This is a genomic window from Streptomyces nogalater, from assembly GCF_039532885.1.
GTDB lineage: Bacteria > Actinomycetota > Actinomycetes > Streptomycetales > Streptomycetaceae > Streptomyces > Streptomyces nogalater.
In genome coordinates this window covers 208013-321641 of record NZ_BAAASM010000001.1, presented here as the reverse complement: position 1 = coordinate 321641, position 113629 = coordinate 208013, and the positions used below count along the sequence as shown (strand labels likewise).

At 72.0% G+C, this 113629-nt stretch carries 104 protein-coding genes and 2 riboswitches (2 of these 106 cut by a window edge); of the genes, 67 read left to right on the top strand and 37 right to left on the bottom strand.

Annotation, left to right across the window (positions count from 1 at the left end; genetic code table 11):
- The 3 genes from ctaD to ABD350_RS01460 form a co-directional block, all read left to right on the top strand.
- Positions 1 to 1221 carry the 3' portion of an aa3-type cytochrome oxidase subunit I gene (gene ctaD, locus ABD350_RS01470; RefSeq protein ID WP_344345571.1) on the top strand. Its footprint begins 513 nt before the window's first position, so only the last 1221 of its 1734 coding nucleotides appear in the window; its start codon lies off the left edge, out of view; it ends in the stop codon at positions 1219 to 1221.
- Entirely contained in the window at positions 1218 to 1616 is a 399-nt protein-coding gene (locus tag ABD350_RS01465; RefSeq protein ID WP_030616654.1) for a cytochrome c oxidase subunit 4, read from the top strand. The genes ctaD and ABD350_RS01465 overlap by 4 nt, the downstream gene beginning before the upstream one ends.
- 130 nt (positions 1617 to 1746) lie before the next feature.
- A complete protein-coding gene (locus ABD350_RS01460; protein WP_344345568.1) occupies positions 1747 to 3009 on the top strand; it encodes a L,D-transpeptidase in 1263 nt (420 codons plus the stop codon).
- A gap of 101 nt (positions 3010 to 3110) precedes the next feature.
- Here the strand turns inward: ABD350_RS01460 and ABD350_RS01455 are convergent, their stop codons facing one another.
- Positions 3111 to 3512, bottom strand: coding sequence for a response regulator (locus ABD350_RS01455; protein ID WP_344345566.1), 402 nt, complete (start codon positions 3510 to 3512; stop codon positions 3111 to 3113).
- A 154-nt stretch (positions 3513 to 3666) separates the two neighbouring features.
- Between ABD350_RS01455 and ctaE the strand changes: the two genes are divergently transcribed.
- The 6 genes from ctaE (at position 3667) to idi (ending at position 9905) form a co-directional block, all read left to right on the top strand.
- Positions 3667 to 4287: an aa3-type cytochrome oxidase subunit III gene (ctaE, locus tag ABD350_RS01450; RefSeq protein ID WP_030616646.1), complete on the top strand. Its 621-nt coding sequence runs from the start codon at positions 3667 to 3669 to the stop codon at positions 4285 to 4287.
- A gap of 62 nt (positions 4288 to 4349) precedes the next feature.
- The gene (qcrC, locus tag ABD350_RS01445) at positions 4350 to 5162 is read left to right on the top strand and encodes a cytochrome bc1 complex diheme cytochrome c subunit (protein ID WP_344345563.1); all 813 of its coding nucleotides are present in this window, start codon (positions 4350 to 4352) and stop codon (positions 5160 to 5162) included.
- On the top strand, positions 5159 to 6217 hold the full coding sequence (gene qcrA / locus ABD350_RS01440) for a cytochrome bc1 complex Rieske iron-sulfur subunit (protein WP_344345561.1): 1059 nt from the start codon (positions 5159 to 5161) through the stop codon (positions 6215 to 6217). The genes qcrC and qcrA (ABD350_RS01440) overlap by 4 nt, the downstream gene beginning before the upstream one ends.
- Entirely contained in the window at positions 6214 to 7872 is a 1659-nt protein-coding gene (gene qcrB / locus ABD350_RS01435) for a cytochrome bc1 complex cytochrome b subunit (protein WP_344345559.1), read from the top strand. Before qcrA (ABD350_RS01440) ends, qcrB (ABD350_RS01435) begins: the two co-directional genes overlap by 4 nt.
- A 201-nt stretch (positions 7873 to 8073) precedes the next feature.
- A complete protein-coding gene (locus tag ABD350_RS01430; protein ID WP_344345557.1) occupies positions 8074 to 9336 on the top strand; it encodes a cytochrome P450 in 1263 nt (420 codons plus the stop codon).
- Positions 9333 to 9905 carry an isopentenyl-diphosphate Delta-isomerase gene (gene idi / locus ABD350_RS01425; RefSeq protein ID WP_344345555.1) on the top strand — a complete coding sequence of 191 codons (573 nt, stop codon included), beginning with the start codon at positions 9333 to 9335 and terminating at the stop codon, positions 9903 to 9905. Before ABD350_RS01430 ends, idi begins: the two co-directional genes overlap by 4 nt.
- Before the next feature lie 76 nt (positions 9906 to 9981).
- Here the strand turns inward: idi and ABD350_RS01420 are convergent, their stop codons facing one another.
- From ABD350_RS01420 to ABD350_RS01390, 7 genes are all read right to left on the bottom strand, one after another.
- Positions 9982 to 10959, bottom strand: a complete 978-nt coding sequence (locus ABD350_RS01420) for an aminotransferase class I/II-fold pyridoxal phosphate-dependent enzyme (protein ID WP_344345553.1) — start codon at positions 10957 to 10959, stop codon at positions 9982 to 9984.
- Complete coding sequence (locus ABD350_RS01415) at positions 10959 to 11198, bottom strand: acyl carrier protein (protein WP_344345551.1); 240 nt, start codon at positions 11196 to 11198, stop codon at positions 10959 to 10961. Before ABD350_RS01415 ends, ABD350_RS01420 begins: the two co-directional genes overlap by 1 nt.
- 25 nt (positions 11199 to 11223) lie before the next feature.
- Positions 11224 to 12234 (bottom strand): beta-ketoacyl-ACP synthase III, encoded by a 1011-nt coding sequence (locus tag ABD350_RS01410; protein ID WP_344345549.1) that lies wholly within the window; start codon positions 12232 to 12234, stop codon positions 11224 to 11226.
- Positions 12231 to 13244: a phytoene/squalene synthase family protein gene (locus ABD350_RS01405; RefSeq protein WP_344345547.1), complete on the bottom strand. Its 1014-nt coding sequence runs from the start codon at positions 13242 to 13244 to the stop codon at positions 12231 to 12233. The genes ABD350_RS01410 and ABD350_RS01405 overlap by 4 nt, the downstream gene beginning before the upstream one ends.
- Positions 13245 to 13352: 108 nt before the next feature.
- Positions 13353 to 15131, bottom strand: a complete 1779-nt coding sequence (locus ABD350_RS01400) for a thiamine pyrophosphate-binding protein (RefSeq protein ID WP_344345545.1) — start codon at positions 15129 to 15131, stop codon at positions 13353 to 13355.
- 72 nt (positions 15132 to 15203) lie between these two features.
- A complete protein-coding gene (locus ABD350_RS01395; RefSeq protein WP_229896674.1) occupies positions 15204 to 15884 on the bottom strand; it encodes a hypothetical protein in 681 nt (226 codons plus the stop codon).
- A 72-nt stretch (positions 15885 to 15956) separates the two neighbouring features.
- On the bottom strand, positions 15957 to 16916 hold the full coding sequence (locus ABD350_RS01390; RefSeq protein WP_344345542.1) for a 3-oxoacyl-ACP synthase III family protein: 960 nt from the start codon (positions 16914 to 16916) through the stop codon (positions 15957 to 15959).
- Positions 16917 to 17528: 612 nt separating this feature from the next.
- Here ABD350_RS01390 and qcrA (ABD350_RS01385) point away from each other — a divergent pair.
- The 4 genes from qcrA (ABD350_RS01385) (at position 17529) to ABD350_RS01370 (ending at position 23118) form a co-directional block, all read left to right on the top strand.
- Entirely contained in the window at positions 17529 to 18596 is a 1068-nt protein-coding gene (qcrA, locus tag ABD350_RS01385; RefSeq protein ID WP_344345540.1) for a cytochrome bc1 complex Rieske iron-sulfur subunit, read from the top strand.
- Positions 18593 to 20248 carry a cytochrome bc1 complex cytochrome b subunit gene (gene qcrB, locus ABD350_RS01380; RefSeq protein WP_344345538.1) on the top strand — a complete coding sequence of 552 codons (1656 nt, stop codon included), beginning with the start codon at positions 18593 to 18595 and terminating at the stop codon, positions 20246 to 20248. The genes qcrA (ABD350_RS01385) and qcrB (ABD350_RS01380) overlap by 4 nt, the downstream gene beginning before the upstream one ends.
- 110 nt (positions 20249 to 20358) lie before the next feature.
- Positions 20359 to 21423: an anthranilate phosphoribosyltransferase gene (gene trpD, locus ABD350_RS01375; RefSeq protein WP_344345536.1), complete on the top strand. Its 1065-nt coding sequence runs from the start codon at positions 20359 to 20361 to the stop codon at positions 21421 to 21423.
- A gap of 80 nt (positions 21424 to 21503) precedes the next feature.
- Positions 21504 to 21620, top strand: a riboswitch (SAM riboswitch).
- Positions 21621 to 21756: 136 nt separating this feature from the next.
- Positions 21757 to 23118, top strand: a complete 1362-nt coding sequence (locus ABD350_RS01370; RefSeq protein ID WP_344345534.1) for an aminotransferase class V-fold PLP-dependent enzyme — start codon at positions 21757 to 21759, stop codon at positions 23116 to 23118.
- Between the two features lie 105 nt (positions 23119 to 23223).
- On the opposite strand, the gene ABD350_RS01365 is transcribed toward ABD350_RS01370, so the two are convergent.
- On the bottom strand, positions 23224 to 23505 hold the full coding sequence (locus tag ABD350_RS01365) for an Lrp/AsnC family transcriptional regulator (RefSeq protein WP_344345532.1): 282 nt from the start codon (positions 23503 to 23505) through the stop codon (positions 23224 to 23226).
- Positions 23502 to 24296, bottom strand: coding sequence for a rhomboid family intramembrane serine protease (locus tag ABD350_RS01360; RefSeq protein WP_344345530.1), 795 nt, complete (start codon positions 24294 to 24296; stop codon positions 23502 to 23504). The genes ABD350_RS01365 and ABD350_RS01360 overlap by 4 nt, the downstream gene beginning before the upstream one ends.
- A gap of 153 nt (positions 24297 to 24449) precedes the next feature.
- Here ABD350_RS01360 and ABD350_RS01355 point away from each other — a divergent pair, with 153 nt between their 5' ends.
- The 5 genes from ABD350_RS01355 to ABD350_RS01335 all read left to right on the top strand — a co-directional run bounded on the left by ABD350_RS01355 (position 24450) and on the right by ABD350_RS01335 (position 29830).
- On the top strand, positions 24450 to 24689 hold the full coding sequence (locus tag ABD350_RS01355; protein ID WP_014672226.1) for a hypothetical protein: 240 nt from the start codon (positions 24450 to 24452) through the stop codon (positions 24687 to 24689).
- A gap of 49 nt (positions 24690 to 24738) precedes the next feature.
- On the top strand, positions 24739 to 26082 hold the full coding sequence (locus ABD350_RS01350) for an NYN domain-containing protein (protein ID WP_344345528.1): 1344 nt from the start codon (positions 24739 to 24741) through the stop codon (positions 26080 to 26082).
- Between the two features lie 222 nt (positions 26083 to 26304).
- Positions 26305 to 27372 (top strand): C40 family peptidase, encoded by a 1068-nt coding sequence (locus ABD350_RS01345; protein WP_344345527.1) that lies wholly within the window; start codon positions 26305 to 26307, stop codon positions 27370 to 27372.
- A gap of 238 nt (positions 27373 to 27610) precedes the next feature.
- Positions 27611 to 28618, top strand: a complete 1008-nt coding sequence (locus ABD350_RS01340) for a C40 family peptidase (protein ID WP_344345526.1) — start codon at positions 27611 to 27613, stop codon at positions 28616 to 28618.
- Between the two features lie 27 nt (positions 28619 to 28645).
- The gene (locus tag ABD350_RS01335; RefSeq protein WP_344345524.1) at positions 28646 to 29830 is read left to right on the top strand and encodes a hypothetical protein; all 1185 of its coding nucleotides are present in this window, start codon (positions 28646 to 28648) and stop codon (positions 29828 to 29830) included.
- On the opposite strand, the gene ABD350_RS01330 is transcribed toward ABD350_RS01335, so the two are convergent.
- Positions 29806 to 31032: a glycosyltransferase 87 family protein gene (locus ABD350_RS01330; protein ID WP_344345523.1), complete on the bottom strand. Its 1227-nt coding sequence runs from the start codon at positions 31030 to 31032 to the stop codon at positions 29806 to 29808. The two genes, ABD350_RS01335 and ABD350_RS01330, sit on opposite strands and share 25 nt — an antisense overlap.
- Before the next feature lie 138 nt (positions 31033 to 31170).
- Here ABD350_RS01330 and ABD350_RS01325 point away from each other — a divergent pair, with 138 nt between their 5' ends.
- Positions 31171 to 32313, top strand: a complete 1143-nt coding sequence (locus tag ABD350_RS01325; protein WP_344345522.1) for a glycosyltransferase family 4 protein — start codon at positions 31171 to 31173, stop codon at positions 32311 to 32313.
- Between the two features lie 126 nt (positions 32314 to 32439).
- Here the strand turns inward: ABD350_RS01325 and ABD350_RS01320 are convergent, their stop codons facing one another.
- A complete protein-coding gene (locus ABD350_RS01320; protein ID WP_344345521.1) occupies positions 32440 to 34236 on the bottom strand; it encodes an AMP-dependent synthetase/ligase in 1797 nt (598 codons plus the stop codon).
- Between the two features lie 295 nt (positions 34237 to 34531).
- Here ABD350_RS01320 and ABD350_RS01315 point away from each other — a divergent pair, with 295 nt between their 5' ends.
- From ABD350_RS01315 to ABD350_RS01290, 6 genes are all read left to right on the top strand, one after another.
- Positions 34532 to 35329, top strand: a complete 798-nt coding sequence (locus ABD350_RS01315) for a metallophosphoesterase family protein (protein WP_344345520.1) — start codon at positions 34532 to 34534, stop codon at positions 35327 to 35329.
- A 124-nt stretch (positions 35330 to 35453) separates the two neighbouring features.
- Positions 35454 to 35897, top strand: coding sequence for an SRPBCC family protein (locus ABD350_RS01310; RefSeq protein WP_344345519.1), 444 nt, complete (start codon positions 35454 to 35456; stop codon positions 35895 to 35897).
- Between the two features lie 67 nt (positions 35898 to 35964).
- Positions 35965 to 37137 (top strand): ArsA family ATPase, encoded by a 1173-nt coding sequence (locus ABD350_RS01305; RefSeq protein WP_344345518.1) that lies wholly within the window; start codon positions 35965 to 35967, stop codon positions 37135 to 37137.
- Positions 37138 to 37194: 57 nt separating this feature from the next.
- Positions 37195 to 37674, top strand: coding sequence for a DUF5304 domain-containing protein (locus tag ABD350_RS01300; RefSeq protein WP_344345517.1), 480 nt, complete (start codon positions 37195 to 37197; stop codon positions 37672 to 37674).
- A gap of 67 nt (positions 37675 to 37741) precedes the next feature.
- The gene (locus ABD350_RS01295) at positions 37742 to 38695 is read left to right on the top strand and encodes an ROK family glucokinase (protein ID WP_189996549.1); all 954 of its coding nucleotides are present in this window, start codon (positions 37742 to 37744) and stop codon (positions 38693 to 38695) included.
- A gap of 82 nt (positions 38696 to 38777) precedes the next feature.
- Positions 38778 to 39524 (top strand): endonuclease/exonuclease/phosphatase family protein, encoded by a 747-nt coding sequence (locus ABD350_RS01290; protein WP_344345516.1) that lies wholly within the window; start codon positions 38778 to 38780, stop codon positions 39522 to 39524.
- 18 nt (positions 39525 to 39542) lie between these two features.
- On the opposite strand, the gene ABD350_RS01285 is transcribed toward ABD350_RS01290, so the two are convergent.
- Positions 39543 to 40187: a hypothetical protein gene (locus tag ABD350_RS01285; protein WP_344345515.1), complete on the bottom strand. Its 645-nt coding sequence runs from the start codon at positions 40185 to 40187 to the stop codon at positions 39543 to 39545.
- Positions 40180 to 40959, bottom strand: coding sequence for an alpha/beta hydrolase (locus ABD350_RS01280; protein WP_344345514.1), 780 nt, complete (start codon positions 40957 to 40959; stop codon positions 40180 to 40182). Before ABD350_RS01280 ends, ABD350_RS01285 begins: the two co-directional genes overlap by 8 nt.
- Positions 40960 to 41076: 117 nt before the next feature.
- Between ABD350_RS01280 and ABD350_RS01275 the strand changes: the two genes are divergently transcribed.
- The 4 genes from ABD350_RS01275 to ABD350_RS01260 all read left to right on the top strand — a co-directional run bounded on the left by ABD350_RS01275 (position 41077) and on the right by ABD350_RS01260 (position 44891).
- On the top strand, positions 41077 to 41817 hold the full coding sequence (locus ABD350_RS01275) for a lysophospholipid acyltransferase family protein (RefSeq protein WP_344345764.1): 741 nt from the start codon (positions 41077 to 41079) through the stop codon (positions 41815 to 41817).
- A 26-nt stretch (positions 41818 to 41843) separates the two neighbouring features.
- Entirely contained in the window at positions 41844 to 43067 is a 1224-nt protein-coding gene (gene macS, locus ABD350_RS01270; protein WP_344345512.1) for a MacS family sensor histidine kinase, read from the top strand.
- Positions 43067 to 43744, top strand: a complete 678-nt coding sequence (locus ABD350_RS01265; protein WP_344345511.1) for a response regulator — start codon at positions 43067 to 43069, stop codon at positions 43742 to 43744. The genes macS and ABD350_RS01265 overlap by 1 nt, the downstream gene beginning before the upstream one ends.
- Positions 43745 to 43862: 118 nt before the next feature.
- Entirely contained in the window at positions 43863 to 44891 is a 1029-nt protein-coding gene (locus ABD350_RS01260) for a 6-phosphofructokinase (protein ID WP_344345510.1), read from the top strand.
- 25 nt (positions 44892 to 44916) lie between these two features.
- Here ABD350_RS01260 and ABD350_RS01255 read toward each other — a convergent pair whose 3' ends face one another.
- Together ABD350_RS01255 and ABD350_RS37905 are read right to left on the bottom strand one after the other, a co-directional pair.
- Positions 44917 to 46773, bottom strand: a complete 1857-nt coding sequence (locus ABD350_RS01255; RefSeq protein ID WP_344345508.1) for an anthranilate synthase family protein — start codon at positions 46771 to 46773, stop codon at positions 44917 to 44919.
- Between the two features lie 94 nt (positions 46774 to 46867).
- Positions 46868 to 46924: a trp operon leader peptide gene (locus ABD350_RS37905; RefSeq protein ID WP_382467012.1), complete on the bottom strand. Its 57-nt coding sequence runs from the start codon at positions 46922 to 46924 to the stop codon at positions 46868 to 46870.
- Positions 46925 to 47060: 136 nt separating this feature from the next.
- Between ABD350_RS37905 and ABD350_RS01250 the strand changes: the two genes are divergently transcribed.
- Positions 47061 to 48413, top strand: coding sequence for a class II 3-deoxy-7-phosphoheptulonate synthase (locus ABD350_RS01250; protein ID WP_344345507.1), 1353 nt, complete (start codon positions 47061 to 47063; stop codon positions 48411 to 48413).
- 151 nt (positions 48414 to 48564) lie between these two features.
- Complete coding sequence (locus tag ABD350_RS01245) at positions 48565 to 48789, top strand: (2Fe-2S)-binding protein (protein WP_030783354.1); 225 nt, start codon at positions 48565 to 48567, stop codon at positions 48787 to 48789.
- A 30-nt stretch (positions 48790 to 48819) separates the two neighbouring features.
- On the opposite strand, the gene bfr is transcribed toward ABD350_RS01245, so the two are convergent.
- Positions 48820 to 49338 carry a bacterioferritin gene (gene bfr, locus ABD350_RS01240; protein WP_344345505.1) on the bottom strand — a complete coding sequence of 173 codons (519 nt, stop codon included), beginning with the start codon at positions 49336 to 49338 and terminating at the stop codon, positions 48820 to 48822.
- 170 nt (positions 49339 to 49508) lie between these two features.
- Here bfr and ABD350_RS01235 point away from each other — a divergent pair, with 170 nt between their 5' ends.
- Positions 49509 to 50141 carry a sulfite oxidase-like oxidoreductase gene (locus tag ABD350_RS01235; RefSeq protein WP_344345503.1) on the top strand — a complete coding sequence of 211 codons (633 nt, stop codon included), beginning with the start codon at positions 49509 to 49511 and terminating at the stop codon, positions 50139 to 50141.
- A gap of 37 nt (positions 50142 to 50178) precedes the next feature.
- Here the strand turns inward: ABD350_RS01235 and ABD350_RS01230 are convergent, their stop codons facing one another.
- From ABD350_RS01230 to thiO, 6 genes are all read right to left on the bottom strand, one after another.
- Positions 50179 to 50688: a DUF4396 domain-containing protein gene (locus ABD350_RS01230; RefSeq protein ID WP_344345502.1), complete on the bottom strand. Its 510-nt coding sequence runs from the start codon at positions 50686 to 50688 to the stop codon at positions 50179 to 50181.
- 75 nt (positions 50689 to 50763) lie between these two features.
- On the bottom strand, positions 50764 to 51642 hold the full coding sequence (locus tag ABD350_RS01225; RefSeq protein WP_344345501.1) for a deoxyribonuclease IV: 879 nt from the start codon (positions 51640 to 51642) through the stop codon (positions 50764 to 50766).
- 57 nt (positions 51643 to 51699) lie between these two features.
- Positions 51700 to 53631: a Stk1 family PASTA domain-containing Ser/Thr kinase gene (gene pknB / locus ABD350_RS01220; RefSeq protein ID WP_344345499.1), complete on the bottom strand. Its 1932-nt coding sequence runs from the start codon at positions 53629 to 53631 to the stop codon at positions 51700 to 51702.
- Between the two features lie 111 nt (positions 53632 to 53742).
- Positions 53743 to 54537 (bottom strand): thiazole synthase, encoded by a 795-nt coding sequence (locus ABD350_RS01215; protein WP_344345498.1) that lies wholly within the window; start codon positions 54535 to 54537, stop codon positions 53743 to 53745.
- A gap of 3 nt (positions 54538 to 54540) precedes the next feature.
- Entirely contained in the window at positions 54541 to 54753 is a 213-nt protein-coding gene (thiS, locus tag ABD350_RS01210; RefSeq protein ID WP_344345496.1) for a sulfur carrier protein ThiS, read from the bottom strand.
- Positions 54750 to 55919: a glycine oxidase ThiO gene (gene thiO / locus ABD350_RS01205; RefSeq protein WP_344345495.1), complete on the bottom strand. Its 1170-nt coding sequence runs from the start codon at positions 55917 to 55919 to the stop codon at positions 54750 to 54752. Before thiO ends, thiS begins: the two co-directional genes overlap by 4 nt.
- Positions 55917 to 56027, bottom strand: a riboswitch (TPP riboswitch). (Overlaps the previous gene by 3 nt.)
- A 53-nt stretch (positions 56028 to 56080) precedes the next feature.
- Here thiO and ABD350_RS01200 point away from each other — a divergent pair.
- The 6 genes from ABD350_RS01200 to ABD350_RS01175 all read left to right on the top strand — a co-directional run bounded on the left by ABD350_RS01200 (position 56081) and on the right by ABD350_RS01175 (position 61052).
- Complete coding sequence (locus ABD350_RS01200; protein WP_344345493.1) at positions 56081 to 56431, top strand: avidin-fold protein; 351 nt, start codon at positions 56081 to 56083, stop codon at positions 56429 to 56431.
- Between the two features lie 32 nt (positions 56432 to 56463).
- On the top strand, positions 56464 to 57696 hold the full coding sequence (locus ABD350_RS01195; protein WP_425584162.1) for an NAD(P)/FAD-dependent oxidoreductase: 1233 nt from the start codon (positions 56464 to 56466) through the stop codon (positions 57694 to 57696).
- Between the two features lie 110 nt (positions 57697 to 57806).
- Entirely contained in the window at positions 57807 to 58172 is a 366-nt protein-coding gene (locus ABD350_RS01190) for an Rv2175c family DNA-binding protein (protein ID WP_030641990.1), read from the top strand.
- Between the two features lie 142 nt (positions 58173 to 58314).
- Positions 58315 to 58962: a thiamine phosphate synthase gene (gene thiE, locus ABD350_RS01185; protein WP_344345491.1), complete on the top strand. Its 648-nt coding sequence runs from the start codon at positions 58315 to 58317 to the stop codon at positions 58960 to 58962.
- A 128-nt stretch (positions 58963 to 59090) separates the two neighbouring features.
- The gene (metF, locus tag ABD350_RS01180; protein WP_344345490.1) at positions 59091 to 60014 is read left to right on the top strand and encodes a methylenetetrahydrofolate reductase [NAD(P)H]; all 924 of its coding nucleotides are present in this window, start codon (positions 59091 to 59093) and stop codon (positions 60012 to 60014) included.
- A 72-nt stretch (positions 60015 to 60086) separates the two neighbouring features.
- Positions 60087 to 61052 carry a hypothetical protein gene (locus ABD350_RS01175; protein WP_344345488.1) on the top strand — a complete coding sequence of 322 codons (966 nt, stop codon included), beginning with the start codon at positions 60087 to 60089 and terminating at the stop codon, positions 61050 to 61052.
- A 34-nt stretch (positions 61053 to 61086) separates the two neighbouring features.
- On the opposite strand, the gene ABD350_RS01170 is transcribed toward ABD350_RS01175, so the two are convergent.
- From ABD350_RS01170 to ABD350_RS01160, 3 genes are all read right to left on the bottom strand, one after another.
- A complete protein-coding gene (locus tag ABD350_RS01170) occupies positions 61087 to 62598 on the bottom strand; it encodes a phytoene desaturase family protein (RefSeq protein ID WP_344345487.1) in 1512 nt (503 codons plus the stop codon).
- 59 nt (positions 62599 to 62657) lie between these two features.
- Positions 62658 to 63260, bottom strand: coding sequence for a DUF4126 domain-containing protein (locus ABD350_RS01165; RefSeq protein WP_344345486.1), 603 nt, complete (start codon positions 63258 to 63260; stop codon positions 62658 to 62660).
- 439 nt (positions 63261 to 63699) lie between these two features.
- Complete coding sequence (locus ABD350_RS01160) at positions 63700 to 64329, bottom strand: TetR/AcrR family transcriptional regulator (protein WP_344345484.1); 630 nt, start codon at positions 64327 to 64329, stop codon at positions 63700 to 63702.
- A gap of 153 nt (positions 64330 to 64482) precedes the next feature.
- Here ABD350_RS01160 and ABD350_RS01155 point away from each other — a divergent pair, with 153 nt between their 5' ends.
- From ABD350_RS01155 to ABD350_RS01145, 3 genes are all read left to right on the top strand, one after another.
- Positions 64483 to 65106 carry an SAV_6107 family HEPN domain-containing protein gene (locus ABD350_RS01155; protein WP_344345483.1) on the top strand — a complete coding sequence of 208 codons (624 nt, stop codon included), beginning with the start codon at positions 64483 to 64485 and terminating at the stop codon, positions 65104 to 65106.
- A gap of 208 nt (positions 65107 to 65314) precedes the next feature.
- Positions 65315 to 66085, top strand: a complete 771-nt coding sequence (locus tag ABD350_RS01150) for a methyltransferase (protein WP_344345481.1) — start codon at positions 65315 to 65317, stop codon at positions 66083 to 66085.
- Between the two features lie 303 nt (positions 66086 to 66388).
- Positions 66389 to 66772, top strand: coding sequence for a DUF3040 domain-containing protein (locus tag ABD350_RS01145; protein WP_344345480.1), 384 nt, complete (start codon positions 66389 to 66391; stop codon positions 66770 to 66772).
- Positions 66773 to 66849: 77 nt separating this feature from the next.
- Here the strand turns inward: ABD350_RS01145 and ABD350_RS01140 are convergent, their stop codons facing one another.
- From ABD350_RS01140 to ABD350_RS01125, 4 genes are all read right to left on the bottom strand, one after another.
- Positions 66850 to 69234: a transglutaminase TgpA family protein gene (locus tag ABD350_RS01140; RefSeq protein ID WP_344345479.1), complete on the bottom strand. Its 2385-nt coding sequence runs from the start codon at positions 69232 to 69234 to the stop codon at positions 66850 to 66852.
- Complete coding sequence (locus ABD350_RS01135) at positions 69231 to 70592, bottom strand: DUF58 domain-containing protein (RefSeq protein WP_344345477.1); 1362 nt, start codon at positions 70590 to 70592, stop codon at positions 69231 to 69233. Before ABD350_RS01135 ends, ABD350_RS01140 begins: the two co-directional genes overlap by 4 nt.
- Complete coding sequence (locus tag ABD350_RS01130; RefSeq protein WP_344345476.1) at positions 70592 to 71632, bottom strand: AAA family ATPase; 1041 nt, start codon at positions 71630 to 71632, stop codon at positions 70592 to 70594. Before ABD350_RS01130 ends, ABD350_RS01135 begins: the two co-directional genes overlap by 1 nt.
- Before the next feature lie 302 nt (positions 71633 to 71934).
- Positions 71935 to 72543, bottom strand: a complete 609-nt coding sequence (locus tag ABD350_RS01125) for a beta-class carbonic anhydrase (protein WP_344345475.1) — start codon at positions 72541 to 72543, stop codon at positions 71935 to 71937.
- Between the two features lie 288 nt (positions 72544 to 72831).
- On the opposite strand from ABD350_RS01125, the gene rsmH reads away from it, so the two are divergent.
- The 16 genes from rsmH to ABD350_RS01045 all read left to right on the top strand — a co-directional run bounded on the left by rsmH (position 72832) and on the right by ABD350_RS01045 (position 90652).
- Complete coding sequence (gene rsmH, locus ABD350_RS01120) at positions 72832 to 73788, top strand: 16S rRNA (cytosine(1402)-N(4))-methyltransferase RsmH (RefSeq protein WP_344345473.1); 957 nt, start codon at positions 72832 to 72834, stop codon at positions 73786 to 73788.
- A 64-nt stretch (positions 73789 to 73852) separates the two neighbouring features.
- Entirely contained in the window at positions 73853 to 74455 is a 603-nt protein-coding gene (ftsL, locus tag ABD350_RS01115) for a cell division protein FtsL (protein ID WP_344345472.1), read from the top strand.
- Between the two features lie 5 nt (positions 74456 to 74460).
- A complete protein-coding gene (locus ABD350_RS01110; protein ID WP_344345471.1) occupies positions 74461 to 76425 on the top strand; it encodes a peptidoglycan D,D-transpeptidase FtsI family protein in 1965 nt (654 codons plus the stop codon).
- A gap of 178 nt (positions 76426 to 76603) precedes the next feature.
- Positions 76604 to 78124 carry a UDP-N-acetylmuramoyl-L-alanyl-D-glutamate--2,6-diaminopimelate ligase gene (locus ABD350_RS01105; protein WP_344345469.1) on the top strand — a complete coding sequence of 507 codons (1521 nt, stop codon included), beginning with the start codon at positions 76604 to 76606 and terminating at the stop codon, positions 78122 to 78124.
- 4 nt (positions 78125 to 78128) lie between these two features.
- Positions 78129 to 79544 carry a UDP-N-acetylmuramoyl-tripeptide--D-alanyl-D-alanine ligase gene (locus ABD350_RS01100; protein WP_344345468.1) on the top strand — a complete coding sequence of 472 codons (1416 nt, stop codon included), beginning with the start codon at positions 78129 to 78131 and terminating at the stop codon, positions 79542 to 79544.
- A complete protein-coding gene (gene mraY, locus ABD350_RS01095) occupies positions 79544 to 80614 on the top strand; it encodes a phospho-N-acetylmuramoyl-pentapeptide-transferase (RefSeq protein ID WP_181795209.1) in 1071 nt (356 codons plus the stop codon). The genes ABD350_RS01100 and mraY overlap by 1 nt, the downstream gene beginning before the upstream one ends.
- Complete coding sequence (gene murD, locus ABD350_RS01090) at positions 80596 to 82032, top strand: UDP-N-acetylmuramoyl-L-alanine--D-glutamate ligase (protein WP_344345467.1); 1437 nt, start codon at positions 80596 to 80598, stop codon at positions 82030 to 82032. The genes mraY and murD overlap by 19 nt, the downstream gene beginning before the upstream one ends.
- Before the next feature lie 67 nt (positions 82033 to 82099).
- On the top strand, positions 82100 to 83461 hold the full coding sequence (gene ftsW, locus ABD350_RS01085) for a putative lipid II flippase FtsW (RefSeq protein ID WP_344345465.1): 1362 nt from the start codon (positions 82100 to 82102) through the stop codon (positions 83459 to 83461).
- Positions 83462 to 83467: 6 nt separating this feature from the next.
- A complete protein-coding gene (murG, locus tag ABD350_RS01080) occupies positions 83468 to 84556 on the top strand; it encodes an undecaprenyldiphospho-muramoylpentapeptide beta-N-acetylglucosaminyltransferase (protein ID WP_289965574.1) in 1089 nt (362 codons plus the stop codon).
- A gap of 26 nt (positions 84557 to 84582) precedes the next feature.
- The gene (locus ABD350_RS01075; RefSeq protein ID WP_344345759.1) at positions 84583 to 85374 is read left to right on the top strand and encodes a cell division protein FtsQ/DivIB; all 792 of its coding nucleotides are present in this window, start codon (positions 84583 to 84585) and stop codon (positions 85372 to 85374) included.
- A 279-nt stretch (positions 85375 to 85653) separates the two neighbouring features.
- Positions 85654 to 86862 (top strand): cell division protein FtsZ, encoded by a 1209-nt coding sequence (gene ftsZ, locus ABD350_RS01070; RefSeq protein ID WP_344345463.1) that lies wholly within the window; start codon positions 85654 to 85656, stop codon positions 86860 to 86862.
- Positions 86859 to 87587 carry a peptidoglycan editing factor PgeF gene (gene pgeF / locus ABD350_RS01065; protein ID WP_344345461.1) on the top strand — a complete coding sequence of 243 codons (729 nt, stop codon included), beginning with the start codon at positions 86859 to 86861 and terminating at the stop codon, positions 87585 to 87587. The genes ftsZ and pgeF overlap by 4 nt, the downstream gene beginning before the upstream one ends.
- Positions 87588 to 87593: 6 nt before the next feature.
- Positions 87594 to 88313 (top strand): YggS family pyridoxal phosphate-dependent enzyme, encoded by a 720-nt coding sequence (locus tag ABD350_RS01060; RefSeq protein WP_344345460.1) that lies wholly within the window; start codon positions 87594 to 87596, stop codon positions 88311 to 88313.
- Between the two features lie 128 nt (positions 88314 to 88441).
- Positions 88442 to 89083, top strand: a complete 642-nt coding sequence (locus ABD350_RS01055; RefSeq protein ID WP_344345459.1) for a cell division protein SepF — start codon at positions 88442 to 88444, stop codon at positions 89081 to 89083.
- Positions 89084 to 89142: 59 nt separating this feature from the next.
- Complete coding sequence (locus ABD350_RS01050; RefSeq protein ID WP_344345457.1) at positions 89143 to 89433, top strand: YggT family protein; 291 nt, start codon at positions 89143 to 89145, stop codon at positions 89431 to 89433.
- A gap of 52 nt (positions 89434 to 89485) precedes the next feature.
- Entirely contained in the window at positions 89486 to 90652 is a 1167-nt protein-coding gene (locus ABD350_RS01045; protein ID WP_344345455.1) for a DivIVA domain-containing protein, read from the top strand.
- Between the two features lie 475 nt (positions 90653 to 91127).
- On the opposite strand, the gene ileS is transcribed toward ABD350_RS01045, so the two are convergent.
- The gene (gene ileS, locus ABD350_RS01040) at positions 91128 to 94271 is read right to left on the bottom strand and encodes an isoleucine--tRNA ligase (RefSeq protein ID WP_344345453.1); all 3144 of its coding nucleotides are present in this window, start codon (positions 94269 to 94271) and stop codon (positions 91128 to 91130) included.
- A gap of 605 nt (positions 94272 to 94876) precedes the next feature.
- Between ileS and ABD350_RS01035 the strand changes: the two genes are divergently transcribed.
- The 5 genes from ABD350_RS01035 (at position 94877) to ABD350_RS01015 (ending at position 99913) form a co-directional block, all read left to right on the top strand.
- Positions 94877 to 95989, top strand: coding sequence for a TraR/DksA family transcriptional regulator (locus ABD350_RS01035; protein WP_344345451.1), 1113 nt, complete (start codon positions 94877 to 94879; stop codon positions 95987 to 95989).
- A 59-nt stretch (positions 95990 to 96048) separates the two neighbouring features.
- Positions 96049 to 96693: a signal peptidase II gene (gene lspA, locus ABD350_RS01030; protein WP_344345450.1), complete on the top strand. Its 645-nt coding sequence runs from the start codon at positions 96049 to 96051 to the stop codon at positions 96691 to 96693.
- Positions 96694 to 96787: 94 nt separating this feature from the next.
- On the top strand, positions 96788 to 97732 hold the full coding sequence (locus ABD350_RS01025) for an RluA family pseudouridine synthase (RefSeq protein ID WP_344345448.1): 945 nt from the start codon (positions 96788 to 96790) through the stop codon (positions 97730 to 97732).
- Positions 97723 to 98196, top strand: a complete 474-nt coding sequence (locus ABD350_RS01020) for a GNAT family N-acetyltransferase (RefSeq protein WP_382467002.1) — start codon at positions 97723 to 97725, stop codon at positions 98194 to 98196. The genes ABD350_RS01025 and ABD350_RS01020 overlap by 10 nt, the downstream gene beginning before the upstream one ends.
- A gap of 130 nt (positions 98197 to 98326) precedes the next feature.
- On the top strand, positions 98327 to 99913 hold the full coding sequence (locus ABD350_RS01015) for a Na+/H+ antiporter (protein ID WP_344345444.1): 1587 nt from the start codon (positions 98327 to 98329) through the stop codon (positions 99911 to 99913).
- A 7-nt stretch (positions 99914 to 99920) separates the two neighbouring features.
- Here the strand turns inward: ABD350_RS01015 and ABD350_RS01010 are convergent, their stop codons facing one another.
- The gene (locus ABD350_RS01010) at positions 99921 to 101024 is read right to left on the bottom strand and encodes a mechanosensitive ion channel family protein (RefSeq protein WP_344345442.1); all 1104 of its coding nucleotides are present in this window, start codon (positions 101022 to 101024) and stop codon (positions 99921 to 99923) included.
- 107 nt (positions 101025 to 101131) lie between these two features.
- On the opposite strand from ABD350_RS01010, the gene ABD350_RS01005 reads away from it, so the two are divergent.
- Positions 101132 to 101704, top strand: a complete 573-nt coding sequence (locus ABD350_RS01005; RefSeq protein WP_344345440.1) for a dienelactone hydrolase family protein — start codon at positions 101132 to 101134, stop codon at positions 101702 to 101704.
- 4 nt (positions 101705 to 101708) lie between these two features.
- Here the strand turns inward: ABD350_RS01005 and ABD350_RS01000 are convergent, their stop codons facing one another.
- The 4 genes from ABD350_RS01000 to ABD350_RS00985 form a co-directional block, all read right to left on the bottom strand.
- Positions 101709 to 103379 carry an alkaline phosphatase D family protein gene (locus tag ABD350_RS01000; protein WP_344345438.1) on the bottom strand — a complete coding sequence of 557 codons (1671 nt, stop codon included), beginning with the start codon at positions 103377 to 103379 and terminating at the stop codon, positions 101709 to 101711.
- Positions 103380 to 103459: 80 nt separating this feature from the next.
- Complete coding sequence (locus tag ABD350_RS00995; protein WP_344345436.1) at positions 103460 to 104272, bottom strand: thioredoxin domain-containing protein; 813 nt, start codon at positions 104270 to 104272, stop codon at positions 103460 to 103462.
- A 96-nt stretch (positions 104273 to 104368) separates the two neighbouring features.
- A complete protein-coding gene (locus ABD350_RS00990) occupies positions 104369 to 105061 on the bottom strand; it encodes a hypothetical protein (RefSeq protein ID WP_344345434.1) in 693 nt (230 codons plus the stop codon).
- A gap of 68 nt (positions 105062 to 105129) precedes the next feature.
- On the bottom strand, positions 105130 to 106455 hold the full coding sequence (locus ABD350_RS00985; RefSeq protein ID WP_344345432.1) for a DUF2252 domain-containing protein: 1326 nt from the start codon (positions 106453 to 106455) through the stop codon (positions 105130 to 105132).
- Positions 106456 to 106663: 208 nt separating this feature from the next.
- Between ABD350_RS00985 and dnaE the strand changes: the two genes are divergently transcribed.
- Positions 106664 to 110203 carry a DNA polymerase III subunit alpha gene (gene dnaE / locus ABD350_RS00980; protein ID WP_344345430.1) on the top strand — a complete coding sequence of 1180 codons (3540 nt, stop codon included), beginning with the start codon at positions 106664 to 106666 and terminating at the stop codon, positions 110201 to 110203.
- A gap of 84 nt (positions 110204 to 110287) precedes the next feature.
- Here dnaE and ABD350_RS00975 read toward each other — a convergent pair whose 3' ends face one another.
- Complete coding sequence (locus tag ABD350_RS00975; RefSeq protein ID WP_344345428.1) at positions 110288 to 110455, bottom strand: hypothetical protein; 168 nt, start codon at positions 110453 to 110455, stop codon at positions 110288 to 110290.
- A 223-nt stretch (positions 110456 to 110678) separates the two neighbouring features.
- Here ABD350_RS00975 and ABD350_RS00970 point away from each other — a divergent pair, with 223 nt between their 5' ends.
- The 3 genes from ABD350_RS00970 to ABD350_RS00960 all read left to right on the top strand — a co-directional run.
- On the top strand, positions 110679 to 111899 hold the full coding sequence (locus ABD350_RS00970) for an NYN domain-containing protein (protein ID WP_344345426.1): 1221 nt from the start codon (positions 110679 to 110681) through the stop codon (positions 111897 to 111899).
- 59 nt (positions 111900 to 111958) lie between these two features.
- The gene (locus ABD350_RS00965) at positions 111959 to 112972 is read left to right on the top strand and encodes an ABC transporter ATP-binding protein (protein WP_382466797.1); all 1014 of its coding nucleotides are present in this window, start codon (positions 111959 to 111961) and stop codon (positions 112970 to 112972) included.
- 64 nt (positions 112973 to 113036) lie between these two features.
- On the top strand, positions 113037 to 113629 hold the 5' portion of the coding sequence (locus tag ABD350_RS00960; RefSeq protein ID WP_344345422.1) for an ABC transporter permease. Its footprint extends 229 nt past the window's final position; 593 of the gene's 822 nt are visible here — the first part of the coding sequence; its start codon is at positions 113037 to 113039; its stop codon lies beyond the right edge, outside the window.

The following is a 113629-nucleotide window of genomic DNA, read 5'->3' as shown; positions in this document are numbered from 1 at the left end:
GCCGACATGTGGATCATGGGTCTGGCCTTCTCCGGCTTCGGCACGATCCTCGGCTCGGTCAACTTCATCACCACGATCATCTGCATGCGCGCTCCCGGCATGACGATGTTCCGCATGCCGATCTTCGTGTGGAACGTGCTGCTGACCGGTGTGCTGGTCCTGCTGGCCTTCCCGGTGCTGGCCGCCGCGCTGTTCGCCCTGGAGGCGGACCGGAAGTTCGGCGCCCACATCTTCGACGCGGCCAACGGCGGCGCACTGCTGTGGCAACACCTCTTCTGGTTCTTCGGACACCCAGAGGTGTACATCATCGCCCTGCCGTTCTTCGGCATCATCTCCGAAGTCATTCCGGTGTTCTCCCGTAAGCCGATGTTCGGCTACATGGGTCTGATCGCCGCGACGATCGCGATCGCCGGTCTGTCCGTGACCGTGTGGGCCCACCACATGTACGTCACCGGCGGGGTGCTGCTGCCGTTCTTCTCCTTCATGACCTTCCTGATCGCCGTGCCGACCGGTGTGAAGTTCTTCAACTGGATCGGCACGATGTGGAAGGGCTCGCTCTCCTTCGAGACGCCGATGCTCTGGGCCACCGGCTTCCTGATCACCTTCACGTTCGGTGGTCTGACCGGTGTCATCCTGGCCTCGCCGCCCATGGACTTCCACGTCTCCGACTCGTACTTCGTGGTGGCCCACTTCCACTACGTGGTCTTCGGTACGGTCGTCTTCGCCATGTTCTCCGGCTTCCACTTCTGGTGGCCGAAGTGGACCGGCAAGATGCTGGACGAGCGTCTCGGCAAGATCACCTTCTGGACGCTGTTCATCGGCTTCCACGGCACCTTCCTGGTCCAGCACTGGCTGGGCGCCGAGGGCATGCCGCGCCGGTACGCCGACTACCTGAACGCCGACGGCTTCACCGCGCTGAACACGGTGTCGACCATCAGCTCCTTCCTGCTCGGCCTGTCGATCCTGCCGTTCCTCTACAACGTGTGGAAGACGGCCAAGTACGGCAAGCCGGTCGGTGTGGACGACCCGTGGGGCTACGGCCGCTCGCTGGAGTGGGCGACCTCCTGCCCGCCGCCGCGGCACAACTTCCTCACCCTGCCGCGGATCCGCAGCGAATCCCCGGCGTTCGATCTGCACCACCCCGAGATCGCCGCGCTCGAACAGCTTGAGCACGCCGGTCACGGCACCGCCGTCGCGGGCAGCAAGGAGGCCGGCAAGTGAAGATCCAGGGTCGGATGTTCATCTGGCTGAGCGTCTTCATTCTGATCATGGCCATCGTGTATGGCGTGTGGTCGAAGGAGCCGGCCGGTACCACCGCGCTCTTCCTGGCCTTCGGCCTGGCCGTCATGATCGGCTTCTACCTGGGCTTCACCGCCCGGCGGGTCGACGCGGGCGCCCAGGACGACAAGGAGGCCGACGTCGCGGACGACGCGGGCGAGCTGGGCTTCTTCAGCCCGCACAGCTGGCAGCCGCTCATGCTGGGCTTCGGCGGTGCGATCGCCTTCCTCAGCATCGCGGTCGGCTGGTGGCTGATCTACTTCTCCGCCCCGTTCATCCTGATCGGTCTGTTCGGCTGGGTGTTCGAGTACTACCACGGTGAGAACCGGACCCAGTAGGGCGCCGGACGCACCGGGAGCCCGGACCTTCCTCACGGAGGGTCCGGGCTCCACTCGTTTGCCGGAGCACCGTTCGCTCGGATGAGTGACCCACCGTGCCGGTAGTCACTTCATCTCATAGCGTCATCATATGAACCACATTGCGCGGACCCGTACCGTCGTCGGCTGCACCCTGCTGGTGACCGCCCTCGGTGCGGGCGTCACCGCTTGCGGTTCGGACGGCAACCCCCTGTCGGCCAGGCCGTACGACGCAGCGGACCTGATCTCCTTCAACGGCCCCACCGAAGCGGGCAAGCGAGCCGACCCGGACAAGCCCCTGGAGGTCACCGCCAACAGCGGTGAGGGCCGGATCACGGACGTCACCGCCCGGGACTCCACAGGGCGTTATGTGACGGGCGAACTGGCCGCCGACGGCAGCCGGTGGCACAGCACCTCCCCGCTGGCCGCGGACGCCCACTACACGGTCACGGTGAGCACCGAGGACGAGGACGGCGCCCCCGGCCGCAAGACCCTCGCGTTCGACACCAGCAAGCCCGCCGGCAACAAGCGCCTGGGCGTCACCTTCGGGCCGGGCACGGGCACCTACGGCGTCGGGCAGCCCATCACGGCCCAACTGGACCAGGCGGTCAAGGGCAAGGCGCAGCGCGCCATCGTGGAGCGGGGGCTGCGGGTGGAGTCCGCGCCGGCCGTGCCGGGCTCCTGGTACTGGGTGAACGACAAGGAACTCCATTACCGGCCCAAGGAGTACTGGCCGGCCCATGCGACCATCCGGGCGCACAGCAACCTGGACGGCGTCCGCGTGGGCGACCGGCTGTGGGGCGGGAAGACCAAGCCGCTGAAGATCACCACGGGGGACCGGGTCGAGGTCGTCACGGACGCCGCCGCGCACCAGCTGACGTACTACAAGAACGGTGAGCCCGTCGAGCAGATCCCGGTCACCGCCGGCAAGCCCGGCTTCGAGACCCGCAACGGCGTCAAGGTCGTGCTGGAGAAGCAGTACTTCGTACGGATGCGCGGCACCACCGTCGGCATCGCCGAGGGCACCTCGGACTCCTACGACCTGCCGGTGTACTACGCCACCCGGGTCACCTGGTCCGGCGAGTACGTCCACGCCGCCCCCTGGTCCGTCGGCTCCCAGGGCTACGAGAACGTCAGCCACGGCTGCGTCGGGATGAACACGGCCAACGCCGAATGGCTCTACGACAACATCCGCGAGGGCGACATCGTCAAGGTCGTCAACTCCCAGGGCCAGACCATGGAACCCTTCGGCAACGGCTTCGGGGACTGGAACGTCGACTGGGAGAAGTGGCGCACGGGCAGCGCCCTGACGACCAAGACCCCGGACGGCCCGGCACCGGCGGAAGCGGTACGCCTCCAGCCGAGGGCCGCGTAAGCGCCCCGAAAGGGGGGCGGGGAACGGCGCGACAAGCCACGACGAACCGGCGGTCGCGCACGCTCCTTCGCGCCCCGGGCTTCTTGGGCGCTCCCGGCCCCCTACGCGCCCACAAGCCTCTTCTGGCGCAGCAGAGAGGCCAGCGCGGAGGCGAACTCCACCGGATCCACCGGCAGCGTCACCGCCGCGTCCGCACGGCTCCACGTGGCCAGCCACGCGTCCTGCGGCCGCCCCATGAGCAGCAGCACCGGCGGGCAGCCGAACACCTCGTCCTTGATCTGCCGGCACACGCCCATGCCGCCCATCGGCACGGCCTCGCCGTCCAGCACGCAGACGTCGATGCCCCCCTTGTCCAGCTCCCGCACCACCGCGTCCGGGGTCGCGCACTCCACGAACTCCACCAAGGGGACGTCCGGGGCGGGCCGGCGCCCCGCGGCCAGCCGTACTTGCTCGCGAGTGGTGGAGTCGTCGCTATAGACCAGCACCGTGGCGGTCGGCTGCATTGTTCCTCCGGGACGTCGGCGTCGTACGGACGGGACGGGCAGGGCCGTCTGGGCGGATGTTACTCCCCCGAACACCACGTCAGCACCGGTTCGGCGGGCGGCAACACTCCGAACGGCACCCCCCGGAGTGAGCGCGAGATAAGCGACCGACATAATGTCGGTCGTGGCGACAGCAACGACAGTAGAAACCGGGCACGCGCACCCGTCGGTCAATCGGCCGAACCTCACCAGCGTCGGAACCATCATCTGGCTGAGTTCCGAGCTGATGTTCTTCGCGGCCCTCTTCGCGATGTACTTCACCCTCCGGTCGGTGACCGGACCGGATCACTGGAAGGAGATGGCGCACGCGCTCAACGTGCCCTTCTCCGCGACGAACACCACGATCCTGGTGCTCTCCTCCCTCACCTGCCAGCTCGGCGTGTTCGCGGCCGAGCGCGGCGATGTGAAGAAGCTCCGTGGCTGGTTCATCCTCACCTTCATCATGGGTGCGATCTTCATCGGCGGTCAGATCTACGAGTACACCGAGCTGGTGAAGAAGGACGGCATCTCGCTGTCCTCGGACCCGTACGGCTCGGTGTTCTACCTGACCACCGGCTTCCACGGCCTGCACGTGACGGGCGGCCTCATCGCCTTCCTGCTGGTCCTCGGCCGTACCTACATGGCCAAGAGGTTCACCCACGAGCAGGCGACCGCCGCCATCGTCGTGTCCTACTACTGGCACTTCGTCGATGTCGTCTGGATCGGCCTCTTCGCCACGATCTACCTGATCAAGTAGCCGGGATCGCTCCCGCACATCCAGAAGCACCGACGCAGAAGATCCTGACACCGGGGTAATCCGTGAAAAAGCTCTCCGCACGACGACGCCATCCGCTGGCGGCGGTCGTCGTCCTACTCCTCGCGCTGGCGGCCACTGGGGGGCTGTACGCCGCGTTCGCGCCTGCGGGCAAGGCGCAGGCCGATGAATCCTCCCAGTCCCTGACCATCAAGGAGGGCAAGAAGCTCTACGAGGTCGGCTGCGCCAGCTGCCACGGCACCGGTGGCCAGGGCTCCTCCGACGGCCCGAGCCTCGTCGGCGTCGGCGCCGCGGCCGTCGACTTCCAGGTCGGCACCGGCCGTATGCCCGCCGCGACCTCGCAGGGCGCCCAGGTCCCGCGCAAGAAGCCCACCTACACGCAGGCCCAGATCGACCAGCTCGCCGCGTACGTCGCGTCGCTGGGCGCCGGCCCGAGCGTGCCCACCAAGCAGCAGTACGGCCCCGGCGGCGCGGACATCGCCAAGGGTGGCGAGCTGTTCCGCACCAACTGCGCGCAGTGCCACAACTTCACCGGCAAGGGCGGTGCCCTGACCAAGGGCAAGTTCGCCCCGACGCTGGAGGGTGTCGCTCCGAAGCACATCTACGAGGCCATGCAGACCGGCCCGCAGAACATGCCGTCCTTCCCCGACACCACGATGTCGGAGAAGAACAAGAAGGACATCATCGCGTACCTGAACGCGGTCAACGGCGACAAGACGGAGAACCCGGGTGGTCTGGAGCTGGGCGGCCTCGGGCCGGTCAGTGAGGGTCTGTTCGGCTGGATCTTCGGCCTCGGCACGCTGATCGCGGTCGCCGTCTGGGTCGCCGCTCGGACCGCAAAGGCCAAGAAGTCATGAGTAGCCAAGACATTCCTGAAGAGAACCTGCCCGCTGAGCAGGACCACGCGCACGGCGCGGTAGCGACCGCGGACGAGGAGAACCCGTTCGCGGACCCGGGGCTGCCGCCGCACGAGCACCGGATCCAGGACATCGACGAGCGGGCCGCGAAGCGGTCCGAGCGCGCGGTGGCGTTCCTGTTCACGGTGTCGATGCTGGCCACCATCGGCTTCATCGTCTCGTACCTGGCGATCCCGAACGACAAGTCGATCTTCGTCTTCCCGATCGGGCACCTGAGCGCGATGAACTTCGCGCTGGGGCTGACGCTGGGTGTGGCGCTGTTCTGCATCGGCGCGGGCGCGGTCCACTGGGCCCGCACGCTGATGTCGGACGTGGAGGTCGCCGACGACCGGCACCCGATCGAGGCGGCGCCGGAGGTGCGGGCGAAGGTCCACGCGGACTTCCGCCAGGGTGCCGCGGAGTCCGGCTTCGGCCGTCGCAAGCTGATCCGCAACACCATGTTCGGCGCGATGGCGCTGGTGCCGCTCTCCGGCGTGATGCTGCTGGGCGGTCTGGGTCCGGCGCCGAAGACGAAGCTGCGGCACACGATGTGGGCCAAGGGCAAGCGCCTGGTCAACATGAACACCAACCAGCCGCTGCGTCCCGAGGACGTGGCCGTCGGCTCGCTGACCTTCGCCATGCCCGACGGTATGTCGGAGCACGACGAGGACTTCCAGAACGAGATCGCCAAGGCGGCCCTGATGATCGTCCGGCTCCAGCCGAACGACATCAAGGACAAGCGCGAGCTCGACTGGTCGCACCAGGGCATCGTCGCGTACTCGAAGATCTGCACCCACGTGGGCTGCCCGATCTCGCTGTACGAGCAGCAGACGCACCACGTGCTGTGCCCGTGCCACCAGTCCACCTTCGACCTCACCGACGGCGCCCGAGTGATCTTCGGCCCCGCCGGCCACGCTCTGCCGCAGCTGCGGATCGGCGTGGACAGTGAGGGTTACCTCCAGGCGCTCGGCGACTTCGAGGAGCCCGTCGGTCCTGCTTTCTGGGAGCGCGGATGAGTACTGCACCGAACGAAACGCCTTCATCCGCCGCCGCGGCGGGCCGCTCTCGCGGGAAGGCACCGGCCGGCGAGCGCGTCGCCGACTGGGCCGACGGCCGGCTCGGGATCTACTCCCTGGCCAAGGCCAACATGCGCAAGATCTTCCCCGACCACTGGTCGTTCATGTTGGGCGAAGTGTGCATGTACAGCTTCATCATCATCATCCTGACGGGTGTCTATCTGACGCTGTTCTTCCACCCGTCGATGAACGAGGTGGAGTACCACGGCAGCTACGTCCCGCTCCAGGGACAGCTGATGTCCGAGGCGTTCAACTCGACCCTGCACATCTCCTTCGACGTGCGCGGTGGTCTGCTCATCCGGCAGATCCACCACTGGGGCGCGATCGTGTTCCTCGCGGGCATGTTCGTGCACATGATGCGCGTGTTCTTCACCGGCGCGTTCCGCAAGCCGCGTGAGGTCAACTGGCTGTTCGGCTTCCTGCTGTTCGTCCTGGGCATGTTCACCGGCTTCACCGGTTACTCGCTCCCGGACGATCTGCTCTCCGGCACCGGTGTGCGCATCGCCGAGGGCCTGGTGCTGTCCGTGCCGATCGTCGGCACGTACATCTCGTTCTTCCTCTTCGGCGGCGAGTTCCCCGGCCACGACTTCGTGGCCCGGTTCTACTCGATCCACATCCTGCTGCTGCCGGGCATCATGCTGGGCCTGATGGTGGCCCACCTGATCCTGGTCTTCTACCACAAGCACACGCAGTTCGCGGGTCCCGGCAAGACCGAGAAGAACGTCGTCGGCATGCCGCTGCTGCCGGTCTACATGGCCAAGGCCGGAGGCTTCTTCTTCCTGGTCTTCGGTGTCCTGGCGATGCTGGCCGCCATCGCGCAGATCAACCCGATCTGGGCGATGGGTCCCTACCGTCCGGACCAGGTGTCCACCGGCGCCCAGCCCGACTGGTACATGGGCTTCTCCGAGGGCTTCGTGCGTGTGATGCCGGGCTGGGAGATCAACTTCGCGGGCCACACGCTGGTCCTCGGTGTGCTCATCCCGCTGATCGTCTTCGGTCTGATGCTGGTCTCGATCGCGGTCTACCCGTTCATCGAGTCCTGGATCACCGGCGACAAGCGCGAGCACCACATCCTGGACCGCCCGCGCAACGCCCCGACGCGCACCGCTCTCGGTGTCGCCTGGCTGACGTTCTTCGCGATGGCCATGGTGGGTGGCGGCAACGACCTGTGGGCGACGCACTTCCACCTCTCGGTCAACGCCGTGACCTGGTTCATCCGGGTCTTCCTGTTCGCCGGCCCGGTCATCGCGTACATCGTCACCAAGCGGATCTGCCTCGGCCTGCAGCGCCGGGACCGCGACAAGGTGCTGCACGGTCGCGAGACCGGCATCATCAAGCGGCTGCCGCACGGTGAGTTCATCGAGGTGCACGAGCCGCTCAGCCAGGAGCAGCTGCACACGCTCACCGCGCACGAGCAGTACGCGCCGGCCGAGATCGGCCCGACGGTCGACGACAACGGCGTCGAGCGCAAAGTTCCGGCCTCGCAGAAGCTGCGGGCGAAGCTGTCCAACGCCTACTACGGCGAGGGCGCCCAGATCCCGAAGCCGAGGGCGGAGGAGTACAAGGAGATCACGAGCGGCCACGGCCACCACTGATCCGCCGTTACTGAACGCCACGAAGGCGGCCCCACGGACCCGGTCCGTGGGGCCGCCTTTTTGTGTACGGGATGTGTCCGCGGTTATCGACCCGTTATCCGGCTGTCGCCGGATCGACGCTATGATCACACTGTCGTGATCTTGAGCCGGGGCCAGAAGCCCGCGCGGGCCGCCCACGGCGTGATAATGGGGGAGTCACTGATGGCAGATCCTGCCGAGCCCGAATTCTCTTTCGATCCGACCGACCCCGGTTTCCGTCGGAACCCCTATCCGGTCTACGCGACACTCCGGGACCAGCACCCCGTCCTGGCGGGCCCGCTCAACTCCTGGGTGGTCAGCCGCTACGAGGACGTCGAGGCGCTGCTGCGTGACCGCCGGCTCGGCAAGGATCTCGGGGGCACCCAGTTCTTCGCCCAGGTGGCCGGCGGCGGCCCCGACGAGGAACCGCCGCCGTTCCTCGGTCTCGGCCTGGACGGCTGGGACGCCAACCTCTTCAGGCTGCTGGACCCGCCGGACCACACCAAGCTGCGCAACCTCGTCGCCGCGCCGTTCACCCCGTCCGCGGTGGAGGCGCTGATCAAGTCGGTCACCACGGTCGTGGACGAACTGCTGGCGGACCTCCCCGAGCGGTTCGACGTCATGGAGGTGCTGGCCTCCCAGCTGCCCGTGCGCGTGCTCGGCGACATGATGGGCATCGACCGCGAGGACCAGAAGCTCCTCGCCGCCTGGTCGACGGAGATCGCGCACATCCTGGAGCTGGGCGCCGCTCCGTCGGAGGACGTGGCGGTCGCCTGCCAGCGCGCGGTGGCGCAGTGCACCGAGTACTTCGTCAAGGTGCTCCGGGAGCGCGAGGGCGGGGACGGCACCGACCTGATCACCGAGCTGACCCGGGCCGGCGAGACCATCGAGGGCCTGACGATCCACCAGATCGCCGCGGTGTGCGTGCTGCTCATCGTGCCGGGCCTGGACACCTTCGCCAACCTCATCGGCAACGCCGCGGTCATGCTGGCCGAGCACCCGGACGTGCTGGAGCGGCTCGCCGCCGACCCCTCCCTCGCCGACGACGTGCTGGACGAGGTGCTGCGCCTGGAGCCGCCCACGCACGCCTCCTGGCGCGTGGTCAACGAGCCGATCACCCTGCACGGACAGACCATGGAGCGCGGTGCCGTGGTGCTGCTGATGCTGGCCGCGGCCAACCGGGACGAGCGGGCCTTCGACAACCCCGACACCCTGGCCCTCGGCAAGCACGGCCGCAAGCACCTGTCGTTCGGCCGCGGTATCCACTACTGCCTCGGCGACAACCTCTCCCGGCTGATGGCCAAGGAGGCGCTGATCGGTCTCGCGGCGCGCTGTGCCTCGATCAAGCCGGACGACGACGAGGTGGCGCTGAAGCCCGGCCTGTGGCTGCGCGGCCCGGCCCGGCTCCCCGTCACCACGACTCCCAGGGTGGGCTCCAGCCGATGACCACGCAAACCTCCGACAGCCCCGCGACGGAGCCGATCCTGCTCGAACTCGTCGACGAGGAGGGCCGGACGATCGGTGTCGCCGAGAAGCTCTCGGCACACCAGGCGCCCGGCCGTCTGCACCGGGCCTTCTCGGTGTTCCTGTTCGACGCCGAGGGACGCATGCTGCTCCAGCAGCGGGCACTGACCAAGTACCACTCGCCGGGCGTGTGGTCCAACACCTGCTGCGGGCACCCGTACCCGGACGAGCCCGCCCGGGAGGCGGCGGCCCGCCGCGTCGGCGAGGAACTGGGCCTGCACGGCATCCCGCTGGAGCCGGCCGGCACGGTCACCTACGAGCACCCGGACGAGATCTCCGGCCTGGTGGAGAAGGAGTACAACCACCTCTTCGTAGGCCTGGTGGAGGACACTCCGCGGCCGGACCCGTCCGAGATCCACGACTACCGGTTCGTGACCCCCGGCGAGCTGGCCGCGCTGCGCGCCGAGACCGGCTTCTCGGCCTGGTTCCCCACCGTTCTGGAGGCGGCCCTGCCGGGCGTACGGCGCGTCGCGCCGGGCGGCGGCTGGTGACGACCGGGTCCTGACACACGACAAGAGCCGCTGCCGGCGGGAGACCGTCGGCAGCGGCTCTTCACGTGTGGGCGGGTCAGACCAGGGCGCGCAGCACGCTGTCGTTGGCGTCGGTGTCGCCGACGGTGAGGCGGACGCCCTCGCCGGCGTAGACACGGGCCTGCACGCCCTCGCTCTCCAGGGCGAGACGGATCTCCTCGGTCCGCTCCGGTTCGTCCAGCCACAGGAAGTTGGTCTGGCTCGGCAGTACCTCCCAGCCGCCGCGGGCCAGCCCGCCGGCCAGCCGCTCGCGCTCGCCGACGATGACGGCGATCCGCTCCTCAAGCTCCGGCCGGGCGCGCAGCGAGGTCTCCACCGCCACCGCCGACAGGGTGCTGAGGGAGTACGGCAGCTGGTGGCGGCGGATCCGCGCGGCCCACTCCGGGGACGTCACGCCGTACCCGACGCGCATGTCGGCCAGCCCCCAGGCCTTGGAGAAGGTGCGCAGCACCAGCAGGTTCGGGAACTCCCGTATCCAGCGCAGCGAGTCCGTACGGCCCGAGGGGGCGACGAACTCGATGTACGCCTCGTCCAGGACCACCAGGACGTGCTCGGGGACCCGGCCGACGAACTCCTTCAGCTCGTCGCCGGGGACCAGCCGGCCGGTCGGGTTGTGCGGGTTGCACACGATGACCGCGTCCGCGTCCTGCACCGCCTTCGCCAGCGCGTCGAGGTCCTGGTGCCCGCCCGGCAGCAGGGGCACCTCGATGCGGCGCGCCCCCACCATGCCGGCGAGCAGGGGATAGGCATCGAAGTTGCGCCATCCGTATGCCAGCCCCCCGCCGGCGGACACACCCGCCTGGAGCGCCTGCAGCGCGACGCCCACGGAGCCCGCGCCGAGCACCACCTGCTCACCGGGCAGCCCCAGCCAGTCGGCGACGATCCCGCGCAGCCGCTCGGGATAGAACTCCGGGTACCGGTTGACCGCGGTGGCGTGCCGGGCGATCTCGGCGGCGACGGAGTCGAGCGGCGGCAGCGGGTGCTCGTTGAGGGTGAGCCGATGCGGCCGGGGCATCAGCCGACGCCCACCGAGGTGAGCAGATCACGCGCGTCCTGGAGCGTGGACTCGGCGCCGAGTTCGTTGCCGTTCAGCGTCGGGGTGGAGAACTGCCGCTCCAGGGCCACGATGAATTCGACGACCCCCATCGAGTCCATGCCGGCGTCTTTGAACGACGCGCCCTCGAAGAGGCGGTCGGTGGACTGGGGGAACCGCTCGTCGAGCAGCGCCTTCAGGTTCTGGTCGATGGTGTTCATGATTCTCTCTCTGTGGAGGGTGCCGTCAGCCGTCGATCACCGTGAGGCCGCCGGGCCAGGTGAGCAGTGCCGAGCCCCAGGTCAGTCCGCCGCCGAAGCCGGTGAGGACCACCGGGTCGCCCGCCCGCAGCCGCCCGTCGGCCGCACCCGCGGCGAGCGCGAGCGGGATGGAGGCGGCCACGGTGTTGCCGACCCGGTCGATGTTCTTCACCACGCGCTCGGTGGGCAGCCCCAGTTCCCGGGCGCAGGTGTCGAGGATCCTGACGTTCGCCTGGTGCGGGACCAGGTGGGCGAGGTCCTCGGGAGCCAGCGCGGCGGCGTCCAGGACCTTGCGCACCGACCCGGTCATGTACCGGACGGCACGGGTGAAGACCTGCGGGCCGTCCATGTGGAAGTACGCGTCGCCCGGAGCCGGTTCGGCTCCGCTCAGCCGCTGTTCGGAGCCCCCGCCGGGCACCGTGATGAGGTCCACGCCCGTGCCGTCGCTGCCCAGGTCGAAGCCGCGCAGGGCCCCCTCTTCGGCCTGGTCGCCGGCGCGCAGTACGACCGCGCCGGCGCCGTCACCGAAGATCACCCGGGTGGTGCGGTCCCCCGGGTCGAGGATGGTGGAGAAGGTGTCCGCCCCGATCACCAGCGCGCTGTCGGCGACCCGGCCGGCGATCAGCCCCGCCGCGGTGGCCAGCGCGTACACGAAGCCCGTGCACACCGCGGCCACGTCGAAGGCGCCGGTCCCGGTCAGCCCGAGCGCGGAGGCGACCACCGGGGCGGTCGCGGGGCAGGGGCGGTCCGGGGTGCTCGTGGCGACGACGACCACGTCCACGCGGTCGGTGCCGGCCGACTTCAGCGCCCGGCGCGCCGCCTCGGTGGCGAGGTGCCCGGTGCTCATGCCCGGCGACGCGATGTGCCGCCGGCCGATGCCGGTGCGGGTCCGGATCCACTCGTCGGAGGTGTCCAGTTCCGACGAGAGCATGTCGTTGGTGACCACCTGCGGCGGGAGCCAGGTGCCCAGGCCGCTCAGGACCGCCCCGCGGGTCATGCCCCGGTGCCCCGGTACGGCGGCCGGATGCGGTAACCGGCGCGGGTGGCCTGCTGGTTGGCGGTGCGGGCGCGGGCGATGGCCTTGGCCGTGCGCGGGATCATCCGGCCCGAGACGAAGTCCAGGCCGCGCCGGGGGTTCTTGAAGAACGCGTAGTCGTCCTTGACCAGCTCCGGGAACATGGAGTCGTGCGTCTGGATGTCGGTCTCCATGAAGATCCGCGCCGTCGGGTGCAGCGTCTGCGGCCAGGACCGGCCGGCGTCCATGTGCCTCCGCGCGATGTCGATCTCGAACTGGATCAGCTCGCGCAGGGAGTCGCTGATGTAGCCGCTGCCGATCTGGCGGTCGAGGTCCCTGCGGGTCAGGCCGAAGCGGGCCAGGTGGTCCAGCGGGAGGTACAGCCGGCCCAGGTCCAGGTCCTCGCGCAGGTCCCAGACGAAGTCCAGCAGCTGGAAGGCCGTGATGGTGTGCCGGCACAGCTCCTCGGCGTCCTCGGTCAGCGGCTCGAAGATCTGGTTGATCCAGATCGCGGGCAGCAGGGTGACCGTCTCCAGGAAGTCGTCCAGCTCCTCCTCGTTCGCGTACTCGTACGTCGTCAGGGCCTTGCGGTGGCCGTCGACGAACTCGGGTACGCGCAGGTAGGGCAGGTCCCAGGTGCGCAGGGTGTGGACCAGGGCGCGGGCGAGGGCGGCGTCCGTCTGCTCCGACAGCGACAGCGGGTGTTCGCTCGGCAGCTCCTCGCCCTTGGCGATGGCCATGTAGGTGCGCTGCCACTCGTCCAGCCGGCGAGCCCGGACATCGACGCTGAGGTTGATGTCGTCGGCCAGGTCGTCGATGTAGCAGACGAACGAGAAGAAGGTGTCGAAGTAGGGCCGCTTGGCCGGGTGCATCATGTAGCGGCCGAGGAAGCGGCCCCGCCCGATCCTGCGGAACAGCCGGGAGCTCGCGATGTAGTCGGCGCGCAGCCCGGAGTCCGTGATACCTGCGAGGTCCAGCTCTTGCACTGTCATGTGAGTTCTTTCCGGTGGGGCCCGCGCGTCCCCGCCGTCCCGCTCGGCCGGGTGCGGCGGCGGGACGGCTGACGGAACCGCGGACGGAGGCGTACGGAGGGCGACGCGTCAGAGGGCGCTGCCGGTCATCTCGCGGGAGACGGCGGCCTGTCGTTGCCTGGGCACCGACACGGTGGGGGCGTCGGCGGGCAGGAAGGAGGCGAAGGGCGGCTCCTCCTCCACGGTGAGCCGGAGTTCGAGGACCCCGGGCAGATGCGCGTGGCGCCGGTACTCCTCCAGCCGCCCGGCCAGCTCGGCGGCGGTCCCGGCACTGCCGACCCACAGCCGGTCGGGGGAGCCCAGGCCCCGCGCCACCGTGCACACGTCGACGGGCGTGTAGTCCACGGTGGTGATCCGGGAGTCGAAGAACCGCTGCTGGCGCGTGGCGCACATGCCGTGCATGCCGTTGTTGAAGACGACGTACAGGATGGGCAGGCCCAGCTCCACGGCGGTGTGCGTCTCCAGGCCGCTCATCAGGAACGCCCCGTCCCCGCAGAACACCACCGTCCGGGTGCCTTCCGGCGAGCCCAGCTGGGCGCCGACGGCCGCCCCGACGCTGTAGCCCATGCCGCCCATGCCCAGGGCGATGGTGGAGGAGGAGCCGGCCGGGACGGACCCGTAGTGCATGGCGGCGACGGCGCAGTTCCCGGCGTCGTAGAGCAGGTGGCCGCCCTGCGGCAGGTGTTCCTGGAGCAGCCGGACGGCCTCGCTCTGCAGCAGCGCGTCCTCGCCCGTCCCGCCGGTGCGCCCCGGGACGGGCACGGCGGGCCGGGCCACGAAGCGGGTCAGCTCGTAGCCGGCGACCGGCGGAGCCGTGAAGGGGCGTTGTGTCCTCAGCCGTTCCAGCAGCCGGAACACCTCGCCGATGTCCCCGCGGACCGTGGTGCCGGCGAGGTCCGACCGCTCGATCTCGCCGAGGTCGATGTTGACCGCGCCGGCCCGGGCCGGGTCCCAGTCGCCCAGCGCGCGCCGGGTCATCATGGCCAGGCCGGTGCCCACCAGGACCACGAAGTCCGACTTGGCCACGTACTCGGCGGCCGAGGGGTGGCCGCCCTCGCCGACGACGCCGAGGTACAGGTCGCTGTCGTTGGGGAACTCGCCGCGTGCGCCCATGGTGGTCACCACGGGGATCCGGGTCCGCTCGGCGAAGACGCGCACCGCCTCCGGGTCACAGGAGCGGCGGTTGCCGTGGCCGAGCAGCAGCACCGGGGCGTCGGCCCCGCGCAGCCGGTCGAAGAGGGCGGACACCTCCTGCCCGGGCAGTGGTTCGGGCTCGATGAAGGCGCCGAGGTGGGTCGGCCAGTCGGCCGGGAGGTCGCCGACCTCCAGCTCGTAGACGTCCCGGGGGAGCAGCAGGGCCACCGGGCCCTTGCGGCCGCCGAGGCAGGTGGAGACCGCGTCGCGCAGCAGGTCCCAGAAGCCCTCCGCCCCGGTGACCCGGACGGTCTTCTTGGTGACGGCGCTCAGCAGCGCCCGGGCGTCCACACTCCGGCCGATCCCGGAGGAGTCCTGGAAGGAGCCCCGGCCGTCCAGGGCGGCCGGCGGCTGCCCGACCAGCGCGAGGACCGGCACCGACTCCGCGTGGGACTCGGCCAGCCCGGCCACCAGGTTCATCATGCCGCCGCCGGAGGTCGAACAGCACACCCCCAGCGTGCGGTGCACCCGGGCGCGGGCGTCCGCCATGTTCGCCGCGCCGTCCTCCCGCTTCGCCAGCACGGACGTCAGACGGCCCTGACCGAGCCTTTCGATCGCATCGTGGACGTGCTCGATGTTCGCGCCACTGACTCCGAAAACGTACCTGGTGTCCAGGTCGCGCAGAACCGTGACCAAGGCATCGGCCAGCCGCATTGATCCCCCATGTGTGGCGTGTGCTTCGTCGTGGTGCTGAAGCGGGGCGGCCGGGGCCGCCCCGCGGCGGGCTCAGGCCTTGTCGGCGCCGAAGCGGTGCTCCAGGATCCGCTTGAGGTTGCCCATCTCGATGCTGTGGCCGGCGTGGAAGACGGGCCAGATGTCACCGACCCAGACGCGGTCGGTGCGGGCCCGGCCCTCGGCGATGTAGTCCGGGACGTTCTCCGTCGTACGGTCGTAGTACGGGTGCTTGCAGTTGGTCCACAGCACCACGGTGCCCGGCTTGTTGAGGACCTTCGACGAGTCGATGATCGTCATGTAGTACCGCATCCACAGCTCGTGGCCCTGGTCCCAGGCGCACGGGTAGACCACGAGACCGTGCTCGGGACCCTTCTGCGCGTCGGCGCGGATGTAGATGTCCGTGTTCGGCTGGATCATCTCGTCCGCGCGGTACAGACCGCCGCCGAGGTGCTTCATGTTGCGGATGCTGTACGTCCACTCCTCCAGGGAGCGGGCGTTGGCCGCGTACTCGAAGACGATGTCGTAGGGGACGTTGATGTGCTCGGCGAGGGAGCAGTACTGACCGAAGATCTCGCCGTGGTCGTACGTCTCCTTCGTCTTGCTCTCCATGAGCTTCATCATGTCGTCCATGCCGGTGTTCTCGTTCCACACCAGGTCCAGGCCCTCAAGGTCGGACCGGTCCAGGACGTAGTTCTGGGCCAGACCCGACTCGTCGGGAACGCGCTGGGACATACTTCTCCTCATGAAGTGGTAAAAGAATGAACGGAATGAAAGAGAACGGGCAGGCGGGGATGCCCCGGAAGATCAGTTCCAGCGCCAGACCATGGAACCGACGAGTTCTCCGCCGTGGGAGAAGGTCGCGAACGCGATGAGATCGCCGGGCGAGATCATCTTCTTGTCGAGGGCGTCGGCGAAAGTCACCGGAAGGGTGCCCTGGAACATGTTGCCGTAGGTGGCGAGCGTGTCGTGCGCCCGGGAATCGTCGAAACCGCAGCGCTTGCGCCACTCGGCGACGTATTTCTCGTTCGGCTGGTGGGTGATCAGGAAAGCGACGTCCTTGTTCTCCACACCGGCCTTCTCCAGCGCGATGTCGACCGCCTGGGGAAGCTGTTCCATGGTGACGGTGTACAGACGCGCCAGCATGGACTGGTCGAACTTCACGGTGAGCGCGCCGGAGCCGGCCGACCAGTAGGGGATCTCCATGCCCTCGACGGTGTCCGGCTCGACCTTGAGCGCTCCCCAGTTCTCCCCGAAGGCCTGCTCGTGGATGGAGAGGATGGTCGGCTCGTCGCCGGCCGTGACGAGGGTGGCGGACGCCCCGTCACCGAGCACCCGGGACTCGGGCGCCTTCTGGAACTCCTCGAGCCGGGACACGAAGTTGGTGACCGTGACCACCGCGACCGTACGGTACTGGCCCGAGTCGATGAAGGCCCGGGCCGTGTTGATGGAGGAGATCCAGGAGCAGCAGCCGTTGTCCACCTGGAGCACGGCCGCCTTGGTGGCGCCGACCGCGTACTGGATGGCCGTGCCCACGCCGGGTGAGAAGGCGTCGTTCAGCTGGGAGGCGCAGATGATGAGATCGACGTCGGCCGCCGGTACGCCGTTTCGCTCCAGCAGCTTCTCAAGTGCCTTCGCGCCCAGCCGGGCTGACGTGTAGTCGGGCCAGGCGAAGCGCCGCTCGTGCACGCCCGCGAAGAACGCGTGGTCGCCGAGATCGCCGCCCTCGCCCGGCAGCTCGCTGTTCCTGACCACCCGCTCCGGCATGAAATTAACCACGTCGACAATGCGAGTTTGTGACACGAATTTTTTCCCCGTCTTTGTGCTGGTGTAGCCCGCGGAAATGCCGATCGGACATACGTCGGGGCCCCGGGAGAACAATGAGAAAGCTCGTTGGCCGGTCCCGCTTCCCCCGTCGTGTGCGCTGGCGACGGAGGGGAATTCCCTTGCGCGGTGAGAACGAAAATCACCTTATGATCACGGCGATAACGGATCGATACCGGCGAGGTAACCAGATGATAACGTTCGGTCAGCTGTTTGGCCGAATCCCGCCATAACGCGGCGAGTTGATGACCCGTCGGGTTCCGCGATACGGCCGATTTACCGCAATGGGCCGCTAAACGTGAGCTTTCTAACGTCGATTCACAGGTGGCCGGATTACGGGTGGTGAACGAAACCTGGCCGGACGGCACCGGCCGGGCCGTGCGACGGCGCGCGCGGCCCTTCCGGCCGGGAGCGCGCGGGCCTTGCGGGGGAAGGGGCCGGCGGGCGGTCGCGGCCCTTGTGCGGAAACACCCCCGGCCGGAGTAATGGCCCGGCTATCCGGACAATCTACGTAGTACGGTGTGAATACACCAAACCACGGCGGTCTGGAGCACTATGGGAAACCGGGACATGCCGGAAGGGCGTCCGCGTGCCGAGCAGCCCGCCGGCGAAGGTGTGCACGGTGCCGTCTCCGTGGCCGACGAGGAGAACCCGTTCGCGGACCCCGGACTGCCGCCGCACGAGCACCGGATCCAGGACGTCGACGAGCGGGCCGCGAAGCGGTCCGAGCACACGGTGGCCCTGCTGTTCACCGTGTCGATGCTGGCGACCATCGGTTTCATCGTCGCCTACCTGCTGATTCCCCCCGACAAGTCGATTTTCGTCTTCCCGCTGGGCCGCATCGGCGCGATGAACTTCGCGTTGGGGCTGACGCTGGGTGTGGCGCTGTTCTGCATCGGCGCGGGCGCGGTCCACTGGGCCCGCACCTTGATGTCGGACGTGGAGACCGCCGACGACCGGCACCCGATCGAGGCGGCGCCCCAGGTGCGGGCGAAGGTCCACGCGGACTTCCGCCAGGGTGCCGCGGAGTCAGGTTTCGGCCGCCGCAAGCTGATCCGCACCACCCTGCTCGGTGCGATGGCGCTGGTGCCGCTGACCGGTCTGATGCTGCTCGGCGGCCTGGGGCCGGCACCCGGCACCAAGCTGCGCCACACCCTGTGGGCCAAGGGCAAGCGCCTGGCCGACATGAACACCGGCCGGCCGCTGCGCCCGGAAGACGTGACCGTCGGCTCGCTGACCTTCGCCATGCCCGAGGGCCTGTCCGAGCACGACGAGGACTTCCAGAACGAGATCGCCAAGGCGGCCCTGATGATCGTCCGGCTCCAGCCGGACGACATCAAGGACAAGCGCGAGCTCGACTGGTCGCACCAGGGCATCGTCGCCTACTCGAAGATCTGCACCCACGTGGGCTGCCCGATCTCGCTCTACGAACAGCAGACGCGCCACGTGCTGTGTCCCTGCCACCAGTCCACCTTCGACCTCACCGACGGCGCCCGAGTGATCTTCGGCCCCGCCGGCCACGCCCTGCCGCAGCTGCGCATCGGCGTGGACAACGAGGGTTACCTCCAGGCGCTCGGCGACTTCGAGGAGCCCGTCGGTCCTGCTTTCTGGGAGCGCGGATGAGTACTGCACCGAACGAAACCCCTCGACCCGGCGCGGCCGGCCGCCCCCGCGGGGCGGCACCGGCAGGCGAGCGCCTCGCCGACTGGGCCGACGGCCGGCTGGGGCTCTACACCCTGGCCAAGGCCAACATGCGCAAGATCTTCCCCGACCACTGGTCGTTCATGCTGGGCGAGATCTGCCTCTACTCGTTTCTGATCATCATCCTGACGGGCGTCTATCTGACGCTGTTCTTCCACCCGGCGATGAACGAGGTGGAGTACCACGGCGGCTACGTCCCGCTGCAGGGGCAGATGATGTCGGAGGCGTTCAGCTCGACCCTGCACATCTCCTTCGACGTGCGCGGCGGCCTGCTCGTCCGGCAGATCCACCACTGGGGCGCGGTCGTGTTCATCGCCGGGATGTTCGTGCACATGATGCGCGTGTTCTTCTCCGGCGCCTTCCGCAAGCCGCGCGAGCTGAACTGGCTGTTCGGCTTCCTGCTGCTCGTGCTCGGCATGTTCACCGGCTTCACCGGCTACTCGCTCCCGGACGACCTGCTCTCCGGCACCGGTGTCCGCTTCATGGAGGGCGCGATCCTGTCCGTGCCGATCGTCGGCACGTATCTGTCGTTCTTCCTCTTCGGCGGGGAGTTCCCCGGCCACGAGTTCGTGGCCCGCTTCTACACCATCCACATCCTGCTGCTGCCGGGCCTGATGCTGGGCCTGATGGTGGCCCACCTGATCCTGGTCTTCTACCACAAGCACACGCAGTTCGCGGGTCCCGGCAAGACCGAGAAGAACGTCGTCGGCATGCCGCTGCTGCCCGTCTACATGGCCAAGGCCGGAGGCTTCTTCTTCCTCGTCTTCGGCGTCCTCGCGGCCCTGGCCGCCATCGCCCAGATCAACCCGATCTGGGCGATCGGCCCCTACCGTCCCGACCAGGTCTCCACCGGCGCCCAGCCCGACTGGTACATGGGCATGGCCGAGGGCCTCATCCGCGCCATGCCGGGCTGGGAGATCAACTTCTGGGGCCACACCCTCGTGCTGGGCGTGTTCGTCCCGCTGGTCATGTTCGGCCTGATCCTCGCGGCCATCGCGGCCTACCCGTTCATCGAGGCGTGGATCACCCGCGACAAGCGCGAGCACCACATCCTGGACCGCCCGCGCAACGCCGCCACCCGCACCGCGTTCGGTGTCGCCTGGCTGACCGTGTACTTCGTGATGCTGATCGGCGGCGGCAACGACATCGTCGCCACCCACTTCCACCTGTCGATCAACGCCGTCACCTGGTTCGTCCGGATCGCCTACTTCGTCGGCCCGGTCATCGCCTTCATCGTCACCAAGCGGATCTGCCTCGGCCTGCAGCGCCGGGACCGCGACAAGGTGCTGCACGGCCGCGAGACCGGCATCGTCAAACGGCTCCCGCACGGCGAGTACATCGAGGTGCACGAGCCGCTCAGCCAGGAGCAGCTGCACACCCTCACCTCGCACAAGCAGTACGCACCGGCCGAGATCGGCCCGACGGTCGACGAGAACGGCGTCGAGCGCAAGGTTCCGGCCTCGGAGAAGCTGCGCGTGAAGCTGTCCCACGCCTACTACGGCGAGGAGAGCCAGATCCCCAAGCCGACCGTCGACGAGTACAAGGAGATCGCGAGCGGCCACGGCCACCACTGATCCCCGGCGCGCCGAGGGGCCCCGTCCGTGACCCGGACGGGGCCCCTCGGCGCGCGTCCGGCTGGATAGGGTGGTGTACGACGAGCAGGTATCTGGACAAGGAGCGGCTGATGAGCGCTGTGACCCCCGCTGGAGGCGACACCGCGGCGGGCCGCTCCTGGCCCGTCCTGCTGAACGGTCTGCTGGAGGGCCGGGACCTCGGCGCCGACGACACCGCGTGGGCGATGGACAAGATCATGCGGGGCGAGGCGACCGACGCGCAGATCGCCGGGTTCGCGGTGGCGCTGCGGGCGAAGGGGCAGACGGTCGAGGAGATCACCGGCCTGGTCCGCACGATGTACCGGCACGCGAACGTGATCGAGGTGCCCGGCCGCACCGTGGACATCGTCGGCACCGGCGGCGACGGGGCCAAGACGGTGAACATCTCCACGATGGCCTCGCTCGTCGTCGCCGGCACGGGCGCGAAGGTCGTCAAGCACGGCAACCGGGCCGCGTCCTCGGCGTCCGGCTCCTCCGACGTGCTGGAGAAGCTCGGGGTCAACCTCGACCTCACGCCCCGCCGGGTGGCCGAGGTCGCCGAGGAGGCCGGGATCACCTTCTGCTTCGCCGTGAAGTTCCACCCGGCGCTGCGTCATGTCGGCGCCGCGCGTGGGCAGTTGGGTATCCGAACGGTGTTCAACCTGCTCGGCCCGCTGACCAACCCGGCGCGGGTGCGGGCCCAGGCGGTCGGCGTGGCCGTCGCCCGCGAGGCCCCGATCGTCGCGGGCGTGCTCGCCGAACGCGGCAACTCCTCGCTGGTCTTCCGCGGTGACGACGGGCTGGACGAACTGACCACGACGGCCACCTCCCGGGTCTGGGTGGTGCGCGACGGCAAGGTCACCGAGGAGTCCTTCGACCCCCGGGACGTCGGCATCGACCTGGTCCCGGTGGAGGCCCTGCGCGGCGGCGACCCGGCCTACAACGCCCAGGTCGCCCGACGGCTGCTGGACGGCGAGCGGGGTGCCGTACGGGACGCCGTCCTGCTGAACGCGGCGGCGGCGCTGACGGCCCTGGACCCGACGGACGAGCCGCTCGCCGACCGGATCCGCGCGGGGCTGGCGAAGGCCGCCGAGTCCATCGACTCCGGGGCGGCCCGGCGGGCGCTGGAGCGCTGGGTGACCGCCAGCAACGCCTGACCGCCCGGCGGGGCGGGCCGTCCCGCGATCCGGACACCGGGTTGCGGGGCGGCGATCACTTCACGTACGTTCCTCTACCAGGTCATGAGTGACAGTCATGAGGCCCCGGCCGACTGTCCGGCAACCCTCCGTCCGTGGCGGGGTGCCCCGGGTGAAGACCAGGCCGCGGACAGCAAGGTCCGCGGCAAGCGCGGATCCCTCGTGCCACCAGGGATCCTGGTCGTCGAGGAGTCTTCCGTGAGCAAGCGAATGCTTTAGGGCCGCAGAGCCCCGCCTCCGCACACCCCTTTTCCCTGTCTTTCCCTTCCTCGTATTCCTTCACGGGAGTCCGCCATGTCTGTCTCCACCGCTGCCGCCGACCAGTCGCTTTGCACCCCTCTGCCCGTTCTGGGGCGGGATGTCACCGTTCCATTGGTCACCGGGGGCGAGGTCACCTACGCGGCCCTCGACTACGCGGCCAGCGCCCCCGCCCTCCAGCGCGTCTGGGACGACGTCGCCGCCTACGCCCCGTACTACGGCAGCGTCCACCGTGGGGCCGGTTACCTCTCCCAGCTCTCCACCGACCTGTTCGAGAACGCCCGCGGGACGGTCGCCGAGTTCCTCGGCTGCCGGGCCGGCGACCAGGTGGTCTTCACCCGCTCCACCACCGACTCCCTCAACCTGCTGGCCCGGGCGATCCCGGCCGGCTGCCAGGTCTTCGTGTTCGAGACCGAGCACCACGCCTCCCTGCTGCCCTGGCAGCACGCCCGGGTCACCTACCTCGACGCCCCGCGCACCCCCGGCCAGGCCGTGGAGATCCTGGAGCGGGCCCTGGCCGACCGCGACCCGTACGGCCCCGCCCTGGTCTGTGTCACCGGCGCCTCCAACGTCACCGGCGAGCTGTGGCCGGTGCGCGAACTGGCCGCCGCCGCCCACGCCCACGGCGCCCGGATCGTCCTGGACGCCGCCCAACTCGCCCCGCACCACCCGGTGTCCGTCACGGACCTCGACGTCGACTGGATCGCCTTCTCCGGCCACAAGCTCTACGCCCCCTTCGGCTCCGGCGTCCTGGCCGGCCGCGCCGACTGGCTCCAGGCGGCCGAGCCCTACCTCGCGGGCGGCGGCGCCAGTCGCCGGGTGACCCGGCGTGAGGACGGCGGGGTGGCCGTCGAGTGGCACGAGACCGCGGCCCGCCACGAGGCCGGCTCCCCGAACGTCATCGGCGCCTACGCCATCGCCGCCGCCTGCAAGGCGCTCACCGAGGCCGGCTGGGACACCCTGGTCGCCCGCGAACAGCACCTGATCGCCAAGGTCCGCGCGGGCCTGGCCGAGGTCCCCGAGGTGCGCGTGCTGTCGCTGTTCGGCGACGACGCCCCGCGCGTCGGCGTCCTCTCCTTCGTCGTCGACGGCTGGAACAGCTCCCACTTCGCCGCCGCGCTCTCCGCCGAGTACGGCATCGGCGTCCGCGACGGGCTGTTCTGCGCCCACCCGCTGGTGCGCACCCTGCTCGGCTCCGACCCGGGGACCCAGGGCGAGTGCGGCGCCCCCGAGGCGGCCCCCGGCGAGAAGTCCCTCAACGCCATCCGCGTCAGCTTCGGCGCGGGCACCCCCGACGAGCACGTGGACCGCTTCGTGCACGCCGTCAGGGAACTGGTCCGGGACGGCGCGAAGTGGCAGTACCGCACGGAGGAGGGCCGCTGCGTGCCGGCGGTGTGAAGCCTGGACGAGGGGCGCCCCGGCCGCGGCCGGGGCGCCGTGCTGTACCCGGACGGCGGGGCGTGCCGGAGCGGGCGGCCCGGCCGCGGGGGCCCGGGGCCCGGCCTAGTTGTCCAGGCCGATCGCGAACGCGGCCTCCAGGTCGTGCTGGGAGTAGGTGCGGAACGCCACGTGCGTGTCCGTTCCCTGCACGCCGGGGATCTTGCTGATGCGGCCGGGGATGACCTCGGCGAGGTCCTCGTGCCGGGCGACCCGGACCATGGCGATCAGGTCGTAGGTGCCGGTGACCGAGAAGACCTCGCTCACGTTCTCCAGCGCGGCGATCCGCTCGGCGATCTCGGGGATCCGGTCCACGCTGGTCTTGATCAGAACGATCGCGGTGATCACGGTTGTCTCTCTCCCTCGGTGACCGGAGCCGGTGCGTCCTTCACTCTAGTCGCCCGCCCGTCACCCACCACCGCCCCTCCGGATCCCCCCTTCACGCCCTTCCTCCTTCCGTAGCGCACCCACGCGTAGCCGAAGCCGAGGCCGAAACCCACCAGGTGGGCGAGGTAGGCCACCCCGGGCCCGTCGGGGGCGCGCTGGGCCGCCAGCCACTGCAGGGCCGCCCAGCAGGGCAGGACGACCCAGGCCGGGAAGCGCAGCGGCAGGAAGAACAGGAACGGCAGCAGACTGGTCACCCGCGCACGGGGGAACAGGTACAGGAAGGCTCCGAGGACCGCCGAGACCGCACCGGAGGCGCCGACCAGCGACTGTCCGGAGGCGGCGTTGGCCACCGCGTAGCCGAGCAGGGCGCCGCAGCCGCAGCCGACGTAGAAGAGGGTGAACTCCACCCGGCCCATCCGTTCCTCGGTCATCGCTCCGAAGACGAAGAGGAAGAGCATGTTGCCGAGCAGGTGCACCCAGCTGCCGTGCACGAACAGCGCGGTGGCCGGGGTGAGCGCGGCCCCGGCCGGCCCGTCGAACAGCTCGGCCGGGACCACGCCCCAGCGCCGGAAGTACGCCCGCTGCGCGGCGAGCAGCGCGTCCCCGGTGCCGTACCCCGGCACCAGCCCGGAGGCCGGGCCGAGGGCGAAGAGCACACAGCACAGGGCGATGAGGCCGTATGTCACCGGCGCCGGAGTGTCCCGGACCGCTCCGAGGGTCCTGCCGGCCGCCGTGCTCCTGGGGCTGATCATGACTACAGAGCATGACGTAACGGGACGCAACCCGACAGACCGCCTCGCCGCCCGGAACGGACGGGCGGCGAGCAGTCGCCAGGCCGTAGGGTTACGAGCCACACGCGTCGGGGAGCGGCGCGGACCGACACGAGAAGGAAGCGAACCAGCGCGATGACGGTTCCCCTGCCGACCGCCACGACCCGGTGGCGCTGCACCCTCTGCGGCAATCTCACCCGTTTCGACGTCACCCGCTCGTCCAAGGTCGTCGAGTACGTGCACCTGGACCTGGCCGGCGAGCCGACGGTGGAGGAGCGCGAGGTGGTCAGTGAGACCATCGAGTCGGTGCGCTGTCGCTGGTGCAACGCGGTGGACCAGGTGGAACTCGTGGACAGGCCGGGCGCCGGCTCCTGAGCGGAGCGGCCCCGGAGAGGCTTCTTTCCGGTATTGGGGTGTGTGACGGATGGTGGAGACCGCAGGCGGGGGGCCGGGCGACGGCACCGCTGAGGTGCTTGACCGTCCGCTGCCCGACGGTGTGCGCCGTCGGGTCGTGCAGATCGTCTCGGACGGCTTCGGCGGGCTGACCCTGACGGAACTGCCCGCCCAGCTGAGGCAGTACGCCCGGTTCGCCCCGAACCGCCGGGCGAAGTTCGCCGGGAACGCGATGGCGGCGGCGCTGGAGACCGACGCGCTGTTCCGGCAGCGGATCGGCGAGCGGTTCCGGGAGGCGCAGCCGGAACTCGCCGGAGCCCTCGACGCCGGCTCCCCGCCCCCGGCCGCCGACCCGCTCGACGTGGCGGCCGCGGCCTATGTGCTGCGCCCGGCGGGCTGGGTGAAGCTGGTCACCGCGGCCGGCGAGGAGGCCCAGCGCGCGGACGCCGAGCGGGCCGACGAGGAGAGCCGGGCCGAGCTGGAGCGGCTGCGCGCGGAGCTGGCGCAGGCCCGCGACCACACCCGTACCGAGACCGAACGGCTGCGTACGGAGCTGGACTCGGCGCGCAAGGAGGCGGAGTCGCTGCACCGCAAGCTGCGCGCCGCGCTCAGCGACGTCAAGCGGGGCGAGGCCGCGCTGCGCAAGGCGCACGGCGAGATCGACGCTGTACGCGCCGAGGCGCAGGCGCGGATGTCGGCCGCGGAGAGCGAGTCCCGGCGGCTCAAGGCCCGCCTGGGCGAGACCGAGGCCGCGCTGGAGGCCACCCGCCGGGCGGCCCGGGAAGGCCGCAGTGTGGAGGACATGCGGGTGCGGCTGCTGCTCGACACCCTGCTGGACGCCACCCAGGGGCTCAGGCGTGAACTGGCCCTGCCGCCGGTGTCGGTGCGCCCGGCCGAGACGGTCGACGCGGTGGAGCCGGGGCGGATGACCCCGAAGGACATCGCGGCGCGCGCCCTGTCGGAGAACGACCCGGCCATTCTCGACCAGTTGCTGGCGCTGCCGCAGGCGCATCTGGTCGTCGACGGCTACAACGTGACCAAGACCGGTTATCCGCAGATGCCGCTGGAGAAGCAGCGGCTCAGGCTGCTGGGCCAGCTCTCGGCGCTCGCCGCGCAGACCGGGGCCGAGGTCACCTGCGTTTTCGACGGCGCCGAACTGGCCGCGCCGGTGCTGCTCGCGCCGCCGCGCGGGGTGCGGGTGCTGTTCTCCAAGCCGGGCGTCACCGCCGACGAGCTGATCCGGCAGCTGGTGCGCGCCGAGCCGCCGGGGCGTCCGGTCATCGTCGCCTCCACCGACCGAGAGGTGGCCGACGGGGTCGCCAAGGCGGGGGCCCGGCCGGTGGCTTCCGCGGTGCTTCTGAAGCGATTGTCCTGACGGTGTCCCGAAGGTCCAACCGGCGCCGGTAACGCCCGGATTGGGCTTGTCGTCACGCGACGCAGGGTCAGACATGCCTCACTGCAGGTGAGTCATGTGCAAAGAATGCGGGGCGTGACGGGATTTTTTGCCGTGAGGATTTGAACTGATCACAACTAGGTCACTAGGGTCTGGCTCGAACCTCCGAACGGGTGATCGCTCTCAAGAAGGAGTTCCCCCTCCGTGGCGTCCCATCGTCGACCCAAGCAGCCGAGTCGCACCCGCGTGACCGTGCTGACCACCGCAGCCGCCGCTGCCGTCGCGCTCAGCGCGAACGCCGCCAACGCCGCTCCCAGCGAGAAGCTGAGCAAGGACGAGGTGAAGGCGAAGGTCGACAAGCTCTACGAGCAGGCCGAGCAGGCGACCGAGAAGTACAACGGCGCCAAGGAGAAGCAGCAGAAGCTGCAGAAGGAAATCTCCACCATCCAGGACAACGTCGCCCGCGGCCAGGAGGAGCTCAACAAGCTGCGCGACGGCCTGGGTTCGCTGGCCACCGCCCAGTACCGCTCCGGCGGTATCGACGCCTCGGTCCAGCTGTTCCTCTCCTCCGACCCGGACGACTACCTCGACAAGGCGTCCACGCTCGACCAGTTGAGCAGCCAGCAGGTCGACGCGCTGAAGAAGATCCAGGACAAACAGCGCGAACTCGCCCAGGAGCGGGCCGAGGCCACCGAGAAGCTCAAGGACCTCTCCGCCACCCGCACCGAACTGGGCAACAAGAAGAAGGAAGTCCAGGGCAAGCTCGGCGAGGCCCAGCGGCTGCTGAACACCCTGACGGCCAAGGAGAAGCAGCAGCTCGCCGAGGAAGAGCAGAAGCGCGCCCAGGAGGGCCAGGAGCGCGCCAACCGCTCCACCGGCGGCGAGCGTCCCGACCTCGGCGAGGCCGTGCCCGGCTCCGGCCGGGCCCAGGCGGCCTTCTCCGCCGCCCAGACCAAGATCGGCTCGCCGTACGTCTACGGCGCCACCGGCCCCTCCTCCTACGACTGCTCGGGCCTGACCTCCTGGGCCTACGCCCAGGCCGGCGTCTCCATCCCGCGCACCTCCGAGGCGCAGTCCCAGATCGGCACGCGGATCACCTCGGTCAACGATCTGAAGGTCGGCGACCTGGTCTTCTTCTTCAACGACCTGCACCACGTGGGCCTGTACGCGGGCAACGGCCAGGTCCTGCACGCACCCCGCACCGGCACGGTCGTCCGCTACGAGTCGATGAGCACCATCGGTGGCCCCTTCATGTGGGGCGTGCGCGTCTGACACCCCCCGCGACACGCGGACACGGTGGCGCCCGAACGGGCGAATCACCGGAGCCGTAAACGACCCCGCGCCCCGCCGTTGACCTGCGTCAGCGGCGGGGCGTCAGCATGTGTTGACGCCGAGGTCTTTGGTCCGGGCCCCCGCGCGCGGCTACTGTCTGCCGCGTTTCCCGGCGCCGGGGCCTCCCCGTCCCCGGCGCCGGGGCAACGGTCAGACGTCCGCCAGCAGAAGGACTGCCGTGGGGTCCCATCGCCGCCTTGCACCGTCCGGATTCGACCGGGGCGCCGCCGCCCTGTGCGTGCTGTCGGCCGCGGCGGCACTCGGCGCCGTACCGGCACACGCGGCACCGGACGTCGGCGGCCGCGCCGAGGTGGACCGGCTGTACGCGGAGGCCGAGAAGGCGACCCAGGACTACGACCGGGCCGACGAGCGCGCCGGTGAACTGCGCCGGAGGCTGCGCGCCACCCGGGACCACCTGGCCCGGCAGCAGCAGCGCGTCAACGACCTGCGCGAGCAGCTCGGTTCGCTGGCCGGCGCCCAGTACCGGTCCGGCGGCATCGACCCGGCCGTGGCCCTGTTCTTCTCCGCCGAGCCCGAGGACTACCTGGACAAGGCGGCCACGCTCGACCGCCTCGGCGCCCGGCAGGCCGGCCGGCTGCGGGAGTTGCGGTCCGCGCTGCGCGAACTCGCCCAGGAGCGCGCGGAGGTCGCCGGTACCCTCGCCGAACTGGAGCGCAGCCGCCGGGCCGTGGCCGCCCACAAGCGGACCGTGGAGCGCAAGCTGGCCCGGGCCCGGCAGCTGATCAACGCCATGCCCGCCGGTGAACGTGCCGCCTACGACCGGGCCTCGCGCGGCAGCCGCCCGGACCTGCCCGCCCCGGACGGCGCCGACGCTCCCGGCGGCCGGGGCGCCGCCGCCCTGGCCGCCGCCCGCGCCGCCCTCGGCCGCCCCTATGTGTGGGGCGCCAACGGCCCCACGGGCTTCGACTGCTCGGGCCTGACCCAGTGGGCGTACGCGCACGCCGGGATCCGGCTGCCGCGCACCTCGCAGGAGCAGCGGTTCGCCGGCCGGCGGATCCCGCTCTCCCAGGCCCGCCCCGGCGACCTGGTCGTCTACCGCTCCGACGCCAGCCACGTGGCCCTGTACGCGGGCCACGGCCAGGTCATCCACGCGCCCTATCCCGGCGCCCCGGTGCGCTACGACCCGGTCGGCATGATGCCGGTCTCCTCGGTCACCCGGCCCTGACCGCGCTCCGCGCCGTACCATCGCCGAGTGGCTGGTCGCGGGCGGGCGTGGAGGATCGGAGCCTTAGGGCTCGTCGTGCTGCTGCCGCTCACCGGGTGCGAGGGGCGGCCGGCGGCCGATCCGGTGCGCACCGAGGTGCAGCGGATGCTCGACCGGCGCTCCGCCGCCCTGCTCGGCCACGACGAGCAGGCGTACGCCGTGACGGGCACCCGTGCCCAGTACACCCGGCTGCGCGCCCTGCCGCTGGCCTCCTTCGCCTACCGGGTCACCGCCGTGCGCCGCACCGCCTCCGGCGCCACCGCCGACGCCGATCTGAGCTACCGCGTCGCCGGCTACGACAAGGCCCCGGTCGACGCCCGCCGCACCCTCACCCTGGGCCGGACCGCCGACGGCCACTGGTACGTCACCACCGAGCGGCCCGCCCGCGAGGCCGGGCAGCAACTGTGGGACCAGGGCACGGTGAGCGTCGTCAGGGGCGCGCACAGCCTGGTGCTCGGCACCGGCGGCTCCGCCGGCCTGACCGGGTTCGCCCGGCTGGCCGACCGGGCGGTCCCGGCCGTCTCCGGGGTGTGGGGCACGCACTGGAGCCGTCGGGTGGTCGTCCTCGTCCCCGAGTCGCTGGCGGACATGGCGGCGCTTCTCGGCGCGCCGGCCGCCGACTACCAGGGCATCGCGGCGGTCACCACGGGCGAGGCGGGCGGCTCGGGGCGGGCGCCCGCGGACCGGGTGGTGGTCAACCCGGAGGCGTACGCGAGACTCGCCGACGCCGGCAAGCAGATCGTCCTCACCCACGAGACGACCCATGTGGCCACCCGGGGGGACACCACCGCCGCCACCCCGCTGTGGCTGTCCGAGGGCTACGCCGACTGGATCGGCTACCTCGACACCGGCCGCACCCCCGCCGAGGCCGCCCCCGAACTGGCCCGCGCCGTCCGGGAGGGCGAGACCCCCGGGTCACTGCCCGCCGACAAGGACTTCGGCTTCACCAGCGACCCCGTGAAGCTGGCGCGGGCCTACGAGGGCGGCTGGCTGGCCTGCCGGATGATCGCCGAGCGGTGGGGCGCGGCCCGGCTCGGCGCCTTCTACCGCGCCGTCGGTGCCCACGGCCGACGCCCCGGCGCGGTCGAGGAGGCCCTGCGTGAGGTCCTCGGCACCACCCCGCGGGCGTTCACCACCCGCTGGCGGACCTACATCACGACGCGGCTCGGCTGACCCCCGCGAGCCGGCGCCGGGGCCGGGCGGGGCGGGACGGTGGTGCGCCACAGACGGCGGGCCGCGGTGAGGGCGGCCGCGACCAGCAGGCCGTTGCGGAGCACCAGCAGCGTGACGCCGTAGCCGTCGCTCGCCACCACGTGCGAGAAACCGAGCGGGAACTCCAGGACGGTCAGGAAGGACGCCCCTGCGATCAGCAGCGCGGGCCCTGCCATCCGGCTCGCCCGGTGCGTCAGGCAGACGGCGGCCAGGCCCACCAGCCACACCAGGTACTGCGGGCTGATCACCCGGCTGGTCACCGTGAACAGCAGGACCGCCGTCAGGGCCGCGTCGGCGAGGGCGGCCCCCGTCAGCCGGGTCGCCCGCAGCCGCCACAGCAGCAGCCAGCCGAACGCGGCCCCGGTCAGCGCCAGCGCGGCCGTGCTCACCACGTCCACCCACGGGCCCAGGAACTCGACCGAGCCGTAGTTCAGCCGCACCTCGCCGCGCCAGCCGAAGTGCCGGGCCACATGGAAGACCAGGGCGCCCAGCGACTCCACCTCGGTGCCCCTCTCCCGCTGGAAGGCCAGGAACGCGAAGGCGCCCGGCATGGACACCGCGAACAGCAGCGCGATGCCCGCCCCGGTCACCGCCGCCGCCTCCCACGCCCGCCGCCGGACGGCACCGGCCAGCAGCAGCGCCGGCCACACCTTCACCAGCGCGCCGACCGCGGCCAGCGCCCCCATCACCCGCGGGTGCCGGGCCCCGGCCAGCAGCGCCGCCACGGCCACCGCGGTCACCATCAGGTCGTAGCGGGCGTACACCGTCGGCCCGAGCAGCGGCACGCCCGCCACCCACATCCAGGCCCCGCGCGGGGACCGGCCGGGCCGTGTGCCGGCGTACGCCAGCAGCGCCAGCACCACCGCGTCGGTCAGGCAGACCAGCACGAAGAAGGCGTGCGCGTACGACAGGAAGGGCAAGGCGGCGGGGGAGAGGATCGCGAGGGCGGCGGCGGGCGGGTACTGCCAGGTGACGTCGTCCAGCGGAAACGTTCCCCGGCGCAGCACCTCGTACCAGCCGTGGTAGATCACCGACACGTCCGAGGTGACGTCCGGGCCCGAAAGGACGTACACCCGGAACACGAACAGCAGCAGCCCCGCGCGGGTCACCGCCCAGGCCGCGAGCAGCCACAGCGGGGACCGTCCGGCGCCCTTCGTCTCCATGTGATCCCCTGCCGTTCGAATCCGCTTCCCCCCGCTCCGCATCCGTTCCGGGCGACCATGATGTCCCCCGATCCCCGCGCGTGCCACAGACCCGGCCGCGCCCGGCCGGGGACGGCCCGTTCGGTAGGGTCGGCGGCGATGCGAAAGACCCTGATCGTCACCAACGACTTCCCGCCCCGGCCGGGCGGAATCCAGGCCTTCCTGCACAACATGGCGCCCCGCCTGGACCCCGGCCGGCTGGTCGTCTACGCCTCCACCTGGAAGCGCGGCCGGGAGGGCGCCGAGGCCACCGCCGCCTTCGACGCCGAGCAGCCCTTCACCGTCGTCCGCGACCGCACCACCATGCTGCTGCCCACCCCCCGGGTCACCCGGCGCGCGGTCGGGCTGCTCCGCGAGCACGGCTGCACCTCGGTGTGGTTCGGCGCGGCGGCCCCGCTCGGGCTCATGGCCCCCGCGCTGCGGGGGGCCGGCGCCGAGCGGCTGGTGGCCACCACCCACGGGCACGAGGCCGGCTGGGCCCAGCTGCCCGCCGCCCGGCAACTGCTGCGCCGCATCGGCCAGTCCACGGACACGCTCACCTACCTCGGCGAGTACACCCGCTCCCGGATCGCCGGCGCGCTGACGCCGCAGGCGGCCGCACGGATGGTGCAACTGCCGCCGGGGGTGGACGAGAAGACCTTCCACCCCGGCTCCGGCGGCGACGCGGTCCGCGCCCGGCTCGGCCTCGCCGACCGGCCCGTCGTGGTCTGCGTCTCCCGGCTGGTGCCGCGCAAGGGCCAGGACACCCTGATCCAGGCCATGCCCCGGATCCTGGCCGCCGAACCGGACACCGTCCTGCTGATCGTCGGCGGCGGCCCCTACGAACGGGACCTGCGCCGCCTGGCCCGGGAGACCGGCGTCGCCGGCTCGGTCCGCTTCACCGGCGCCGTGCCCTGGCCGGAACTGCCCGCGCACTACGGCGCCGGGGACGTGTTCGCCATGCCCTGCCGCACCCGGCGCGGCGGCCTGGACGTGGAGGGCCTCGGCATCGTCTACCTGGAGGCCTCCGCGACCGGCCTGCCCGTCGTCGCGGGCGACTCGGGCGGCGCCCCCGACGCGGTCCTGGACGGCGAGACCGGCTGGGTGGTCAGGGGCGGCGAGCCCGAGGAGGCCGCCGACCGCATCGTGACCCTCCTCCAGGACCCCGGGCTGCGCCGGCGGATGGGCGAGCGGGGCCGCCGCTGGGTGGAGGAGAAGTGGCGCTGGGACCTGCTGGCGGAGAACTTGAAAGCACTGCTGTAGCGCGGCGCCCCGGAAGGGGCGCGGGGCCGCGTCCGCCATGCGGCTACCGCCGCGTGGGCGCGAGCTACCCCACGGTCCGACCCGCACCCGCCCACGGCGCCCAGGGGGCACCTCCTTGGGGGCGCGTCACTTGGCGTACAGCGCCTCGATCTCGTCCGCGTACTCCTTCGCCACCACGTTCCGCTTCAGTTTCAGCGACGGCGTCAGATGCCCCGACTCCTCCGTGAACTGGCAGGGCAGCACACGGAACTTGCGCACCGACTCCGCCTTCGACACCGCCGCGTTGCCGTCGTCCACCGCCGCCTGGATCGCCGCGAGCAGGTCCGGGTCGTCCTTCAGCGACGCCGCCGTGGAACCCGCCGGCTTGCCGTGCTCGGCGGCCCAGCGGCCGAGGAACTCCTCGTCGACGGTGACCAGAGCGCCCACGAACGGCCGCCCGTCGCCCACCACCATGCACTCCGCGACCAGCGCGTGCGCCCGGATCCGGTCCTCGATCACCGCCGGCGCCACGTTCTTGCCGCCCGCCGTGACGATGATCTCCTTCTTCCGGCCGGTGATCCGCAGATAGCCGTCCTCGTCCAGGGTGCCGATGTCACCGGTGTGGAACCAGCCGTCGGCCAGCGCATCCGCCGTCGCGCCCGGATTGTTCCAGTACTCCTTGAACAGGTGCTCGCCGTGCAGCAGCACCTCGCCGTCGTCCGCGATCCGCACCACCGAGCCGGGCAGCGGCTGCCCGACCGTGCCGATCTTCTGCCGGTCCCACGGGTTGAACGCGGTCGCCGCACAGGACTCGGTCAGGCCGTACCCCTCCAGCACCGTGAAGCCGATGCCCCGGAAGAAGTGGCCGAGCCGCTCGCCGAGCGGGGCGCCGCCGGAGATGGCGTACTCGCCCCGGCCGCCGAGGACCGCGCGCAGCTTGCCGTAGACCAGCTTGTCGAAGAGCGTGTGCTTGAGCCTGAGGCCGAACGACGGGCCGGACGGGCTGTCCAGCGCCTTGCTGTAGCGAATGGCGGTGTCCGCCGCCTTGTCGAAGATCTTCCCCTTGCCGTCGGCCTGCGCCTTGGCGCGCGCCGCGTTGTACACCTTCTCGAAGACTCGGGGCACACCGAGGATCAGCGTCGGCCGGAACGCGGCGAGTTCGTCGGTGAGGTTCTTGATGTCGGGGACACAGCCCAGCTTGATCGGCGCCATCATCGGCGCCACCTGCACCAGCCGTCCGAAGACATGGGCGAGGGGGAGGAAGAGCAGCACGGAGCACTCACCGGTGCGGAACAGCGGACGCAGCCGCTCCACCACGTTCCCGCACTCGGCGAAGAAGCTGCGGTGGGTGAGCACACAGCCCTTGGGGCGCCCGGTGGTGCCGCTGGTGTACACGATGGTCGCGGGATCGTCGGCCCGGGCGAGCGAGCTGCGCTCCTCCACCGTCTGGTCCGACACACCCTGGCCGAGCCGGCCCAGCTCGGCCACGCCCCCGGCCTCGATCTGCCAGACGTGCTTGAGCGCGGGCAGCGACTCGCGCACCGACTCCACGGCCGCCGCGTGGCCCGCCAGCTCCACCACACAGGCGGTCGCGCCCGAGTCGGACAGGATCCAGCGCACCTGCTCCGGCGAACTGGTCTCGTACACCGGCACGGTGACGGCGCCCGCGCTCCAGATCGCGAAGTCCAGCAGCGTCCACTCGTAGCGCGTCCGGGACATCAGGCCCACCCGGTCGCCCGGCTGCACCCCGGCGGCGATCAGACCCTTGGCGGCGGTGCGTACCTCGGCCAGGAACTCCCGGGCGGTCACGTCCTGCCAGCCGGCCTCCGACTTGCGGGCGATGACGGCGACGTCGGGGTGCTGCGCGGCGTTTCTGCGGACGATGTCGGTCAGATTCCCGTCCGCAGGGACCTCGTACAAAGCCGGAAGGCTGAACTCGCGCAAGACTGCTGCTCCTCATAGGGCGCCGGCGCCACGACGTTGTGCGATGCGACGGTGCGGTCCAAGGCTCGGGCAGGTGCTCGGGTCTTCGGTGGCTGAAATCCGAGCACGACTGGACTGCCCGGACGTTACCCGCCGGTATGGCGTCTACGACAGGGGGTCCCGGCGAGATGTTCGCTGCGTCACACACGCGGGCTTTCCTTCGCGCACAGTAGTCCACGGCCCAACCGACCGGCGAGTAACCGCAGGCCGGACCGGCACTGTTCACCTCCACCCCACACGCCTACCCTTGATCACCATGGCATCCACACGCACCGGCAACCGGCGGACCCGGGTCCACGTGGTCAGCGATGTGCACGGCAACGCCCGCGACCTGGCCCGGGCCGGCGACGGTGCCGACGCCCTCGTCTGCCTGGGCGACCTCGTCCTCTTCCTCGACTACGCCGACCACTCGCGCGGCATCTTCCCCGACCTGTTCGGCAAGGAGAACGCGGACCGCATCGTCGAGCTGCGCACCGCCCGCCGGTTCGCCGAGGCCCGCGAGTTCGGCGCCCGGCTGTGGGGCGGCATCGGCACCGACCGGGCCGCCGCCATCGAGAAGGCGGTGCGCCGGCAGTACGAGGAGCTGTTCGCCGCGTTCCCCACCCCTACGTACGCCACCTACGGCAATGTCGACATGCCGCAGCTCTGGCGGGAGTACGCACGGCCCGGCACCACGGTCCTGGACGGGCAGCGGGTGGAGATCGGCGGGTGGACCTTCGGCTTCGTCGGCGGCGGCCTGCGCACCCCGATGCGCACGCCGTACGAGATCGGCGACGAGGAGTACGCGGCGAAGATCGAGGCCGTCGGCGAGGTCGACGTGCTGTGCACCCACATCCCGCCCGAGGTGCCCGAACTCGTCTACGACACCGTGGCCCGCCGCTTCGAGCGGGGCAGCCGGGCCCTGCTGGACGCCATCCGCCGCACCCGCCCCCGCTACGCCCTTTTCGGCCATGTGCACCAGCCGCTCGCGCGCCGGATGCGGATCGGCGTCACCGAGTGCGTGAACGTCGGCCACTTCGCGGGCACCGGCACCCCCTGGGCACTGGAGTGGTGAGGCACCGCGGGCGGGGTGAAGGCGGCAGGTCGGCGGCGCGGTAGCCTTCACGCTGCACACACGTGCGCGATCCGGCGCACACACGACCTCTCCCACACGGCGCGCATCCGGAGGAGCCACGGCGATGGCGGAACACACCAGTTCGAGCATCACGATCGAGGCGGCTCCCGCCGACGTCATGGCGGTGATCGCCGACTTCGCGCGCTACCCGGACTGGACCGGCGAGGTGAAGGAGGCGGAGGTCCTCTCCGCCGACGACCACGGCCGCGCCGAGCGGGTCCGCCTCGTCATGGACGCGGGCGCCATCAAGGACGACCAGACCCTCGCCTACACCTGGCACGGCGAGCACGAGGTCTCCTGGACCCTCGTCAAGTCCCAGATGCTGCGCTCCCTGGACGGCTCCTACCTGCTCAAGCCGGCCGGCCAGGAGGCCACCGAGGTCACCTACCAGCTCACCGTCGACGTCAAGATCCCCATGCTCGGCATGATCAAGCGCAAGGCGGAGAAGGTCGTCATCGACCGGGCGCTGGCGGGCCTGAAGGAGCGGGTCGAGTCCCTGGGGAAGTAACTCCCCGGCGTCCCCGGCCAGAGCCTCCCCGGCTCCGTCCCCGCCCACGACGGTACGGTTCAGCCTCATGCGCACCCTCCTGATCATGGGCCCGGGCGGCAGTGGCCGTACGACCGTCGCCGCGGCCACCGCGCTCGCCTCCGCCCGTGCGGGCCACCGCACCCTCCTGCTGAGCGCCGACCGCACCGACACCCCGGGCGCGGCCCTGGGCACCCCGACAGGACCGGCCCCCACCGAGGCCGCGCCGCATCTGACCGTCTGGCGCCCGGACGCCACCGAAGGCTTCAGGCGGGACCTCACCGCCTTCCAGACCCGTGCCGGGAACGTCCTCGACCTGCTCGGCGCCGCCCGCCTGGACGCCGAGGAGGTCACCCCGCTGCCCGGCGCCGAGGAACTGTCCTTCCTGCGCGCCCTGCGGGACGCCGCCCTCTCCGAGCGCTACGACCTGCTCGTGGCCGACCTCCCGCCGCTGCCGCGGGCCCTCGCCCTGCTCGGCCTGCCCGAGGAGCTGCGCCGCTATCTGCGCCGCCTGCTGCCGCCCCAGCGGCAGGCCGCCCGCGCCCTGCGCCCGGTCCTCGGCCGGCTGGCCGGCGTTCCCATGCCCGCCGAGTGGCTCTACGAGACGGCGGCCCGCTGGGACGTCGAACTGGCCGCCGTCGAGGCCGTCCTCGCCGACCGGGACACCGCCGTACGCCTGGTCGCCGAGCCCGGCCCGGCCGGCGCCGACGCGCTGCGCACCGCCACCCTGGGCCTGGCCCTGCGGGGCCTGGGCACCGAGGCCCTGATCGCCAACCGCACCCTGCCCGACACCGTCTGCGACGCCTGGCTCTCCGGGCTGGCCGCCCAGCAGCGCAAGACGCTCGCCGAGTGGCGGGAGGCCTACGACGTCCACCCCGTCCCGCACCTCGGCCGCGACCCGCAGGGCGCCGACGACCTCACCGCGCTCGCCGTGCCCGCGGTCAACGCGGCGTCCGCCCCGGCCGAGTGGCCCGTCACCGACCGGATCGCCGAGGACGGCGTGCTGGTCTGGCACCTCCCGCTGCCCGGGGCGATACGGGATGAACTGGACCTCGTCCGGCGCGGCGACGAACTGGTGATCACCACGGGTCCCTTCCGCCGGATCGTTCCGCTGCCCTCCGCGCTGCGCCGCTGCACCGTCGCCGGCGCCGCGCTGCGCGACGGCGTACTGCGCATCCGGTTCGCCCCGGACCCGGACCTGTGGCCCGCCGGCGGACGGTGAACGGGGCACGCTCGTTCGGGTAACGTCGTAAAGGCGAACCGTAGTCAGGAGTCCGCCATGAGCGAAGAGCGCCCCGCACCCCAGCCGCCGCCGGAGCGGGCGACCGACGCCGACGCCTGGGCCACGGCCTGCGCCGAGGACCTCGCCGCCGAGCAGGCCCGCCGCCGCGCCGAGCACGGACCGCCGCCGGGCTCGGCCGCCGAGGAGCTGAAGAAGCTGGTGGACGCGGTCGCCGACAAGCTGTCCGACCTGCGCTCCCCGCTGCTCGGCAACCTCGCCGGACCGGCCGCCCAGCAGCTGGTGCGCCAGGCCGTCCAGCAGGCCAAGGCCGCCGTGGAACCCGTCATAGAGCGCAACCCGGACGTCTTCGACCATCTCGCCGCGGCCGGGGGCGAGCTGCTCGCCGCCTACCGCTCCGCCGTCCAGGGCCAGGAGCGGCGCTGGACCGAGCGCACGTCCGACCCGGCGGCCGACCGGCCGGAGCGGGGTGACGGGGACGCGGGCGCCGGTCCGGGAGAGCGCATCGACCTGGACTGACGCCCTGCCGCGGCGGGGCCTCGGGTACGGTTGGCCGTAGCGGGGCTCGACCGAAACTGAGGGATTCATGGGACTCACCATCGGCGTCGACATCGGCGGCACGAAGATCGCGGCCGGCGTGGTCGACGAGGAAGGCAACATCCTCTCGACCTTCAAGGTGCCGACCCCCACCACGCCCGAGGCCATCGTGGACGCCATCGCCTCGGCGGTGGAGGGTGCGCGGGCCGGGCACGAGATCGTCGGCGTGGGCATCGGCGCGGCCGGTTACGTCAACCGCCAGCGCTCCACGGTGTACTTCGCGCCCAACATCGACTGGCGCAACGAGCCGCTCAAGGAGAAGGTCGAGGCCCGCACGGGCCTTCCGGTCGTGGTCGAGAACGACGCCAACGCCGCCGCCTGGGGCGAGTACAAGTTCGGCGCGGGCAAGGGCCACCGCAACGTCATCTGCATCACGCTCGGCACCGGCCTCGGCGGTGGCATCATCATCGGCAACAAGCTGCGCCGCGGCCACTTCGGCGTGGCCGCCGAATTCGGCCACATCCGGATGGTCCCGGACGGCCTGCTGTGCGGCTGCGGCTCGCAGGGCTGCTGGGAGCAGTACGCCTCCGGCCGCGCCCTGGTCCGCTACGCCAAGCAGCGCGCCAACGCCACCCCCGAGCGCGCCGAGGTCCTCCTCGCGCTCGGCGACGGCACCCCCGACGGCATCGAGGGCAAGCACATCTCCATGGCCGCCCGCCAGGGCGACCCGGTCGCCGTCGACTCCTACCGTGAGCTGGCCCGCTGGGCCGGCGCCGGCCTCGCCGACCTGGCCTCCCTCTTCGACCCGTCCGCGTTCATCGTCGGCGGCGGCCTCTCCGACGAGGGCGATCTGGTCCTCGACCCGATCCGCAAGTCGTACAAGCGCTGGCTGGTGGGCGGCAACTGGCGCCCGGTGGCCGACGTGATCGCCGCCCAGCTCGGCAACAAGGCGGGCATGGTGGGCGCCGCGGACCTGGCCCGGGAGCCCGACCCGGTCATGTGACGCCCGCAGGGGCGCGGGAAACGGCGCGACCGGCGGTCGCCCCGACCTCGCGCCCCGAAGCCCGGGGCGTACATTGATCCACATGGCGTTGCTCCCCGACTCCGCGACAGAGCCCGACGGTTCGGCCACCCTGCGCGTCCTGAGCTACAACATCCGCTCGCTGCGCGACGACACCGCCGCCCTCGCCCGAGTGATCACCGCCTGCGCCCCCGACCTGGTCCTCCTCCAGGAGGCCCCCCGTTTCTTCCGCTGGCGCAAGAAGCTGGCACGGCTCGCGGCGGCCTCCGGCCAGGTCGTCCTCACCGGGGGCGGCACGGCGGCGGGCCCGGCGATCCTGTGCGGGCTGCGCGCCACCGTCGAACGCACCGAGGACATCCTCCTGCCCCTGACCCCGGGCCTGCACCGGCGCGGCTTCGCCACGGCGGTGGTCCGCTTCGGCGGCGCCCGCCTCGGGGTGCTCAGCTGCCATCTGTCCCTCCAGCAGGAGGAGCGCTACGAGCAGGGCGGGATGCTCCTCGACCGGCTCGCCGGACTCGGCGTGGAGCACGCGGTCGCGGGCGGCGACCTCAACGAACGCCCCGACGGCCGGACCTTCCGCCGGCTGGCCGCCGGTCTGACGGACTGCCGTACGGCCGCGCCCTGGGGCGGCGAGTTCACCTCCACCCCCGCCGACCCGCACCAGCGCATCGACGCGATCTTCGCGACCAAGGGCATCGAGGTGCTGGGCTGCGGGGTGCCCCTGGACCAGCCGGGCGTGCGCGAGGCCGATCTGCGGGCGGCCTCGGACCACCTTCCGGTGCTGGCCGCCCTCCGCGTCCCGGCGTCGTAGGACCCGGGGCCGGCCGCCTCAGACGACCGCCCCGCGCCCGGGGTCGTCGTCCTCCTCGTCGCCGGTCCGCATCCGGGCCACCAGCGTCACGAAGCCGCCGAGGAAGCCACCGATGCCGAGGGTCGCCAGCCACCAGGTCATGTCCCAGCGGAGCAGCACCGCCGCCAGCAGCAGGACCGGCCCGCCGACCACACCGAGCCAGGCGAACCGGGCGGTGGTGTCCGCGGTCGGCAGCGGCGGCGGCTCCGGCGGTACGAAATGACCCTCGTCGTCCTCGTCGAAGTCGTCGTCGGAGGGCTCGGCCACCGTGAAGTCGCGCGGGCCGGCATCGGGGCCCACGCCGGGCGCGAAGGACACCGAGCCGCCCAGCGGACGCGGGGGCGGTTCCTCGCCCCCGGTGTCCTGGCCGGTGTCCTTGCCGGTGTCCGGCACGGCGTTCTTCTCCAGCAGCGCCAGGTCCTCCACGGCCTTGAACGGCCGGGCGCCCGGCGGGTCCGGCGGCTCGTCGCCGTACCCGGCCACGATGGCCCGCCAGACGGCGTCCTCGTCGAACGGCACCTCCCGCCCGTCCGGCTCGCGGGCTTCCGGGCCGTCGTGGGTCTCCCGGCCGTCGCGGTCCTCACGGCCTTCACGGCCTTCACGGTCGGAGTCGTGCTCAGCCAACTGCGGCCGTCCCTTCCTTGCCGACACTGGGGGCGAGCCGGCCGATGAAGGAGAGGCTCTCCTCGAAGATCCGGTCCGCGTCCACGTCCAACGTCGCCACGTGGTAGCTGTGTTCCAGCACGATCTCCGTCACGTCCCGGGACGACACCCGGCTGAGCACCCGCGCCGGGTCGGCCGCCGGCACGACATGGTCCTCGGCGCTGCGCAGCAGCAGCAACGGCTGGGTGACCTGGGGCAGCTCGCCGTCCACCCGGCGCAGGAACCGCCTGAGCGAGTGCGCCGCGTGCAGCGGCACCCGGTCGTAGCCCAGCTCCACCGCGCCCCGCTTGGCGATGTCGCTGGCGATGCCCTTCGTCGAGCGCACCAGATGCCGGGCCACCGGCAGGGCGTACGCCGACAGGCCGTGCACCCTGTTCGCCGGGTTGACCACCACCGCGCCCGCCACCTTGCCGCCGTGCCGGGCCGCGAGCCGCAGGGCCAGCGCCCCGCCCATCGACAGACCGGCCACGAACACCCGGGAGCAGCGCTCGGTGAGCGCCCGCAGCTCGCGGTCCACCTCCGCGTACCAGTCCTGCCAGGTGGTGAGCTGCATGTCCGTCCAGCGGGTGCCGTGGCCGGGCAGCAGCGGCAGGGACACGGTCAGCCCGTGGGCCGCGTGGTGCTCCGCCCAGGGACGCAGCGACTGGGGCGAGCCGGTGAAGCCATGGCAGAGGAGGACGCCCACCTCGCCGCCCTCGTGGCGGTACGGCTCGGCTCCGGGGAGAACTGGCATGTGCTTCACCGTACGCGACCGCACCGACACCGACCAGGGTCGTCGGGCCCATTGCCGGTCCTTGGGGTTAAGGTCTTGCCGACGGAAACGGGAGGCACACGGGTGTTGTACGGCACGATGAAGGTCGCCATCGGCGGGCCGCTGAAGGTCGCCTTCAGGCCCTGGGTGGAGGGCCTGGAGAACATCCCGGCCACCGGCCCCGCCATCCTGGCCAGCAACCATCTGTCCTTCTCGGACTCGTTCTTCCTGCCGGCCGTGCTGGACCGCAAGGTCACGTTCATCGCCAAGGCCGAGTACTTCACCACCCCGGGCGTCAAGGGCCGGCTCACCGCCGCCTTCTTCAAGGGCGTCGGCCAGCTCCCGGTGGACCGCTCCGGGGCGCGCGGCGCCGGTGAGGCGGCCGTCCGCAGCGGCATCGAAGTGCTGGAGCGCGGCGAGCTGTTCGGCATCTACCCGGAGGGCACCCGCTCGCCCGACGGGCGGCTGTACCGGGGCAAGCCCGGCGGTCTGGCCCGGGTGGCGCTGGCCACCGGCGCGCCCGTCATCCCGGTCGCCATGATCGACACGGAGAAGATCCAGCCGCCCGGCCAGGTCGTGCCCAAGCTCATGCGGCCCGGCATCCGGATCGGCGAGCCCCTGGACTTCAGCCGCTACCAGGGCATGGAGCACGACCGGTTCGTGCTGCGCGCGCTGACCGACGAGGTCATGTACGAGATCATGAAGCTGTCCGGCCAGGAGTACGTCGACATGTACGCCACCGCCGCCAAACGGCAGATAGCCGAGGCCGCCAAGGCGGCGAAGGAAGCCGAGAAGGCCGAGAAGGCCGAGAAGGCGGGGAAGAAGCAGGCCGGGCGGTAGCCGGGCGAGTCGGGGGGACCGGGGGCATGCCCAAGCGCGAACGCGTCCTGCGGATGTCGGTCGAGCTGCCGCTGTGGCGCGCGCTCGCCGGCTACCGCGTGCTGACCATGCTGTACGCCATCGGCCTGTGCGCCACCGCGTACGACCGCTTCACCCGGCCCTGGGTCGCCGTCGCCTACTACGCCGTCCTGGCCGTGTGGACCCTGGCCACCCTGCCCAAGGTGTCCGGCGCGGCGAGCTGCACCCGGCGCTTCCTGGCCGCCGACCTCGCCCTCGCCGTCATCGGCATCCTGCTCACCCCGTTCGCCGACAGCCACCAGCGGATCGCGGGCGGCGGCCCCACCCTGCCGTCGATCTGGACCGCCGGCGCGGTGCTGGCCTTCGCCGTCAAGGGCGGCTGGCGCTGGGCGGCCATCGCCTCCACGGCCGTGGCCGCCGCCAACCTGATCGAGCGCGGCCACCCCGCCCGGGACACCGTGCACAACGTGATCCTGGTGTGGGTGGCCTCCATCGCCATCGGCTACGTCGTGGAGGTGGCCCGCGCCTCCGAGCGCACCCTGGCCCGCGCGCTGGAGATCGAGGCCGCGACCCGGGAGCGGGAGCGGCTGGCCCGGGACATCCACGACAGCGTGCTCCAGGTGCTGGCGATGGTGAAGCGCCGGGGTGCGGCCCTGGGCGGCGAGGCGGCCGAGCTGGGCCGGCTGGCCGGGGAGCAGGAGGTGGCCCTGCGCACGCTGGTCTCGGGCGGTCTGGTCCCGGTCTCCCGGGTCTCGGAGGACCTCGCGGAGGGCGCCGTCGTGCGCGCCGTGGAGGAACCGGACGACGACGGTCCGCTCGATCTGCGCGCCCTGCTCGCGCCGTACGCGGGCGCCCGGGTCAGCCTGGCCGAGCCCGGCGCCCCGGTGCCGCTGCCGCCGGACGCGGCCCGGGAGGTGGCCGCCGCGGTCGGGGCCGCCCTGGACAACGTACGGGCGCACGCCGGGGACGGGGCCCGGGCCTGGATCCTGGTGGAGGACGAGCCGGACGAGATCGTCGTCACCGTCCGGGACGACGGCCCCGGCATCCCCGAGGGCCGGCTCGCGCAGGCCGAGGGCGAGGGCCGGCTCGGGGTGGCCCTGTCGATCCGGGGCAGACTGCGCGACCTCGGCGGCAGCGCCGAGATCCTCTCCGTGCCCGGTCAGGGCACGGAGGTCGAACTGAAGGTACCCAAGGGCGCCGTGCGGGCGCCGGGGAAGAAGGCGGAGCGGTGATGACCGAGCGGCAGGACCCGATCAAGGTCATGGTGGTCGACGACCACCCGATGTGGAGGGACGCGGTCGCCCGGGACCTGGCCGAGTCCGGGTTCGAGGTGGTCGCCACCGCCGGCGACGGCGAGCAGGCGGTCCGCCGCGCCAGGGCCGCCGCCCCCGACGTGCTGGTGCTGGACCTGAACCTGCCGGCCAAGCCCGGTGTCCAGGTGTGCAAGGAACTGGTCGGCCACAACCCGGCGTTGCGGGTCCTGGTGCTGTCGGCGAGCGGCGAGCACGCGGACGTGCTGGAGGCCGTGAAGTCCGGCGCGACCGGCTATCTGCTGAAGTCTGCCTCCACCGAGGAACTGCTGGACGCGGTGCGCCGTACCGCCGTCGGCGACCCGGTGTTCACCCCGGGCCTGGCCGGGCTGGTGCTCGGCGAGTACCGGCGGCTGGCCGCCGAACCCGCGCCCGCCGCGGACGCCGACGAGCCCGGCGCCCCCCGGCTGACCGACCGGGAGACCGAGGTGCTGCGGCTGGTGGCCAAGGGGCTGAGCTACAAGCAGATCGCCGAACGCCTCGTCATCTCCCACCGCACCGTGCAGAACCACGTCCAGAACACCCTCGGCAAGCTCCAGCTGCACAACCGGGTGGAGCTGGTCCGGTACGCCATAGAACGCGGCCTCGACGAGGAGTAGGGCGCGCGGGGCGCGTCCGCCGTACGCCCCGGAATCACCCTTCTCGCCTATCCCGGCGTGACCTGAATCACCATTAGCGTGACCAAACGTCAGGTAACCGCGGCGAAGGGACATTTCCATGCGGGTCGGAGTACTGACCGGAGGCGGCGACTGCCCCGGGCTCAACGCCGTCATCCGGGGGGTCGTCCGCAAGGGCGCCCAGGAGTACGGCTATGACTTCGTCGGCTTCCGGGACGGCTGGCGCGGTCCCCTGGAGAACGACACCGTCCGTCTCGACATCCCCGCCGTGCGCGGCATCCTGCCCCGTGGCGGCACCATCCTCGGCTCCTCCCGGACCAATCCGCTCAAGGTGTCCGACGGCATCCGCCGGATCAAGGACAACCTGGCCAAACAGGAGATCCAGGCGCTCATCGCGATCGGCGGCGAGGACACCCTCGGGGTCGCGGCCCGGCTGTCCGACGAGTACGGCATGCCCTGCGTCGGCGTGCCGAAGACCATCGACAACGACCTGTCCGCCACCGACTACACCTTCGGCTTCGACACCGCCGTCAACATCGCCACCGAGGCCATCGACCGGCTGCACACCACCGCCGAGTCCCATAGGAGAGTGCTGGTGGTGGAGGTGATGGGCCGGCACGCCGGCTGGATCGCCCTGCACTCGGGCCTGGCCGGCGGCGCCAACGTCATCCTCATCCCCGAGCAGCGCTTCGACCTCGACCAGGTCTGCCAGTGGGTGACCTCCCGCTTCGAGGACTCCTACGCGCCGATCGTGGTCGTCGCCGAGGGCGCCATGCCGAAGGACGGCCAGATGGTGCTCAAGGACGACTCGCGGGACTCCTTCGGGCACGTGCGGCTGTCCGGGGTGGGCGAGTGGCTGGCCAAGGAGATCGAGAAGCGCACCGGCAAGGAGGCGCGCACCACGGTCCTCGGGCACGTCCAGCGCGGCGGCACCCCCAGCGCCTTCGACCGCTGGCTCGCCACCCGCTTCGGCCTGCACGCCATCGACTGTGTGCACGAGGGCGACTTCGGACGCATGGTCGCCCTGCGCGGCACCGACATCGTCCGCGTCCCCCTCACCGAGGCCACGGCCCGCCTGAAGACCGTCGACCCCCGGCTGTACCAGGAGGCCGGCGTCTTCTTCGGCTGACGGCCGGCCGGGCCGCCCCGGGCGGCTATACGGTCGTGCGGCGCAGCCCGCCCACCAGCTCCCGCACGACCGCGGCCCCGTTCAGCGTCAGCACCGATTCCGGGTGGAACTGCACACCGGCGAAGCCGGGCCCGCGCAGGGCGTGCACCTCGCCGTCGGCCGAACGGCTCACCTCCACGCCGTGCGCGGCCAGCTCCCGGGCCGCCTCCTCGTCGCAGCGCGCCACGAAGCTGTTGTAGAAGCCGACGGTCTCGCTCCGCCCGAACAGGTCGATCACCGTCTGCGCCCCCTGGTACGGCACCCGCTTGCGGACGAGGTCCAGGCCCAGCTCGGCCGCGATCAGCTCGTGCCCGAGGCAGACGCCGAGCACCCCGTGCCGGTGCGCCGGGAGCACCTCGGCGGCCAGCTCCCGCAGGACGCGCATCTTCGGGTCGGTGAGGTCGCGGGGGTCGCCGGGGCCGGGCCCGAGGACGACCGGCCCCTCGTGGCCGAGCACCGCCGCGCGCAGCCCGGGCTCGTCGTAGCGCCGGACGGTCACATCGAGCCCGCCCGAGCGCAGGACGTGCGCCAGCATCGCGGTGAAGGTGTCCTCGCCGTCCACCACCAGGGCGTGGCCCGCGAGGTCGTCGGACCGCTCCTGCATCCGCAGCCAGAACGGCGCGAGCCCGGCCCGCCGCCCGTCCAGCGCGGCCCGCACCCGGGGGTCGTCGGCCAGCCGGGGCCGCTCCCGCTCCGCCCGCGGCCGGGCGGGCCGCACCCCGAGGGCGGCCAGCACGCCCGCCGCCTTGGCGTGGGTCTCGGCGACCTCGCCGGCCGGGTCGGAGCCGCGCACCAGCGTCGCCCCGACCGGCACCCGCAGCCGGCCGTCGCCGCCGATGTCGGCGGTGCGGATCAGGATGGGCGAGTCGAGGGTCCCCGCGCCCCCGGCGTCCCGCCCGAGCAGGGCCAGCGCCCCGGCGTAGTACCCGCGCCCGGTGGGCTCGTAGCGCTCGATGACCCGGCAGGCGTTCTGCACCGGCGACCCGGTCACCGTCGCCGCGAACATGGTCTGCCGCAGCACCTCCCGCGGGTCCAGGGAGGACTTCCCGCGCAGCTCGTACTCGGTGTGCGCGAGGTGCGCCATCTCCTTCAGCCGGGGGCCGACGACGACCCCGCCCATGTCGCCGACGGCGCACATCATCTTCAGCTCCTCGTCGACGACCATCGACAGCTCCTCGGTCTCCTTGGCGTCGGAGAGGAACGCCAGCAGATCCTCGGGGGTGGGACCCGCGGCGGGATAGCGGTACGTCCCGCTGATCGGGTTCATGACGACCGTGCCGCCGTTCATCCGCACGTGCACCTCGGGGCTCGCGCCCACCAGCGTCCGGTCCCCGGTGTGCACCACGAACGTCCAGTACGCGCCCCGCTCGGCCGCCAGCAGCCGCCGGAACAGCGCGAGCGCGTCCGCGCGGCCGAAGCCGGGGATCCGGCCCTCGTACGTGCGCCGGATCACGAAGTTCGCCCCCTCGCCCCGGCCGATCTCCTCGCGCAGCACCCGGCCGACGATCTCGCCGTACGCCTCGTCGTCCACGTCGAAGCCGCCGTCCTCCACCCGCACCTCGTGCGCGGGGAGCCGGTCCAGGGCTTCGGCGAGCGGGACCTCGTACGCCTCCTCGGGGGTGAGCACCAGCAGCGGGGTGCCGTCGTCGCGGACGTCGAAGCCGCGCTCGGCCAGCTGCCGGAACGGCACCAGGGCGAGCCCCTCGTCGGGCAGGTCGGCCAGCCGGTCCCGCCGGGTCACGGGGCCGATCAGCACCTCCACCCGCTGCCCGTCGCGGCCCGGGGTGCGGCGCCGGAGCAGGGCGAAGGGGCGGTCGTCGTGGGCGAGCCGTGCCAGGTCCATGGGTTCCTCGTTCCGTCGGTGTCGGTGAGGAACGGCCCCGGATACGCCGAAGGCCGCCCCTCGGGCGGCCTTCGCGAAGTCGTGGTACGCGCGATCAGTGGGCCGCCGGATGAGCGGTCCACCACCAGTTCCGGATGGATGGCGCGAACATGCCCGGAACCCTATCGCATCAGGTGGCGGTCCCCGGTCCGGACGGTCCGTCGTGCGCCTTCCGCGCGGTGGACCGCCCGTCTCACCCTTCGAGCCAGGACGAAAATCCCTTGGCACGACCCCGTAATGTTTACGGGGTGACCGTGAACGCTAAGACCAGCCCGAGCGCTGGCAACACCTGGCGAGACCTGCCCGCGGCGCAGCAGCCCGAGTACCCCGACCCCGAGGCTCTGCGCGCAGTGATCGCGGACCTTGAGTCGTATCCACCGCTCGTCTTCGCGGGCGAGTGCGACCAGCTGCGCGCCCGGATGGCGGCCGTCGCCAAGGGAGAGGCGTTCCTCCTCCAGGGCGGCGACTGCGCGGAGGCCTTCGACGGCGTCTCCGCCGACCAGATCCGCAACAAGCTGAAGACGCTGCTCCAGATGGGCGCCGTCCTGACCTACGCGGCCTCCGTGCCCGTGGTGAAGGTCGGCCGCATCGCGGGGCAGTACTCCAAGCCGCGCTCCAAGCCGACCGAGACCCGCGACGGCGTGACGCTGCCGGTGTACCGGGGCGACTCCGTCAACGGCTTCGACTTCACCGAGGCCAGCCGCATCCCGGACCCGGAGCGGCTGAAGCGCATGTACCACGCGTCGGCGTCCACGCTGAACCTGGTGCGGGCCTTCACCACCGGCGGCTACGCCGATCTGCGCCAGGTGCACGCCTGGAACCAGGACTTCGTGCGCACCTCGCCGTCCGGCCAGCGCTACGAGCAGCTCGCGCGCGAGATCGACAACGCGCTGAACTTCATGCACGCCTGCGGGGCGGACCCGGAGGAGTTCAAGACCGTCGAGTTCTACTCCTCGCACGAGGCGCTGCTGCTGGACTACGAGTCGGCCCTGACCCGGGTCGACTCGCGCACCGGGCAGCTGTACGACGTCTCGGCGCACATGGTGTGGATCGGTGAGCGCACCCGGCAGCTGGACCACGCGCACATCGAGTTCGCCTCGCGGATCCGCAACCCGATCGGCATCAAGCTCGGCCCGACCACCACGGCCGAGGAGGCGCTGCAGTACATCGAGCGCCTCGACCCCGAGCGGGAGCCGGGCCGGCTGACCTTCATCGTCCGGATGGGCGCCGACAAGATCCGCGACAAGCTCCCCGAGCTGGTCGAGAAGGTCACGGCGTCCGGGGCGACGGTGGCCTGGGTGACCGACCCGATGCACGGCAACACCTTCGAGGCGGCCTCCGGGCACAAGACCCGCCGCTTCGACGACGTGCTGGACGAGGTCAAGGGCTTCTTCGAGGTCCACAAGGGGCTCGGCACCCACCCGGGCGGCATCCACGTGGAGCTGACCGGCGACGACGTCACCGAGTGCGTGGGCGGCGGCGACGAGATCTTCGTGGACGACCTGCACCAGCGCTACGAGACGGCCTGCGACCCCCGGCTGAACCGCAGCCAGTCGCTGGACCTGGCGTTCCTCGTGGCCGAGATGTACCGGGACCAGTGACCGGCGGCCGATGAGCCACCCTGGGGCGCGGATCACACCCGATCCGCGCCCCAGCCGCTTTTGCGGGTGCCACGGCATGGGTAAGGTTAGGTTTGCCTCACCGGAACGGGGATGGCACCGAACAGCGAACCCCTCGGGGAGGTGAACCCGCGTGTACGTCTGCAGTTGCTTCGGCATCACCGAGGACCAGGTCAAGCAGCACGCGGAGAACGGCGCCTGCACCCCGCGCCAGATCGCCTCCGCCTGCAAGGCCGGCACCGACTGCGGCGGCTGTGTCCGGCGCATCCAGGCCCTGCTCGGCCGCGGCGCCTGCCCCCGCCGGGAACTGATCGACCAGCGGGCCCCGGCCCTGGTACGGCTGGACGACGCGGCCTAGCCGTTGTCGTCCGGGGCCGCCCGCGGCGGCTCAGTGGGTGGAGAAGCCGCCCGTGCCCGGACCGGAGGAGTCCGGCTGGCTCTGCTCGACCACCGTCGACAGATAGAGCGCCTCGCCCAGCTTGTCCACCAGCTCCAGCTGGGTGTCCAGATAGTCGATGTGGTGTTCCTCGTCGGCGAGGATCGCCTCGAAGACATTGGCCGACGTGATGTCGTCCTTCTCGCGCATCAGCTGGATGCCCCGGCGCAGCCGGTCGATGGCCTCGACCTCGACCTGCCGGTCCGCCTGGAACATCTCGGTCACCGTCTGCCCGACCCGCACATGGAACAGCCGCTGGTAGTTGGGCAGGCCGTCCAGGAGCAGGATGCGGTCGGTGAGGACCTCGGCGTGCCGCATCTCGTCGAACGACTCCGCCCGGGTGTACCGGGCGAGCTTGGTCCAGCCCTTGTGGTCCTGGAGCTTGGCGTGCAGGAAGTACTGGTTGATCGCGGTCAGCTCGGCGGTCAGCTGTTCGTTGAGAAGTTCGATGACCTCGGGGTCGCCTTGCATGGCTGTGGACTCCTTCCAGGTGGACCGGGCCGATAGCGCCGCATGATTGCACCGGCGGGGAAGATCGTCCAGTAAGTGCGTACTTAGTAAGTACACACTGAGTTGTAGGCAATTGTCCCATTCGGGGGTGGGTGGTCGGGGCACTGTCCGGGGTCTGTCAGGATGGATACATGGGTCATCCGGTGGAGCGCGAGTCTGGGGCGGCGGCGGGGTCCGGGCTTCCGCCGGGTCAGCGGCTCCAGCGCGGCTGGCCGGTCACGCACTACGGGCCCGTGCCGAAGTTCCGGCCCGAGCGCTGGGAGTTCCGGGTCTTCGGCGCCACCGCCGACGGGGGCAAGCGCACCTGGACCCACGAGGAGTTCACGGCCCTGCCGTACACCAGCGTGGTGGCCGATCTGCACTGCGTGACGAAGTACAGCATGCTCGGTGCGGAGTGGGGCGGCGTCCCGGCGAGCGCCGTCCTGGACCTCGCGCCGCCCGCACCGGACGTCACCCATGTGATGGTCTGGGCGGAGTACGGCTTCAGCTCGAATCTGCGCCTGACGGACTTCTGCTCCGAGCGGACCATCTTCGCCACCCACAAGGACGGCGAACTGCTCACCGCCGAGCACGGCTTCCCGGTCCGCCTGATCGTGCCCCACCTGTACGCCTGGAAGGGCCCGAAGTGGGTCCGGGGCGTGGAGTACATGACCGCCGACCGCCGCGGCTTCTGGGAGGAGCGCGGCTACCACAACATCGGCGACCCGTGGAAGGAACAGCGCTACTCCTACCAGGAGGAGCCCGGGGACGGCCCCGGGCTCTGACTCCCAATCGTGGGGCCGGCTCCCGGTTCCGCGGCGCTCAGTGGTGGTACCGGTGCACCACCGCGTGCCCCTTGCCCCGGCCGATCATCCACTTGTTGACCGGGGTGGTCGCCAGGAAGGCGATCACCAGGGAGGCGGCCAGCGCGCCCCAGAACAGGGTGTCGTCCAGGTGTGCGTCCATCGCGTTCGGCCACAGCGCGATCACGCCGTTGTCGATCAGCTCCATCACCGCGATCGACAGCGTGTCCGCGGCCAGGGCCACGCGGACGGCGGCCCTGAGGCCGACGCCGGCCTTCAGTACGCCGCGCAGGGTGAGCGAGTAGCCGAAGAAGAACGCGAGCGCGATCGCCAGGGCCATGGTCGGGGCGTTGCCCCAGCCGAGCCAGGTGCCGATCACCATGCCCAGCACCTCGCCGATGGCGCAGCCGGTGAGGCAGTGCAGCGTCGCCTGCGCGGCCATGGCCCAGGTGGCGGCGGGTGCGTGGTGGTGGTGTGCGTGCTCGTGCGCCCGGTGGTGTTCGTGCGCGGTGTGGGCCTCGTGCTGCATGACTACCCCCATGTCGAGTGACGGTCCCTGCGTCCAGCAGGAACCGTATACCCCCCTGGGGTATTCCCCAACGGGTCAGCCGTCGCGGAGTTTCTTCAGCCGCTCCACGTCCGCCGCGTGCCCCTCCTTGCCGCCGGGCGTCTCGATGACCAGCGGCACGCCCTCGGTCGCCGGGTGGGTCATCAGCGCCCGGAAGGGGTCCTCGCCGATGTGGCCGGCGCCGATGTTCGCGTGCCGGTCCTTGTGCGCGCCCACCACGTCCTTGGAGTCGTTGGCGTGGATCAGCTTCAGCCGGCCCGCGCCGACGGTCTCCACCAGCGAGTCCAGCGTCTGGTGCATACCGCTCGGCCCGGTCAGGTCGTGCCCGGCGGCGAAGACATGGCAGGTGTCCAGGCACACGCCCAGCTTCGGGTGGGCGTCCAGCGCCTCGAAGTACGGCCCGAGGTCCCAGGTGCGCGAGCACAGCGAGGCGCCCTGCCCGGCCGTCGACTCCAGCAGCAGGAACGGGTCGTCGTCATGGGTCAGCTCGTCCAGCAGCGGCAGCAGGTGCTCGCGCACCTGCTGCAGCGCCACCTCCCGGGTCCGGCCGCCGGTCGCGCTCCCGGTGTGCACCACCACACCGAGCGCGCCGATCTCCCGCCCGCGCCGCAGCGAGTGCCGCAGCGACTCCACCGACCGCTCCACGGTCGCCTCGGTGTGCGAGCCGAAGTTGATCAGGTACGGGGCGTGCACATACGCCGGGATCGACTCCTCGGCGCAGGCCGCGCGGAACGCCTCGTCCTGCCGGGGATTCCCGGCGGGCGTGGCCCAGCCGCGCGGGTTGGCGACGAAGACCTGCACGGTCTCCGCCTTCAGCTCGCGGGCGTAGGACAGCCCGACGGAGTGCAGGCCGCCGGCCACCGGCACATGGCCGCCGACGGGGTTGCGGGGGAGGGAGGTCTGAACGGGACTCACCCGTTCAGGGTGTCATGTCCGCCCCCGCACCCGGACGGCGCTCGGCGGTGAGACCGGTCACCGGATGGTGATCTTGATCGTGGAGCCCTTGGGCGCCTCGTCGCCGCCCTCCACCGACTGCTTCTTCACGGTGTCGCCGAACAGCCCGAGCAGCCCGCGGTCCTCCTCCACCTCGAAGCCCTCCTCCTCCAGGGCGTCGCGGGCGTCGTCCACGCTGTCGCCGACCACGTCCGGGACCTCGACCATCTCCGGGCCCTTGGACAGCGTCAGCGTCACCGTGTCGCCCTCGGCGGCCTCGCTGCCGTCCTTTGGGCTCTGCGCGGCGACGGTCCCCTCGTCGTACTCGGAGGAGTGGATCCGCCCGGCGGCGACCTTCACCTTCAGCCCGGCCTCCGTCAGCTCCTGCCGCGCGGTGTCCAGGTCCTCCCCGGTGACGTCCGGCACGTCGACGGGGCTGCCCTTGCTGACGGTCAGCGCGATCGCCGAGCCCGAGTGCCGCTTGGTGCCCGCGTCCGGCGTCGTACGGATCACCGACCCCCTCGGCACCTCCTCGCTGAACTCGCGGGTGACCATGCCCGGCTCCAGGCCGTCCGCCTTCAGCCGCGCCCGCGCCGTCGCCAGGGACTGCCCCTCCACGTTCGGCACGTTCACCGTCTTGGGGCCCAGCGACACGGTCAGCGCGACCTTGCCGTGGTCCCGTATCCGCGCGCCGGGCGCCGGGTCGGAGCCGATCACCTTGCCCCGCTCGACGGTGTCGCTGTAGGCCCGCTTCACCTGGCCGACGTCCAGCCCGGCCGACTCCAGCCGGTCGCGCGCCTGCGCCTCGGTCTTCGCCAGCAGCGGCGGCACCTTGGTGAACTGGCCGGAGTTGATGTACCAGACCCCGGCGCCCACGCCGAGCACCACCAGCACGGCCACGACCAGCGCCAGCACCGTGCGCGGGGGCCGTGCCGGGCGCCGGCGGGGCGGCACGGGCGGGGCCTGGAGCCGGGCGGTGCGGTCGATGCCGGGGTCACCGAGGGCGTCCTCGTCGACCGGCCTGGGCCGGGGCACGGTCAGCGCGCGCGGGATCACGCTCGTACGGTCCTCGGCGTTGTCGTGCTCCGCGGTCAGCGCCTGCGGCGGCAGCGCGTCCAGCTGCTCGTCGGTCAGCGTCAGCCGGGCCGCGCGCGCCTGGGCGAGCAGCGCCACCGCGTCCTCGGGACGGCCGTCCGGGGTGCGCGCGGTGGCCGACGCCACCAGCTCGTCCAGCGCCCCCGGCAGCCCCGGCACCAGCGCCGAGGGCGGCGGCACGTCGGCGTGCAGGTGCTGGTAGAGCACCTGGGCCGGGGACTGCCCGGAGTACGGCTTCGCGCCCGTCAGCATCTCGTACAGCACCACCCCGCACGCGTACACGTCGACGCGCGGGTCCGTGGTGCCGTTCTCGATCTGCTCGGGCGCGAGATAGGAGACGGTGCCGAGCACGGCACCCGTCGTACTGGTCACCGTGTCCACCGAGCGCACCAGCCCGAAGTCGGCCACCTTGACCCGGCCGTCGTCGCCGATCAGCACGTTCTCGGGCTTCATGTCGCGGTGCACGAACCCGGCCCGGTGCGCGGCGCCGAGCGCGGCGAGCACCGGCTCCAGGATGTCCAGAGCGGCCCGCGGCTGCACGGCCCCGCGCTCGCGCAGCACGTCCCGCAGGGTGCAGCCGGCGATGTACTCCATCGCCAGATAGACGTACGACCCGTCGGCGCCCTGGTCGAAGACCTGCACCACGTTGGGGTGGTCGAGCCGGGCGACCGACTTGGCCTCCCGGATGAACCGCTCGACGAAGGACCCGTCGGCGGCGAGCGCCGGGTGCATCACCTTCAGCGCGAGCACACGGTCCAGACGGGTGTCCAGGGCCCGGTAGACCGTGGCCATCCCGCCCGCCGCGATCCGCGCGTCGACGCGGTACCGGCCGTCGAGCACCTGTCCGACCAGGGGGTCCTGAAGGGTCGTATCCACGCAGGCGAGTCTACGAGGAGCGGCCGGCGGGCCCGCCCCGTCCGCCGGGTACGGCACCGGACTGCGGCCGACCTGTGACGCGGCCCACGCGGAAACCCCGCGCGTCCGGGACTAGAACGCCGGCCGCTCCGGATCCAGCCGGGCCAGCCCCTCCGTCGGGGACGACGCCTCGGCGAGGTACCTGCGCGGGATCCGGCCGGCCAGCCGGGCCAGCCGGCCCCCCTCCACCGCGTGCCTCATCGCCGCCGCCATCAGCTCCGGCTCCTGCGCCCGCGTCACCGCCGAGGCCAGCATCACCCCCGCACACCCCAGCTCCATCGCCAGCGCCACGTCGGACGCCGTACCGGCCCCCGCGTCCAGGATCACCGGCACGCGCGCGTGCTCCACGATCAGCTGGAAGTTGTGCGGGTTGCGGATCCCGAGCCCCGACCCGATCGGCGAGCCCAGCGGCATGACGGCGGCGCACCCCACGTCCTCCAGCCGGCGCGCCAGCACCGGGTCGTCGTTGGTGTACGGCAGCACCGTGAACCCGTCGTCGACCAGCGTCTCCGCCGCCTCCAGCGTCTCCACCGGGTCCGGCAGCAGCGTCCGCTCGTCGGCGATGACCTCCAGCTTGACCAGGTCCGTGCCCAGCGCCTCCCGGGCCAGCCGCGCGGTCAGCACGGCCTCGCCGGCGGTGTAGCAGCCCGCCGTGTTCGGCAGCACCCGGATGCCGAGCCTCTCCAGCACCGACAGCACCGAACCGTGCACCGAGGGGTCCACCCGGCGCATCGCGACCGTCGTCAGCTCCGTACCGGAGGCGACCAGCGCCCGCTGAAGCACCTCCAGGCTGGGCGCCCCGCCGGTGCCCATGATCAGCCGGGAGGAGAAGGTCAGGTCCCCGAGGACCAAGGGGTCGTCGGCCATGGTTCAGCCTCCCTGTACGGCGGTGAGGACTTCGACGCGGTCGCCCTCGGCGAGCGCGGTCGTCGCCCACTGCGTGCGCGGGACGACGGTCTCGTTGACGGCGGCGGCCACCCCGCGGGGCGCCGCCGTGAGGGACCGCACCAGCGCGTCCAGCGCGGTGCCCGGGGCGACACGGCGGGGTTCGCCGTTGACGGAGATGGTGACGGAGATGCTCATACGGGCTGCTCCAGCTGTTCCATGGGTGCGGCACCGAAGCGCCGGGGAGTGAACGGACGTGCCTCGTCGGGAAGCTCACCGGTGACCAGGGCGTGCGCCAGCACATCCCCGGTGACCGGCGTCAGCAGCACCCCGTTGCGGTAGTGCCCGGTCGCCAGCAGCAGCCCGGCCAGGGCGGACGGGCCGAGCAGCGGCGCGTTGTCGGGGGAGCCGGGGCGCAGTCCGGCCCGGGTCTCGGTGAGCGGCAGCTCGGTGATGCCGGGCACCAGCTCGTGGGCGTCGCGCAGCAGCTCGTACACGCCCCCGGCGGTGACCGTGGTATCCCAGCCCAGCTCCTCGCTGGTGGCGCCGACGACCAGTTCCCCGTTCTCCCGGGGCACCAGATAGAGCTGGCCGCCGCGTACCACGGCCCGTACGGTCCGGCTCAGGAACGGCGCGTACCGGGGCGGCACGGCCAGCCGCAGCACCTCCCCCTTGACCGGCCGTACCGGAGGCAGCACCTCCTTCGGCACGCCCGCGAGGCGCCCGCTCAGACTGCCCGCCGCGAGCACCACCTGCCCCGCGCCCAGCGCGGCGCCGTCGGCCGTGGTGACGCCGGTGGCCCGGCCCCCGGCCACGTCCAGGCGCTCGGCCCGCACGCGGTGGAACACCACACCGGACCGCTCGCAGGCGACGACCAGGGCCGCCGCCAGCCGGCGCGGATCGATCTGGTGGTCGCCGTCGACCCGCAGCCCGCCGCGCACCCCCGGCGCCAGCATCGGCTCCAGACGCCGGCACTCCCGCCCGGACAGCCACTGCGACTCAAGGCCGCAGCGCTGCTGGAGGGCGTGCAGTTCGCGCAGATGGGCACGGTCGTCGGCGTCCAGCGCGACGGCGAGGGTGCCGCAGCGGCGGTAACCGAGGTCGTGACCGGTCAGCTCGGTCAGCTCGGCCGCGAACTGCGGGTAACGGCGCGCGGACGCCAGGTTCAGGCCGAGCAGCGTCTCCTCGCCGTAGTGCAGCTCGGTGACCGCGGCCAGCATCCCGGCCGCCACCCGCGCGGCCCCGCCCCCGGGCTCGGGGTCCACGACGGCCGTGGCCAGCCCGCGCTGCGCCGCGCGCCAGGCCGTGACCAGGCCGATGATTCCGCCCCCGATGACGAGGACGTCGGACGTACGTGACGACATGGGCGGTGAGCCCCTCCCTTCGCCGGCATGACCCGGATCAGGTTCGTACGGTCGGAGGCCGCGAGCCTCCCTCTCAGCCCGGTCGTCCGGGCTCCCGCGAGTGCTTGTACGGTGGCCACCCTAGCCCGCCGCCCTCCTCACCCGTAAGGGAGCCCCGTTCCATGGCCCGTTCGCTCGACGGACTCTTCTTCGCCCCCGTGTCGGACCAGGCCCCGGGACAGGTGGGCACCCGCACCCGGTTCGCCTACCACGAGCAGGACGGCGCGGTCTGGGCCGAGTACGCGGGCGGTGACGTCGTACGCGGCCATCTGGTCGGCACCCGCGAGGGGGACCGGCTGGACTTCCGGTACGTGCAGCTCAGGACCGACCGGACGACCGCCTCCGGGCACTGTGTGTCCACGGTCGAGGAGCTGCCGGACGGGCGGCTGCGGCTGGCGGAGACCTGGGAGTGGGAGTCCGCGCCGGGCTCCGGCACCAGCGTTGTGGAGCAGGTCACCGAGCACGCTCGCTGACTGACGTTCCGTCATGTGTCTATGGTGATCGCGTGAGCGAGCAGACACCGCACGAGGACACGGCACGGCGACGGCGGGTGGTCGTCGTCGGCGCGGGCATGGCCGGGGTACAGACCGCGGTCGCCCTGCGGGAACAGGGCTTCAAGGGCCCGGTGACCGTCATCGGCGCCGAACCGCACCAGCCGTACGACCGGCCGCCGCTGTCGAAGGCGGTGCTGCTGGGCACGGCCGAGGGCTCCGCCTTCGACGTGGACTTCGAGTCCCTCGGCGTCGAGCTGCGGCTCGGCTGCGAGGTGCGGGCCCTCAGGCCCGCCGTGCGCGAGCTGGACACCGAGCACGGCGTGGTGCCCTACGACGTGCTCGTCCTGGCCACCGGCGCCGAACCGGTCACCCTGCCCGGCGTCGAGGGCGTGCCCGGTGTGCACCTGCTGCGCACCCTGGACGACGCCGCACGGCTGCGTCCCGTCCTCGCCCGGCAGCACGACGTCGTGGTGGTCGGCGCCGGCTGGATCGGCGCCGAGTTCGCCACCGCCGCCCGCGAGGCCGGCTGCGCGGTCACCGTCGTGGAGGCCGCCGGCCGGCCGCTGGCCGGCGCCCTGCCCGCCGAGGTCGCCGCGCCGATGGCCGGCTGGTACGCCGACGCGGGCGTGGCCCTGCGCACCCACGCGCGCGTGGACCGCGTCGAGCCCGGCGCGGTGCTGCTCGCCGACGGCACCCGGCTGCCCGCGGGCGCCGTCGTCGTCGGCGTCGGCGCCCGCCCCGCCACCGCCTGGCTGGCCGGCTCCGGCGTCGAGCTGGGCGCGCACGGCGAGGTCCTCGCCGACGACCGGCTGCGCACCTCGGTACCGGACGTGTACGCCGTCGGCGACTGCGCGTCCTTCCCCTCGGCCCGCTACGGCGAACGGCTCCTGGTCCACCACTGGGACAACGCCCTGCAGGGCCCGCGCACGGTCGCCGCGGACATCCTCGGCGAGACCCCGGCGGCCTACGACCCGGTGCCCTACTTCTGGTCGGAGCAGTTCGGCCGGTTCGTGCAGTACGCCGGCCACCACACCGCGGGCGACCGCATGGTGTGGCGCGGCGACCCGGCGGGCCCGTCCTGGACGGTGTGCTGGCTCTGCGAGGACCGCCTGGTGGCCCTGCTGGCCGTGGGCCGCCCCCGCGACCTGGCCCAGGGCCGCCGCCTGATCGAGGCGGGCCGCACCATGGACGCCGACGCCCTGGCGGACCCGGCCCGGCCGCTGAAGAACGCCACGGCCGGCTGAGCGCGCGCCCGCGGGGCGACCGGCTCCGGGGGCGCGACCAGCCACAACGCGCCCGCGGACGGCCGACGACACATCGCGGCGGGACCGGCGGAGCGCCTACCCTAGGTGCTGTGACCGAGATTGACGCAAAGATCGATGCTCTCGTCCCCGCCTGGCTCACCCTTCCCGACATCGCCGAGATGCTCGGCGTCGAGGTGACGCGCGTCCGGCAGCTGGTCAAGGAGGGCCAGCTCATCGCCGTACGCAGGGGTGAGAACAGGGCGCTGCACGTGCCCGCCGCCTTCATCGACGGGGACAAGGTGGTCAAGGGCCTGTCCGGGACCCTGACGCTCCTGCGGGACGACGGCTTCACGGTCGAAGAGATGATCGAGTGGCTCTTCACCCCCGACCCGACCCTGCCCGGCACCCCCGCGCAGGCCCTGAGCGAGAATCGCGGCACGGAGGTGAAGCGCCGCGCCCAGGCGCTCGCCGTCTGAGCCGACCCGCGGTAGGAGAGGGTGTGCGGGCCGCCCGCCCGCACACCACCGCGGGAACCGCGCCCGCACACCACCGCCGCACACGGCGCCCGCACACCACCGCCGAAAACGCCAGGGACACCGACCACGGGGGGACCCACGCATGTCCGACACCGCCCGCGCCGCGCTCGCCGACGCCCGCCTGTACCTCTGCACGGACGCCCGTAAGCGCCAGGGCGACCTGCCCGAGTTCCTGGACGCGGTGCTGGCCGGCGGCGTCGACATCGTGCAGCTGCGTGACAAGGGCATGGAGGCCGCCGAGGAACTGGAGCACCTGAAGGTCTTCGCCGACGCCTGCGCCCGGCACGGCAAGCTGCTCGCGGTCAACGACCGGGCCGACGTCGCCCACGCCGCCCGCGCCGGTGTGCTGCACCTCGGCCAGGGCGACCTGCCGGTACCCGCCGCCCGCGCGATCCTCGGCGACGAGGTGCTGATCGGCCGCTCCACGCACGGCGAGGCGGAGGCCGCCGCCGCGGCCGTCCAGGACGGCGTGGACTACTTCTGCACCGGCCCCTGCTGGCCCACCCCCACCAAGCCCGGCCGCCATGCCCCCGGCCTCGGTCTGGTCCGCTACACGGCGGGCCTCGGCACCGACCGCCCCTGGTTCGCCATCGGCGGCATCGGCCTGGGCAACCTGGACGAGGTGCTGGACGCGGGTGCCCGCCGGGTGGTCGTGGTCCGCGCGATCACCGAGGCGGACGACCCCGGGGCGGCGGCGGCGGAGTTCGCCGAGCGGCTGCGGCAGGCCTAGGCCCGCCGTGCCCCGTACCGTGTCCAGCCGTGCCCGGAAACTGTCCAAGGGATGGACAACGGCCCGACAATTCGGGCAATTTCCGAGGTGTGGTTGGGGGACCGTCCACCCCTGGCTAACCTGCCCGTATGGCCCTCGGAACCTCGTCCACCAGGACTGATCGCGCACGCACCGTGCGCGATATGCTCGCCAGCGGCAAGACGACGTACTCGTTCGAGTTCTCCGCGCCGAAGACTCCCAAGGGCGAGCGGAACTTGTGGAGCGCGCTCCGGCGGGTCGAGGCGGTCGCCCCCGACTTCGTCTCCGTGACCTACGGCGCCGGCGGCTCCACCCGCGCGGGCACGGTCAAGGAGACCCAGCAGATCGTCGCCGACACGACGCTGACCCCGGTCGCCCACCTCACCGCGGTCGACCACTCCATCGCCGAGCTGCGCAACATCATCGGCCAGTACGCGGACGCCGGGATCCGCAACATGCTCGCCGTGCGCGGCGACCCGCCCGGCGACCCCATGGGTGAATGGGTGCCGCACCCCCGGGGTCTGACCTACGCGGCCGAACTCGTCCGGCTCATCAAGGAGTCGGGCGACTTCTGTGTGGGCGTCGCCGCGTTCCCGGAGATGCACCCGCGCTCCGCGGACTGGGACACCGACGTCGCGCACTTCGTGGACAAGTGCCGCGCGGGCGCCGACTACGCCATCACACAGATGTTCTTCCAGCCCGAGTCGTATCTGCGGCTGCGCGACCGCGTGGTGGCCGCAGGCTGTGACACCCCGGTGATCCCGGAGATCCTGCCGGTCACGAGCGTGAAGATGCTGGAACGGTTGCCGAAGCTCAGCAACGCCCGCTTCCCGGATGCCCTGAAAGAGCGGATCCTGGCGGCGAAGGACGATCCGGCGGCGGTACGCTCCATCGGTATCGAGTTCGCCACGGAGTTCTGCGCCCGGCTGCTGGCCGAGGGAGTGCCCGGACTGCACTTCATCACGCTCAACAACTCCACGGCGACCCTGGAGATCTACGAGAACCTGGGCCTGCACCACCCCCCGCGGGCCTAGACCGGCCGCGCCGCGATAGGACACACTGCGTAGCGGTCACTGCCAGTAGCGGTCATTGGGAGAGGGGCGTACATGGGCTGGACGGTCCTCTACATCGCGTTCGGCGGCGTCGCGCTGTGGTTGCTGGGCGAGGTGCTGCTGCAGTACAAGGCACGGCTGCGCTGGCGGCTGCTGGCCTTCGCCGGTTTCCTCGGCGTCGTCATCGGTGTGCTGTTGCCCTCCGTGATCGTGATCGCGCTCGGCGCGATCGCCTTCGCGGTCGGCCAGACCTACGTCACGCTGTCCTTCCGCCGTGGCTTCGCCTCCGGCTGGGCGGTCCGGCGGCCCGGCCCCCAGGCCGGTGGCGGCGGCAGCAAGCGGCGCCGGGGCCGGGCGGACCGCAAGGATTCCGCCCCGCGGGACACCGCCCCCGCGATCCCGGACACCGCCCCCGCGTTCCCCGGCACCGGCCAGGAGACCTACGGCCCCGGCCAGGACGGCTACACCCCTGACCAGGGCGGCTACACCCCGGGGCAGGACGGCTACGGTTCCGCCCAGGCGCCCGGCGACCTCGACGACGACCGCGACGACGTCTTCACGCCCGCCGCGGCCCGCCCGGCCGCCGCCGGGACCACCGCCGTCCACGCACCCCAGCCCGCCCCCGGGGACACCGGCGGCTACGGCGCTTACGGCGACCCCGCCTACCCGGCCCCCGATCCGGGGACCCCCGCCTACGGCTACTCCGGCCACGGCGCCCAGGACTACGGCTACGACACCCCCGACGGCCCGCAGGGCTACGCCAACTACTCGGACCCCTACATCGGCAGCCGGCCCTACGCCGCCTACGACCAGGGCCCCGCCGGGCCGTACGGGCAGCAGCCGGACCACCCCCGGGACCCGTACGCCCCCGCCGGTTACCCCGAGACCCCGCCGGGCGGGGTGTGGGTGCCGCAGCAGCGCACCGACGACAGCCACGGCGGCGAACTCCCGCAGGAGCAGCCCTATCCGCGGCAGCCGGGCGGACCCGGGTCCGGGTACGACGAGCAGTACCGCTACTGAGCCGCTACCGCTGGCGGCCCGGCCCGGCCCGCGCTCACTGGGAGCCGCGGAACTGCGGTCCCTCCACGATCAGCCCGGCCACCAGCGCGCCCGACATCCCGGCGTGCGGCAGGCCGCCGCCCGGGTGGGACCAGCCGCCGACCCGGTACAGCCCCGGCAGCCGCGTGCTGTTCGCCGGGTGCAGGAAACGGCCCTCGCCGGCGGCGAGCGCGGGCGCGGGCACGGCCCCCGCAGGGGCGCCCGTCTCCTCCTCGGCGGCGCCCGGCGCCCGCACCTCGTGCCACAGCAGCCGGTCGCGCAGCCCCGGTACCGCCCGCCCGGCGGCCTCCAGGAGCAGGTCCGTGTACCGGGCGGCCGTGCGCTCGTCGTCCCAGGCGGCCCCCGTGGGCACCACGGCGGACAGCACCGCCGACTCGTGCCCGTCGTCGGGCCGGAGCGCGGGGTCGTCCGGGCGCAGCACGGTCACCGTCGGCGTGGGCGGCTCGTCACCGCCCGGCGAGGCCAGGAAGTCCCACTCCCGGTCGGGGTCCGCCGGATGCACGACCGTGCGGTGCGCGACCCCGGGCTCCGGGGCGCCGCGCAGGGCGAGCAGCACGGTGAACCGGGCGGGCGTCGCGGCCCGAGGCTCGGCCCGCACATCCTCCTCGCCGTCCAGCGGACGCTCCGTCAGCGCCCCCAGCACCGCCGGATGGACGTCGGCCACCACATGGTCCGCCTCCGCGACCGTGCCCCCGGCCAGCTCCACGCCCGCCGCCCGGCCGTCCTTCTCCACGATCCGGGTGACCTCGGCGCCGAAGACGAATTCCACCCGCCGCTCAAGGCACCGCTCGTACACCGCCCGCGCCAGCTCCCGGATGCCCCCGCGCACATACCAGGTGCCGAAGGCGTGCTCCATGTACGGCAGCACCGCCGCGCTCGCCGGAGCGGTCCGTGGGTCCAGGCCGTGGGCGAGCGCGTGGCTGGTCAGCAGGGCCGTCAGACGCTCGTCCCGCAGCTCCCAGGCGCCGGCCTCGGCCAGTGTCGTCGCCCGGCGCGTGCGCAGCAGCCGCTTGTGCGGCACCGCCGGATACGGCTCCTTTCCGGCCAGCACCCGCCAGTTCGGCCACAGCGGCTCCTCCAGCAGCGGCCGGCGGGTACGGTCCCAGGCCTCGCGGGCCCGCACCAGGAAGTCGCCCCAGCGCTCGCCCGTGCCCGCGCCCAGCGCCTCGTCCAGGGCCGCCACGACTCCCGCGCGCGTGGCGTTGGGCAGCGACACCTCGCCGCCGTCCGCGAAGACGTGCCGCGACGACGGGTCGACCTGGACCAGCCCGACGCGGTCCTCCAACGGCTCCTTGCCGGTCTTGACGAACAGATCGCGGTACACCGCCGGCAGGGTGAGCAGGCCCGGGCCCGTGTCGAAGCCGAAGCCGTCCCGCTCGAACCGGCGCACCGCACCGCCGTACGTCTCCGTACGTTCGTACACCACCACCCGGTGGCCCGCGACGGCCAGCCGGGCGGCGGCCGCCATCGCGCCCATCCCGGCGCCGATCACCGCAATCCGTGCCATGCCCGCGACTTTATCGACCGCCACCGACAACCCGGCCGCCGGGCGGCCCCCGGCGCAGGTCAGCGGGGTCGTGAGACGGGCCGCCGCGCCTCGCGCCGACGGGCCCGGCGGCGCAGGAAGCGCCGGATGCGCGAGAACAGGAGCACCAGGGCCAGCAGCCCGCCGGCCAGCAGGACACCGGCGACGACCGCTGCCGCCACGGGATGGAACATCGCGAACGCGACCACGCCCCCGACCCCGAGGTCCTCGGCCACGCTCAGCACGATGTTGCTGAACGGCTCGGGCGAGGCGTTGACCGCCATCCGCGTCCCGGCCTTGACGGTATGGCTGGCCAGCGCGGTGGAACCGCCGAGCAGCCCCGCCGCCACATCCGACAGCGACCCGCTCTGCCCGGCGAGCAGCGCCCCCACCCAGGCGCCGGCGAGCGGACGGACCACCGTGTGCGCGGAGTCCCACAGCGAGTCCACGTACGGGATCTTGTCGGCGACCGTCTCGCACAGCAACAGCACACCCGCGACGATCAGCACCTCCGGGCGCTGCAAGGTCCCCGGCACGTCCTCGCCGACCCCGGTCACGCCGAACAGGCCGAGCAGCAGCACCACCGCGTAGGCGTTGACACCGCTGGCCCAGCCGCTGGTGAAGACCAGGGGAAGTACGGACACGGACGCGATCGTAACCAGCCCGCGGGCCGGCGGCCTGGGCACGCGCGCGCAGGGATGAGTACGCGTACTCAGACCGCCAGATGAGTACCCGCGCGGATGGGACCCCGGCCGCCGGGACGGGAGAGTGGAGCCACGGCAGGGGGACCGGCCCGCACCGCCGACACGGGGCGGCGGAACGGCACCCGGCCACCGGCCGCTCCTTCCGCCGAATCCGTCGGCGGAAGCGAGACGGGGGGCCTCGGGGGACGACCACCACGGGGGTCCGCACAGGGGGAACCCGTACGGGGGAGTACGGGAGGAAGTACGGGGGATCACGGGGGAAACGGGAAGGCGCCGGACCGGGAACGGACCGGCGCCTTCCCTGCGCGCCCGCGCCTGTCGGAGCCTGCGGGGGCGTCGGGGCTGTCGGGACCGGCGGGGCCTCCCGGGCCCGGCCGCCTCAGATCCTGCCGCTGACCCGCCCCTGGAGCAGCCGGGACAGGGCCGCGTGGACATCGTCCAGGGAGCGACCCGGCTGGAAGGACTTCCAGTCCAGCGCGGCCACCAGCACCATGCCGACCAGCGCCGCCGCCGTCAGCGGCACGTCGATCTCGTCGCTGAACTCGCCGGCCGCCACCCCCTCGCGCAGCACCCCTTCCACCACCGCCACGGCCTCCTGCCGCACCACCATCAGGGTGGACTGCCAGGCCCGGTTGGTGCGCCACAGCTCGGCGACGTACAGCTGGGTGAAAGCCGGGTAGCGGTCGATGAAGACCAGACCCGCGCGGATCATCGCGTCCAGCGCGTCCACCTTGCCGCCCCCGGCGCGCGCCGTGCCCTCGGCAGCCTCCTTCAGGGACGCGGTGAGCAGACCGACGCCGTGCCGCAGCAACTCCTCGAAGAGAACGGACTTGCTCGCGAAGTTGTAGTAGACCGTGCCCTTGGCGACCCCGGCCCGCTCGGCGATCTCGTCCACCGTGGTCGCGGAGAAGCCCTGCTCGGCGATGAGCGTGACGGCCGCCTCGTAGAGCTTCTGCCGGGTGGCCTCGCGGCGCGTGCTCCCGCCGGCCCTGGCGCTGGTGCTTTCCATGGCCCCGATTCTCACAGGTGGTCTCGGCAGCGAAGGCCGCGCCCGCCCCTTCGGGCACGATGAAAGCCCAGCTCAGAACGGATTGTCAGTGGCATACCTCACGATGGGTACATACGGCATTCATGCCGTCACCCAGACGACAGGAGGTTCGTCATGGCCCACTCGTCCGCAGCCGCCGCCCGCCGGCGCCGCGCCACCGGCCCTGCCCCCTCACTGACCGGCCCCGCGAGCGACGTGCACCCCGTGCTGCGCCGGGCCACGGCCCCGCCCGCCGCCCTCGACCTGCTCGCCCAGGCCCGGGCCGGACTGGAGGAGGCGACGCTCCTTCAGACCCCGAACGAGCGGTACGCCACGGCCCACCTCGCCGCCCTGCGCACCGCCGCCGCCGTGCTCGCCGCGCGCGGCCGGCCCGAGACCTCCGCGCGCCGCCGGGCCCGCATCCGCAGTGCCTGGGAGGTGCTGCCCGAGATCGCCCCGGAGCTGACCGAGTGGAGCGCGCTGTTCGCCTCCGGCGCCGCGCGCCGCGCCCGCGCCGAGGCGGGCATCCGGGGCGCGGCCGGCCGCCGGGACGCCGACGACCTGATACGCGACGTGGCGATGTTCCTGCGCATCGTGGAGCGCATGCTCGCCCTCCAGCCGGTCCTGCCCCACCCCCGCCGGGACACCGACGCACCGCAGGCACCGCAGGCACCACGGGCACCGCGACCACCCGAAGCGCCGGACGGCCCGGCCCCCGGCACCCCGCGCCCCCGAGGCCCGCTCCCGGACGCGGGCTGACACGCCCCGCCCGCCGGTGACGGAGCACCGGGGGCTGTGAAGCACCGGGGGCGAAGAAGCACCGGGCCGCCCGTCGGCCACCGCGCACCGGGGCGGACACGGACGCGGCGCACCGGGGCGGACGCCGACGCGATGACCAGCCGCGGCGCCGGAGGCAATAGGGTGGAGTCGCCTGAAGTCCTTCAGCCCCGCCGAGGAGTCAACTGCCGTGTCGGACCCGTCGCGCCCCCGCGCCTCCCTGCGTACCGCCGTGGTCTGGGACGTCCTGCAGGACGCCCTCGACCGCCGGGTCAAGGCCACGGGCCGGGACTCGCTGGACGTCCTCGACACCGGGGGCGGCAGCGGGAACTTCGCCGTGCCCGTCGCCCGCCTCGGCCACCGCGTCACCGTGGTCGACCCCAGCCCCAACGCCCTGTTCGCCCTGGAGCGCCGCGCTGCCGAGGCCGGCGTCGCCGACCGGGTCCGCGGCGTGCAGGGCGACGCGCACGGCCTGTTCGACGTCGCCGAGCGCGGCGGTTACGACGCCGTCCTGTGCCACGGCGTCCTGGAGTACGTGGACGACCCGGCCGAGGGCGTCCGCAACGCCGTCGCCGCGCTGCGCCCCGAGGGCGTCCTCAGCCTGCTCGCCGCCGGTCTCGGCGGCGCCGTGCTCGCCCGCGCCCTCGCCGGCCACTTCACCGAGGCCCACCAGGCGCTCCAGGACCCCGACGGCCGGTGGGGCAGCGGCGACCCGATGCCCCGCCGGTTCACCGCCGAGCAGCTCACCGCCCTGGTCGAGGGCGCCGGTCTGCGGGTCGGCGCGGTGCACGGCGTGCGGGTCTTCGCCGACCTGGTGCCCGGCGTCCTGGTGGACACCGAACCCGGTGCGGTGGACGCGCTGCTGAGGCTGGAGGCCGCGGCGGCCGAGCTGCCCGCCTTCCACTCCGTCGCCACCCAGCTCCATGTCCTCGGTGAGACGCCGGTTGCCACCGGGAGCTGAGCGTCAGGGGGTCCCGGTGTGCCCTGAGTGCACCATCGGGAACAGCCGCTGATCAGCGCCTCGGCCGCGGATGGAGTACGACACAGGCCCCCCGATCGAGCGGTTTGCGCCGTATGATCGAGGTACACCGCTCGGCATGACGAGTCGGCCGCCGGGGAATGGAAGCCTCAGCGAGCCGGACGGCCATGACGGAATCCGGTTGGCCAATTGGCGTAGAGGGGCGGGTTTCACGGGGGCGATTCCCTGCCTATCCTGAAGGGACCCCCCGGGTCGCCCCGGCGACTGCACGATGAGGAGGACTCCGTGCCGCTCTCGGAGCACGAGCAGCGCATGCTCGAGCAGATGGAGCGAGCGCTGTACGCCGAAGATCCCAAGTTCGCGTCGGCGCTTGAGGGAAACGGGCTGCGGACGTACACCCGCCGGCGGGTCTACCAGGCGGTCGCGGGTTTCCTCATCGGTATCGCGCTCCTCATGACCGGAATGGTCATGCAGCTCATCTGGGTCAGCGTGGTGGGTTTCCTCGTCATGCTGGGGTGTGCCGTGCTGGCCGTCACCGGCTGGCGCAAGGCCCCCAAACCGGGTGAGCAGCCACCGGGCGCCGCCCGTCGGCAGGTGCGGCCCAGACGCTCCATGATGGACCGGATCGAGCAGCGCTGGCAGCGCCGCCGGGACGAACAGGGCCGCTGACCCGACAGCACGCGTGAGGGGCGGCCACCGGAAGGTGGCCGCCCCTCAGCCGTACCCCGGCCCCGCCGCCGCGCTGGTCAGCCGTGCTGACGGGACGGGCGGCGCGGCGCCGGCCGGGCCGCCGCGATCCGGGCCCGCAGCGCCCACCAGCCGGCCGACGCCGCCCACCACGCCCGGACCGACGAGCGGGGCAGGAGCAGTGCCCGCAGCCGGGTCCCGGTGCTCACCACGCTCCGCAGCCCCTCGATCACCTCGCGCACGTCCCGCGCCACGCCCGCCGCCGGGCGCGGCCGGGGCGCGTACAGGACCTGTTCCACCGCGTCCGCCACCCGGTGCACCGCGGCCGCGGCCGCCGGATCCAGCCGCCCGAGCCGCACGATCCGGTCGGCGGCCTTGCGCGGGGTCAGCGACTCGTCCGGGGTGATGCCGTGGTCCCAGGCGCTGTCCGTGAGCTCCTGCCAGGCGGCCAGGGTGTGCGCCGCCGCGCCCTGCGCGGTCCGGGCGTGCCCGCCCAGCCGCAGCGCGCGCATCCGCCGCCGCCACAGCAGGGGCGTCAGCGGCGCCGCCAGGACCAGCAGCGCGCCCACCCCGATCAGCGGCCACACCCACCAGTGCGTGCCGTCGTGCCCGCGGTACGGGACCGCCGCCGCGGACGGGCTGTCACAGGGCCGGAGCCCGCGCGGCCCGCCGGCGCAGCTCTCGCTCGGCGAGGCCGCCGCCGAGGGCGCCGAGGACGCGCGCCGGGACGGCAGCGCCTCCTCCGGCAGCGAGCTGCCCGGGGTGTCCGACAGGGTGTACGACGGCGTGCTGCCCCGGGTCGGGGTCGGCTCGAACCGGGTCCAGCCCACGCCCTCGAAGTACAGCTCGGGCCAGGCGTGCGCGTCCCGCTGGCTCACCGCCACCGTGCCGTCGGCCTGCGGGGTGCCCGGCGCGAAGCCCACCGCCACCCGGGCCGGGATGCCGAGCGTGCGGGCCATCGCCGCCATCGCGAAGGAGAAGTGGACGCAGAAGCCCTGCTTCTTGTCCAGGAAGTTCGCGATGGCCCGCGGCCCCTGGCCGACCTCCACCCGGGTGTCGTACTGGAAGCCGCCCGTGACGGCGAAGTAGTCCTGGAGCTTGACGGCCTCCTCGTAGTGACTGCTCGCGCCCTCGGTGATCTCCTTCGCGGTGCGGGCCACCACCTCCGGCACCGAGGACGGCACCTTGGTGTACTCGTCCCACAGGGCGGCCGGCGGTCGTGGCGCGGCGGCCAGCTGCTCCGCGGTCGGCTCCACGTCCAGGCTCGTGACCTCGTAGGTCTCGCCCCGCGTGGTCTGGCCGTGGTCGCCGACCAGGGTCATCCCGACCGGTTCGTACCGCCACCGGCCGCTGAGCCGCACCTGGCTCGGCGGATAGGGCATCGGCAGCCAGTCCTGGGCGTAGGTCTCCGCCGAGGTGACCGTCGTCCGTATCGTGCCGCGCCGGGTGTCCTTGCCCAGGCCGGCCGGCGTGGGCAGTCTGTCCGGCACGTCGACGACCTCGCGGCGGGTCGGTTTCCAGGTGGTGCCGTCGAACTCGTCCAGGGAGACGATCCGCAGATACAGATCGGACAGGTCGTTGGTGCTGGTCCGCAGGGACAGCACCTGGCGGTCGTCGTTCGTGTTCAGGTTGTCGCGCAGCGACACCAGCGGGTTGACCGCCGAGATCGTGCTCCCGTCGCCGGCGCCCGCCCCCATGCCGCCGCGGGCGCTGTCCAGCAGGCCGCCGGGCAGTGCGGGCAGGGCCAGGGGCACGATCAGGGCCACGCCGAGCGCGACCGCGCCGATCCGGCGGCCGGTGCGCACCGTCGCCGGCGGACCGGACCCCGGGGCGCCCGGCGGCCGGGGCGGGCCGCCGAAGACCCGGCCCCACTGGGCGAGCCGGTCCCGGCCCTCGGCGAGCAGCAGCATCAGATAGCCGGCCGCCGCCAGCAGGAACCACAGCCAGTCGGTGCCGCCGTCGGACAGTCCCGCGGCCACCGAGTACAGCGCGAGCAGCGGCAGCCCGGCCGGGGCCGCGCTGCGGAAGGTCACCGCGAGCGTGTCCACCAGCAGCCCGACCAGCAGCACACCGCCGATCAGCATCAGCCTGATGCCGTCGGTGACCGGCGCCGGTATCGCGTACCGGCTGATGTCGTCCGAGCCCTGCCGGAGCAGCTCGGCGACGTACCGGAGGGTGTCCGGGCCCGGGATCAGCCCGGCGATCGCGTGCTGCCGGGCGCACACCACGGTCAGCAGCACCACGGTGACCAGAAGCTGTGCCACCAGCGTCAGCGACCGGCCCAGCGGGATGCGCCGGGCCGCCGCGCCCACCCCGGTCTGCACGGCCAGCAGCGGCACCAGTTGCAGCAGCCAGGTCGGCTTGGCGAGCAGCGGCAGCAGCGAGCAGGAGGCCAGCAGGGTGGCCGCCGCCGCGCACAGCGCCAGTCGTGCCCGTCCGCTCATCCCCGGGCCTCCCCGTTCAGCGACGCCAGGCCCGAGCGCTCCCGGTCCGCCTGCCGCCACAGGTCCTCCACCGAGGCGCCGCGCGGCACGCTCAGTGCCGTCCAGCCCGCCTCGCGCAGCAGCCGCAGCCGCTCCCCGTGCCGGTCGCCGGCCCGGGGCACGTCGGTCGACTCGCGGGTCCAGACGCCGGGGTCCAGCACGAAGGCGACGGCGCCGCCGCCGCGCCGGTTCATCTTGGCGACCGTGGTGGCCTGGTCCTCGTCCAGGTCGCCGAGGAAGGCGACCAGCAGCCCCTCGTTTCCGGCGCGCAGCACGTCGTAGGCGCGGGACAGGCCGGTGCCCTCGGAGTAGTCGATCACCGCGAGGGTGTCCAGCATCAGCCCGGCCGCCTCCGCCGTCTCCTGGCCGGTGCCCGCGAAGCCGTCACCGCCCTCGCCGGGCACCGTGCTGCCGCCGTCGGTCAGCAGCCGTACCGAGAAACCGCGCTCCAGCATGTGCGCCAGCACCGAGGCGGCGGCGGAGACGGCCCATTCGAAGGCCGAGTCCGGGCCCGCGCCCTCGTAGGCACCGCCGCGGGTGTCCAGCAGCACGGTGCACCGGGCGCGCCGGGGCTGCTCCTCGCGGCGCACCATCAGCTCGCCGTGGCGCGCGGTGGAGCGCCAGTGCACCCGGCGCAGGTCGTCGCCGTAGCGGTAGCCGCGCGGGATGACGTCGTCCTCGCCCGCGAGGGCCAAGGAGCGCTGCCGTCCGTCGCCGTATCCCTTGGCCTCGCCGGCGAAGCGGACCGGGGCCAGCGGGGTCACGCGCGGGATGACCGTCAGGGTGTCCTGCGTCGCGAAGGAGCGGGTCAGCTCGCACATCCCGAACGGGTCGGTCAGCCGCAGCTGGAGCGGGCCCAGCGGATAGCGGCCGCGCAGATCGGAGCGGACCCGGTAGGACACCTCGCGGTGGCCGCCCGGCTCCATCCGGTCCAGTACGAACCGGGGGCGCGGCCCGAGGACGTAGGGCACCCGGTCCTGGAGCATCAGCAGACCGGTGGGCAGCCGGGAGACGTTGTCCATGCGCAGATGCACCCGGGCCTCGGCGCCGGCCGGCACCCGCGCGGGGACGAGCAGGCGGCTCGCGGCCACCCGGTGGCGCGTGCGGTACAGCACGGTGGCGCAGATCGGCGGCAGCACGGCGAGCAGCAGGCCGACCCGCAGCAGATCGCTCTGGCCCAGCACGAACGCGCAGATCGCGGCGGCGATCCCGGCCGCGAGGAAGGAACGGCCGCGGGTGGTCAGCCCCGACAGGGCCGTGCGGACCGCGCCCGCCCGCCCGCGTTCGGGCTCGGCCGGCCCGGTCCCCCCGGGGCTCATCACAGACTCCGCGGAGGCTGCTGCGGATAGGCCGGGATGGTCCGGCCGGGATCACCCACGCCGCCCGGCCGGCCGGGGGCCGCCGGCACCGGGGTGCGCTGGAGGATCTCCAGCACCACCTGCTCGGCCGTGCGGCGGTTGAGCTGGGCCTGCGCGGTGGGCAGCAGACGGTGGGCGAGGACGGCGACGGCGAGCGCCTGCACATCGTCCGGCAGCGCGTACTCCCGACCGGCCAGGGCCGCGGTGGCCTTGGCCGCGCGCAGCAGGTGCAGTGTCGCGCGCGGGGAGGCGCCGAGTCTGAGGTCGGGGTGGCTGCGGGTGGCGGCGACCAGTTCGACCGCGTACCGCCGGACCGGCTCGGCGACGTGCACGCCGCGCACCGCCTCGACCAGCTTCACGATCTCGTGCGCGTGCGCCACCGGCTGGAGGTCCTCCAGGGGGCTGACCCCGCCGTGCACGTCGAGCATCCGCAGCTCGGACTCCACGCTCGGGTAGCCGACGGAGACGCGGGCCATGAAGCGGTCGCGCTGGGCCTCGGGCAGCGGATAGGTGCCCTCCATCTCCACCGGGTTCTGGGTGGCCACCACCATGAAGGGGCTGGGCAGTTCGTACGTCTGCCCGTCGATGGTGACCTGCCGCTCCTCCATGGACTCCAGCAGCGCGGACTGGGTCTTGGGCGAGGCGCGGTTGATCTCGTCGCCGATCACGATCTGCGCGAAGATGGCGCCCGGCTTGAACTCGAAGTCCCGGCGCTGCTGGTCCCAGATCGACACGCCCGTGATGTCCGAGGGCAGCAGGTCGGGGGTGAACTGGATGCGCCGCACCGAGCAGTCGATGGACCGCGCCAGCGCCTTGGCGAGCATCGTCTTGCCCACTCCGGGGACGTCCTCGATCAGCAGATGGCCCTCGGCGAGCAGCACGGTCAGCGCGAGCCGTACGACCTCGGGCTTGCCCTCGATCACGCCCTCCACCGAACCGCGCACCCGTTCCACCGTGGCGGTCACATCAGTGAGGCTCGCTCGATCGTCATAGGTCGTCACCCGGCCCTCCTCGGCCCGTTCATTGCCGGGCCGACGCTGTCACTGCGCAACCGGCCCACCCCGGAACACGGGCATCACGCGGTAAAGGTTCCGCGTGCTGCCACACCCCCGCATTCTCGCTGCCGTTACCGATTCGTGTCACCGCCTGTGGACAACTGCCCCCGGCGATGCCGCTCATACGACTTATTCGGCGGTGTTTACGGCGGTTTCGGCTTGTCGGCGTTGTCGACGTGTCCGGCAACGAGCGGGACGCGCCCGGGGCGGCCGGCCGGTACGTTCCGGGTCGGGCCGGGTCGGCCGGGTCAGGCCGGGTCCACCTCGCGCAGCAGACCGGTGCGCACGTCGAAGACGAAGCCGCGGACGTCGTCGGTGTGCAGCAGGAAGGGCGAGGTGCGCACCCGCTGCATGGACTGGCGCACGTCCTGGTCCACGTCCCGGAAGGACTCCACCGCCCAGGCCGGCCGCTGCCCGACCTCCATCTCCAGCTCCGAACGGAAGTCCTCGGTCAGGGACTCCAGGCCGCAGTTGGTGTGGTGGATCAGCACGACGCTGCGGGTGCCGAGCTTGCGCTGGCTGATGGTCAGCGACCGGATCACGTCGTCGGTGACCACGCCGCCCGCGTTGCGGATGGTGTGGCAGTCGCCGAGCTCCAGCCCGAGCGCCTCGTGCAGGTCGAGCCGGGCGTCCATACAGGCGACCACGGCCACGTGCAGAACGGGGCGGGCGTCCATACCCGGATCCTTGAAGGCCTCGGCGTAGCGCCGGTTGGCCTCCAGGAGGCGGTCGGTCACGTTCTCGCCGGCCCTCATGGCGCCTTCGGGCCCAGTGTGTGCTGCAGAAGTCGTCATGCGGACGACGTTACTGGTCACGAAGCGGTCCGGCCTGCTGTGAGAGGGGACAAAGATCGCCATCTTGGCTTGTTGTGAGCGAACCCACACAGGGGCGGAGCTGCCCCGAACGGGTGGCCCGGTGTCGATCCGGGTCCCCGCGGTACCGCCGGGCGCGACGCGCAGGCCGGTTGATTGACCCGGGGACGGCGTGGACTAAAGTGACGCGAAAGCGGGAGACGAGTCTCTCCCCGCTGGTGAAACCCCCGGAGACCCCGGCACCGCCCGGACCCGTCTCCCCGCGCGCGCGGCGCGTACGTACGGCTCGGGGGACCGACGGTGCGTACGGCCCGCCGGAACTGAGAGGCCCCCTTGAGCCAGAGTCGACACGTCCCGGTGATGCTCCAGCGGTGCCTGGACCTGCTGGCGCCCGCCCTGGAGCGCCCCGGAGCGGTGGTCGTCGACTGCACCCTCGGCCTCGGCGGGCACAGCGAGGCACTGCTGACCCGGTTCCCCGGCGCGCGGCTGATCGGCCTGGACCGGGACAAGGAGGCGCTGCGGCTGTCCGGCGAACGGCTGGCGTCCTTCGGCGACCGCGCCACCCTGGTGCACGCCGTGTACGACGAGCTGCCCGACGTCCTCGGCCGGCTCGGCATCCCGCGCGTGCGGGGCGTGCTGTTCGACCTCGGGGTCTCCTCCATGCAGCTCGACGAGGCCGGCCGCGGCTTCGCCTACGCGCAGGACGCGCCGCTGGACATGCGCATGGACCAGACGACCGGCATCAGCGCCGCCGAGGTCCTCAACACCTACCCGGCCGGTGAACTCGTGCGCATCCTGCGCGCGTACGGCGAGGAGAAGCAGGCCAAGCGGATCGTCTCCGCGATCGTGCGGGAGCGGGAGAAGGAGCCGTTCAGCACCAGCGCGCGGCTCGTGGAACTCATCCGGGACGCCCTGCCGCAGGCCGCCAAGCGCACCGGCGGCAACCCCGCCAAGCGCACCTTCCAGGCGCTGCGCATCGAGGTCAACGGCGAGCTGTCCGTGCTGGAGCGGGCGATCCCGGCGGCCGTGAAGGCCCTGGACGTCGGCGGGCGCATCGCCGTGCTGTCGTACCACTCGCTCGAAGACCGCCTCGTCAAGCACGCGTTCGCGGCCGGGGCGGCCTCCACCGCGCCGCCCGGACTGCCGGTCGTGCCCGAGCGGTACCAGCCGCGGCTCAAGCTGCTCACCCGTGGTGCCGAACTTCCCACCGAGGAGGAGATCGCCGAGAACCGCCGGGCGGCACCGGCCAGGCTGCGCGGTGCCGAGCGCATCAGGGAGGACGTGGAGTGAGCCAGACGGGTCGGAGGGTCTCCTTCGCGCACCGGGGGAGCGGCATCCCCGTACCGGGGGAGCGGTGAGCAGGAAACCCGAGTTGAAGGGGAGGGCCGCGCGGCTGGCCCGGCTCTTCCCGGCGGGCCGTGCCCAGGCGGCCCGCACCCCGTTCGTGCTCCTCGTCGTCGTGCTCCTCGGCGGCGGTCTCATCGGGCTGCTGGTGCTGAACTCCGCTCTCAGCGAAGGCTCGTTCAAACTTGCCGACCTGCAGAAGCGGACCAAGAACCTCACCGACGAGGAGCAGGCCCTCCAGCGGGACATCGACGCCTACTCGGCCCCCGACGCCCTGGAGCGGCGCGCCCGCGAACTCGGCATGGTCCCCGGCGGCGACCCCGCCTTCCTCGGCCCCGACGGCACCGTCAAGGGCGTCCCCAGCGCCGCCCCCGAGCCCGCCTCCCTCTCCGCCCCGGCCGCCGCCCCCGGCACCGCGGCCGTCCCCGGCCAGGCCACCGGCCCCGGCACCACGGCCCTCTCCGGCCCGGCCACCGGCCCCGGGGCGCCGCTCCCGCCCGGCGCCCCGGCCACCGCACCGGCTCCCACGACGTCCCCCGCCGTCCCGCCAGCCGAGCCCGCGGCCCCGGCCGCCGTCCCCCCGTCCGTGTCCACCCCGACCCCCGGCAGGTGACGGAAGTGACCGACAGGCAACCGCCGCGCCGTCGTGTGCCCGCGCCCGCCAAGCCGCCGCGGCCCAGGGGGGCCGTCCGGCGCCAGCCCGGGCCCGGGGCGCGGCCGGTGCGCCGGCCCGGCGGGGCCCGGCCCATGCCGCCCGCCCCGCTCCGGCTCGGCAGCCCCCGGCCCCGGCTGCGCCTGGTCGGCCTCGCCCTGACGCTGGTGCTGCTCGTCTTCGTCGTACGGCTGCTCCAGGTCCAGGCCGTCGACGCGGGCGCCTACACGGCGCGGGCCGAGCAGAACCGGTACGTGGTGCACACCGTGGCCGCCGAGCGCGGCGAGATCACCGACCGCAACGGCGTCGCCCTCGCCGTCAGCGAGGACGCCTACGACATCACGGCCGACCCGACCATGTTCGGCGCCGGGCAGCTGAAGATCACCGACGGGCCGGAGCGGGCCGCCGCGCTGCTCGCCCCGATCCTCGGCCAGGACCAGGCGACCCTCGTCAAGAAGCTGCGGCCCGCGAACAAGAACTCCCGCTACACCCGGCTGGCCGCCCGGCAGACCCCGCAGGTCTGGAAGCAGATCAAGGACCTGAAGACCGCGCTCGCCAACAAGTCCGGCACCGACCACACCACCGTCAACGTGCTGGCCGGCGTCTTCGCGGACCCCAGCAGCCAGCGCGTGTACCCCAACGGCGACCTGGCCGCCGGGATACTGGGCTGGGTCAACGCCGACGGCAAGGGCGGCGGCGGCATCGAGCAGCAGCTCGACAAGCAGCTCACCGGCAAGGACGGCAAGGTCCGCTACGCCCAGGCCGGCGGGCGCGAGGTGCCCACGGTCGGGTCGACGGAGACCCCCGCCGTGCCCGGCGCCGACGTCGAGCTGACCATCGACCGCGACATCCAGTGGGCCGCGCAGAGCGCCATCACCGAGCAGGTGGCGAAGTCCAAGGCGGACCGCGGCTACGTCATCGTCCAGGACACCCGCACCGGCCAGATCCTGGCCATGGCCAACTCGCCCGGCTTCGACCCCAACGACCTGTCGAAGGCCGACGGCGACGCCATGGGCAACGCGGCCCTCCAGGACGCCTACGAGCCCGGCTCCACCGCCAAGGTGATGTCCATGGCGGCCGTGCTGGAGCGGAACGTGGCCACCCCGCTCACCCACGTCGTCGTACCCAACCGGCTGCACCGCGGCGACCGGCTGTTCCAGGACGACATCGACCACCGCACCTGGTACCTCACGCTCAACGGCGTGCTGGCCAAGTCCAGCAACATCGGCACCATCCTGGCCACCGGCGAACTCGCCAGGAGCCAGCCGGAGGCCAACAAGGTCCTCTACTCCTTCTTGCGCAAGTTCGGCATCGGCGGCTTCACCGGCCTCGGCTTCCCCGGCGAGACCCCCGGCATCCTCGCGCCGCCGCAGAAGTGGTCCACCTCGCAGCAGTACACGATCCCTTTCGGCCAGGGTTTCTCCATCAACGCCATGCAGGCCGCCTCCGTGTACTCGACCATCGCCAACGGCGGGGTCCGTGTCGAGCCCACCCTGGTGCGCGGCACCAAGGGCGCCGACGGGCGGTTCGCCCCGGCGCCGCAGCCCAAGAAGACGCGGGTGGTCAGCGAGAAGACCGCCAAGACCCTCGCCCGGATGCTGGAGTCCGTGGTCGACGACGAGCAGGGCACCGGCATCAAGGCCCGCATCCCCGGGTACCGGGTGGCGGGCAAGACCGGCACGGCCAACCGAGTGGATCCGGCCACCGGCCGCTACCGCGGCTACACCTCGTCGTTCGCCGGTTTCGCCCCCGCCGACAACCCGCGGATCACCGTCTACTGCGCCATCCAGAACGCCACCTCCGGCAGCTATTTCGGCGGCCAGATCTGCGGTCCCGTCTACAAGCAGGTGATGGAGTTCGCCCTGAAGACCCTCCAGGTCCCCCCCACCGGGGCGAGGCCCGCCAGCCTGCCCGTCGAGTACAAGCCCTGATCAGCACCCCACTGGTCAGCACGGAAACACCAGGAACGAACCCGTGACAACGATCACCCCCGATCCCGGGAACCAAGAGCCCGGCAGCCCCTCACTTAGCTCCCGAGCCGGTACGCCCGGTACGCTCACCGCCGTGCCACACGCTGATCAGTCCCAAACCACCCAGAAAGGCGCTTCCGTGACATATCCGGGACCGCCGCGACCGGTCCAGGTCTCCGCCACACCCCTCGCGGAACTGGCCGATCAGCTGGGTACCGCCGCTTCGGACGCCGCCGCCGAGGTCACGGGGATCACCCACGACTCGCGCGCCGTCCGCCCCGGCGACCTGTACGCCGCCCTGCCGGGCGCCCGGCTGCACGGCGCCGACTTCGCCAACCAGGCCGCCGGCCTCGGCGCGGTCGCCGTGCTCACCGACGCCGACGGCGCCGAGCGCGCCGCCGCCACCGGCCTGCCCGTCCTGGTCGTGGACGACCCGCGCGGCCGGATGGGCGAGCTGGCGGCCCGGATCTACGGCCACCCCGGCCACGATCTGCTCCAGATCGGCATCACCGGCACCTCCGGCAAGACCACCACCGCCTACCTGGTGGAGGGCGGTCTGCGGACCGCCCGCGCCACCGGGCTGGTCGGCACCGTCGAGACGCGCATCGGCGACGAGCGGATCAAGTCCGAGCGCACCACCCCCGAGGCCACCGACCTCCAGGCCCTGTTCGCCGTCATGCGCGAACGCGGCGTCGAGGCGGTCGCCATGGAGGTCTCCAGCCACGCCCTGGTCCTCGGCCGGGTCGACGGCTGCGTCTTCGACATCGCCGTCTTCACCAACCTCAGCCCGGAACACATGGAGTTCCACTCCGACATGGAGGACTACTTCCGGGCCAAGGCACAGCTGTTCACACCGCGGCGCAGCAGGCTCGGCGTGGTCAACGCCGACGACGAGTACGGCCGCCGGCTCGTCGAGGAGGCGACCGTCCCGGTCGTCACCTACTCCGCCGAGGGCCACCCGGACGCCGACTGGCGCGCCCAGGACGTCCAGATCGGCCCGATGGACTCGACGTTCACCGTCCTCGGCCCGAACGGCGAGCGCGTGCACGCCAGGTCGCCGATCGCCGGCCCCTTCAACGTGGCGAACACCCTCGCCGCCATCGTCGCCCTCGCCGCCGCCGGCCTCGACCCGCAGGCCGCCGCCGACGGCATCGCCGCCGTACCGGGCGTGCCGGGCCGCCTGGAGCGCGTCGACGCCGGGCAGCCCTACCTCGCGGTCGTCGACTACGCCCACAAGACGGACGCGGTCGAGTCGGTGCTCAGGGCGCTGCGCAAGGTCACCAAGGGCCGGCTGCACGTCGTCCTCGGCTGCGGCGGCGACCGCGACCGGACCAAGCGCGCCCCGATGGGCGCCGCCGCCGCCCGGCTCGCCGACACGGCCGTACTGACCTCCGACAACCCCCGTTCCGAGGACCCCCTCGCGATCCTCGCGACCATGCTCCAGGGCGCCGCCTCGGTGCCCGCGCACGAGCGCGGCGAGGTGCTCCTCTTCGAGGACCGGGCCGCCGCCATCGCCGCCGCCGTGGGCCGCGCCCAGGCCGGCGACACGGTGCTGGTCGCCGGCAAGGGTCACGAGCAGGGCCAGGACATCGCCGGCGTGATCCGTCCCTTCGACGACCGCCAGGTGCTTCGCGAAGCTATCCAGAAGACCCAGGGATGAACTTGTGATCGCCCTCTCCCTCGCCGAGATCGCAGCAGTCGTCGGCGGGCAGACGCATGACATACCGGATCCGTCCGTGCAGGTCACGGGACCGGTCGTCCGGGACTCCCGGGAGGTGGTGCCCGGCAGCCTGTTCGCCGCCTTCGTCGGCGAGCGCGTGGACGGCCACGACTACGCCCGGCAGGTCGTCGAGGCCGGCGCGGCCGCCGTGCTGGCCGCCCGGCCGGTCGGCGTCCCCGCCATCGTGGTGGACGACGTCCAGGCCGCCCTCGGCGCCCTCGCCCGGCACGTCGTGGGCCGGCTCGGCACGACCCTCGTGGCGCTGACCGGCTCGGCCGGCAAGACCAGCACCAAGGACCTGATCGCCCAGGTGCTCGGGCGCAAGGCGCCGACCGTGTTCACGCCCGGCTCGCTCAACAACGAGATCGGGCTGCCGCTGACCGCCCTGTCCGCCACCGAGGAGACCAGGTTCCTCGTGCTGGAGATGGGCGCCCGCGGCATCGGCCACATCCGCTACCTCACCGGCCTCACCCCGCCGAGGATCGGCCTGGTGCTCAACGTCGGTTCCGCGCACATCGGCGAGTTCGGCGGGCGCGAGCAGATCGCCCAGGCCAAGGGCGAGCTGGTGGAGGCGCTGCCCCCGGCGAGCGAGGGCGGCGCGGCGATCCTCAACGCCGACGACCCGCTGGTGAAGGCCATGGCCTCCCGTACCCAGGCGAAGGTGATCCTTTTCGGAGAGTCGGCCGAAGCGGACGTACGCGCCGAGAACGTACGACTCACGGACAGCGGACAGCCCGCCTTCAGGCTTCACACACCCTCCGGTGCAAGCGATGTGACGATGCGCCTGTACGGTGAGCACCACGTGTCGAACGCGCTCGCCGCGGCCGCCGTCGCCCATGAGCTGGGCATGTCCGCGGAAGAGATCGCCCTCGCGCTCTCCGAGGCGGGCTCCCTCTCCCGGTGGCGCATGGAGGTCACCGAGCGCCCGGACGGCGTGACCATCGTCAACGACGCCTACAACGCCAACCCCGAGTCCATGCGGGCCGCCCTCAGGGCGCTCGCGGCCATGGGCAAGGGGCGCCGCACGTGGGCGGTGCTCGGCAAGATGGCCGAGCTGGGGGACGAGGCGCTCGCCGAGCACGACGCCGTCGGACGGCTCGCCGTCCGGCTCAACGTCAGCAAGCTCGTCGCCGTCGGGGGGATTGAGGCCTCCTGGCTGCAATTGGGCGCATATAACGAGGGTTCGTGGGGTGAGGAGTCGGTGCACGTGTCCGACGCACAGGCGGCGGTCGACCTGTTGCGCAGCGAGTTGCGCCCGGGGGACGTCGTGCTCGTGAAGGCGTCCCGGTCGGTGGGGCTGGAGAGCGTCGCCCAGGCGCTTCTCGAGACCGGTGCCGAGGGTGAGGTCGCCGCCCGATGATGAAGCAGATCCTGTTCTCGGGAGTCATCGGCCTCTTCCTGACGCTGGTCGGCACCCCCCTGCTGATCAAGCTGCTGGCCCGCAAGGGCTACGGTCAGTACATCCGCGACGACGGCCCGCGCGAGCACGCCAGCAAGCGCGGTACGCCGACGATGGGCGGTATCGCCTTCATCCTGGCGACCATCGCCGCGTACTTCCTGAGCAAGCTCATCACCGGCTACGCGCCGACCTACTCCGGTCTGCTGGTCCTCGGCCTGATGTTCGGCATGGGCCTGGTCGGCTTCCTCGACGACTACATCAAGATCGTCAAGCGGCGTTCGCTGGGTCTGCGGGCCAAGGCGAAGATGGCCGGCCAGCTGATCGTGGGCATCGCCTTCGCCGTGCTGTCGCTGCAGTTCTCCGACGCCCGCGGCAACACCCCGGCCTCCACGAAGCTGTCGTTCATCACGGACTTCGGCTGGTCGATCGGCCCGGTGCTGTTCGTCGTCTGGGCGCTGTTCATGATCCTCGCGATGTCGAACGGCGTGAACCTCACCGACGGTCTGGACGGTCTGGCCACCGGCGCCTCCGTGCTCGTCTTCGGCGCCTACACCTTCATCGGCGTCTGGCAGTTCCAGGAGTCCTGCGCCAACGCCCAGACCCTGACCAACCCGGGCGCCTGCTACGAGGTGCGCGACCCGCTCGACCTCGCGGTGGTCGCCTCCGCGCTGATGGGTGCCTGCCTCGGCTTCCTGTGGTGGAACACCTCGCCGGCGAAGATCTTCATGGGCGACACCGGCTCGCTCGCCCTCGGCGGTGTCCTCACCGGCCTGGCCATCCTCTCCCGCACGGAGCTGCTGGTGGCCATCATGGGCGGCCTGTTCGTCCTCATCACCATGTCGGTCGTCATCCAGGTCGGCTCCTTCCGGCTCACCGGCAAGCGCGTCTTCCGGATGGCGCCACTCCAGCACCACTTCGAACTCAAGGGCTGGTCCGAGGTCCTGGTGGTGGTCCGCTTCTGGATCATCCAAGGCATCTGTGTGATCGTCGGACTGGGCCTCTTCTACGCGGGATGGGCAGCGGACAAGTGACCTCCACCTCGGGGCTCTTCGACTTCCAGGGCAAGCACGTCACCGTCGCCGGGCTCGGCGTCTCCGGCGTCCCGGCGGCCAAGGCGCTGCACGCGCGCGGCGCGCTCGTCACGGTCGTCAACGACGGCGACGACGACCGCGCGCGGGAACAGGCCGCGGAGCTGGAGGCGCTCGGCATCACCGTGCGCCTCGGCGACGGCGCGTCCCTGCCGGAGGGCACCGAGCTGATCGTCACCGCGCCGGGCTGGCAGCCCGACAAGCCGCTCTTCCTCGCCGCCGAAAAGGCCGGTGTGCCGGTCTGGGGCGACGTGGAGCTGGCCTGGCGGCTGCGCGGCCCGGACGCGGCCCCCTGGCTGGCCGTCACGGGCACCAACGGCAAGACCACCACCGTCCAGATGCTCGCCTCCATCCTCAAGGCGGCGGGCCTGCGCACGGCCGCCGTGGGCAACATCGGCGTCTCCCTGCTGGACGCGGTCCTCGGCGAGGAGCGGTACGACGTGCTCGCCGTGGAGCTGTCCAGCTACCAGCTCCACTGGGCGCCCTCGCTGCGCGCCCACTCGGCCGCCGTGCTCAACCTCGCGCCGGACCACCTGGACTGGCACGGCTCCATGGAGGCGTACGCGCGCGACAAGGGCCGCATCTACGAGGGCAACAAGGTCGCCTGCGTCTACAACGTCGCCGACAAGGCCACCGAGGACCTGGTGCGCGAGGCCGACGTCGAAGAGGGCTGCCGGGCCGTCGGGTTCACCCTCGGCACCCCGGGGCCGTCCCAACTCGGCGTCGTGGACGGCATCCTGGTCGACCGCGCCTTCGTCGAGAACCGGCAGAAGAACGCGCAGGAGCTGGCCGAGGTCTCCGACGTTCACCCGCCGGCGCCGCACAACATCGCCAACGCCCTGGCGGCGGCGGCCCTCGCGCGCGCCTTCGGGGTGCCCGCCGGCGCCGTGCGCGACGGTCTGCGGGCCTTCCGCCCGGACGCCCACCGCATCGCGCACGTCGCCGACGTCGAGGGGGTCGCCTACGTGGACGACTCCAAGGCCACCAACACCCATGCCGCCGAGGCCTCGTTGGCGTCATACGAGTCGATCGTATGGATCGCGGGCGGACTGGCGAAGGGGGCCACCTTCGACGAACTGGTCGCCAAGTCGGCGAAGCGGCTGCGGGCCGCGGTCCTGATCGGTGCCGACCGGGCCCTGATCCGCGACGCCCTCGCGCGACACGCCCCGCAGGTACCCGTGGTCGACCTCGACCGGACCGACACTGGGGCGATGCTCCAGGCGGTGACGGAGGCCAGGCGGCTCGCCCGGCCCGGCGACACGGTGCTGCTGGCCCCGGCCTGCGCCTCCATGGACATGTTCACCAACTACAACCAGCGCGGCGACGCGTTCGCGGCGGCGGTCCGCGAACTCGGCGCCTGAACCCGGCCGCCTGCCGGGCGGATCTTGGGAGGACGCGTGGGACGGTCGAGGTTCAGCGGAGGCACCGATGCCCGGTAGCCGCACCGGCCGGCCGCCCGTACAGCGGGCGTCCCGCCGTCCTGCCGTCCCCCGCATCCCGCGCGAGAACCCCGTACAGGGGATGTTCACCCGCGCGCGCAAGGCCTGGGACCGGCCGCTGACCGCCTACTACCTGATCCTCGGCGGCAGCGTGCTGATCACTGTGCTGGGCCTGGTGATGGTCTACTCGGCCTCCCAGATCACCGCGCTCCAGCTGTCGCTGCCCGGGTCGTACTTCTTCCGCAAGCAGTTCCTCGCCGCGGTCATCGGCGGCGCACTGCTGTTCGCCGCCTCCCGCATGCCGGTGAAACTGCACCGGGCGCTGGCCTATCCGATCCTCGCCGCCGCCGTCTTCCTGATGGCCCTGGTGCAGGTGCCGGGGATAGGGATGTCGGTCAACGGCAATCAGAACTGGATCTCCCTCGGCGGCTCCTTCCAGATCCAGCCCAGCGAGTTCGGCAAGCTCGCCCTGGTGCTGTGGGGCGCCGACCTGATCGCCCGCAAGCAGGAGAGAAGGCTGCTGGCCCAGTGGAAGCACATGCTGGTGCCGCTGGTCCCGGTCACCTTCCTGCTGCTCGGACTGATCATGCTGGGGGGCGACATGGGCACCGCGATCATTCTCACGGCGATCCTCTTCGGCCTGCTGTGGCTCGCGGGCGCGCCGACCCGGCTGTTCGCCGGGGTGCTGTCTGTGGCCGGCCTGATCGGGGTGCTCCTGATCAAGACCAGCGACAACCGGATGGCCCGGCTCGCCTGCATCGGCGCCACCGAGCCCAAGAGCGGGGGCGCCGACTGCTGGCAGGCCGTGCACGGCATCTACGCCCTCGCCTCCGGCGGATTCTTCGGCTCCGGTCTCGGTGCGAGTGTGGAAAAATGGGGCCAACTCCCCGAAGCCCATACCGACTTCATCTTCGCCGTCACCGGTGAGGAACTGGGCCTGGCGGGGACGCTGTCGGTGCTCGCCCTGTTCGCGGCTCTAGGCTATGCGGGTATCCGCGTGGCCGGACGCACGGAGGACCCCTTCGTGAGGTACGCCGCGGGAGGCGTGACCACCTGGATCACCGCCCAGGCGGTGATCAACATCGGTGCGGTGCTCGGCCTGCTGCCGATCGCCGGCGTCCCGCTCCCGCTGTTCTCCTACGGAGGGTCCGCCCTGCTGCCGACCATGTTCGCCATCGGGCTGCTGATCGCCTTCGCGCGCGACGAGCCCGCTGCGCGGGCAGCGCTTGCGATGCGGCAACCCCGCTTTGGTAGAAAGCGGGCGGGAGGCTCCGGTGCCGAGCGGGGGCCTCGGAGATGGAACACGATGCGACGGCGTGCCTCGGCGGCGCGTTCGTCCGGAGAGCGGTGAATTTCGGTGCATGTCGTACTCGCCGGTGGGGGGACCGCCGGCCACATCGAGCCCGCGCTCGCCCTCGCGGACGCCCTGCGCAGGCAGGATCCGACCGTGGGAATCACGGCCCTGGGCACGGAGCGCGGCCTGGAGACCCGGCTCGTCCCGGAGCGCGGCTATGAGCTGGCGCTGATCCCCGCGGTGCCGCTGCCCCGCAAGCCCACCCCCGAGCTGATCACCGTCCCGGGCCGGCTGCGCGGCACGATCAAGGCCGCGGAGCAGATCCTGGAGCGCACCAAGGCGGACGTCGTGGTCGGCTTCGGCGGCTATGTCGCGCTGCCCGGCTACCTGGCCGCCAAGCGCCTCGGGGTGCCCATCGTCATCCACGAGGCCAACGCCCGTCCGGGCCTGGCCAACAAGATCGGCTCGCGCTACGCGGCCCGGGTCGCCGTCTCCACCCCGGACAGCAAGCTGCGTGACGCCCGCTACATCGGCATCCCGCTGCGCCGTTCCATCGCCACGCTGGACCGCGCCGCCGTCCGCCCCGAGGCCCGCCACCGCTTCGGCCTCGACCCGAACCTGCCCACGCTGCTCGTCTCCGGCGGCTCGCAGGGCGCCCGGCGGCTGAACGAGGTGACGCAGACGGTCGCCCCCTGGCTCCAGCAGGCCGGCATCCAGATCCTGCACGCGGTGGGTCCGAAGAACGAACTGCCGCAGGTGCAGCAGATGCCGGGGATGCCCCCCTACATCCCGGTAAGTTATCTGGACCGGATGGACCTCGCGTACGCCGCGGCCGACATGATGCTCTGCCGCGCGGGCGCGATGACCGTCGCCGAACTGTCCGCCGTGGGCCTGCCGGCCGCGTACGTCCCGCTGCCCATCGGCAACGGCGAGCAGCGCCTGAACGCCCAGCCGGTGGTCAAGGCCGGCGGCGGACTCCTCGTCGACGACGCGGAACTGACGCCCGAGTGGGTGCAGCAGAACGTGCTGCCCGTACTGGCCGACCCGCACCGGCTGTACGAGATGTCCCGCTCGGCAAGCGAGTTCGGCCGCCGGGACGCCGACGAGCTGCTCGTCGGCATGGTGTACGAGGCGATCGCCTCGCGCCGTTAGGACCGTATGACGAAAGGGCAGTGACGGTGGCCGGACCGACAACCGCCGAGCGCGGGAAACGCCAGCAGGGGTCGTCCGGTCCGCCGTCCGCCCGCGGCGCCGGACGGCGTCTTCGTACGATCGTCATCCTGGCCATCGCCGTCGTCCTCCTCGGCGCCGGTGGCGCCTGGGTGTTGTACGGCTCACAGTGGCTGCGGGTGCGGCACGTCTCGGTGTCGGGCACGCGCGTGCTGTCCTCATCGCAGGTCCGCGAGGCGGCCGACGTGCCCGTCGGGGCACCGATGGTGTCCGTCGACACCGATGCCATCGAGGCCCGACTTCGCCGGAAATTGCCCCGAATCGACACGGTGGACGTGGTTCGTTCCTGGCCCCGGGGAATCGACCTCGAAGTGAGCGAACGCACTCCGGTCCTGCTGATCCGAAAGGGCGGGAACTTCGTCGAAGTCGATGACGAAGGTGTCCGTTTCGCTACGGTTTCACAGGCGCCGAAAGGCGTTCCGAGCCTGGAATTGTCCGCCGCCCGGAAGGGGCCCGGAGCCGCGAGCCTGCGCCGCTTCGGCACCGGCCGGCTGGTGCGCGCGGCCGTCCGGGTCGCCGGCGACCTGCCCGCCCCCGTGGCGCACGCCGCCCGCACCGTCCGGGTGCGCTCCTACGACGCCATCTCGGTCGAGTTGGGCGACGGTCGCACGGTGGTGTGGGGCAGCGACGAGCAGGGCCGCGCCAAGGCGCGGGCCCTCACGGCTCTCATGAAAGCAGCTCCCGGCGCACGGCACTTCGACGTCACCGTTCCCACCGCCCCTGCGTCATCAGTGAGTTGACGCACATCAGCGCAGGCCAACCCCCTGGTTGGGCACGGCTACGGCTGATCACATAGGGTGAAAAGAAAAACGGGAGGTTCGGCGTGTTCGTTGAACGGGCGCCACTTGTCGACTTAGTGTCCTGTTCGGAAGACTCCAGGGAACAGACACACTGGTAACCCTAAACTTCAAGGTTAGGGTTCGGGTCGGCGCTACGGACCGTCCCATTCGGCATCCGTCGTCCCGGCGCGGGGCACCGCACGGCGGCGACAACGTAATTCGAGGCGAGAGGCCTTCGACGTGGCAGCACCGCAGAACTACCTCGCAGTCATCAAGGTCATCGGTGTCGGCGGCGGTGGTGTCAATGCCATCAACCGGATGATCGAGGTCGGTCTCAAGGGCGTCGAGTTCATCGCCATCAACACCGACGCACAGGCGCTGTTGATGAGCGACGCCGACGTCAAGCTCGACGTCGGCCGCGAACTCACCCGCGGACTCGGCGCCGGAGCCAACCCGGCCGTCGGCCGCAAGGCCGCCGAGGACCACCGCGAGGAGATCGAGGAGGTCCTCAAGGGGGCCGACATGGTCTTCGTGACGGCCGGTGAAGGCGGCGGCACCGGCACCGGCGGGGCCCCCGTCGTGGCCAACATCGCGCGCTCGCTCGGCGCCCTGACCATCGGCGTGGTCACGCGCCCGTTCACCTTCGAGGGACGGCGCCGCGCGAACCAGGCCGAGGACGGCATCGCCGAACTGCGCGAAGAGGTCGACACCCTCATCGTCATCCCGAACGACCGGCTGCTGTCCATCTCGGACCGCCAGGTCTCGGTCCTGGACGCCTTCAAGTCCGCGGACCAGGTCCTGCTCTCCGGCGTTCAGGGCATCACCGACCTCATCACCACCCCCGGCCTGATCAACCTGGACTTCGCCGACGTGAAGTCGGTCATGTCCGAGGCCGGTTCGGCCCTCATGGGCATCGGCTCCGCCCGCGGCGACGACCGCGCGGTGGCCGCCGCCGAGATGGCGATCTCCTCGCCCCTGCTGGAGGCGTCCATCGACGGCGCCCGGGGCGTGCTGCTCTCCATCTCCGGCGGCTCCGACCTCGGCCTGTTCGAGATCAACGAGGCCGCCCAGCTGGTGAGCGAGGCCGCCCACCCCGAGGCCAACATCATCTTCGGCGCGGTCATCGACGACGCCCTCGGCGACGAAGTGCGGGTCACCGTGATCGCGGCCGGCTTCGACGGCGGCCAGCCGCCGGCCCGCCGGGACAACGTCCTCGGCTCGACCTCGGGTTCGGCCCCCGCCCGCCGCGAGGAGCCCGCCCCGGCCCGGCCGAGCGAGCCCAGCCGCCCGTCCTTCGGCTCGCTGGGCAGCGTCAAGCCGAAGGAGGAGCCGGAGCCGGCGCCCGAGCCGGTGCCGGACATCCCGGTCGCCCCGCCGGTCCCCCCGGCGCCCCGGACCTACTCGGACAGCGCGGCCGAGGAACTGGACGTCCCGGACTTCCTCAAGTGATAGGACAGCGCGAGAGCGTGAGCGGCGCGCACTTCGCCTTCACCGACCGGTGGGGCGGGGTGAGCGCCGCTCCGTATGAGGAGCTGAACCTCGGCGGCGCGGTCGGCGACACGCCCGAGGCGGTGCGCGGTAACCGCGAACTGGCGGCGAAGTCGCTCGGCCTGGACCCGGACCTGGTGGTCTGGATGAACCAGGTGCACGGCGCCGAGGTCGCCGTGGTGGACGAGCCGTGGGGTGGCAGGCCGGTGCCGGAGGCCGACGCGGTCGTCACGGCACGGCGCGGACTGGCCCTGGCCGTCCTGACCGCCGACTGCGTGCCGGTGCTGCTGGCCGACCCCGTCGCCGGGGTCGCCGCCGCGGCCCACGCCGGCCGGCCCGGCATGGTCGAGGGCGTCGTCCCCGCCGCCGTACGGGCCATGGTCGGACTCGGCGCCGAGCCGGGCCGGATCGTCGCCCGCACCGGACCGGCCGTGTGCGGCCGGTGCTACGAGGTGCCGGAGGCGATGCGCGCCGAGGTGGCCGCCGTCGAGCCGGCGGCGCACGCCGAGACGAGTTGGGGCACGCCGGCGGTCGATGTGAGCGCCGGCGTGCACGCGCAGCTCGAACGGCTCGGGGTGTGCGACCGGGCGCGGACGTCGGTGTGCACGCTGGAGTCGCAGGATCACTTCTCGTACCGCCGCGACCGCACCACCGGGCGGCTCGCCGGCTATGTCTGGCTGGACTGATAGGGCATGACGGACCGTAAGACCGAACTCGCCGCGAATCTGGCGAAGGTGGAGGAGCGCATCACCGCCGCGTGCGCGGCGGCGGGGCGCGCGCGGGAGGAGGTGACCCTGATCGTGGTCACCAAGACCCACCCGGCGAGCGATGTGCGGATCCTGTCGGAACTCGGCGTACGCCATGTCGCCGAGAACCGCGACCAGGAGGCGGCCCCGAAGGCCGCCGCCTGTGCCGATCTGTCGCTGAAGTGGCACTTCGTCGGCCAGTTGCAGACCAACAAGGTGCGTTCCGTGGTCGCTTACGCCGATGTCGTACAGTCGGTCGACCGGTCCCGGCTCGTCACCGCGCTGTCGAAGGAGGCGGTGCGGGCGGGGCGCGAGGTGGGCTGCCTGCTCCAGGTCGCGCTCGACGCCGGGGCGAGCGGCCGGGGTGACCGCGGCGGCGTGGCCCCCGGCGGAATCGAAGAGTTGGCCGGTCTCGTCGCCGACGCGCCCGGGCTGCGGCTCGACGGACTGATGACCGTCGCCCCGCTCACCGGGGAGTACGCGGGACGCGAACAGGCGGCGTTCGAGCGGCTCATGGATTTGTCGACCGACCTGCGCCGGGCTCATCCGGCTGCAACCATGGTGTCGGCAGGGATGAGCGCGGACCTCGAACAGGCCGTGGCCGCCGGGGCGACACATGTGCGCATTGGCACCGCGGTACTCGGAGTCCGGCCCCGGCTCGGGTAACGTCGCCAAGAAGTCGGACCACAGCAGAAAATATGGTCAATGCCCGTGAAGTTGGGCACAACGACCACGTGGATCGCGGGCACTGGGCAGTCGTCAGCCGATCCACCACAGAGCGGAGGACTCAGAGCATGGCCGGCGCGATGCGCAAGATGGCGGTCTACCTCGGCCTCGTGGAGGACGATGGGTACGACGGCCGTGGATTCGACCCCGACGACGACTTCGAGCCGGAGCTGGACCCGGAGACCGAGCGGGACCACCGGCGGCACGAACCGTCACATCAGCCGCATGGTACGCATTCGCCCCAAAGGGACGAAGAGGTGCGGATCGTGCAGCCGCCCGCGCCCCGCGAACCGGTTGCCCGTTCGACTTCGCTCGCCGCGGAATCCGGACGTCCGGCGCGCATCGCGCCCGTGGCATCCATCACACAAGAACGTCAGTCCCTGGAGAAGAACGCGCCGGTGATCATGCCCAAGGTTGTGTCGGAACGAGAGCCTTACCGAATCACCACGCTTCACCCGCGGACCTACAACGAGGCCCGTACCATCGGGGAACACTTCCGTGAGGGCACCCCGGTGATCATGAATCTGACTGAGATGGATGACACAGACGCGAAGCGACTTGTCGACTTCGCGGCCGGTTTGGTGTTTGGTCTTCACGGCAGCATCGAACGGGTGACGCAGAAGGTGTTCCTGTTGTCTCCTGCTAACGTCGATGTCACGGCGGAGGACAAGGCCCGCATCGCAGAGGGCGGGTTCTTCAACCAGAGCTGAGACGCAACGCAGGACCGAAGCACGGAAAAGCATGGACAGGGGAGAGGGAACCGCAGGCCATGAGCGTGTTCGCGCAGGTGATCTACATCGCGCTGATGGTGTTCCTTGTCATCCTCATCTTCCGGCTGGTCATGGACTACGTCTTCCAGTTCGCCCGCTCGTGGCAACCCGGCAAGGCGATGGTGGTCGTTCTGGAGGCCACCTACACTGTCACCGATCCACCGCTGAAGCTTCTGCGGCGGTTCATCCCGCCGCTGCGTCTCGGGGGCGTGGCGCTCGACCTGTCCTTCTTCGTACTGATGATCATCGTCTACATTCTCATCTCCATCGCGCAGAGCTTCGTGAGATGAGGGTGGACGATCCGGTCTTGCCGACTGCCGATGACTACGTTGAGGTGAAGAGATGCCGTTGACCCCCGAGGACGTGCGGAACAAGCAGTTCACGACCGTCCGCCTCCGAGAAGGCTATGACGAGGACGAGGTCGATGCCTTCCTCGACGAGGTCGAAGCCGAACTGACCCGTCTGCTCCGCGAGAACGAGGACCTGCGCGCCAAGCTGGCCGCCGCGACGCGAGCCGCCGCGCAGAACCAGCAGAACGCGCGCAAGCCTCCGGAGCAGGACCAGCAGCAGCAACACCAGCAGCAGCAACACCCGCAGCAGCAACACCCCCAGCAGCAGGGCATGCGAGGTCCCGGCCAGCCGGTGCCCGCCGGGATATCGGGCCCGCCGCAGCAGCAGATGGGCGGCCCCATGGGTGGTCCGCCCCAGCTGCCGAGCGGTGCCCCGCAGCTGCCCGCCGGCCCCGGCGGTCAGGGCGGCCCGCAGGGTCCCGGCCCGATGGGCCAGGGTCCGATGGGTCAGGGCCCGATGGGCGGTCAGCCGCCCATGCAGCAGCAGATGGGCGGCCCGATGGGCGGTCCCATGGGTGGCCCCATGGGCGGTCCGATGGGCGGCCCCGGTCAGGGCCCCGGCGGCGACAGCGCCGCCCGTGTCCTCTCGCTGGCCCAGCAGACCGCCGACCAGGCGATCGCCGAGGCCCGCTCCGAGGCCAACAAGATCGTCGGCGAGGCCCGCAGCCGCGCCGAGGGTCTGGAGCGTGACGCCCGCGCCAAGGCCGACGCCCTGGAGCGGGACGCGCAGGAGAAGCACCGCGTCGCCATGGGCTCCCTGGAGTCCGCGCGCGCCACGCTGGAGCGCAAGGTCGAGGACCTGCGCGGCTTCGAGCGCGAGTACCGCACGCGGCTGAAGTCGTACCTGGAGTCGCAGCTGCGTCAGCTGGAGACCCAGGCCGACGACTCGCTGGCCCCGCCGCGCACCCCGGCCACCGCTTCGCTGCCGCCGTCCCCGGCGCCCTCCATGGCTCCGGCCGGCGCGGGTGCCCCGTCCTACGGCGGCAACCAGTCGATGGGCGGTTCGCAGGCCCCGTCCGGTCCGTCCTACGGCGGCCAGCAGCAGATGACCCCGGCCATGACGCAGCCCATGGCCCCGGTCCGTCCGCAGGGCCCGTCCCCGATGGGCCAGGCTCCCTCGCCGATGCGCGGGTTCCTGATCGACGAGGACGACAACTGAGCACCGGACACGGTGCGTAAGACGCCTTACGCGTCGGCAGCATTCAGGGCGCGGCCCCGGGTTACGATCCGGGGCCGCGCCCTTTTTACGCGGGTTGTGATCCGGAGCGTCCCCTGAGGCCGGTCGTGATGCGGCGCGCTCTTCGCGCGGCTGCGATTCCGTGCGCCGGGCGCGAGGAGGCCTTTCGGAAGCGCGGTGTCGCTGGGGTGCGCGGGCGTGCGGCAGCCGGCGACCGGCTCGCGGCGCACGCGTCGAAGGGGCCGCGCTTCCCAAGCCGTCGGGCCGTAATGATCATGCCCGGGTGGCCTGGCCCGTGCGCCGGGTGCGTGGCGCAGACGGTCGTCGCGCCTCGATGGCATCCAGGAGGACGCCGGTTCGAATCCGGCCCGCCCCGGCGCACCCGGTCGCTCTCGACGAGACGCCGAAAGGCCCGGCCCCCCGCGGTGGGGAGCCGGGCCTTTCGGCTGTCCGGCACCTACGCCTTGCGCAGGCGGAACGTCAGCGACAGACCCTCGTCGGTGAACGGCTCGCCGTAGCCGCCGTCGGCCTCGCCCTGGGCGAAGTCGGTCGCGAGGACCTCGTCGGCGATCAGCCCGGCGTGCTCGGCGAGGGCCGCGACGACCGCCGGGTCCGTGGAGGTCCAGCGCAGCGCGATCCGGTCGGCGACGTCCAGACCGCTGTTCTTGCGGGCCTCCTGGATCAGCCGGATCGCGTCCCGGGCCAGGCCCGCCTGCCGCAGCTCCTCGGTGATCTCCAGGTCCAGTGCCACCGTGGCACCGGAGTCGGACGCCACCGACCAGCCCTCGCGCGGGGTCTCCGTGACGATCACCTCGTCCGGGGCGAGGGTGATGGTCTCACCGTCGACCTCCACCAACGCCGTGCCCTGCCGCAGCGCGAGGGACAGCGCGGCGGCGTCGGCGCCCGCGATGGCCTTCGCCACGTCCTGCACCCGCTTGCCGAACCGCTTGCCCAGGGCCCGGAAGTTGGCCTTGGCGGTGGTGTCGACCAGGCTGCCGCCGACCTCGGACAGGGAGGCCAGGGAGGAGACGTTCAGTTCCTCGGTGATCTGCGTGTGCAGCTCCGGGTCCAGGGAGTCGAACCCGGCGGCAGCGATCAGCGCGCGGGACAGCGGCTGACGGGTCTTGACGCCCGACTCCGCGCGGGTGGCGCGGCCCAGCTCCACCAGCCGGCGGACCAGCACCATCTGCCTGGACAGCTCCGGGTCGATCGCCGACAGGTCGGCTTCCGGCCAGGCGGCCAGGTGCACGGACTCCGGCGCGCCCGGGGTGACCGGGACGACCAGGTCCTGCCACACCCGCTCGGTGATGAACGGGGTGATCGGCGCCATCAGCTTGGTGACCGTCTCCAGCACCTCGTGCAGCGTGCGCAGCGCGGCCTTGTCGCCCTGCCAGAAGCGGCGGCGGGAGCGGCGGACGTACCAGTTGGACAGGTCGTCGACGAACGCGGACAGCAGCTTGCCGGCGCGCTGGGTGTCGTAGCCCTCCAGCGCCTGGGTCACCTGGTCGGTCAGCGCGTGCAGTTCGGACAGCAGCCAGCGGTCCAGCACCGGGCGCTCGGCCGGCGCCGGGTCCGCCGCGGACGGCGCCCAGTGTGACGTACGGGCGTACAGCGCCTGGAAGGCGACCGTGTTCCAGTAGGTCAGCAGGGTCTTGCGGACGACCTCCTGGATGGTGCCGTGGCCGACCCGGCGCGCGGCCCACGGGGAGCCGCCGGCCGCCATGAACCAGCGCACCGCGTCCGCGCCGTGCTGGTCCATCAGCGGGATCGGCTGGAGGATGTTGCCCAGGTGCTTGGACATCTTGCGGCCGTCCTCGGCCAGGATGTGACCGAGGCAGACGACGTTCTCGTACGACGACTTGTCGAAGACGAGCGTGCCGACGGCCATCAGCGTGTAGAACCAGCCGCGGGTCTGGTCGATGGCCTCGGAGATGAACTGGGCCGGGTACCGGCTCTCGAACAGCTCCTTGTTCTTGTACGGGTAGCCCCACTGCGCGAACGGCATCGAACCCGAGTCGTACCAGGCGTCGATCACCTCGGACACGCGCACCGCTTCGAGGGAGCAGCCCTCGTGCGGGCAGGCGAAGGTGACCTCGTCGATGTACGGGCGGTGCGGGTCGAGGCCGGACTGGTCGGTGCCGGTCAGCTCGGTCAGCTCGGCGCGGGAGCCGACGCAGGTGAGGTGGTCGTCGGCGCAGCGCCAGATCGGCAGCGGGGTGCCCCAGTAGCGGTTGCGGGACAGCGCCCAGTCGATGTTGTTGTCCAGCCAGTCGCCGTAGCGGCCGTGCTTGACCGTCTCCGGGAACCAGTTGGTCTTCTCGTTCTCCTGGATGAGCCGGTTTTTGACGGCCGTCGTGCGGATGTACCAGGAGGGCTGCGCGTAGTAGAGCAGCGCGGTGTGACAGCGCCAGCAGTGCGGGTAGCTGTGTTCGTACGGCAGGTGCTTGAACAGGAGGCCGCGCTGCGACAGGTCCTCGGTGAGCTTTTCGTCCGCCTTCTTGAAGAAGACGCCGCCGACCAGGGGGACGTCCTCGGCGAAGGTGCCGTCCGGGCGGACCGGGTTGACCACGGGCAGGCCGTAGGAGCGGCAGACCTTGAGGTCGTCCTCGCCGAAGGCCGGGGACTGGTGGACCAGACCCGTGCCGTCCTCGGTGGTGACGTAGTCGGCGTTCACCACGAAGTGCGCCGGCTCCGGGAACTCCACCAGTTCGAACGGACGCTGGTACGTCCAGCGCTCCATCTCGGCGCCGGTGAAGGTCTGGCCCGTGCTCTCCCAGCCCTCGCCGAGCGCCTTGGCGAGCAGCGGCTCGGCGACGACGAGCTTCTCCTCGCCGTCGGTCGCGACGACGTAGGTGACCTCCGGGTGCGCGGCGACCGCCGTGTTGGACACCAGCGTCCAGGGGGTCGTCGTCCACACCAGGAGCGCGGCCTGGCCGGCCAGCGGGCCGGAGGTGAGCGGGAAGCGGACGTACACGGACGGGTCGACGACCGTCTCGTAGCCCTGCGCCAGCTCGTGGTCGGACAGGCCGGTGCCGCAGCGCGGGCACCAGGGGGCGACGCGGTGGTCCTGGACCAGCAGGCCCTTGCCGAAGATCTCCTTCAGCGACCACCACACGGACTCCACGTACTCGGGGTCCATCGTGCGGTAGGCGTCGTCCAGGTCGACCCAGTAGCCCATCCGGGTGGTCAGCTCGGCGAACGCGTCGGTGTGCCGGGTCACGGACTCGCGGCACTTGGCGTTGAACTCGGCGATGCCGTACGCCTCGATGTCCTGCTTGCCGGAGAAGCCCAGCTCCTTCTCGACGGCCAGCTCCACGGGCAGGCCGTGGCAGTCCCAGCCGGCCTTGCGGGCCACGTGGTAGCCGCGCATGGTGCGGAAGCGGGGGAAGACGTCCTTGAAGACGCGCGCCTCGATGTGATGGGCGCCGGGCATGCCGTTGGCGGTGGGCGGGCCCTCGTAGAACACCCACTCCGGGCGGCCCTCGGACCGCTCCAGGCTTTTGGCGAAGATCTTCTGCTCGCGCCAGAAGTCGAGCACGGCGTGCTCAAGAGCGGGCAGGTCGACCTGTGCGGGCACCTGGCGGTACGTCGGCGCTGTCATCTGCGAGCATCCTCCAACGGACTTGCTGCCTTCCGTCGGAGGGACGAGAGCCTTCGATCCTGTGGACGCCGTGTGCGGCGCGCTCCCGCGGTACCACCCTCCTTGGCCCCCCGGGTGCGCCCTACGCACCGGTGAGCCCCCTCATTGGGCTCGCGAAGCCGGTTCTACTCGCCGTGGCCCTGCGGCTGCGGCTTTCTTCCGGCGGCTCCGGGGTGATCTTCACGTCGCGCTCGCCCCCGGGCTCACACCGTCCCCGGGTCGCTCTGGGCTGCGTACGCCGCTACTCGTCCCCATCCACGCTTCTCGCTCCGCCCAGTGTACGGCGCCGCGCGGACAGCGGTGGACCGGTTTTCGCGGGGCGGGGGCGGACGGCCGGCAACCGGGCCGGGTGACCCGAATGGCGAGGGGGTGCCGGCGCCGGTCCGGGCCGGCCGGGGTGGGCGGATTACCCGGCGGGGAGCTGGGCACAACGGATGCAGGCCCGTGGCGTGGGGGGTGCGGGCGGGCGAATCGGGCGGTGTGCCCCGTTGCCGCGGGACTCAAGTCGATTTATCGTCCCAGCACGATTCGCGAGCAAGATCACAATATGTGAAGGGGCCGCGGCCATGGTGGCGAAGAAGACCGCCGTAGAGCAGCCGGCGACCGGGAAGACCGGCGCGCGGCCTGCCGCCGAGAAGGCGGCCCCGGACAGGACGGCCGCGAAGAAGCCGGCGGACGGGACGAGGACGGCCGCCGCCGGGAGGACGGGGGCTGTCAGGAAGACGGCCGTCACCAAGAAGACGGCGGCCTCCAAGGAGGCGGCGGCCGGCAAGGACGCGGCGGTCGTCGGGAAGAAAGCGGTTGGCAAGAAGGCGGCGGCTGGGAAGAAGGCGGTGGGGAAGAAGACGGCGGGTGCCGGCGCGGTCGCGGAGAGGTCCGCCGCGAGGACGGTGCCCGCCGAGCAGGTGTCCGCCGCGAAGGCGGCCGCCGAGGAGGAGTCCGCCGGGAAGGCGGCTACGGAGAAGGCGGCTACGGAGAAGGGGGCCACGAAGACGGGGGTTACGAAGACGGGGGCTGCGAAGACGGGGGCTGCGAAGAAGGCGGTCGTCGGGGCGACGGCCGCAGGGAAGAGCGTCGCCGAGAAGACCGCCGCCCCCGGGAAGGCCGACGCCGCGAAGGCCGCGGCGCGGGAGGCGGCGGGCGAGAGCACGGCCAAGAAAGCGGGCGCGGCGCGGGCCGCCAAGCAGACGGGAGCCACGACGGTGGTTGCGAAGAAGACTCCTGGCACGGCCACGGCGGAACAGACCGCCGTCCCCAAGGCGCGGGCGGGCGCGGCGGAGCCCGGTGAACTGGCGGTACGGCCCGGGGAGGATCCCTGGACCCCGCAGGAGGCCGGCGAGGCGCGCGCGGAGCTGCAGTCCGAGCTGGAGCGGCTGCGGGCGGAGATCAGCTCCTCCGAGGCCTCCCTGGCCGGCCTGATGCGGGACTCCGGGGACGGTGCCGGCGACGACCAGGCCGACACCGGCACCAAGAACATCACGCGCGAGCACGAACTGGCGCTGGCCGCCAACGCGCGCGAGATGCTCACCCAGACCGAGCGCGCCCTGGAGCGGCTCGACGCGGGTACCTACGGTCTGTGCGAGAACTGCGGCAATCCCATCGGCAAGGCCCGGATGCAGGCGTTCCCGAGGGCGACGCTGTGCGTGGAGTGCAAGCAGAAGCAGGAACGCCGCTCCTGAGGGTGCCCCGCCGTGCCGTAGTCTCGTGCCCAGTCAGGTACCTAGGCTGAGGGACTCACGTGGCAGAGGCGGAGCGCATCATCGGTACGCCGGACACCCCGGGCGACGATCACCAGCAGACGGCTGCGGCCGGCGCGGCCGCCGGCGCCGGGAACGCAGGTGCGTCCGGGGAGGCCGGCGCGGACGGCGCGACCGGGCGGCCGGCGCGCAAGCCCGGCCGCGGGCGCCGGATCGCCGTGCTGTTCTCGGTGGCGGCCTTCGCGTACGCCCTCGACCTGATCAGCAAGCTGCTCGTCGTCTCGCGGCTGGAGGGCCGCGCGCCGATCCGGGTCGTCGGGGACCTGCTGGAACTGCATGTCATCCGCAACCCCGGCGCCGCCTTCAGCTTCGGCGCGGCCTTCACGGTGATCTTCTCGCTGATCGCCGCGATCGTGATCGTGGTGATCATCCGGCTGGCCCGCAAGCTGTACAGCTTCCCGTGGGCGGTCGCGCTCGGCCTGCTGCTCGGCGGCGCGCTCGGCAACCTCACCGACCGGATCTTCCGGTCGCCGGGCGTCTTCGAGGGCGCGGTGGTGGACTTCATCGCGCCCAAGGGATTCGCGGTGTTCAACCTCGCCGACTCGGCGATCGTGTGCGGCGGCATCCTGATCGTGGTGCTGTCCTTCTGCGGCCTGGACCCGGACGGAACGGTCCACAAGGACTGAGCACCGGGGCCGGGGGCTCGGCCGGGGCCTGTCCACAGGCACGTTGTCCACAGGCTCGTTCGGTGGCTCGCGGCCCGTCCGGCATACTCGACGGGTGAGCACGATTCCCGAGATCCGTACCCTGCCCGTGCCCGACGGCCTGGAGGGCGAGCGCGTCGACGCCGCCATCTCCCGCATGTTCGGCTTCTCCCGCACGAAGGCGGCGGAGCTGGCCGCGGCCGGCAAGGTCCAGGTCGACGGCGCGGTGGTCGGCAAGTCCGAGCGGGTGCGCGGCGGCGCCTGGCTGGAGGTCGAGATGCCGCAGGCGCCCGCGCCGATCCAGGTGGTCGCCGAGCCGGTCGAGGGCATGGAGATCGTGCACGACGACGATGACGTGGTGGTGATCGTCAAGCCGGTCGGCGTGGCCGCGCACCCGTCGCCGGGCTGGTCCGGCCCGACCGTGATCGGCGGTCTCGCCGCCGCCGGGTACCGGATCTCCACCTCCGGCGCGGCCGAGCGCCAGGGCATCGTGCACCGCCTGGACGTGGGCACCTCGGGCCTGATGGTGGTCGCCAAGTCCGAGTACGCGTACACCTCGCTCAAGCGCCAGTTCAAGGAGCGCACGGTCGACAAGCGCTACCACACGCTGGTCCAGGGCCACCCGGACCCGACGAGCGGCACCATCGACGCCCCCATCGGCCGCCACCCGAACCACGACTACAAGTGGGCGGTCACGGCCGACGGCAAGCCGTCGGTGACCCACTACGACCTCATCGAGGCCTTCCGCGCCGCCTCCCTGCTGGACGTGAAGCTGGAGACGGGCCGCACCCACCAGATCCGCGTCCACATGGCCGCCCACCGCCACCCGTGCGTCGGCGACCTCACCTACGGCGCCGACCCGACCCTCGCCAAGCGGCTGCGCCTGACCCGCCAGTGGCTGCACGCCGTCCGCCTCGGCTTCGAGCACCCCGGCGACGGCCGCTGGGTCGAGTTCGTAAGCGACTACCCCGAAGACCTCCGCGAGGCCCTCGACCAGGTCCGGGAGGAGACATGGGCGTGAGCCCGCGCTGCACCGTCCGCGTCGCCGAGGACCCCGCCGACCGCGAGGCCTGCTTCGCGGTCCGCAAGGAGGTCTTCGTGGCCGAACAGGGCGTGTCGGAGGACATCGAGTACGACGCCCATGACGCCGTGGCCGTGCATGTGCTGGCGGTCGCCGAGGACGGCCGGCCGCTGGGCACCGGGCGGCTGCTGTACGGCGCGGCGGCGGCGGACAGGACCGGCGGGGACGCCTCGGTCGGCGCGCTGGGCCGGCTCGCCGTCCTGCGGGAGGCGCGCGGGCTCGGCGTCGGCGCGGCCCTGGTGCGCGCCATAGAGGAGGCGGCCCGCGCGCGCGGCCTCGCGGCGGTGGACCTGCACGCGCAGACCCATGCCCTGGGCTTCTACGAACGCCTGGGCTACACGGCGTACGGCCCCGAGTTCCCGGACGCCGGCATACCCCACCGGGCGATGCGCCGGGCTCTCTAGAAGTCGGGGGCCTCGGACCGGCCGGGTGCCGGGAGGACGTCGGCCCGGCGGGTACGTCGTGCGGAATCCGCAGGTGACGATGGCAGACTGGATTCCGGCCGTGTGATCGTCGACCCCCGGAGCGCCGTCCGTGGACCAGCTGGCTCTGTTGTTCGTACTGCTGCTCGGGGCCCTGGTGAGCGTCCCCGTGGGGGACCGGCTGGGGGTGCCGGCGCCCGTGCTGATGACCCTGTTCGGCGGGGTCCTGGCAGTGGTGGATGTCGTACCCAATATCGACATCCCGCCCGAGCTGATCCTGCCGGCGCTGCTGCCGCCGCTGCTGTACGCCGCCGTCCGCCGCACCTCCTGGCGGCAGTTCGCGGCCAACGTCCGCCCGATCTTCCTGCTGGCCGTCGCCCTGGTGTTCGTCACGATGGTGTCCGTGGCGTTCGTCGCCCACCAGATCGTGCCCGGACTGCCGTTCGCCGCCGCCGTCGCGCTCGGCGCCCTGATCGCCCCGCCCGACCCGGTCGCCGCGACCAGCGTCGCCGGACAGCTGGGGCTGCCGCGCCGGCTGGTGTCGATCCTGGAGGGCGAGGGGCTGTTCAACGACGTCACGGCCATCGTCCTGTACCACGTGGCGATCGCCGCCGCCGTCAGCGGCACGTTCTCGGCCTGGCAGGCCGGGCTGGACCTGGTGCTGTCCGCCGTCGTCGCGGTGGCCGTGGGGCTGGCGCTGGGCTGGGGCGCGAACAAGCTGATGGACCTGCTGGGCGATCCGACGCTCCAGATCGGCATGACCCTGCTGGTGCCCTACGCCTCCTACGTGCTCGCGGAGAGGCTGCACGGCTCCGGGGTGCTCGCCGTGCTCACCACCGCCCTCTTCCTCGCCGAGTACGCCACCGACGCCGACGACGTGCTGACCCGGCTCGCCGGGCACACCTTCTGGGACATCACCGACACCCTCGTCACCGGGGTCGCCTTCGGCCTCATCGGGCTGGAGCTGCACAACGCCATCCACACCGCCCAGGGCCGGTGGGGCGAGATGCTCGGCTGGGCGGCGGCCGTCGTGGGCGTGGTGGTCGTCGTACGGCTGCTGTGGCTGCTGCCGGCGACCTGGCTGACCAAACGGCTGCACGCCCGCCGGGACTACGACGAGGAGATCCCGGTCAGCTGGCGGGAGACCGTCGTGATGTGGTGGTCCGGGATGCGCGGGGTGGCCTCGGTGGCACTGGCGCTGGCCGTGCCGCTGCGGACCGACGACGGCTCGCCTTTCCCCGACCGGGACGAGATCATCTTCATCGCGTTCGGAGTGATCGTCGCCACGCTGGTCGTGCAGGGGCTGACGCTGCCCTGGCTGGTGCGGCGGCTCGGGGTGCGGGCCGACGCCGCGCGGGAGAAGGAGTTCGAGAAGGAACTGGCGGTGCGGGCCGCGAAGGCCGCCAAACGCCGGCTGCGCGAGATCGAGCAGGTCGAGGAGCTGCCCGAGGAACTGTCCGAGCAGATGCTGCGGCGCGCCTTCGAGATCGGCATCCGGATCAGCCCGGACATGGGGGAGGAGGAGCGGCGCGAGGCCCAGGTCCAGCGGGTCAGGCGGATCAAACGGGTGCGGCGCATCCAGAACGAGATGCTCAGCGCCGCGCGGCACGAGGTGCTGGCCGCGCGGAGCGAGCCCGGCGCGGACCCGGAGATCGTGGACCGGGTGCTGCGCCATCTCGACGTGCGCAGCCTGCGGTGACGTCCGGTCAGCCGCGGCCGCGCGGGAACTCGTAGGCCCTGCGGAAGGAGGGGCCGTCGGGGGAGGGGGCCTGGTGCGGCGGGAGGACCGCGTCGGCGGTGTTCACCCGGGGCAGCGCGTAGGGGTGTTCCGCGGCCAGCCAGGTGATCATCTGCTCGCGGACGGCGACCCGGGCCGTCCAGATGTCGTCCGCGTCCTTCGCCGTCACCAGGGCCCGCACCTGGATGGTGCTGGGTGTGCTGTCCGTCACCTGGAGGCTGTAGGCGCGGCCGTCCCAGGCCGGGCACGCGCGCAGGATGTCCCGCAGCTTCTCACGCATCGCCTCCACCGGCGCGTTGTGGTCGAGGTGCCAGTAGACGATCCCGGTCATCTGCGGGGTGCCCCGGGACCAGTTCTCGAACGGCCGGGAGGTGAAGTACGACACCGGCATGGTGATCCGGCGCTCGTCCCAGGTCCGGACCGTCAGAAAGGTCAGGGTGATCTCCTCGACCGTGCCCCACTCGCCGTCCACCACGACCGTGTCGCCGATCCGGACCATGTCCCCGAAGGCGATCTGCAGCCCGGCGAACATGTTGGACAGCGTGGACTGGGCGGCGACACCGGCCACGATGCCGAGGACACCGGCCGAGGCCAGCAGGGAGGCACCGGCCGCGCGCATCGCCGGGAACGTCAGCAGCATCGCCGCCACGGCGACCACCCCGACGATCGCCGACACCACCCGCATGATGAGCGTCACCTGGGTGCGCACCCGGCGGACCCGGGCCGGGTCGTGGTGGGCGCGCGCGTAACGGGTGTACGTCGTCTCGACTATGGCCGCCGCGATCCGGATCACCAGCCAGGCCGCCGCACCGATCAGCACCAGGGTCAGCGTCCGGCCGACGCCGGTGCGGTGCTCCGGGAACAGCTCGGCCTCGTCGTAGGAACCTCTGAGCAGGGCAGCGCACAGCACGAGTTGATAGGGCACACGGCCGCGCCGCAGCAGGTCCCACAGCGGGGTGTCGCCACGGCTTTCGTCGGCCTTGCGCAGCAGCAGGTCCGTGGCCCAGCCGACCAGTATGGTCAGCACCACGGCACCGCCGACCACGATCGCGGGGCGGAGTACGGTCTCCATGCCTCCGAACGTAACCGGCTTCGGCCGGTCATGAACATGTGTCTTCGGCACGCGCGTGGGTAGGGCCGCGATACGCCTTTGGCGTGCCCGGCTGGCACCATGGCCTCATGAACATCATGCTCTTTCACTCGACCTACGGGCTCAGGCCCGCGGTGCGCGAGGCCGCGGACCGGCTGCGCGCGGCGGGCCACGAGGTGTGGACGCCGGACCTCTTCGAGGGGCGCACGTTCGACACCGTCGAGGACGGCATGGAGTTCAACGAGCGGATCGGCAAGGAGGAGATGCTGAAGCGGGCCGTGCTCGCGGCGGCGCCGTACTCCGACCGCGGGCTGGTGTACGCCGGGTTCTCGCTCGGCGCGTCCGTCGCCCAGACCCTGGCCCTCGGCGATGACAAGGCGCGCGGGCTGCTGCTCCTGCACGGCACCTCGGACATCGCGCCGAACGCGCACGTGGACGATCTGCCGGTCCAGCTGCACGTGGCCGAGCCCGACCCGTTCGAGTCGGACGACTGGCTGAGCGCCTGGTATCTGCAGATGGGCCGCACCGGCGCCGACGTGGAGATCTACCGGTACGCCGGGGCCGGGCACCTCTACACCGACCCCGGGCTGCCGGACTACGACGCGGAGGCCGCCGAGGCCACCTGGCGGGTGGCGCTCGGCTTCCTCGACTCGCTCGGGTGAGGGATCACACCGGGTCGTAGGTCCGCTCGATCTTCTGGGTGCCGCTGCGGGTGCGGTACGAACGCGCCCAGTCGGCGCGGGCGTCCGGGTCGGTGCGGTCCGACAGGACGTAGTAGTCCATCTGCGCCCGCTCGGCGGTGATGTCCAGCACGCCGTAGCCGTGCCGGTCCGTGTCGACCCAGTGGACGTGCCGGTTGGCGGCCTTGATGACCGGGGCGGCGACCGCGGAGACCGTGCCCTCGGACACCTTGACGATGTCGTCCAGGTTGTCGGAGGTCACCGAGGTCACCACGAACTCGGTGGCCGCCGACGGCGACAGCGGGTAGGTACCCGCGTCCACCGGCACGTCGTTGGCCCACGCCATGTGGATGTCACCGGTCAGGAAGACGGTGTTCCTGATGGCGTTGGACCGCAGGTGGGCCAGGAGTTCGCGGCGGTCGTCGGTGTAGCCGTCCCACTGGTCGGTGTTGAGGGCGATGCCCTCCTGCGGCAGGCCGAGCAGCTTGGCGAGGGGCTTCAGCAGGTCGGCGGAGAGCGAGCCGACGGCGAACGGCGAGATCATCACCGAGTTGCCGACCAGCCGCCACTTCGTGTCGGAGGCCCGCAGGCCGGCCTTGAGCCAGTCGAGCTGGGCGCGGCCGGTGAGCGTGCGGTCCGGGTCGTCCACCGAGCCGCTCGCCGTGGACGCCTGCTGCGAGCGGAAGGAGCGCAGGTCCAGCAGGGACAGATCGGCGAGTTTGCCGAAGCGCAGCCGCCGGTAGGTGGTGCCGGCGAGGGCCGGGCGGACCGGCATCCACTCGAAGTAGGCCTGTTTGGCGGCGGCCTGACGGGCGGCCCAGGTGCCCTCGGCGCCCTCGGTGTGGTTGACCGCGCCGCCCGGCCAGGCGTTGTCGGCGAACTCGTGGTCGTCCCAGATCGCGATGACCGGCGCCGTCAGGTGCAGGGCCCGCAGGTCGGGGTCGGTCTTGTACGCCGCGTGCCGGATCCGGTAGTCGGCGAGGGTGAGGATCTCGTTCGCCGGCGCGTGCGGGCGGACCACCTTGCCCCGGGTGCCGTACTCGCCGGACCGGTACTCGTAGATGTAGTCGCCGAGGTGCAGCCAGGCGTCCAGGTCGCCGCGGGCGGCGAGATGGCGGTAGGCGGCGAAGTACCCGGCCTCCCAGTTGGCGCAGGAGACCACGCCGAAGCGCAGGGAGGGGACGTCCGCGTCCGCCGCCGGCGCGGTGCGGGTGCGCGCCACCGGGGAGTCGGCGCCGCCGGCGGAGAAGCGGAACCAGTAGTCCGTGGCCGGGGCGAGGCCCCGCACATCGGCCTTGACGGTGTGGTCGGAGGCGGCCGTGGCGGTGACGGAGCCCTTGGCGACGACGTCGGTCAGCGCCTTGTCGCGGGCGACGACCCACCCCACCTCGGTGTCCGGGCCGATCCCGGAGCCGGGTATGGCCTCCGGGATCGGGGTCACCCGGGTCCACAGCAGCACGCCGTCGGGCAGCGGGTCGCCGGAGGCGACGCCGTGCAGGAAGGCGGGGGCGCCGGTGGCGGCGCGGGCCGGCAGCGCGGCGGCCAGCGGGCCGGCCAGCACGGCGGACGCCGCCGCGGCCTTGACGACCGTACGGCGGCGGGGCGGAAGCGAGCCGGGGTCCTGTGCGGCCCCGGCTGATCTGTATCGACTGGTCACGACCGATCAGGTTACTGATCGGTACGCGCGAAGGCGGGCGAACTCCCGAAAGTTCGCCCGCAGTTCGGCGTGTCGTCGGCTCAGCCCTTGAGGGCCGCCTCCAGCGCGGTGTTGAACTCCTCGACGGTCATCGGCGCGTTCTTGCCGCCTGCGTCCGTCAGGGCCTTGCCGTCCATCTTCAGGGTCGGGGTGCCCTCGATGCCGTCCTTGTCGAAGACCTTCGACTCCTCCAGCGCCCACCGGTCGAAGGTGCCGTCCTTGACGTCCTTCTGGAACTTCGCGTTGCCCTTCAGGGCGGGAACCGTGTCGGCGATCTCGATCAGGTAGGAGTCGTCCTTGAACTTGTCGTCCCGCTCCTCCGGGTGCCACTTCTTGGAGTACAGCGCGGACTTGAACTCCAGGAACGCCTCCGGGCCGACGTTCAGCGCGGCGCCCAGCGCGCTCAGCGCGTTCTTCGAGCCCTCGCCGCCGAAGCCGTTGTCGAGGAAGGTGGCGCCGACGAACTGGACCTTGTACTTGCCGGCGTCGAGGTCCTTCTTGACGGTCGGGCCGACCACCTGCTCGAAGGAGGCGCAGACCGGGCAGCGCGGGTCCTCGTATATCACCAGCGTCTTCTTGGCGGTGTCCTTGCCGACCAGGACCGTCGTGCCGTCCTTGCCCGTGGCGTTGGCCGGCTTGACCAGCTTGTCGTCCTTCGCGGTCTCCCAGTAGGCGGGCTTGTTGGCCTGGACGACGGCGTAGCCGATGCCGCCGGCCGCGGCCAGCACGGCGACGACCGAGCCGGCCACGATCAGCTGCCGCCTGACCTTCTCGCGCTTGGCCTGCCGCTCCCGCTCCTGGCGCAGCCGCTCCCGGGCCGCCGTCTTCGCGGCCTGGCTGTTCCGCTTGCTCATGGTGGTGATCTCCCTGGGGGACGCGCACATGTCGTACGCGGTTCGTTATGGGGGGACTGATGTGCTCGGTGCCGTCCGCCGCGCGGGAGCCGTGGCTCAGGCGAGGGCGGTCCGGCCGGGGCGGGAGCACGGCGGTCCACGCCGTCCCAGGGAGTGCGCGAGGAGCCGGTCGCGGGCGGCGGCGCGGCGCGGGGCCGGGCGGTGCGGCCGGCGGACCGGCAGCGGCCGTACGGCGACCGCGGCCACCGCCAGCAGCAGCGGCCGGAAGGTGGTGGCGGCGACCGCGCGCACCAACTGGGTCAGCGCCCGCTCGCCCCGGCGCAGCCAGGCCGCGGCGAGCAGGCCCACGCCGATGTGCGCGGCCAGCAGCAGCCAGGCGGCACCCGGACCGGCGTGGGCGAACAGCTCTGCCGTCCGGTCGGGCCCGCCGGCCATCCGGGCCAGCGGAGAGCCCACCGGACCTTCGCACAGCACATCCAGGCCGACCGCGCGCAGCGGGCCGGCGACCGGGCCGCCCGTCCGGCCGTAGCAGGCGTGCTGGCCGGTGGTGAACACCGTGTCGGCGGCCAGCTCCAGCGGGATCAGCAGGGCCGCGATCCGGCCGAAGCCGCGCTCGCGGCCCGCCAGCCCGTACGCGGTGACGAACACCCCGGCGGCGACCGCGGCCACGGTCGCCAGCGGCAGCGGGGCACGGGACAGCAGCACGTGCGACGCGGTGCCGAGCGTCACGACGAAGGCCGTGAACAGCGCCGCGCGCACGGCTCTGAGCTGGGTCCCGGATATGTCCATAGCGAAAGGAGAGTGTGTCACGCCCGCGGGTAAAGGACGCCTCAAGGGTGCCTGTGAATCCGCGAAGGTCACAGCCCCGGAATCCGGCCGTTGCGGAACAGGTCCACGAAGATCCGGTGGTCGGCACGCGCGCGTGCGCCGTAGCCGTGCGCGAAGTCCACCAGCAGGGGCGCGAAGCCCTCCTCGTCGGCCGCGAGAGCCGCGTCGATGGCCCGCTCGGTGGAGAACGGCACCAGGGACTCGCCGGAGGTGTCGTCCGCCGCCGCGTGCATGGTGGCCGTGGCCCGGCCCAGGTCGGCGACGACGGCCGCGATCTCCTCCGGGTCGTCGATGTCGCCCCAGTCCAGGTCCACCGCGTACGGCGAGACCTCGGCGACCAGCTGGCCCGCGCCGTCCAGCTCGGTCCAGCCCAGCCACGGGTCGGCGTGCGCCTGGAGGGCGCGCTGGGAGATGACCGTGCGGTGGCCCTCGTGCAGGAAGTACTCCGCGATGGCCGGATCCGTGATGTGCCGGGAGACGGCCGGGGTCTGCGCCTGCTTGATGTAGATCACCACATCGTTCTCCAGGGCGTCGCTGTGGCCCTCCAGCAGGATGTTGTACGACGGCAGGCCCGCCGAGCCGATGCCGATGCCCCGGCGGCCCACGACGTCCTTCACCCGGTAGGAGTCGGGGCGGGCCAGGGAGGAGTCCGGCAGGGTCTCCAGATAGCCGTCGAAGGCCGCCAGGACCTTGTAGCGGGTGGCCGCGTCCAGCTCGATGGAGCCGCCGCCCGGGGCGAAGCGGCGCTCGAAGTCGCGGATCTCCGTCATCGACTCCAGCAGCCCGAACCGGGTCATCGCCCGGGCGTCACGCAGCGCGTCCAGCAGCGGACCCTGCGCGGTGTCCAGTGTGAACGGCGGCACCTCGTCCCGCTTGGCGCCCGTGGCCAGGGCGTGGATCCGCTCCCGGTACGCGTGCGCGTAGACCGTCACCAGCTCGGTGATCTGCGCGTCGCTGAGCGCCTTCGCGTACCCGATCAGCGCGACGGACGCCGCGAAGCGCTTGAGGTCCCAGGTGAAGGGGCCGACGTAGGCCTCGTCGAAGTCGTTGACGTTGAAGATCAGCCGGCCGTTCGAATCCATGTACGTGCCGAAGTTCTCCGCGTGCAGATCGCCGTGGATCCACACGCGCGAGGTGCGCTCGTCCAGGTACGGACCGCCGCGCCTGCCGGCGTCGAGGTCGTGGTAGAAGAGGCACGCCGTGCCCCGGTAGAACGCGAAGGCCGAAGCCGCCATCTTCCGGAACTTCACCCGGAACGCGGCCGGGTCGGCGGCCAGGAGCCGGCCGAAGGCGGTGTCGAAGACGGCGAGGATCTCCTCGCCGCGCTGCTCCTCGTCGAGCTGGGGGACCGACATCGCGGGGTGCCTCCTGGTACAGGTGTACGACAGCGTTTCTGCCGTCTCCAACGCACGACGGTACGCGGACGTGCCCGCCCCCACCCGGCCGCCACCCTCGTGGCGGCGCTTGCCGCCACCGGCTGTCGGTGGCGAGGCATAGACTTCGACGCTGACCCCCAGAACCGTCCGCCAGACCGTCGCCGAGTGTTTCCCCGGAGGCTCAACCGTGTCGAAGCCGCCCTTCACGCACCTGCACGTCCACACCCAGTACTCGCTGCTGGACGGTGCCGCGCGGCTGAAGGACATGTTCAACGCCTGCAATGAGATGGGCATGACGCACATCGCCATGTCCGACCACGGCAACCTGCACGGCGCGTATGACTTCTTCCACTCCGCGAAAAAGGCCGGAATCACCCCGATCATCGGGATCGAGGCCTATGTCGCCCCCGAGTCCCGGCGCAACAAGCGCAAGATCCTCTGGGGCCAGCCGCACCAGAAGCGGGACGACATCTCCGGTTCCGGCGGTTACACCCACAAGACGATGTGGGCGGTGAACAAGACCGGTCTGCACAACCTCTTCCGGCTCTCCTCCGACGCCTACGCCGAGGGCTGGCTGCAGAAGTGGCCCCGGATGGACAAGGAGACCATCGCCAAGTGGTCCGAGGGCATCGTCGCCTCCACCGGCTGCCCCTCCGGCGAGGTGCAGACCCGGCTGCGCCTCGGCCACTTCGACGAGGCCCTGAAGGCCGCCGCCGACTACCAGGACATCTTCGGCAAGGACAAGTACTTCCTGGAGCTGATGGACCACGGCATCGAGATCGAGCGCCGGGTCCGCGACGGGCTGCTGGAGATCGGCAGGAAGCTCGGCATCCCCCCGCTGGTCACCAACGACTCGCACTACACCTACGCGCACGAGGCCGGGGCCCACGATGCCCTGCTGTGCATCCAGACCGGCAAGAACCTCTCCGATCCCGACCGCTTCAAGTTCGACGGCACCGGCTACTACCTGAAGTCCACGGACGAGATGTACGCCATCGACTCCTCGGACGCCTGGCAGGAGGGCTGCGCCAACACGCTCCTCGTCGCCGAGATGGTGGACACCGACGGCATGTTCGAGAAGCGCGACCTCATGCCCAAGTTCGACATCCCCGAGGGCTACACCGAGGTCACCTGGTTCAAGGAGGAGGTCCGCCGCGGCATGGAGCGCCGCTACCCGGGCGGCATCCCCGAGGACCGCCAGAAGCAGGCCGAGTACGAGATGGACACCATCATCTCGATGGGCTTCCCCGGCTACTTCCTCGTGGTCGCCGACTTCATCATGTGGGCCAAGAAGCAGGGCATCGCGGTCGGCCCCGGCCGCGGCTCCGCCGCCGGCTCGATCGTCGCCTACGCCCTCGGCATCACCGACCTCGACCCCATCCCGCACGGACTGATCTTCGAGCGGTTCCTCAACCCCGAGCGCATCTCGATGCCCGATGTCGACATCGACTTCGACGAGCGCCGGCGCGTCGAGGTGATCCGGTACGTGACCGAGAAGTACGGCGCCGACAAGGTCGCCATGATCGGCACCTACGGCACCATCAAGGCCAAGAACGCGATCAAGGACTCCGCGCGCGTGCTGGGCTACCCGTACGCGATGGGCGACCGCATCACCAAGGCCATGCCCGCCGACGTCCTCGGCAAGGGCATCCCGCTGTCCGGCATCACCGACCCCAGCCACCCGCGCTACAGCGAGGCCGGCGAGGTCCGCGCGATGTACGAGAACGAGCCGGACGTGAAGAAGGTCATCGACACCGCGCGCGGCGTGGAGGGCCTGGTGCGGCAGATGGGCGTGCACGCCGCCGGCGTGATCATGTCCAGCGAGACCATCACCGAGCACGTCCCGGTGTGGGTGAGGCACACCGACGGCGTGACCATCACCCAGTGGGACTACCCGAGCTGTGAGTCGCTCGGCCTGCTGAAGATGGACTTCCTGGGCCTGCGCAACCTCACGATCATGGACGACGCGGTCAAGATGGTGAAGGCCAACAAGGGCCTCGACATCGACCTGCTGTCCCTGCCGCTGGACGACCCCACGACCTTCGAACTGCTCCAGCGCGGCGACACCCTCGGCGTCTTCCAGTTCGACGGCGGCCCCATGCGGTCCTTGCTCCGGCTGATGAAGCCGGACAACTTCGAGGACATCTCCGCCGTCTCGGCCCTGTACCGGCCGGGCCCGATGGGCATGAACTCGCACACGAACTACGCGCTGCGCAAGAACGGGCAGCAGGAGATCACGCCGATCCACCCCGAGCTGGAGGAGCCGCTCAAGGAGGTCCTGGACGTCACCTACGGCCTGATCGTCTACCAGGAGCAGGTGCAGAAGGCCGCCCAGATCATCGCCGGCTACTCGCTCGGCGAGGCCGACATCCTCCGCCGCGTGATGGGCAAGAAGAAGCCGGAGGAGCTGGAGAAGAACTTCGTCATCTTCCAGGCCGGCGCCCGCAAGAACGGCTACAGCGACGAGGCCATCCAGGCGCTGTGGGACGTGCTGGTCCCGTTCGCCGGCTACGCCTTCAACAAGGCCCACTCGGCCGCGTACGGCCTGGTGTCGTACTGGACGGCGTACCTGAAGGCGAACCACCCCGCCGAGTACATGGCCGCCCTGCTCACCTCCGTCAAGGACGACAAGGACAAGTCGGCGGTCTACCTCAACGAGTGCCGCCGCATGGGCATCCGGGTGCTCCCGCCGAACGTCAACGAGTCGGAGGCGAACTTCGCCGCCCAGGGCGACGACGTGATCCTCTTCGGCCTGTCCGCCGTCCGCAACGTCGGCACCAACGTCGTCGAGTCGATCATCAAGTGCCGCAAGGCGAAGGGGAAGTACACCTCCTTCCCCGACTACCTCGACAAGGTCGAGGCGGTGGTCTGCAACAAGCGCACCACCGAATCGCTGATCAAGGCCGGCGCCTTCGACTCCATGGGCCACACCCGCAAGGGGCTCATGGCCCAGTACGAGCCGATGATCGACAACGTGGTCGCGGTCAAGCGCAAGGAGGCCGAGGGCCAGTTCGACCTCTTCGGCGGGATGGGCGAGGAGACCAGCAGCGAGCCCGGCTTCGGACTCGACGTGGAGTTCTCCACCGACGAGTGGGACAAGACCTATCTGCTCGCCCAGGAGCGGGAGATGCTCGGTCTGTACGTCTCCGACCACCCCCTCTTCGGGCTGGAGCACGTCCTCGCCGACAAGGCCGACGCGGGCATCTCCCAGCTCACCGGCGGCGAGCACGCCGACGGCGCGGTGGTCACCATCGGCGGCATCATCTCCGGCCTCCAGCGCAAGATGACCAAGCAGGGCAACGCCTGGGCCATCGCCACCGTGGAGGACCTCGCGGGCTCCATCGAGTGCATGTTCTTCCCCGCCACCTACCAGCTGGTGTCGACGCAACTCGTCGAGGACGCCGTGGTGTTCGTCAAGGGCCGGCTCGACAAGCGGGAGGACGTGCCGCGGCTGGTCGCGATGGAGCTCCAGGTCCCGGACCTGTCCAACGCGGGCACCAACGCGCCCGTGATCCTCACCATCCCGGCCACGCGGATCACCCCGCCGATGGTCAGCCGCCTCGGCGAGATCCTCAGCCACCACAAGGGCGACAGCGAGGTCCGCATCAAGCTCCAGGGCCCGCGCAAGACCACCGTGCTGCGCCTGGACCGGCACCGGGTCAAGCCCGACCCGGCCCTCTTCGGGGATCTGAAGGTGCTGCTCGGCCCGTCCTGCCTGGCGGGCTGAGGCCGGCGCCGGACAAGCGGCAGGAAAAGGGGCGCGCCCGTCACGGGTGCGCCCCTCATATGTGCCCGGGCTTCAACTGCCCTTTTAGTTGTGGCCGAAGCTCTTCTGCTTCTTGCGCGCGCCCTCCGTCGGGCCGCCCTGGATGTGGGACACCGGTGACTCGTGTTCCTCCGCCGGGGGCCGTTGCGCGTGCTCGCTCTGCTGCGCGCGGTTCTTCGGGCCGGCCTGCTTGCGGTTCTTGTTCTTGGCCATGGTGATGCCTCCTGTGGGGGATCTAGGGGCCAGGGCCGGGACCAGATTCACATACGCTGACATCAGGCGCATGTCGGATAATTACCGTGTGTGACAGGGGTGCTGGGCGGACGAGAACCGGAAACGCCACGCCGAAGATCGAGTTCGGGCCGTTAAGCTCCGCGCGGTCGGGCAGACTCGAAGCAAGTCCGAAGCAAAGCCTCCCGGGAAGAGGGTGAGTCGCGTGGACCGCTGCATCGTCCTGGTGGACGCCGGGTACCTGCTGGGCGCCGCCGCCAGCCTCCTCGCGGGTGAGCCCTCGCGGTCCCGGATCACCGTCGACCACGCCGCGCTGATCCAGGCCCTGCGCGAACGCGCGGAGTCCGACACCGAGCGCCCGCTGCTGCGCATCTACTGGTTCGACGGCGCCCCCGACCGGGTTCCCCAGCCGGAGCACCGCCGGCTGCGGGTGATGCCCCGGGTCACCGTCCGGCTGGGCGCCCTGACCCGCAGCGACGGACGCTGGGCCCAGAAGGGCGTGGACGCCGCCATGCACGCCGAACTGACCGAACTGGCCCGCAACCGCGCCTGTTCCGACGTCGTCCTGGTCACCGGCGACGGCGATCTGCTGCCTGGCATGATGGCCGCCAAGGAGCACGGCGTCGCCGTCCACCTGTGGGCCGTGCAGGCCGCCGACGGCGACTACAACCAGTCCGAGGACCTGGTCGCCGAGGCCGACGAGCGGCGGGTGCTGGACCGCGCCTGGATCACCCAGGCCGTCCGCGCCAAGGAGCTGACCGGCGTCTGCCCCCCGCCGCCCGCGCCCCGCCCCGAGATCGCCGCGATCCTCTCCGCCCCCCTGCCCGACTCCGCGCTCACCACCGGCGAACGGCCCGCCGAACAGCCCGCGCACCCCCCGGCCGCGACGGCGGCGGAGAACGGCTCCCCCGAGCGGGTCCCCACCGCCAAGGGCGTCCCCACCCCCAAGGATCTGGCCGCGCTGCGCGCACCCGGCACCCACACCGTGCAGCACCCGACGACCGCGACCCTGCGCTGGTCCTCCGACAAGGGCTGGGTCGACCGGCCGGGCGTGGTCGCCGAACCCCCCGAGGCCGCCTCCCTGCCGACGCTGGCCCAGCTGACCACCGCCGAACAGCGCTGGGCCGACCGGGAGGAGGACATCACCACCGTCGGCGGCGACCCGTACGAGGTGGGGCAGGTCTTCGCCCGCCGCTGGATCTCCCGCCTCGGCGACCAGGGCCACTTGCAGCGGCTGTCGCAGATGTACCCGCGCATCCCGCACCGCATCGACGGCGAGCTGCTGCGCTACGCGGCCCGCTTCGGGCTGCTCGCGCACAAGGACGACCAGATCGACGAACACGACCGTTACGCCATCCGGGCGGGGTTCTGGCGCGAGTTCGACATCCCGGCGGCGGCCGAACAGCACGCGCCCGCCGCCGACTGAATCCGCGTAGCCGCCCCCAAAGGCGAGTAAAGCGCCCGGACCCCGTAGTCTCGTCCCTTGTGATGACGCGCGCGGGACAGGCACTCGGGTACGACGAGGTCGTACGCGTGCGCGGGCTAGGCAAGACCTATCCGGCCGTCCGGGGCCGGCGCGGCACGCCGGGCATCCCCGAGGTGCGGGCCACCGACGGGGTGGAGCTGGAGGTGCGGCGCGGCGAGGTGTTCGGCCTGCTCGGCCCGAACGGCGCCGGCAAGTCCACCCTGGTACGGCAGCTCACCGGGCTGCTGCGGCCGGACACGGGCAGCGTCGAGATCCTCGGCCACGACATCGTCCGGCACCCCGAGCGGGCCGCCCGGATCCTCGCCTACCTCGGCCAGGAGTCCAGCGCCCTGGACGAGCTGACCGTCTCCCTCGCCGCCGAGACCACCGGACGCCTGCGCGGTCTGGACGTGCGGCGGGCCCGGGCCGAACGGGACGCCGTGCTGGAGGAGCTGGGACTGACCCCGATCGCCGGCCGGGCGCTGAAGAAGCTCTCCGGCGGGCAGCGGCGGCTCGCCTGCTTCGCCGCCGCCCTGGTGGGCCGGCGCCCGCTGCTCGTGCTGGACGAGCCGACCACCGGCATGGACCCGGTCGCCCGGCGCGCGGTGTGGGCGGCCGTGGACCGGCGGCGCGCCGAACACGGCACGACCGTGCTGCTGGTCACCCACAATGTGATCGAGGCCGAGACGGTGCTGGACCGGGTCGCCGTGCTCGACCAGGGCCGGGTCATCGCCTGCGACACCCCCGCCGGGCTCAAGGCGCGGGTCGCCGGCGAGGTGCGGGTGGAACTGGTGTGGCGGGAGCGGGCGCCGCTGGAGGTGCCCGAGGTGGCCGTGCTGCGCGAGCGGGCGGTGCAGTCCGGCCGGCGCTGGACGCTGCGGCTCGCGCCCGAGGAGGCCCGCGCCGTCGTCGCCACGGTGACCGGCGGGGCCGCCTTCGCCGCCCTGGACGACTTCACGCTCGCCACGCCCAGCCTGGAGGACGTCTATCTGGCGCTGGGCGGCGAGGCCCGGCAGGGACTGGTGAGGGCGTGAGCGAGCGGGCCCCGCGGTACGTAAGGGTCTGTGCCGCCGCCGGAGCGAAGAGGAGCAGCTCGTCGTGAGTGTCGTACCCGCCGAGGTTCTGCCCGGCGGCCCCCGGGCCGTGCCGGAGACGGCGTCCGGCCCGGCCGAGCTCGGGCCGCCCGCGCGGCTGTGGCCGTCGCTGGTGGCCGTCTACCGGGCGCAGCTGTCCCGGGCCCGGGTGGCACGGATCCCGCTGCTGTTCGTGGCGACCTTCCAGTCGATCGGGATCACCGTGATGATGCGCGGTGTGGTCGACAGCGGGGCCGAGGCCCAGTCGGTGGTGGCCGGATCGTCGGTGCTGGTCGTCGCCTATGTGGCGCTGAACCTGCTCTCGCAGTACTTCGGGCAGCTGCGGGCCAGCGGCGGGCTCGACCACTACGCCACCCTGCCGGTGCCGCCGGCCGCCGTGGTGCTGGGCGCGGCGGCGGCCTACGCCTCCTTCACCGTGCCGGGCACCCTGGTCACCGCCGTCTTCGGCTGCGTGCTCTTCGGGCTGCCGCTGACCAACCTGTGGGTGCTGCTGGCCGTCATCCCGCTCGCCGGGGCCGCGCTCGCCGGGCTCGGCGCCGCGTGCGGGCTGCTCGCGCCCCGGCCGGAGCTGGCCACGCTGCTCGGTCAGCTGGGCAT

Bases quoted from the DNA above. Each gene is read 5' to 3' on its own strand.
- ABD350_RS01170 (WP_344345487.1), bottom strand. From the start codon at position 62,598: ATGGCACGGATTGCGGTGATCGGCGCCGGGATGGGCGCGATGGCGGCC.
- thiE (WP_344345491.1), top strand. From the start codon at position 58,315: ATGTCCGACACCGCCCGCGCCGCGCTCGCCGACGCCCGCCTGTACCTC.
- thiO (WP_344345495.1), bottom strand. From the start codon at position 55,919: ATGTCGTCACGTACGTCCGACGTCCTCGTCATCGGGGGCGGAATCATC.
- ABD350_RS01230 (WP_344345502.1), bottom strand. From the start codon at position 50,688: ATGCAGCACGAGGCCCACACCGCGCACGAACACCACCGGGCGCACGAG.
- ABD350_RS01310 (WP_344345519.1), top strand. From the start codon at position 35,454: ATGGCGGAACACACCAGTTCGAGCATCACGATCGAGGCGGCTCCCGCC.
- ABD350_RS01155 (WP_344345483.1), top strand. From the start codon at position 64,483: ATGGCCCACTCGTCCGCAGCCGCCGCCCGCCGGCGCCGCGCCACCGGC.
- ABD350_RS01305 (WP_344345518.1), top strand. From the start codon at position 35,965: ATGCGCACCCTCCTGATCATGGGCCCGGGCGGCAGTGGCCGTACGACC.
- ABD350_RS01295 (WP_189996549.1), top strand. From the start codon at position 37,742: ATGGGACTCACCATCGGCGTCGACATCGGCGGCACGAAGATCGCGGCC.
- ABD350_RS01010 (WP_344345442.1), bottom strand. From the start codon at position 101,024: ATGGAGACCGTACTCCGCCCCGCGATCGTGGTCGGCGGTGCCGTGGTG.
- ABD350_RS01275 (WP_344345764.1), top strand. From the start codon at position 41,077: ATGAAGGTCGCCATCGGCGGGCCGCTGAAGGTCGCCTTCAGGCCCTGG.
- ABD350_RS01265 (WP_344345511.1), top strand. From the start codon at position 43,067: ATGACCGAGCGGCAGGACCCGATCAAGGTCATGGTGGTCGACGACCAC.
- ABD350_RS01050 (WP_344345457.1), top strand. From the start codon at position 89,143: ATGAGCGTGTTCGCGCAGGTGATCTACATCGCGCTGATGGTGTTCCTT.
- ABD350_RS01360 (WP_344345530.1), bottom strand. From the start codon at position 24,296: ATGATCAGCCCCAGGAGCACGGCGGCCGGCAGGACCCTCGGAGCGGTC.
- ABD350_RS01325 (WP_344345522.1), top strand. From the start codon at position 31,171: ATGCGAAAGACCCTGATCGTCACCAACGACTTCCCGCCCCGGCCGGGC.
- ABD350_RS01415 (WP_344345551.1), bottom strand. From the start codon at position 11,198: ATGAACACCATCGACCAGAACCTGAAGGCGCTGCTCGACGAGCGGTTC.
- qcrB (WP_344345559.1), top strand. From the start codon at position 6,214: ATGAGTACTGCACCGAACGAAACGCCTTCATCCGCCGCCGCGGCGGGC.
- ABD350_RS01355 (WP_014672226.1), top strand. From the start codon at position 24,450: ATGACGGTTCCCCTGCCGACCGCCACGACCCGGTGGCGCTGCACCCTC.
- ABD350_RS01460 (WP_344345568.1), top strand. From the start codon at position 1,747: ATGAACCACATTGCGCGGACCCGTACCGTCGTCGGCTGCACCCTGCTG.
- ABD350_RS01390 (WP_344345542.1), bottom strand. From the start codon at position 16,916: ATGCCGGAGCGGGTGGTCAGGAACAGCGAGCTGCCGGGCGAGGGCGGC.
- ABD350_RS01260 (WP_344345510.1), top strand. From the start codon at position 43,863: ATGCGGGTCGGAGTACTGACCGGAGGCGGCGACTGCCCCGGGCTCAAC.
- thiS (WP_344345496.1), bottom strand. From the start codon at position 54,753: ATGAGCATCTCCGTCACCATCTCCGTCAACGGCGAACCCCGCCGTGTC.
- bfr (WP_344345505.1), bottom strand. From the start codon at position 49,338: ATGCAAGGCGACCCCGAGGTCATCGAACTTCTCAACGAACAGCTGACC.
- metF (WP_344345490.1), top strand. From the start codon at position 59,091: ATGGCCCTCGGAACCTCGTCCACCAGGACTGATCGCGCACGCACCGTG.
- ABD350_RS01410 (WP_344345549.1), bottom strand. From the start codon at position 12,234: ATGACCCGCGGGGCGGTCCTGAGCGGCCTGGGCACCTGGCTCCCGCCG.
- ABD350_RS01405 (WP_344345547.1), bottom strand. From the start codon at position 13,244: ATGACAGTGCAAGAGCTGGACCTCGCAGGTATCACGGACTCCGGGCTG.
- ABD350_RS01020 (WP_382467002.1), top strand. From the start codon at position 97,723: ATGGGCGTGAGCCCGCGCTGCACCGTCCGCGTCGCCGAGGACCCCGCC.
- ABD350_RS01300 (WP_344345517.1), top strand. From the start codon at position 37,195: ATGAGCGAAGAGCGCCCCGCACCCCAGCCGCCGCCGGAGCGGGCGACC.
- ABD350_RS01400 (WP_344345545.1), bottom strand. From the start codon at position 15,131: ATGCGGCTGGCCGATGCCTTGGTCACGGTTCTGCGCGACCTGGACACC.
- ABD350_RS01290 (WP_344345516.1), top strand. From the start codon at position 38,778: ATGGCGTTGCTCCCCGACTCCGCGACAGAGCCCGACGGTTCGGCCACC.
- ABD350_RS00975 (WP_344345428.1), bottom strand. From the start codon at position 110,455: ATGGCCAAGAACAAGAACCGCAAGCAGGCCGGCCCGAAGAACCGCGCG.
- ABD350_RS01035 (WP_344345451.1), top strand. From the start codon at position 94,877: ATGGTGGCGAAGAAGACCGCCGTAGAGCAGCCGGCGACCGGGAAGACC.
- ABD350_RS01175 (WP_344345488.1), top strand. From the start codon at position 60,087: ATGGGCTGGACGGTCCTCTACATCGCGTTCGGCGGCGTCGCGCTGTGG.
- ABD350_RS01160 (WP_344345484.1), bottom strand. From the start codon at position 64,329: ATGGAAAGCACCAGCGCCAGGGCCGGCGGGAGCACGCGCCGCGAGGCC.
- ABD350_RS01350 (WP_344345528.1), top strand. From the start codon at position 24,739: ATGGTGGAGACCGCAGGCGGGGGGCCGGGCGACGGCACCGCTGAGGTG.
- ABD350_RS01420 (WP_344345553.1), bottom strand. From the start codon at position 10,959: ATGCCCCGGCCGCATCGGCTCACCCTCAACGAGCACCCGCTGCCGCCG.
- qcrB (WP_344345538.1), top strand. From the start codon at position 18,593: ATGAGTACTGCACCGAACGAAACCCCTCGACCCGGCGCGGCCGGCCGC.
- ABD350_RS01395 (WP_229896674.1), bottom strand. From the start codon at position 15,884: ATGTCCCAGCGCGTTCCCGACGAGTCGGGTCTGGCCCAGAACTACGTC.
- ABD350_RS01140 (WP_344345479.1), bottom strand. From the start codon at position 69,234: ATGAGCGGACGGGCACGACTGGCGCTGTGCGCGGCGGCGGCCACCCTG.
- murD (WP_344345467.1), top strand. From the start codon at position 80,596: ATGGGCAGCGGACAAGTGACCTCCACCTCGGGGCTCTTCGACTTCCAG.
- ABD350_RS01055 (WP_344345459.1), top strand. From the start codon at position 88,442: ATGGCCGGCGCGATGCGCAAGATGGCGGTCTACCTCGGCCTCGTGGAG.
- ABD350_RS00990 (WP_344345434.1), bottom strand. From the start codon at position 105,061: ATGGACATATCCGGGACCCAGCTCAGAGCCGTGCGCGCGGCGCTGTTC.
- ABD350_RS01315 (WP_344345520.1), top strand. From the start codon at position 34,532: ATGGCATCCACACGCACCGGCAACCGGCGGACCCGGGTCCACGTGGTC.
- idi (WP_344345555.1), top strand. From the start codon at position 9,333: ATGACCACGCAAACCTCCGACAGCCCCGCGACGGAGCCGATCCTGCTC.
- ABD350_RS01255 (WP_344345508.1), bottom strand. From the start codon at position 46,773: ATGGACCTGGCACGGCTCGCCCACGACGACCGCCCCTTCGCCCTGCTC.
- ABD350_RS01045 (WP_344345455.1), top strand. From the start codon at position 89,486: ATGCCGTTGACCCCCGAGGACGTGCGGAACAAGCAGTTCACGACCGTC.
- ABD350_RS01060 (WP_344345460.1), top strand. From the start codon at position 87,594: ATGACGGACCGTAAGACCGAACTCGCCGCGAATCTGGCGAAGGTGGAG.
- ABD350_RS00995 (WP_344345436.1), bottom strand. From the start codon at position 104,272: ATGAGCAAGCGGAACAGCCAGGCCGCGAAGACGGCGGCCCGGGAGCGG.
- ABD350_RS01135 (WP_344345477.1), bottom strand. From the start codon at position 70,592: ATGAGCCCCGGGGGGACCGGGCCGGCCGAGCCCGAACGCGGGCGGGCG.
- ctaE (WP_030616646.1), top strand. From the start codon at position 3,667: ATGTCGGTCGTGGCGACAGCAACGACAGTAGAAACCGGGCACGCGCAC.
- macS (WP_344345512.1), top strand. From the start codon at position 41,844: ATGCCCAAGCGCGAACGCGTCCTGCGGATGTCGGTCGAGCTGCCGCTG.
- ABD350_RS01370 (WP_344345534.1), top strand. From the start codon at position 21,757: ATGTCTGTCTCCACCGCTGCCGCCGACCAGTCGCTTTGCACCCCTCTG.
- mraY (WP_181795209.1), top strand. From the start codon at position 79,544: ATGAAGCAGATCCTGTTCTCGGGAGTCATCGGCCTCTTCCTGACGCTG.
- ileS (WP_344345453.1), bottom strand. From the start codon at position 94,271: ATGACAGCGCCGACGTACCGCCAGGTGCCCGCACAGGTCGACCTGCCC.
- qcrA (WP_344345540.1), top strand. From the start codon at position 17,529: ATGGGAAACCGGGACATGCCGGAAGGGCGTCCGCGTGCCGAGCAGCCC.
- ABD350_RS00985 (WP_344345432.1), bottom strand. From the start codon at position 106,455: ATGTCGGTCCCCCAGCTCGACGAGGAGCAGCGCGGCGAGGAGATCCTC.
- ABD350_RS01200 (WP_344345493.1), top strand. From the start codon at position 56,081: ATGGCCCGTTCGCTCGACGGACTCTTCTTCGCCCCCGTGTCGGACCAG.
- qcrA (WP_344345561.1), top strand. From the start codon at position 5,159: ATGAGTAGCCAAGACATTCCTGAAGAGAACCTGCCCGCTGAGCAGGAC.
- ABD350_RS01280 (WP_344345514.1), bottom strand. From the start codon at position 40,959: ATGCCAGTTCTCCCCGGAGCCGAGCCGTACCGCCACGAGGGCGGCGAG.
- ftsW (WP_344345465.1), top strand. From the start codon at position 82,100: ATGCCCGGTAGCCGCACCGGCCGGCCGCCCGTACAGCGGGCGTCCCGC.
- ABD350_RS01455 (WP_344345566.1), bottom strand. From the start codon at position 3,512: ATGCAGCCGACCGCCACGGTGCTGGTCTATAGCGACGACTCCACCACT.
- trpD (WP_344345536.1), top strand. From the start codon at position 20,359: ATGAGCGCTGTGACCCCCGCTGGAGGCGACACCGCGGCGGGCCGCTCC.
- ABD350_RS01430 (WP_344345557.1), top strand. From the start codon at position 8,074: ATGGCAGATCCTGCCGAGCCCGAATTCTCTTTCGATCCGACCGACCCC.
- ABD350_RS01005 (WP_344345440.1), top strand. From the start codon at position 101,132: ATGAACATCATGCTCTTTCACTCGACCTACGGGCTCAGGCCCGCGGTG.
- ABD350_RS01330 (WP_344345523.1), bottom strand. From the start codon at position 31,032: ATGGAGACGAAGGGCGCCGGACGGTCCCCGCTGTGGCTGCTCGCGGCC.
- ABD350_RS01125 (WP_344345475.1), bottom strand. From the start codon at position 72,543: ATGGCGATCTTTGTCCCCTCTCACAGCAGGCCGGACCGCTTCGTGACC.
- ABD350_RS01235 (WP_344345503.1), top strand. From the start codon at position 49,509: ATGGGTCATCCGGTGGAGCGCGAGTCTGGGGCGGCGGCGGGGTCCGGG.
- ABD350_RS01215 (WP_344345498.1), bottom strand. From the start codon at position 54,537: ATGGCCGACGACCCCTTGGTCCTCGGGGACCTGACCTTCTCCTCCCGG.